The 115343-nt window shown below is 54.2% G+C and carries 110 protein-coding genes and 1 tRNA gene (2 of these 111 only partly in view); 71 read left to right on the top strand and 40 right to left on the bottom strand.

Annotation, left to right across the window (positions count from 1 at the left end):
- Both psmB (Pyrde_RS02285) and Pyrde_RS02280 read left to right on the top strand, forming a co-directional pair.
- Window positions 1-381 carry the 3' portion of an archaeal proteasome endopeptidase complex subunit beta gene (psmB, locus tag Pyrde_RS02285; RefSeq protein ID WP_055407849.1) on the top strand. It extends 237 nt beyond the left edge of the window, so only the last 381 of its 618 coding nucleotides appear in the window; the start codon falls outside the window, past its left edge; it ends in the stop codon at window positions 379-381.
- 140 nt (window positions 382-521) lie between these two features.
- A complete protein-coding gene (locus Pyrde_RS02280) occupies window positions 522-1283 on the top strand; it encodes an endonuclease V (protein ID WP_055407848.1) in 762 nt (253 codons plus the stop codon).
- Window positions 1284-1291: 8 nt separating this feature from the next.
- Here the strand turns inward: Pyrde_RS02280 and Pyrde_RS02275 are convergent, their stop codons facing one another.
- Entirely contained in the window at window positions 1292-2341 is a 1050-nt protein-coding gene (locus tag Pyrde_RS02275; RefSeq protein WP_055407846.1) for an NAD(P)-dependent glycerol-1-phosphate dehydrogenase, read from the bottom strand.
- A gap of 132 nt (window positions 2342-2473) precedes the next feature.
- Here Pyrde_RS02275 and psmB (Pyrde_RS02270) point away from each other — a divergent pair, with 132 nt between their 5' ends.
- Window positions 2474-3100: an archaeal proteasome endopeptidase complex subunit beta gene (psmB, locus tag Pyrde_RS02270; RefSeq protein ID WP_055410642.1), complete on the top strand. Its 627-nt coding sequence runs from the start codon at window positions 2474-2476 to the stop codon at window positions 3098-3100.
- A 560-nt stretch (window positions 3101-3660) separates the two neighbouring features.
- Window positions 3661-5607: a beta-CASP ribonuclease aCPSF1 gene (locus tag Pyrde_RS02265; RefSeq protein ID WP_257640418.1), complete on the top strand. Its 1947-nt coding sequence runs from the start codon at window positions 3661-3663 to the stop codon at window positions 5605-5607.
- On the opposite strand, the gene Pyrde_RS02260 is transcribed toward Pyrde_RS02265, so the two are convergent.
- A complete protein-coding gene (locus tag Pyrde_RS02260) occupies window positions 5604-6092 on the bottom strand; it encodes a DUF1947 domain-containing protein (RefSeq protein ID WP_055407842.1) in 489 nt (162 codons plus the stop codon). The genes Pyrde_RS02265 and Pyrde_RS02260 overlap by 4 nt on opposite strands.
- Window positions 6093-6182: 90 nt before the next feature.
- Between Pyrde_RS02260 and Pyrde_RS02255 the strand changes: the two genes are divergently transcribed.
- From Pyrde_RS02255 to Pyrde_RS02220, 9 genes are all read left to right on the top strand, one after another.
- Complete coding sequence (locus Pyrde_RS02255; RefSeq protein WP_055407840.1) at window positions 6183-6410, top strand: LSM domain-containing protein; 228 nt, start codon at window positions 6183-6185, stop codon at window positions 6408-6410.
- Between the two features lie 37 nt (window positions 6411-6447).
- Complete coding sequence (locus tag Pyrde_RS10350; protein WP_082419414.1) at window positions 6448-6636, top strand: 50S ribosomal protein L37e; 189 nt, start codon at window positions 6448-6450, stop codon at window positions 6634-6636.
- Window positions 6637-6739: 103 nt separating this feature from the next.
- Window positions 6740-6991 (top strand): DNA-directed RNA polymerase subunit H, encoded by a 252-nt coding sequence (locus tag Pyrde_RS02250; protein WP_197272716.1) that lies wholly within the window; start codon window positions 6740-6742, stop codon window positions 6989-6991.
- Between the two features lie 133 nt (window positions 6992-7124).
- Window positions 7125-10505, top strand: coding sequence for a DNA-directed RNA polymerase subunit B (locus tag Pyrde_RS02245; protein ID WP_055410638.1), 3381 nt, complete (start codon window positions 7125-7127; stop codon window positions 10503-10505).
- A gap of 2 nt (window positions 10506-10507) precedes the next feature.
- Window positions 10508-13153, top strand: a complete 2646-nt coding sequence (gene rpoA1 / locus Pyrde_RS02240) for a DNA-directed RNA polymerase subunit A' (protein ID WP_055407838.1) — start codon at window positions 10508-10510, stop codon at window positions 13151-13153.
- A gap of 3 nt (window positions 13154-13156) precedes the next feature.
- Window positions 13157-14425, top strand: coding sequence for a DNA-directed RNA polymerase subunit A'' (gene rpoA2, locus Pyrde_RS02235; RefSeq protein ID WP_055407836.1), 1269 nt, complete (start codon window positions 13157-13159; stop codon window positions 14423-14425).
- Complete coding sequence (locus tag Pyrde_RS02230; RefSeq protein WP_055407834.1) at window positions 14425-14757, top strand: 50S ribosomal protein L30e; 333 nt, start codon at window positions 14425-14427, stop codon at window positions 14755-14757. The genes rpoA2 and Pyrde_RS02230 overlap by 1 nt, the downstream gene beginning before the upstream one ends.
- A gap of 34 nt (window positions 14758-14791) precedes the next feature.
- Window positions 14792-15223, top strand: a complete 432-nt coding sequence (locus tag Pyrde_RS02225; protein WP_055407832.1) for a NusA-like transcription termination signal-binding factor — start codon at window positions 14792-14794, stop codon at window positions 15221-15223.
- 62 nt (window positions 15224-15285) lie between these two features.
- Entirely contained in the window at window positions 15286-15729 is a 444-nt protein-coding gene (locus tag Pyrde_RS02220) for a 30S ribosomal protein S12 (protein WP_055407830.1), read from the top strand.
- A gap of 85 nt (window positions 15730-15814) precedes the next feature.
- Here the strand turns inward: Pyrde_RS02220 and Pyrde_RS02215 are convergent, their stop codons facing one another.
- Complete coding sequence (locus tag Pyrde_RS02215) at window positions 15815-16312, bottom strand: bifunctional nuclease family protein (protein WP_055407828.1); 498 nt, start codon at window positions 16310-16312, stop codon at window positions 15815-15817.
- A 144-nt stretch (window positions 16313-16456) separates the two neighbouring features.
- Here Pyrde_RS02215 and Pyrde_RS02210 point away from each other — a divergent pair, with 144 nt between their 5' ends.
- The 4 genes from Pyrde_RS02210 to Pyrde_RS02195 all read left to right on the top strand — a co-directional run bounded on the left by Pyrde_RS02210 (window position 16457) and on the right by Pyrde_RS02195 (window position 19314).
- The gene (locus tag Pyrde_RS02210) at window positions 16457-17065 is read left to right on the top strand and encodes a 30S ribosomal protein S7 (RefSeq protein ID WP_082419413.1); all 609 of its coding nucleotides are present in this window, start codon (window positions 16457-16459) and stop codon (window positions 17063-17065) included.
- A 101-nt stretch (window positions 17066-17166) separates the two neighbouring features.
- Window positions 17167-18486 carry a translation elongation factor EF-1 subunit alpha gene (gene tuf / locus Pyrde_RS02205; protein WP_055407826.1) on the top strand — a complete coding sequence of 440 codons (1320 nt, stop codon included), beginning with the start codon at window positions 17167-17169 and terminating at the stop codon, window positions 18484-18486.
- Window positions 18487-18771: 285 nt separating this feature from the next.
- Window positions 18772-19080, top strand: a complete 309-nt coding sequence (gene rpsJ / locus Pyrde_RS02200) for a 30S ribosomal protein S10 (protein WP_055407823.1) — start codon at window positions 18772-18774, stop codon at window positions 19078-19080.
- Between the two features lie 146 nt (window positions 19081-19226).
- Window positions 19227-19314: transfer RNA gene (locus tag Pyrde_RS02195), tRNA-Ser, on the top strand.
- Window positions 19315-19452: 138 nt separating this feature from the next.
- On the opposite strand, the gene Pyrde_RS02190 is transcribed toward Pyrde_RS02195, so the two are convergent.
- On the bottom strand, window positions 19453-20064 hold the full coding sequence (locus Pyrde_RS02190) for a hypothetical protein (protein WP_143522216.1): 612 nt from the start codon (window positions 20062-20064) through the stop codon (window positions 19453-19455).
- Window positions 20065-20325: 261 nt separating this feature from the next.
- Between Pyrde_RS02190 and Pyrde_RS02185 the strand changes: the two genes are divergently transcribed.
- The 4 genes from Pyrde_RS02185 (at window position 20326) to Pyrde_RS02170 (ending at window position 25266) form a co-directional block, all read left to right on the top strand.
- The gene (locus Pyrde_RS02185; RefSeq protein WP_143522215.1) at window positions 20326-21180 is read left to right on the top strand and encodes a ferritin family protein; all 855 of its coding nucleotides are present in this window, start codon (window positions 20326-20328) and stop codon (window positions 21178-21180) included.
- 94 nt (window positions 21181-21274) lie between these two features.
- Window positions 21275-23398 (top strand): (Fe-S)-binding protein, encoded by a 2124-nt coding sequence (locus Pyrde_RS02180; RefSeq protein ID WP_156327981.1) that lies wholly within the window; start codon window positions 21275-21277, stop codon window positions 23396-23398.
- A 130-nt stretch (window positions 23399-23528) separates the two neighbouring features.
- The gene (locus tag Pyrde_RS02175) at window positions 23529-24329 is read left to right on the top strand and encodes an electron transfer flavoprotein subunit beta/FixA family protein (protein ID WP_055407815.1); all 801 of its coding nucleotides are present in this window, start codon (window positions 23529-23531) and stop codon (window positions 24327-24329) included.
- A 16-nt stretch (window positions 24330-24345) separates the two neighbouring features.
- Complete coding sequence (locus Pyrde_RS02170) at window positions 24346-25266, top strand: electron transfer flavoprotein subunit alpha/FixB family protein (RefSeq protein WP_055407813.1); 921 nt, start codon at window positions 24346-24348, stop codon at window positions 25264-25266.
- Window positions 25267-25542: 276 nt separating this feature from the next.
- Here Pyrde_RS02170 and Pyrde_RS02165 read toward each other — a convergent pair whose 3' ends face one another.
- Window positions 25543-27348 carry a long-chain-fatty-acid--CoA ligase gene (locus tag Pyrde_RS02165; RefSeq protein WP_055407811.1) on the bottom strand — a complete coding sequence of 602 codons (1806 nt, stop codon included), beginning with the start codon at window positions 27346-27348 and terminating at the stop codon, window positions 25543-25545.
- 377 nt (window positions 27349-27725) lie between these two features.
- A complete protein-coding gene (locus Pyrde_RS02160) occupies window positions 27726-28064 on the bottom strand; it encodes an SCP2 sterol-binding domain-containing protein (RefSeq protein WP_055407809.1) in 339 nt (112 codons plus the stop codon).
- A gap of 213 nt (window positions 28065-28277) precedes the next feature.
- On the opposite strand from Pyrde_RS02160, the gene Pyrde_RS02155 reads away from it, so the two are divergent.
- The 4 genes from Pyrde_RS02155 (at window position 28278) to Pyrde_RS02140 (ending at window position 33474) form a co-directional block, all read left to right on the top strand.
- Window positions 28278-29459: a thiolase domain-containing protein gene (locus Pyrde_RS02155; RefSeq protein ID WP_055407807.1), complete on the top strand. Its 1182-nt coding sequence runs from the start codon at window positions 28278-28280 to the stop codon at window positions 29457-29459.
- 25 nt (window positions 29460-29484) lie between these two features.
- Window positions 29485-30030 carry a Zn-ribbon domain-containing OB-fold protein gene (locus Pyrde_RS02150; RefSeq protein WP_055407805.1) on the top strand — a complete coding sequence of 182 codons (546 nt, stop codon included), beginning with the start codon at window positions 29485-29487 and terminating at the stop codon, window positions 30028-30030.
- A 74-nt stretch (window positions 30031-30104) separates the two neighbouring features.
- A complete protein-coding gene (locus Pyrde_RS02145) occupies window positions 30105-31313 on the top strand; it encodes an acyl-CoA dehydrogenase family protein (protein ID WP_055407803.1) in 1209 nt (402 codons plus the stop codon).
- Window positions 31314-31452: 139 nt separating this feature from the next.
- Complete coding sequence (locus Pyrde_RS02140; RefSeq protein WP_180385515.1) at window positions 31453-33474, top strand: 3-hydroxyacyl-CoA dehydrogenase/enoyl-CoA hydratase family protein; 2022 nt, start codon at window positions 31453-31455, stop codon at window positions 33472-33474.
- Window positions 33475-33541: 67 nt separating this feature from the next.
- On the opposite strand, the gene Pyrde_RS02135 is transcribed toward Pyrde_RS02140, so the two are convergent.
- Together Pyrde_RS02135 and Pyrde_RS02130 are read right to left on the bottom strand one after the other, a co-directional pair.
- Complete coding sequence (locus Pyrde_RS02135) at window positions 33542-34465, bottom strand: ArsA family ATPase (RefSeq protein ID WP_231656820.1); 924 nt, start codon at window positions 34463-34465, stop codon at window positions 33542-33544.
- A gap of 65 nt (window positions 34466-34530) precedes the next feature.
- A complete protein-coding gene (locus Pyrde_RS02130; protein WP_372435195.1) occupies window positions 34531-35421 on the bottom strand; it encodes a hypothetical protein in 891 nt (296 codons plus the stop codon).
- Window positions 35422-35890: 469 nt separating this feature from the next.
- Here Pyrde_RS02130 and Pyrde_RS10805 point away from each other — a divergent pair, with 469 nt between their 5' ends.
- The 5 genes from Pyrde_RS10805 (at window position 35891) to Pyrde_RS02105 (ending at window position 38761) form a co-directional block, all read left to right on the top strand.
- Complete coding sequence (locus Pyrde_RS10805; RefSeq protein WP_197272715.1) at window positions 35891-36199, top strand: DUF6036 family nucleotidyltransferase; 309 nt, start codon at window positions 35891-35893, stop codon at window positions 36197-36199.
- Window positions 36196-36609 carry a hypothetical protein gene (locus Pyrde_RS02120; RefSeq protein ID WP_055407798.1) on the top strand — a complete coding sequence of 138 codons (414 nt, stop codon included), beginning with the start codon at window positions 36196-36198 and terminating at the stop codon, window positions 36607-36609. Before Pyrde_RS10805 ends, Pyrde_RS02120 begins: the two co-directional genes overlap by 4 nt.
- 151 nt (window positions 36610-36760) lie before the next feature.
- On the top strand, window positions 36761-37297 hold the full coding sequence (locus Pyrde_RS02115) for an AAA family ATPase (RefSeq protein WP_055407796.1): 537 nt from the start codon (window positions 36761-36763) through the stop codon (window positions 37295-37297).
- 311 nt (window positions 37298-37608) lie between these two features.
- A complete protein-coding gene (locus tag Pyrde_RS02110; protein ID WP_055407794.1) occupies window positions 37609-38001 on the top strand; it encodes a DUF234 domain-containing protein in 393 nt (130 codons plus the stop codon).
- A gap of 577 nt (window positions 38002-38578) precedes the next feature.
- Window positions 38579-38761 (top strand): hypothetical protein, encoded by a 183-nt coding sequence (locus tag Pyrde_RS02105; RefSeq protein WP_055407792.1) that lies wholly within the window; start codon window positions 38579-38581, stop codon window positions 38759-38761.
- On the opposite strand, the gene Pyrde_RS02100 is transcribed toward Pyrde_RS02105, so the two are convergent.
- The 3 genes from Pyrde_RS02100 to Pyrde_RS02090 form a co-directional block, all read right to left on the bottom strand.
- Window positions 38758-39018, bottom strand: coding sequence for a hypothetical protein (locus Pyrde_RS02100; protein WP_055407790.1), 261 nt, complete (start codon window positions 39016-39018; stop codon window positions 38758-38760). The genes Pyrde_RS02105 and Pyrde_RS02100 overlap by 4 nt on opposite strands.
- Before the next feature lie 11 nt (window positions 39019-39029).
- Window positions 39030-39587: a hypothetical protein gene (locus Pyrde_RS02095; RefSeq protein WP_156327980.1), complete on the bottom strand. Its 558-nt coding sequence runs from the start codon at window positions 39585-39587 to the stop codon at window positions 39030-39032.
- A 105-nt stretch (window positions 39588-39692) separates the two neighbouring features.
- Window positions 39693-40895, bottom strand: coding sequence for an ATP-binding protein (locus Pyrde_RS02090; protein WP_055407786.1), 1203 nt, complete (start codon window positions 40893-40895; stop codon window positions 39693-39695).
- 142 nt (window positions 40896-41037) lie between these two features.
- On the opposite strand from Pyrde_RS02090, the gene Pyrde_RS02085 reads away from it, so the two are divergent.
- From Pyrde_RS02085 to Pyrde_RS02075, 3 genes are all read left to right on the top strand, one after another.
- Window positions 41038-42063, top strand: a complete 1026-nt coding sequence (locus Pyrde_RS02085) for a hypothetical protein (RefSeq protein ID WP_055407784.1) — start codon at window positions 41038-41040, stop codon at window positions 42061-42063.
- Window positions 42064-42167: 104 nt separating this feature from the next.
- Window positions 42168-42956, top strand: a complete 789-nt coding sequence (gene hepT, locus Pyrde_RS02080) for a type VII toxin-antitoxin system HepT family RNase toxin (protein ID WP_055407782.1) — start codon at window positions 42168-42170, stop codon at window positions 42954-42956.
- A 52-nt stretch (window positions 42957-43008) separates the two neighbouring features.
- Window positions 43009-43857: a M55 family metallopeptidase gene (locus Pyrde_RS02075; protein ID WP_055407780.1), complete on the top strand. Its 849-nt coding sequence runs from the start codon at window positions 43009-43011 to the stop codon at window positions 43855-43857.
- On the opposite strand, the gene Pyrde_RS02070 is transcribed toward Pyrde_RS02075, so the two are convergent.
- Both Pyrde_RS02070 and Pyrde_RS02065 read right to left on the bottom strand, forming a co-directional pair.
- Complete coding sequence (locus Pyrde_RS02070; RefSeq protein ID WP_055407779.1) at window positions 43854-44831, bottom strand: BadF/BadG/BcrA/BcrD ATPase family protein; 978 nt, start codon at window positions 44829-44831, stop codon at window positions 43854-43856. The genes Pyrde_RS02075 and Pyrde_RS02070 overlap by 4 nt on opposite strands.
- A 53-nt stretch (window positions 44832-44884) precedes the next feature.
- Window positions 44885-45229 carry a hypothetical protein gene (locus Pyrde_RS02065; RefSeq protein WP_055410633.1) on the bottom strand — a complete coding sequence of 115 codons (345 nt, stop codon included), beginning with the start codon at window positions 45227-45229 and terminating at the stop codon, window positions 44885-44887.
- Between the two features lie 144 nt (window positions 45230-45373).
- Here Pyrde_RS02065 and Pyrde_RS10345 point away from each other — a divergent pair, with 144 nt between their 5' ends.
- The 3 genes from Pyrde_RS10345 (at window position 45374) to pdxT (ending at window position 48249) form a co-directional block, all read left to right on the top strand.
- A complete protein-coding gene (locus Pyrde_RS10345) occupies window positions 45374-46420 on the top strand; it encodes a CBS domain-containing protein (RefSeq protein WP_082419408.1) in 1047 nt (348 codons plus the stop codon).
- 168 nt (window positions 46421-46588) lie between these two features.
- On the top strand, window positions 46589-47644 hold the full coding sequence (gene pdxS / locus Pyrde_RS02055) for a pyridoxal 5'-phosphate synthase lyase subunit PdxS (protein WP_372435192.1): 1056 nt from the start codon (window positions 46589-46591) through the stop codon (window positions 47642-47644).
- 2 nt (window positions 47645-47646) lie between these two features.
- A complete protein-coding gene (pdxT, locus tag Pyrde_RS02050) occupies window positions 47647-48249 on the top strand; it encodes a pyridoxal 5'-phosphate synthase glutaminase subunit PdxT (RefSeq protein WP_055407777.1) in 603 nt (200 codons plus the stop codon).
- On the opposite strand, the gene Pyrde_RS02045 is transcribed toward pdxT, so the two are convergent.
- From Pyrde_RS02045 to Pyrde_RS02035, 3 genes are all read right to left on the bottom strand, one after another.
- The gene (locus Pyrde_RS02045) at window positions 48239-48646 is read right to left on the bottom strand and encodes a hypothetical protein (RefSeq protein ID WP_055407775.1); all 408 of its coding nucleotides are present in this window, start codon (window positions 48644-48646) and stop codon (window positions 48239-48241) included. The two genes, pdxT and Pyrde_RS02045, sit on opposite strands and share 11 nt — an antisense overlap.
- Before the next feature lie 80 nt (window positions 48647-48726).
- Entirely contained in the window at window positions 48727-49395 is a 669-nt protein-coding gene (locus tag Pyrde_RS02040; protein WP_055407773.1) for a LysE family transporter, read from the bottom strand.
- 118 nt (window positions 49396-49513) lie between these two features.
- Entirely contained in the window at window positions 49514-50398 is an 885-nt protein-coding gene (locus Pyrde_RS02035) for an MBL fold metallo-hydrolase (RefSeq protein ID WP_055407771.1), read from the bottom strand.
- Window positions 50399-50637: 239 nt separating this feature from the next.
- Here Pyrde_RS02035 and hypD point away from each other — a divergent pair, with 239 nt between their 5' ends.
- From hypD to hypF, 4 genes are all read left to right on the top strand, one after another.
- Complete coding sequence (gene hypD, locus Pyrde_RS02030; RefSeq protein ID WP_055410627.1) at window positions 50638-51843, top strand: hydrogenase formation protein HypD; 1206 nt, start codon at window positions 50638-50640, stop codon at window positions 51841-51843.
- A gap of 54 nt (window positions 51844-51897) precedes the next feature.
- Window positions 51898-52170: a HypC/HybG/HupF family hydrogenase formation chaperone gene (locus Pyrde_RS02025; RefSeq protein ID WP_055407769.1), complete on the top strand. Its 273-nt coding sequence runs from the start codon at window positions 51898-51900 to the stop codon at window positions 52168-52170.
- A 33-nt stretch (window positions 52171-52203) separates the two neighbouring features.
- Window positions 52204-53265, top strand: a complete 1062-nt coding sequence (hypE, locus tag Pyrde_RS02020; RefSeq protein WP_055407767.1) for a hydrogenase expression/formation protein HypE — start codon at window positions 52204-52206, stop codon at window positions 53263-53265.
- Window positions 53266-53339: 74 nt separating this feature from the next.
- Window positions 53340-55664, top strand: a complete 2325-nt coding sequence (gene hypF, locus Pyrde_RS02015; RefSeq protein WP_055407765.1) for a carbamoyltransferase HypF — start codon at window positions 53340-53342, stop codon at window positions 55662-55664.
- 32 nt (window positions 55665-55696) lie between these two features.
- Here the strand turns inward: hypF and Pyrde_RS02010 are convergent, their stop codons facing one another.
- The 4 genes from Pyrde_RS02010 to Pyrde_RS01995 form a co-directional block, all read right to left on the bottom strand.
- Window positions 55697-56041, bottom strand: a complete 345-nt coding sequence (locus tag Pyrde_RS02010; RefSeq protein ID WP_231656772.1) for a hypothetical protein — start codon at window positions 56039-56041, stop codon at window positions 55697-55699.
- Between the two features lie 190 nt (window positions 56042-56231).
- Window positions 56232-56816, bottom strand: a complete 585-nt coding sequence (locus tag Pyrde_RS02005; protein WP_180385510.1) for a hydrogenase maturation protease — start codon at window positions 56814-56816, stop codon at window positions 56232-56234.
- Window positions 56779-57144, bottom strand: a complete 366-nt coding sequence (locus tag Pyrde_RS10585) for a hypothetical protein (RefSeq protein WP_055407759.1) — start codon at window positions 57142-57144, stop codon at window positions 56779-56781. Before Pyrde_RS10585 ends, Pyrde_RS02005 begins: the two co-directional genes overlap by 38 nt.
- Window positions 57137-57538 (bottom strand): hypothetical protein, encoded by a 402-nt coding sequence (locus tag Pyrde_RS01995; RefSeq protein ID WP_055407757.1) that lies wholly within the window; start codon window positions 57536-57538, stop codon window positions 57137-57139. Before Pyrde_RS01995 ends, Pyrde_RS10585 begins: the two co-directional genes overlap by 8 nt.
- A 468-nt stretch (window positions 57539-58006) precedes the next feature.
- Here Pyrde_RS01995 and Pyrde_RS01990 point away from each other — a divergent pair, with 468 nt between their 5' ends.
- From Pyrde_RS01990 to Pyrde_RS01980, 3 genes are all read left to right on the top strand, one after another.
- Complete coding sequence (locus tag Pyrde_RS01990) at window positions 58007-59437, top strand: NADH-quinone oxidoreductase subunit B family protein (protein WP_055407755.1); 1431 nt, start codon at window positions 58007-58009, stop codon at window positions 59435-59437.
- Between the two features lie 138 nt (window positions 59438-59575).
- On the top strand, window positions 59576-60388 hold the full coding sequence (locus Pyrde_RS01985) for a hypothetical protein (protein WP_055407753.1): 813 nt from the start codon (window positions 59576-59578) through the stop codon (window positions 60386-60388).
- A gap of 55 nt (window positions 60389-60443) precedes the next feature.
- On the top strand, window positions 60444-61862 hold the full coding sequence (locus Pyrde_RS01980; RefSeq protein ID WP_055410625.1) for a (Fe-S)-binding protein: 1419 nt from the start codon (window positions 60444-60446) through the stop codon (window positions 61860-61862).
- Between the two features lie 239 nt (window positions 61863-62101).
- Here the strand turns inward: Pyrde_RS01980 and Pyrde_RS01975 are convergent, their stop codons facing one another.
- On the bottom strand, window positions 62102-62575 hold the full coding sequence (locus Pyrde_RS01975; protein WP_156327979.1) for a metal-dependent hydrolase: 474 nt from the start codon (window positions 62573-62575) through the stop codon (window positions 62102-62104).
- 176 nt (window positions 62576-62751) lie between these two features.
- Between Pyrde_RS01975 and Pyrde_RS01970 the strand changes: the two genes are divergently transcribed.
- Window positions 62752-63573, top strand: a complete 822-nt coding sequence (locus tag Pyrde_RS01970) for an SDR family NAD(P)-dependent oxidoreductase (RefSeq protein ID WP_082419641.1) — start codon at window positions 62752-62754, stop codon at window positions 63571-63573.
- An 85-nt stretch (window positions 63574-63658) separates the two neighbouring features.
- Window positions 63659-63946 carry a DUF4258 domain-containing protein gene (locus tag Pyrde_RS01965; RefSeq protein ID WP_082419405.1) on the top strand — a complete coding sequence of 96 codons (288 nt, stop codon included), beginning with the start codon at window positions 63659-63661 and terminating at the stop codon, window positions 63944-63946.
- Window positions 63947-64004: 58 nt separating this feature from the next.
- Here Pyrde_RS01965 and Pyrde_RS01960 read toward each other — a convergent pair whose 3' ends face one another.
- The 5 genes from Pyrde_RS01960 to Pyrde_RS01940 form a co-directional block, all read right to left on the bottom strand.
- Window positions 64005-64667: a cytochrome c biogenesis protein CcdA gene (locus tag Pyrde_RS01960; protein WP_180385508.1), complete on the bottom strand. Its 663-nt coding sequence runs from the start codon at window positions 64665-64667 to the stop codon at window positions 64005-64007.
- Window positions 64668-64695: 28 nt separating this feature from the next.
- A complete protein-coding gene (locus Pyrde_RS01955) occupies window positions 64696-65307 on the bottom strand; it encodes a hypothetical protein (protein WP_055407745.1) in 612 nt (203 codons plus the stop codon).
- 7 nt (window positions 65308-65314) lie between these two features.
- Window positions 65315-65935, bottom strand: a complete 621-nt coding sequence (locus Pyrde_RS01950) for a hypothetical protein (RefSeq protein WP_143522210.1) — start codon at window positions 65933-65935, stop codon at window positions 65315-65317.
- 8 nt (window positions 65936-65943) lie between these two features.
- Window positions 65944-66189 carry a hypothetical protein gene (locus Pyrde_RS01945; protein ID WP_055407741.1) on the bottom strand — a complete coding sequence of 82 codons (246 nt, stop codon included), beginning with the start codon at window positions 66187-66189 and terminating at the stop codon, window positions 65944-65946.
- Window positions 66190-66323: 134 nt separating this feature from the next.
- A complete protein-coding gene (locus Pyrde_RS01940) occupies window positions 66324-66965 on the bottom strand; it encodes a hypothetical protein (protein ID WP_055407739.1) in 642 nt (213 codons plus the stop codon).
- Between the two features lie 119 nt (window positions 66966-67084).
- On the opposite strand from Pyrde_RS01940, the gene Pyrde_RS01935 reads away from it, so the two are divergent.
- The 3 genes from Pyrde_RS01935 (at window position 67085) to Pyrde_RS01925 (ending at window position 70129) form a co-directional block, all read left to right on the top strand.
- Complete coding sequence (locus Pyrde_RS01935) at window positions 67085-68293, top strand: (Fe-S)-binding protein (protein WP_082419403.1); 1209 nt, start codon at window positions 67085-67087, stop codon at window positions 68291-68293.
- 124 nt (window positions 68294-68417) lie between these two features.
- Window positions 68418-68708, top strand: a complete 291-nt coding sequence (locus Pyrde_RS01930) for a heavy metal-binding domain-containing protein (RefSeq protein WP_143522209.1) — start codon at window positions 68418-68420, stop codon at window positions 68706-68708.
- A gap of 248 nt (window positions 68709-68956) precedes the next feature.
- Window positions 68957-70129 (top strand): RNA ligase, encoded by a 1173-nt coding sequence (locus Pyrde_RS01925; RefSeq protein WP_055410621.1) that lies wholly within the window; start codon window positions 68957-68959, stop codon window positions 70127-70129.
- Between the two features lie 43 nt (window positions 70130-70172).
- On the opposite strand, the gene Pyrde_RS01920 is transcribed toward Pyrde_RS01925, so the two are convergent.
- Window positions 70173-70958: a bacteriohemerythrin gene (locus Pyrde_RS01920; protein ID WP_055407733.1), complete on the bottom strand. Its 786-nt coding sequence runs from the start codon at window positions 70956-70958 to the stop codon at window positions 70173-70175.
- An 87-nt stretch (window positions 70959-71045) separates the two neighbouring features.
- On the opposite strand from Pyrde_RS01920, the gene Pyrde_RS01915 reads away from it, so the two are divergent.
- Complete coding sequence (locus Pyrde_RS01915) at window positions 71046-71255, top strand: hypothetical protein (RefSeq protein WP_055407731.1); 210 nt, start codon at window positions 71046-71048, stop codon at window positions 71253-71255.
- A 25-nt stretch (window positions 71256-71280) separates the two neighbouring features.
- Here the strand turns inward: Pyrde_RS01915 and Pyrde_RS01910 are convergent, their stop codons facing one another.
- Complete coding sequence (locus tag Pyrde_RS01910) at window positions 71281-72033, bottom strand: hypothetical protein (protein ID WP_055407729.1); 753 nt, start codon at window positions 72031-72033, stop codon at window positions 71281-71283.
- Window positions 72034-72137: 104 nt separating this feature from the next.
- On the opposite strand from Pyrde_RS01910, the gene Pyrde_RS01905 reads away from it, so the two are divergent.
- From Pyrde_RS01905 to asd, 4 genes are all read left to right on the top strand, one after another.
- Complete coding sequence (locus tag Pyrde_RS01905; protein WP_143522208.1) at window positions 72138-72878, top strand: RNA ligase partner protein; 741 nt, start codon at window positions 72138-72140, stop codon at window positions 72876-72878.
- A 74-nt stretch (window positions 72879-72952) separates the two neighbouring features.
- The gene (locus Pyrde_RS01900; RefSeq protein WP_143522207.1) at window positions 72953-73984 is read left to right on the top strand and encodes a homoserine dehydrogenase; all 1032 of its coding nucleotides are present in this window, start codon (window positions 72953-72955) and stop codon (window positions 73982-73984) included.
- 1 nt (window position 73985) lies between these two features.
- On the top strand, window positions 73986-75365 hold the full coding sequence (locus Pyrde_RS01895) for an aspartate kinase (protein WP_055407723.1): 1380 nt from the start codon (window positions 73986-73988) through the stop codon (window positions 75363-75365).
- Window positions 75350-76420 carry an aspartate-semialdehyde dehydrogenase gene (asd, locus tag Pyrde_RS01890; RefSeq protein ID WP_055407721.1) on the top strand — a complete coding sequence of 357 codons (1071 nt, stop codon included), beginning with the start codon at window positions 75350-75352 and terminating at the stop codon, window positions 76418-76420. The genes Pyrde_RS01895 and asd overlap by 16 nt, the downstream gene beginning before the upstream one ends.
- A gap of 105 nt (window positions 76421-76525) precedes the next feature.
- On the opposite strand, the gene Pyrde_RS01885 is transcribed toward asd, so the two are convergent.
- Window positions 76526-77053: an ACT domain-containing protein gene (locus tag Pyrde_RS01885; protein WP_055407719.1), complete on the bottom strand. Its 528-nt coding sequence runs from the start codon at window positions 77051-77053 to the stop codon at window positions 76526-76528.
- Between the two features lie 311 nt (window positions 77054-77364).
- Here Pyrde_RS01885 and Pyrde_RS01880 point away from each other — a divergent pair, with 311 nt between their 5' ends.
- From Pyrde_RS01880 to Pyrde_RS01845, 8 genes are all read left to right on the top strand, one after another.
- Complete coding sequence (locus tag Pyrde_RS01880; RefSeq protein WP_055407717.1) at window positions 77365-78555, top strand: argininosuccinate synthase; 1191 nt, start codon at window positions 77365-77367, stop codon at window positions 78553-78555.
- A 77-nt stretch (window positions 78556-78632) separates the two neighbouring features.
- Window positions 78633-80030, top strand: a complete 1398-nt coding sequence (locus Pyrde_RS01875; protein WP_055407715.1) for a lyase family protein — start codon at window positions 78633-78635, stop codon at window positions 80028-80030.
- 20 nt (window positions 80031-80050) lie between these two features.
- Window positions 80051-81208, top strand: coding sequence for a glutamine-hydrolyzing carbamoyl-phosphate synthase small subunit (gene carA / locus Pyrde_RS01870; RefSeq protein WP_055410619.1), 1158 nt, complete (start codon window positions 80051-80053; stop codon window positions 81206-81208).
- Window positions 81209-81247: 39 nt separating this feature from the next.
- On the top strand, window positions 81248-84469 hold the full coding sequence (gene carB / locus Pyrde_RS01865; protein WP_055410617.1) for a carbamoyl-phosphate synthase (glutamine-hydrolyzing) large subunit: 3222 nt from the start codon (window positions 81248-81250) through the stop codon (window positions 84467-84469).
- Between the two features lie 4 nt (window positions 84470-84473).
- Window positions 84474-85316 carry a lysine biosynthesis protein LysX gene (gene lysX / locus Pyrde_RS01860; protein WP_055407714.1) on the top strand — a complete coding sequence of 281 codons (843 nt, stop codon included), beginning with the start codon at window positions 84474-84476 and terminating at the stop codon, window positions 85314-85316.
- 253 nt (window positions 85317-85569) lie between these two features.
- A complete protein-coding gene (gene mpgS / locus Pyrde_RS01855; protein ID WP_231656818.1) occupies window positions 85570-86733 on the top strand; it encodes a mannosyl-3-phosphoglycerate synthase in 1164 nt (387 codons plus the stop codon).
- A 28-nt stretch (window positions 86734-86761) separates the two neighbouring features.
- Window positions 86762-87613, top strand: a complete 852-nt coding sequence (locus Pyrde_RS01850) for an HAD-IIB family hydrolase (protein WP_055407710.1) — start codon at window positions 86762-86764, stop codon at window positions 87611-87613.
- A gap of 63 nt (window positions 87614-87676) precedes the next feature.
- Entirely contained in the window at window positions 87677-89920 is a 2244-nt protein-coding gene (locus Pyrde_RS01845) for an alpha-amylase family protein (RefSeq protein ID WP_055407708.1), read from the top strand.
- 374 nt (window positions 89921-90294) lie between these two features.
- Here the strand turns inward: Pyrde_RS01845 and acs are convergent, their stop codons facing one another.
- Entirely contained in the window at window positions 90295-92301 is a 2007-nt protein-coding gene (acs, locus tag Pyrde_RS01840; RefSeq protein WP_055407706.1) for an acetate--CoA ligase, read from the bottom strand.
- 969 nt (window positions 92302-93270) lie between these two features.
- Here acs and Pyrde_RS01830 point away from each other — a divergent pair.
- On the top strand, window positions 93271-94680 hold the full coding sequence (locus tag Pyrde_RS01830; RefSeq protein ID WP_082419640.1) for a tyrosine-type recombinase/integrase: 1410 nt from the start codon (window positions 93271-93273) through the stop codon (window positions 94678-94680).
- Between the two features lie 34 nt (window positions 94681-94714).
- Here Pyrde_RS01830 and Pyrde_RS01825 read toward each other — a convergent pair whose 3' ends face one another.
- Window positions 94715-95905, bottom strand: coding sequence for a TIR domain-containing protein (locus tag Pyrde_RS01825; protein WP_055407701.1), 1191 nt, complete (start codon window positions 95903-95905; stop codon window positions 94715-94717).
- Between the two features lie 100 nt (window positions 95906-96005).
- The gene (locus Pyrde_RS01820) at window positions 96006-97994 is read right to left on the bottom strand and encodes a GNAT family N-acetyltransferase (RefSeq protein WP_231656771.1); all 1989 of its coding nucleotides are present in this window, start codon (window positions 97992-97994) and stop codon (window positions 96006-96008) included.
- 164 nt (window positions 97995-98158) lie between these two features.
- On the opposite strand from Pyrde_RS01820, the gene Pyrde_RS01815 reads away from it, so the two are divergent.
- From Pyrde_RS01815 to Pyrde_RS01805, 3 genes are all read left to right on the top strand, one after another.
- Window positions 98159-99829, top strand: a complete 1671-nt coding sequence (locus Pyrde_RS01815; protein ID WP_055407699.1) for an ABC transporter substrate-binding protein — start codon at window positions 98159-98161, stop codon at window positions 99827-99829.
- A 166-nt stretch (window positions 99830-99995) separates the two neighbouring features.
- Entirely contained in the window at window positions 99996-101111 is a 1116-nt protein-coding gene (locus tag Pyrde_RS01810) for a signal peptidase I (protein WP_055407697.1), read from the top strand.
- Window positions 101112-101122: 11 nt separating this feature from the next.
- Entirely contained in the window at window positions 101123-101737 is a 615-nt protein-coding gene (locus Pyrde_RS01805) for a hypothetical protein (RefSeq protein WP_055407695.1), read from the top strand.
- Here the strand turns inward: Pyrde_RS01805 and Pyrde_RS01800 are convergent.
- The 3 genes from Pyrde_RS01800 to Pyrde_RS01790 all read right to left on the bottom strand — a co-directional run bounded on the left by Pyrde_RS01800 (window position 101678) and on the right by Pyrde_RS01790 (window position 104968).
- Window positions 101678-103021: a DNA double-strand break repair nuclease NurA gene (locus Pyrde_RS01800; RefSeq protein ID WP_055407693.1), complete on the bottom strand. Its 1344-nt coding sequence runs from the start codon at window positions 103019-103021 to the stop codon at window positions 101678-101680. The genes Pyrde_RS01805 and Pyrde_RS01800 overlap by 60 nt on opposite strands.
- A 180-nt stretch (window positions 103022-103201) precedes the next feature.
- Window positions 103202-103783 carry a hypothetical protein gene (locus Pyrde_RS01795; RefSeq protein WP_055407691.1) on the bottom strand — a complete coding sequence of 194 codons (582 nt, stop codon included), beginning with the start codon at window positions 103781-103783 and terminating at the stop codon, window positions 103202-103204.
- A 141-nt stretch (window positions 103784-103924) separates the two neighbouring features.
- On the bottom strand, window positions 103925-104968 hold the full coding sequence (locus Pyrde_RS01790) for an MFS transporter (RefSeq protein WP_055407689.1): 1044 nt from the start codon (window positions 104966-104968) through the stop codon (window positions 103925-103927).
- 174 nt (window positions 104969-105142) lie between these two features.
- On the opposite strand from Pyrde_RS01790, the gene Pyrde_RS01785 reads away from it, so the two are divergent.
- From Pyrde_RS01785 to Pyrde_RS01770, 4 genes are all read left to right on the top strand, one after another.
- Window positions 105143-106129: an ABC transporter ATP-binding protein gene (locus Pyrde_RS01785; protein WP_055407687.1), complete on the top strand. Its 987-nt coding sequence runs from the start codon at window positions 105143-105145 to the stop codon at window positions 106127-106129.
- Between the two features lie 193 nt (window positions 106130-106322).
- On the top strand, window positions 106323-107330 hold the full coding sequence (locus Pyrde_RS01780; protein WP_055407685.1) for an ABC transporter substrate-binding protein: 1008 nt from the start codon (window positions 106323-106325) through the stop codon (window positions 107328-107330).
- Window positions 107331-107344: 14 nt separating this feature from the next.
- A complete protein-coding gene (locus Pyrde_RS01775) occupies window positions 107345-108052 on the top strand; it encodes an ABC transporter permease (protein ID WP_055407683.1) in 708 nt (235 codons plus the stop codon).
- On the top strand, window positions 108031-108783 hold the full coding sequence (locus tag Pyrde_RS01770; protein ID WP_055407681.1) for an ABC transporter ATP-binding protein: 753 nt from the start codon (window positions 108031-108033) through the stop codon (window positions 108781-108783). The genes Pyrde_RS01775 and Pyrde_RS01770 overlap by 22 nt, the downstream gene beginning before the upstream one ends.
- Here the strand turns inward: Pyrde_RS01770 and Pyrde_RS01765 are convergent.
- Window positions 108758-109258 carry a PaREP1 family protein gene (locus Pyrde_RS01765; RefSeq protein WP_055407679.1) on the bottom strand — a complete coding sequence of 167 codons (501 nt, stop codon included), beginning with the start codon at window positions 109256-109258 and terminating at the stop codon, window positions 108758-108760. The genes Pyrde_RS01770 and Pyrde_RS01765 overlap by 26 nt on opposite strands.
- 173 nt (window positions 109259-109431) lie before the next feature.
- Window positions 109432-110235 (bottom strand): 4-phosphopantoate--beta-alanine ligase, encoded by an 804-nt coding sequence (locus Pyrde_RS01760; RefSeq protein ID WP_055407677.1) that lies wholly within the window; start codon window positions 110233-110235, stop codon window positions 109432-109434.
- A 261-nt stretch (window positions 110236-110496) separates the two neighbouring features.
- Here Pyrde_RS01760 and Pyrde_RS01755 point away from each other — a divergent pair, with 261 nt between their 5' ends.
- A complete protein-coding gene (locus Pyrde_RS01755) occupies window positions 110497-110964 on the top strand; it encodes an archaellin/type IV pilin N-terminal domain-containing protein (protein ID WP_055407676.1) in 468 nt (155 codons plus the stop codon).
- 191 nt (window positions 110965-111155) lie between these two features.
- On the opposite strand, the gene Pyrde_RS01750 is transcribed toward Pyrde_RS01755, so the two are convergent.
- From Pyrde_RS01750 to Pyrde_RS01740, 3 genes are all read right to left on the bottom strand, one after another.
- Complete coding sequence (locus tag Pyrde_RS01750; protein ID WP_055407674.1) at window positions 111156-112214, bottom strand: RNA methyltransferase; 1059 nt, start codon at window positions 112212-112214, stop codon at window positions 111156-111158.
- A gap of 237 nt (window positions 112215-112451) precedes the next feature.
- Window positions 112452-113813 carry a phosphomethylpyrimidine synthase ThiC gene (gene thiC / locus Pyrde_RS01745; protein ID WP_055410614.1) on the bottom strand — a complete coding sequence of 454 codons (1362 nt, stop codon included), beginning with the start codon at window positions 113811-113813 and terminating at the stop codon, window positions 112452-112454.
- A 7-nt stretch (window positions 113814-113820) separates the two neighbouring features.
- Window positions 113821-114675, bottom strand: a complete 855-nt coding sequence (locus tag Pyrde_RS01740) for a sulfide-dependent adenosine diphosphate thiazole synthase (protein WP_082419398.1) — start codon at window positions 114673-114675, stop codon at window positions 113821-113823.
- Window positions 114676-114950: 275 nt separating this feature from the next.
- Here Pyrde_RS01740 and Pyrde_RS01735 point away from each other — a divergent pair, with 275 nt between their 5' ends.
- Window positions 114951-115343 carry the 5' portion of a hypothetical protein gene (locus Pyrde_RS01735; RefSeq protein WP_055407672.1) on the top strand. Its footprint extends 90 nt past the window's final position, so only the first 393 of its 483 coding nucleotides appear in the window; its start codon is at window positions 114951-114953; its stop codon lies beyond the right edge, outside the window.

Raw genomic sequence — 115343 nt, 5'->3', positions numbered from 1 at the left:
GGCAGACGTATGAGCGTACGCGCGGCGGCAAGGCTGCTTGCAAGCATACTCTATGCTAATAAGTACTTCCCACTTCTATCAGAGACTCTTATAGGCGGTATAGAGCCGGATGGTACTGCAAGGCTCTACGTGATGGATCCGCTAGGTTCACTCATAGAGGATGATTTCGCAGCGATAGGGTCAGGCGCGCCTATAGCTATTGGTATACTTGAAAATGGGTACAAGAAGGACATAGATGTAGAAGCAGCGAAGAAGCTCGTAGTAACAGCGGTAAAGGCAGCTATAGAGCGTGACGCTATATCTGGTGACGGTATAGATCTCTTGGTAATTAGGAAGGTTGATGACAAGGTCGTAGCTGAGGAGGAGTCAATAAGAGTCTAATTCTTTCAGGAAGCGAGTTAAGATTCGGCAATAGATGTACAAGGAGATGTCTATAAGACATTAGCTTCAGCAATGTATATTTTAGCTAATATGGAGAATTTAGTAGTGCTAATAGGGAATGTTATGGGTTACAGATATCCATGAAGACACCCTACAGTAACATCCGGAAGCTAATAGAGATACAGAAGAATATATCTTACAAAGCTTTGGGCAGCCTTAGACCTCCGGGTTATGCACCCAGACTCGTAGTCGGGCTTGATGCTGCATATTCGCGAATCTATGGCGGTGTTGCAGTAGCAGTCATTATAGACTACGTGAGTGGGAGTCTACTTGACTATTCAGTGGCTATAGGTGAGCCTCGGCTAGAATATATACCTGGACTTCTGGCATTCCGTGAAGCACCACTCTTCTATACAGCGTTGCAGGGGCTTAGACACGAGTACGATTTACTAGTAATTGATGGACATGGAATATCGCATCCGAGAAAGGCTGGCATTGCAACTCATATTGGGCTTGCGTTAGGCAAACCAAGCATAGGTGTTGCCAAGAAGAAACTATACGGGAATGAAGTATATATAAAGAAGCTTGGCGAGTGTAATGTTCATCCTTGCACTATAGGTTACGTAGCTGACCCGGAAACTGGAGAAAAGCTAGCCTACATGGTGTTGCCGAACAAAAGATCCAGGGCGCCGATTTACATTAGCCCTGGTGCTAACATAGACTTAGAAACAGCTCTAAAAACAGTTACTAGTATGTTGAAAGGTACGCGTCTTCCATTACCTACATACCATGCTGATAAAATATCAAAACATATTGCTAGACTCCTGGATCGCGGTGTATTAAAACCAAACCAGTTAAAGGGAGGACTAGGTAGACTCGATCATTTTATGCCAAGAATATAGACTTAAGTTTAATCTATCACACCTGTTATTCTTGCAAGCCTTTCCGCGGCTTCCCATGTTAATCCCGACTCGCCGAGTATAGTGTAACGGTTGGGTCTAAGCCTATGAGCGATGGTTAGAGCTTTAATAACTAGCTCGTCTTCTATGCCAAGATCACGTGCCTTCACGGGAAGTCCCAGCCTTATTAGCGTCTTCCTAACACGCTTCCAGTTTCCTCCATGGAGGTACATCATCATTATAGTGCCAAGTGCTACTTGTTCGCCGTGTAATGCTCTACCCGGCGCGAGTACGTCAAGGGCGTGACTGAACAAGTGTTCAGAGCCACTAGCAGGTCTAGTAGAGCCTGCAATACACATGGCCACGCTACTACTTACGAGTCCTTCAACTAGAACCCGTATAGCCTCCTTAGCGCCACGTCCTATCTCTGCAGCATATTCTATAACATGTTTGGCCGAAAGTAATGCGAGTTTTGCAGCATACTCTCCGTAATATTCACCTTTGAGTCTATGGGCTAGCTTCCAGTCCCTTATTGCTGTCAGTTTTGCGACCAGGTCTCCGGCACCGGCTCTTATAAGACGTATAGGTGCAGAAGACATGATGTCTATGTCGGCAACTATAGCTACCGGGGTGACGGTACGAATAGAGAATGGCTTGTCAAACCCTTTAAGCGATGTGAAGGGTGAGGCTATACCATCGTGTGACGGGCTTGTAGGAATGCTAACCATTGGTAGTCGTAACTTGTATGCTACATACTTGGCCAAGTCTATAGACTTGCCTCCGCCGAAGCCTATCACGAGGCGTGGAGAATACTCTCTTACAGTCTCGCTAAGCTCCTCGGCATAGACAGTGCTGGCTTCCTTAGCGTCTAGCTTCTCGAACTCTACTACATCCTCTAGTACTGCTCTAAGTTGTTCTCCGAACTTCCTCCATACATTGGGCCCCGAAATTACTACCGTTTGCTTGCCTTTAACTCCTAGCTCGGTTAGTAGGTCTGGCAATGCGTTGAGTGCGTTATCGCCTATAACTATCTTGAGTGGTAGCTCTATGGGATGCAGCAAGGCTAGAGGTCCTCGCACGCCATTAGCAAGGCTGCCTCTCGTGGAATAATATTAAACTCCCGCCTCGTAGCGTAGGCGTAAGATGGTAGAGAAGTATTGATACACCGAGGACTGGCGAACCCGGAGGATAGAATGTTAGCTGCTTTACAGAAGAGCCTACACGGAACTACAACAGTAGGTATACGTGTTAAGGACTTTGTAGTGCTAGCGGCGGATAGGAGAGCAACAGCCGGATACTATATCGCTCATAAACGTACACGTAAGATAATAAAAGTGACAGATTATATGGCTATGACTACTGCAGGTCTAGTAGCAGATGCACAGGTACTAGCAGAATGGTTATCAAATCATGCGCATTACTACATGCTGATAAATAAGAAGAAACTAAGTGTACATGCAGCAGCTCAGTACCTCGCCACAATACTCCACTCATCAAGATTCTTCCCCTATATTGTCCAGCTACTGTTAGGAGGCTACGATACACGGCCACGTCTATACAATATAGACTGGTATGGAAGCGTAACCGAGGAGAAGTATGTAGCAACGGGATCCGGTTCACCTGTGGCTATAGGTGTTATAGAGGATGGATATGACGAGAATATGAGTCTAGAGCAAGCCGTAGAACTTGCACGTAGAGCAGTACTGTCAGCTACAAGAAGGGACGCCTTTAGCGGTAATGGTATTGACATAGTAGTTATAGGTAAGGACGTGTTCAAAGAATATCGTTATACTATAGGCGAGTCTATTAAGGAAGAATAGCGGCATAAACGTAAGATCCAGGCTGGACTTTCCGGCGTGGAAAAATAATTATACCTAGAGTACATGTAGGAAGTATCACGGCGCACAAGTCTCAGAGTTTACGCAGCCTTGACTGCTCGTCCCATGTATGTTGTTGTTTTGGATAACCGTTTTGTAATCAACTATGATCTGATGAAAGCCAGTATATGGTATAGAAACTAACTCAGAAATCCCAAGTTTGCTGGTTAGTATTGAACTAGACCAATTTACAAGTATTACTCAAAATGATAGTTGGCTACCAACCGATGATTAACTCTGGTTCCGAATGATTTGGTTAGAGATAGGTGATAGTGCAGGTTGATGTGTGCAAAGAGCATGACAACTGTAGCCGAAACGAAGGCTAGTCTAGGGTGATAATGTGGAAGATATGAATGCGACATGGCAAGGTTGTGGGGTGTTATCCAGACATGGAATGGAATACATGTTGGACTTATGTGTTCATGTCTAGTTGTGATGCGTGTAACAACAATCTTCCAGCAAATTAACAATCATAGGGTTATAGATATGAGGTGTTGTTTAGATTGTATAAGAGGAGTGAAGTAAAGAACATAGTACTCACAATAATGTCACAGCTTATGCCTAAGGAGGTACAAATATCTCGCATAGAGTTCGAGGGCCCCGAGATAGCGATATATATCAGGAATCCTAAGATACTTGCAGAGCATCCCGAGATAGCCAGAGATATAGCTAAGAAGCTTAAGAAGCGCATAGTGATTCGTACAGATCCCGCCATAAGGAAAAGCAAGAAGGAAACAGAGGAAATAATTAAACAACTTGTTCCACCAGAGGCGGGAATAAAGGAAATAAAGTTCGATGAAGTGTTAGGCGAAGTTATAGTAAAGGCACATAAGGTAGGCCTAGTCTACGGTAAAGGTCGTTCAATATACAACAAGATTTTAGCAGAGACAGGATGGAGACTTAATGTTGTTAGAGTACCGCCGGTAGACCCTCGTGACTTGGATACACTCAACAAGATAATAGACTATATGCTTTCACAGAGTAGCTACCGTCTGAGCTTTCTAAGGAGTAGTGGCGAACGCATACATCGCGGTGTAATATTCGAGAATCGTTATGTGCGGATAACTGGACTCGGAGGCTTCATGGAAGTAGGTCGTTCAGCTATACTAGTAGAGACTGGAGAGAGCCGCGTACTACTCGATGTAGGCATAAACCCTGGCGGTGATGGATTCAGCCTCTATCCACGCCTTGACATAGAGCAGCTAAAGCCGGAAGAACTAGACGCAGTAATAGTTACACATGCCCACCTCGACCACATGGGGCTTGTACCATATTTATTCAAATATGGTTATCGCGGACCGGTCTATGTGACTAAACCGACGCGAGATCTAATGGTGCTTCTCCAACTAGACCTCTTGGACATAATGCAGCGTGGAAACCAAAAACCGCCTTACACGCAGCTTGAAGTTAAGAAGATGATTCTCCACACAATACCGCTAGAATACGGTGAAGTAACCGACATAGCTCCAGACATAAAGCTAACATTCTACAATGCTGGACACATACTAGGCTCTGCCATGGCTCACCTACATATCGGCGAAGGCCTTCATAACATAGTCTATACAGGTGATTTCAAATTTGGTCGGACGAGACTACTAGACAAGGCGAATACAGTATTCCCACGGGTAGAAACATTGATAATGGAAAGCACCTATGGTGACAGAGATCAGCCTCGCAGAGACGTAGCAGAGCTAGAACTCATAAGCACGATTAGTAGAACTATATCACGTAAAGGCAAGATTCTCATACCCGTAATGGCTGTAGGACGTGCACAAGAGATACTCCTCGTGTTGGTTGATGCACTCAATAGGAAATTACTCCCGCAGGAGACAAAAGTATACATAGATGGTAGTATCAGGGAAGTAACGGCGATACACCTAACCTATCCGGAGCTTCTATCCACCCAAGTAAGATCACGAATACTTCGTGATGAAAACCCATTTGATCATGAAAATGTGATACGAGTTGAGGGTCGTCAAATGAGAGAAGATATTGCTAAATCTGATGAACCTGCAGTGATATTAGCTACCGCAGGTATGCTCAATGGTGGTCCATCGGTAGAGTATCTGCGTATGCTTGCGAGTGACCAGAGAAACACGCTAGTATTTGTAAGCTACCAAGCCAGGGGTACACTTGGTCGAAGAATACTAGATGGTGAACGCGAGATAACAATGGTAGGTGAAGATGGCAGACTTGAGGTAGTCAAGATAAATATGGAGGTAAAGTCCATCGATGGTTTCTCAGGACATTCTGATAGACGTCAGTTACTAGCATTCCTAGCCAATATAAAGCCAAAGCCGAAAAATATAATCCTAAATCACGGCGAACCACAAGCCATATATTCACTTGCAGAGACTATAAGGAAGAAAAGTAAGTATCTTGGTCTACCAGATGTGCGTATGTACACACCGTCGATCTTAGACTCCGTCCACGTAGCTGGCTATGCCTAGAGAATTTCTGAGAACTTCCAGAACCTATCGCCAAGGTTGTGCAGCTTCTTTGTAACCCTTCCTTTCTCCATGGTCTTTATTTCCGAGCTGTTATAGAGTGTATGATGTATTGCTAATGGAAGCCTTCTTGTAGGTTCTACTATGACTACGATTGATCCTTTATCGAAGTCGACTGGTATTTCTACTATGCCTGGCCTCATCAAGTCTGCTCCCCTTGATATGGGCTTAACAGCGCCTTTGTCTACTACTATGTATGGGAGCCATTCCTTGTAGCCATAACGTAGCAAGTACTTGAGATGTGGGACAAACAGTTCCTCTCCTAACTTTATGAATGCAGGTACTCCGTCGAAGATGTAGATCTCTATATCATCGTCCACGGTCACCTCTATGTGGTCTACATTAGACAAATTAAGTTTCGGATAGAGTTCGGATAATCTCCTGGAAAGTTTCTTTCTATCCTTCTTGGAGAGCATCCATCTCCGCACAGCCTGGTCACCGTTCGCGCTAGAAGCGGCTAGGAGAGAATTCCCTATAAAGCCCCCTGAGTGTGCCCCTGCCTGGGGTGCAGCAGCGGGATGGCCGAGACGACACACCGTGTCCTTGGTGACAGCATAGGTAGCATCGTCCTAGTGAAACTTAAGGGTGCGAATGAGGTCAGAGGAAAGCTAAAGAGTTATGATCAACACTTGAATCTGGTTCTAGAGGATGCCGAGGAGATTTATGAGGATGGACGTACAAGAAAGCTTGGAACTATTGTCATACGTGGCGACACTGTGTTACTCATATCACCGGCTCAGTTCTAATGTCAAATATGCAATAACTTAGCTGGAGGTGTAGAAAATGAGCAAGGGAACACCTTCGTTTGGTAAAATGAACAAGAACTATACACATATAAGATGCCCCCGTTGTGGAAGGCATTCCTACCACGCTGCTAAGGGATATTGTGCAGCATGCGGATATGGTAGAAGTAAGAGGCTCCGTCGCTACTCCTGGATGAATAAGAAGGTGAATAGAGTCCGTCTCCGCTAGACCTAAACGAGAGCCTACTAGGAACTAACTACCAATATAACCATATAACCAGGAGGAGTACTTTCGCCTCCTGTATGTTTCTACCTAATATGGGGTGACGATTATGGCGCGGCAGAAGAAGAAATTCAATATACTCGAGCACGAGCTTGTGCCTAGACACGAGGTTGTGCCTCCCCAAGAGGCTGCACGTATACTACGTGAGCTCGGTATACGGCCAGAACAGCTGCCTTGGTTACGTGTTACAGATCCCGTTGCCCGTGCTATAGGTGCTAAACCGGGCGACATAGTGAGAATTTATAGGAAGAGTCCTACCTCGGGTGAAGTAGTAGTCTATAGGTATGTCGTGGGATACTAGGCTATGTATAACACTTATCTCTTGATGTATCCTCCACATTAAGCCCAACTCGTGGCCCTAGACTTATAGTCTAGATGGGGTGGTTACACTGGCACAGAGGGCTTTCCCAACAGTAGAGGATAGATGGCTCGTAATGAAAGCATTCATCGACGAATATGGTCTAGTTAAGCAGCACATAGATTCGTATAACAGATTTGTAGAGAAAGAGCTGAAGGAGATAGTAAAAGAATTCGGAGTAATAGCGACGCCGAGACGCGAGTATGAGGTACGTATAGTAGACGTAGAACTAGGCGAACCAATGGTAATGGAGAGCGATGGAAGCGAACATCCAGTAACGCCTATGGAATGTCGCATTCGTGATCTAACTTACGCAGCGCCTATCAAGGCCAAGGTAATAATAGTAGAGAATGGTATAGAGCGTGAACCTGAAGATATAATTCTAGGCTTCCTCCCCGTAATGCTGCGATCAAAGGCGGATCCCCTTGCTAAGTGTTTCTACGAAGGTGGTCCCAGGGAGGATTGTGAACGTATACTCATTGAAGCAGGCGAGGATCCCCGCGATCCAGGCGGCTATTTCATAATTAACGGGTCTGAGCGTGTCGTTGTGATTCAGGAAGATCAGGCACTCAACCGGATACTAGTAGGCAAGGCTCGGGCTGGTACTGGTAGTGCGGTGTACACAGCTAAGGTCATTTCTTCCCACGCAGGTGTACGCTATCAGCTAATCCTAGACATGCATAAGGATGGTACACTTCATGTCTCTATGAGCAGAGCCCTGAGCAAGATACCGTTTATCATACTAATGCGTGCTCTAGGCCTAGAAAGTGATCGCGACATAGTCCTAGCCATAAGTCCTGACCCGCAGATACAGCAGATGCTCATTCCATCGCTCGAGCAAGCGCGCGCCATAAACACTGTTGAAGACGCACTAGACTTCATAGGCAGCAGATTCCGTGAAGGTATAGGTAAGCCTCGTGAACAGCGTATACGTGTAGCAGAGAGAGTTCTTGACTATATACTACTCCCTCACATAGGTACTCGTCCAGAAGCTCGTCTACGTAAAGCACTCTTCCTTGGCCAGATGGCTGCAAAGCTACTCGAGTACGTACTAGGCCGCCGTGGCGAGGATGACAAGGACCACTATGCTAACAAGCGTGTCCTACTAGCAGGCGACCTAATAGCAATGGTCTTCCGTATAGCTATGAGGGCTCTAGCGTATGATGTACGCCAGCAGCTTGAGAAGCTACGCGCCCGCGGCCGGCATATCAGCGTCCGTATGGTCATACGCTCCGACATCATAACTAACCGTCTACGTGAGGCACTTGCAACAGGTAACTGGCCTGGACAGCGTACAGGTGTAAGCCAGATATTGGATCGTACAAACTGGCTGTCGATGCTCAGTCACCTCCGTCGCGTAGTCTCGCAGCTAAGCCGTAGCCAGCCGCACTTCGAGGCGCGAGACGTGCATGGTACACAGTGGGGCAGAATATGCCCCTTCGAGACTCCTGAAGGCCCCAACTGTGGTCTCGTCAAGAACCTCGCGCTAATGGCCTACGTCTCTCCGGGCGTCAGCGAGGAAGAGGTAGAGAAGATACTGTACGACATGGGTGTACGTGACGCGGTAGAGGTGTTCAACGAAGTCCGGAAAGTTGGATACTATCCACCCGAGCTACAACAGTGGAGCAAGATATTCCTCAATGGCAGGCTCATAGGCTACCACCCCGATGGCGAGGCATTAGCCCAGGAACTGCGTCGTCTCCGCCGCAGTGGTAAGCTGCCGCCAGACGTGAACGTCTCGGTATACAAGACCGAGTACATCAACGAAGTATACATCAACACCGACCAGGGCAGAATACTGCGTCCGGTATTCGTGGTCGAGAAGGGCCGCCTCGTTTACAGCCCAGAACACGCTGAGAAGCTACGCCGAGGAGAGTGGAATTTCAGCGATCTCCTCCGCAATGGTATAGTAGAGATGCTAGACGCTGAAGAAGAGGAGAATACATACATAGCGCTCAACCCGGAAGACCTAACGCCAGAGCATACTCACATGGAAATATGGCCAGCGGCAATAATGGGTGTAACAGCGAGCACCATACCCTACGCCGAACATAACCAGTCGCCACGTAACACCTATCAAGCAGCTATGGCCAAGCAGGCTCTAGGTCTATACGCTGCCAACTACCAGATACGTGTAGACACACGTGCACATCTGCTACACTACCCTGAGAAGCCACTAGTCCAGACACGCACACTTGACGTCATCGGTTTCAACGAACGCCCTGCTGGTCAGAACATGGTAATAGCTGTAATGTCGTTCACTGGCTACAACATCGAGGACGCTATAATAATGAATAAGTCCTCAGTAGAACGTGGCCTAGCCCGTTCAACATTCTTCCGTCTCTATGCTACCGAGGAGCGCCGCTACGCTGGCGGTCTCAGCGACAGGATAGAGAAACCTGAGGCAAATATAGAGGGCTCTAAACCGCCAGAGATGTACCGTAAACTAGACGCAGACGGTATAATCAGCCCTGAAGTAGAAGTATCGGGTGGCGAGGTGCTGATAGGCAAGACAAGCCCGCCAAGATTCATGGAGGAATACCGCGAGTTCGGCACTGTCTCGGTAAGACGCCGCGATACTTCAGTAACAATGAGGCATGGCGAGAAAGGCTTCGTTGACACAGTTATACTTACAGAGAATATCGAAGGCTTCAAGCTCATCAAAGTCCGTGTACGTGATCAACGTATACCAGAGCTGGGTGACAAGTTTGCATCCCGCCACGGCCAGAAGGGCGTAATAGGTATGCTCATCCCGCAGTACGACATGCCATTCACCGAGGATGGTATAACGCCAGATCTCATCATAAACCCACACGCGTTCCCATCGCGAATGACCCTGGGCCAGCTCTTCGAAGCCATAGCAGGAAAATATGCGGCGATTTACGGCCGCTTCGTGGACGGTACGCCGTTCGCTAAGGAACCTATAGAGAACCTTAAGATAGAACTGTTAAAGGCTGGCTACGCTCCTGATGGCACAGAACTAATGTATGATGGCCGTACCGGCGAGCTACTCAGAAACCCCATACTAATTGGAATAGTCTATTACCAGAAGCTACACCACATGGTAGCAGATAAGATGCACGCCCGCGCTAGGGGCCCCGTACAGGTATTAACCAGGCAGCCTACCGAGGGTCGTGCCCGTGAAGGCGGTCTAAGATTCGGTGAGATGGAGCGGGACTGCCTCATTGGTCATGGAGCAGCAATGTTGCTGCGCGAGCGTATGCTGGAGAGCAGCGACCGCTACGTAATGTATGTCTGCGAGAAATGCGGTCACATGGCATGGTTTGACCGCAATAAGAGGAAGTATATATGCCCAATACATGGCGACAAGGGCAAGATCTCGGCGGTGACAGTGCCTTACGCCTTCAAGCTCCTCCTCCAAGAAATGATGAGTATGTGTGTAATGCCCAGACTCCGCCTTGCACCCAAGCATGAGTGGAGGCCTCAGGGTGAGTAACAATGGTGCTCGAGGAGAAGATAATCAAAGAGATAAAGTTTGGCATACTCTCTCCCGACGAGATACGGCGTATGTCGGTCACAGCTATAGTTACCAGTGAACTCTATGACGAGGACGGCCGTCCGATACAAGGCGGCCTCATGGATCCACGGTTAGGCGCTATAGCGCCAGGCCAAGTGTGTATCACATGTGGCAACGATGCCAAGCATTGTCCTGGGCACTTTGGCCATATAGAGCTAGCCCGTCCAGTTATACATGTTGGTTTTGCTAAGCACATACACGATGCACTAAGGGCAACTTGTAGACGTTGTGGCCGCATACTTCTACCCGAGAACGAAGTACAACGCTACATCCGTCTACTAGAGAGGCTAGAAAAGCGCTGGCCCCTGCTAGCCAAGCTACTTGTGACAGTAGTCAAGAAGAAAGCAGCAAAGGTCACCGAGTGTCCACACTGTGGCGAGCGCCAGTACAAGGTTATACTCGAAAAGCCATACAACTTCTTTGAGGAGCGTCCTGAAGGCCGTGTACAAATGAACCCTCTAGAGGTGAGGTCGCGACTAGAGAGGATAACTAACGATGACGCGAGACTCCTGGGCCTAGACCCGGAGGAGGCTAGGCCCGAGTGGATGGTTCTAACAGTACTGCCAGTACCACCAATACATGTACGTCCTTCGATAGTGCTTGAGACGGGTATAAGGGCTGAGGACGACCTAACTCACAAGCTGGCAGACATAGTCCGTACCAATGAGAGGCTTCGCGAGCTACTCGAGAGTGGCGCTCCTCAAGCGCTTATAGACGAGCACTGGCTACTCCTCCAGTATCACGTAGCTACCTACATAGACAATGAACTCCCGCGCATTCCTGTTGCAAGGCATCGTGGCGGCCGGCCTTTGAAGGGGCTAGCACAGAGGCTCAAGGGCAAGGAGGGCCGCTTCCGTGGTAACCTCAGCGGTAAGCGTGTAGACTACTCGGCGCGTACGGTCATATCACCGGACCCGAATATCAGTATAAACGAGGTGGGCGTGCCGATAGACATAGCAAAGACGCTCACAGTGAGAACTCCGGTAACCCCGTGGAACATCGAAGAGATGCGCCGATACGTTCTCAACGGTCCAGAGCGCTGGCCTGGTGCAAACTACGTCATAACCAAGGACGGGCGTAAGATAGACCTCCGTTACGCTGATCGCAAGCGTATAGCTGAGATGCTCGAGCCAGGCTGGTACGTCGAGAGGCACCTACGTGATGGCGACATAGTGCTGTTCAACCGGCAGCCAAGTCTCCACCGTATGTCCATAATGGCTCATATAGTCAAGGTGCTGCCGGGTAAGACGTTCCGCCTCAACCTACTCGTATGTCCACCATATAACGCTGACTTCGACGGCGACGAGATGAACCTCCATGTGCCGCGCACTGAGGAGGCGCAGGCGGAAGCACGCGAGCTAATGCTAGTACAGTACCATATACTTTCCCCGCGCTATGGTGGTCCAATAATAGGTGGTCTGCAAGACTACGTAAGCGGCGCTTATCTGCTCACAAGCAAGGCTACACTACTCACCCAGGAGGACGTAATAGACCTACTCTCCGCTGCTGGCTACCGTGGCAAGATACCAGAACCGGCTATACTCTCGCCTAAGAAGCGGTGGACCGGCAAACAGCTAGTAAGCCTCTTCCTCCCTAAGGAGTTCAACTTCCGTGGCAAGGCACGTGTAGCTGCTGGTATATTCCTCTGCGAGGACGAATGGTGCTGGAATGACTCGTTCATAACGATTAAGAAGGGCGAACTACTCACTGGTGTGTTTGACAAGAAGGCTATAGGTGCTGAGCAGCCTAGGAACATGATGCACTGGCTGATAAAAGAGTATGGCACCGACTATGCACGCTTTGTATACGACAACATGTTCAAGATGTTCATAAGATTCATCGAGAAGAGAGGCTTCACTATGACCGTTGACGACGTAGCACTGCCCAAGGAGGCCAAAGAGAAGATACGTGAAATCCTCAAAGAGGCTGAGAAGAAGGTGTATGAGCTAATAGAGATCTACAAGCAAGGCAAGCTGGAACCAGTACCAGGCCGCACCATGGAGGAGTCCCTAGAGCTTCGAATACTCGACGTACTCTCAGAGGCCCGTAAGAAGGTTGAAGACGTGGTAGTAAACTACCTTGACCCATTCAACAACGTATACATTATGGCCCGTACTGGTGCAAGGGGTAACGAGCTGAACATCACACAGATGGCAGCATTGCTGGGCCAGCAGTCGGTACGCGGCGAACGTATACACCGCGGTTACCGTGGACGCTTCCTACCACACTTCCGTCCCGGCGATCTCGGTGCAGCAGCACGTGGCTTCGTCTACTCGAGCTTCTATGACGGCCTAACGCCGCTAGAGGTGTTCTTCCACGCGGCAGGTGGCCGCGAGGGTCTGGTGGACACTGCTGTGCGCACATCACAGAGCGGTTACATGCAGAGAAGGCTGATAAACGCACTACAAGACCTGCGTGTCGAATACGACGGTACCGTGAGGACGCCACAAGGCGAGATACTACAGTTCGTATACGGCGAAGACGGCGTCGATCCAATGAAGAGCGCTCACGGCAAAGCCGTAGACATAGACCGCGAGATAGAACGCGTAATAGGTTGGAGGGTGTAAGCCATGACCCAGCTTATATTCTCGTGGGAGGAGCTTAAGCCGAAGATTGAGGAGCAGCTATTCCAAGCACGAGAGCGGCTACCCAAGCGTATATACGAAGAACTTGAGGAGAAACTGAAGAATACTGTCGAGAAACACGGACTAACAGTGGATGAGGCAACTAAGATCATCGAGTACGTGCTTAACGAGTATGAATATAGCATGGTTGAGCCTGGAGAGCCCGTAGGTACGGTAGCAGCACAGTCTATAGGCGAGCCAGGTACACAGATGACCCTGCGTACGTTCCACTATGCTGGTATCCGCGAGTTCAACGTAACACTAGGTCTGCCACGCTTTATAGAACTTGTAGATGCTAGGCGCGAACCATCAACGCCAATAATGTACATTTACCTAGATGAAGAGCATCGCTATGATGAGAACAAAGCTAAGGAAGTAGCGCGTAGAATCGAGTATACCCGTATAGTAAACGTAGCATCTGAGATAGATATCGACTTAATCAACCTACGAATAGTCCTACGCCTAGACCCAGTAATGCTCGAGGATAAGGGTGTCACAGTAGAGCAAGTGAAGAAAACACTAGAGAGGTTAAAGCTCGGTAAGGTTGAGGAGGACTCATCAAACCCGCTAGTGCTCTACGTACAGTTGGAGCCCTCGGAGAGCTTTAGCCTCATAGACCTCCAGAAGAAACGGGAAAAGGTTCTCAACGCCAAGATAAAGGGTATCAAGAAGATAAGGCGTGTAATAATCCAGTCAATGGTTAACGATGAGGGTAAGACCGAGTACTTCCTCGTAACAGAGGGTAGTAACCTGAAGGATGTCCTTGAGGTTCCTGGTGTAGATCCCCGCCGTGTCTATACGAACAACATCCACGAGATAGAGGAGATACTAGGCATTGAGGCAGCCCGTGCAATGCTAGTCAAGGAGATGAAAGATGTACTGGATGAACAAGGTCTCGATGTAGATATACGTCACATAGTGCTTGTCGCTGACGTTATGACTATGACTGGTCGCGTGAGGCAGATAGGCCGTCATGGTGTGAGCGGTGAGAAGCCCAGCCCACTAGCACGTGCAGCCTTCGAGATGACAACTCAGAACCTCTTCGCAGCGGCGGCGAAGGGTGAGGTAGACAAGCTGCTGGGTGTGACCGAGACTGTTATAGTGGGCGGTGTGGTACGGGTCGGCACTGGGATGGTAGAGGTACGGATGAACCCGTCCCTGGTAGCAAAAGCTATGGCCCAGACACCAGAAGCGGGGCAGCGGGGTGAGGCTTAGTGAGCGCGGTCCAGGTAACAGATATCGAAAAGGAACTAGTTAACGCGCTCAAGACAGGCAAGGTTATACTCGGCTCGAGGAAGACGCTACGCTATGTGAAAACAGGTAAGGCGAAGGCAGTAATCGTAGCAGCTAATGCTCCACCAGAGCTGCGTAGTGACATACTATACTATGCAGAACTTAGCGGCATTCCGGTATATGTCTATCCCGGTACGAGTGTAGAGCTGGGAGCCGTCTGCGGTAAACCCTTTACAGTAGCCAGCCTAGCTATTCTCGATCCGGGAAGCTCTCGCATCCTCGATCTAATAGAGGCTGCTAGGAGCAAAGCCTAGTAAGCAATGAATGATGGGGGTGTAGTGGAGGGCCTTGGTCAACATAAGGCTAACAGCTGAAGAGATGCGCTACATGGCTCTCCTCCAGGATCTTACAGGAGCTATAGCCCGTGACTGTATAGTAGACAGCGAGAACAACCGCGTGATATTCCTAGTACGCCCTGGTGACGCGGGCAAGGCGATAGGTAGGCGGGGCGCCAATATAAACAGGCTGCGCAGGCTACTAGGCAAGGAGATCGAGGTAGTAGAGTTTGCTGATGATCTCGAGAGCCTGGTAAAGAACCTCTTTGCCCCGGCAAGGATTCTCAGCGTCCGTGTCGCCCAGCGCAATGGCAGGAAAATACTCTACGTGACAGTAGACCCAAGCGACAAGGGTCGGGCTATCGGCAAGGGTGGACGCAAGGTATCAGTAGCCCGTATCGTCCTAAAGCGGTACTACGATATAGACGAGATAAAAATAAGATAACCCCCTCCAGTTTCATCGCCCCTAGTAGATGGGGAGCAGCTTAGAGGAGGGTGTATCGGGTCGTGACCGGCAAGAAGTCGCCTAACGGGCTGTTCGCGGCACGTAAGCTGCGCCGTAAGAGGCTCAAGTTCCGCTGGAGTGAGCGCGAGTTCAAGATACGCATGCTGGGCCTCAAGAAGAAGTACGATCCTCTAGAAGGAGCCCCTATGGCCCGTGGCATAGTGCTAGAGAAAGTTGGCGTAGAGGCTCGTCAGCCGAACTCTGCTGTACGTAAGTGTGTACGCGTTCAGCTAATCAAGAATGGCCGTGTAGTAACTGCATTCGTGCCTGGTGACGGTGGCCTCCTAGTAGTAGACGAGCACGATGAGGTACTCATAGAGGGTATAGGTGGTCCCCGCGGTCGCTCAATGGGTGACATTCCGGGCGTACGTTATCGTGTAGTAACAGTCAATGGTGTATCGCTGAAGGCTATACTAGAGGGCCGTAAGCAGAAGCCACAGCGCTAACCAACTCTTTATGAGTACAACGAGCCCGCCCCCTCGTAATCCTATTGTAATAATTATTACTTTGGCCTTTCTATCTGGTTCGGTCCTAAGGTTGTAGGTCTTCCTCTTCCTCCTCTTCGTGCGAACGCCTCTCATACTCCTCTTGTTCGTCTACAAGCCTCTTGGACACATATATTGGTTTCTTGAAGAGTCGTGCCAGAAATATCGCGTGGCTTGGCACCATTCTCCTTATCATGTATAATCCGTTAAGGTTGAAACTCACTTTTGCTGTGTAGAGGAACGTAGTGTAATCTATCTCGTCTATAACTACGTGTTCGAGGTGTTTGCCCAACTCCTCTATGAAGGAGTGAAGGTCTGCCAATACGTCGAAGAGCGTCTCGCGCTGCCCGAATGCTGATATTTCCTCGTTCTCTTCGAGCCTATTGAGGGCCTGGACTATCTCGAAGGGTACGTTGTAGAGCGTGAACTCCCGACCGTCCTCTAGCTCGAGAATTATGACTGGTATGTGGGGTGGACTGGGGGTTATCATGGCTGTTATGCTTCGTGCCTCAAGGAGTACGTCGCCGGAACGTGGAGGCGGCATAGTGTTTCAGACCCTCCCAGTAACGCTTTCCTCATTGAGCTTATCCTTGTCCCACTAAGGGCCTTACTCCTATTACAACTACGGAAACTGCAAGCCTAAATTTATCCGGGTAGCGGGTGCGCCTGTGTACCGGGGACACGGGGTATGGCTGCCGTAGAGCAGGAGACCCGCACAGTGGGCATGGATCCAGCTAACATCAAGCTGTTTGGTAAATGGAGCTTTGAGGGAGTAGAGATAAGGGACCCCGGACTCAAACGCTATATAAGCCTCAAGCCAGTTTGGCTGCCACACACTGGTGGTAGGCACGAGCACCGCCGCTTTGGTAAATCCGAGGTTCCGATAGTAGAGAGGCTGATAAACAAGCTAATGCGTCCCGGCCGCAACATGGGCAAGAAGCATCTCGCATATAACATAGTGAAGCAGGCCTTTGAGATAATACACCTACGGACAGGAGAGAACCCACTCCAGATACTTGTACGCGCTATAGAGAACTCGGCACCCCGTGAGGACGTAACGAGGATAATGTACGGTGGTATAACCTACTTCGTTGCTGTCGACGTAGCGCCGCAGCACCGTGTAGATGTAGCTTTGAAGCACTTAACGGAGGGTGCACGGATGTGTGCCTTCAACAATCCCAAGCCTATCGAAGAGTGTCTAGCAGATGAGCTAATCGCTGCTGCTGAGGGCGATCCGAAGAGCTTTGCCGTACGTAAGAAGGAGGAAATCGAGAGGATAGCGCTAAGCTCCAGGTAGCGTGTAATAATACTGTGTAAATACCATTCACTAAACCTTTATAAGACGCGTTTCCCAAAGCTGCCTCTCCGGCAAAGAGGAAAGGTACTGGGGGAAGACTCATGAGCCAGCAGAAGCCTCACATAAACCTAGTGGTAATTGGCCACGTAGACCACGGTAAGAGCACGCTAGTAGGCCACCTGCTATTCCGTCTAGGCTTCGTCGACGAGAAGACGCTAAGGACACTAGAGGAGGAGGCAAAGAAGAAGGGTAAGGAGTCGTTCAAGTTCGCCTGGCTAATGGACAGGCTAAAGGAGGAGCGCGAGCGCGGTGTAACGATTGACCTGAGCTTCGTAAAGTTCGAGACCAAGAAGTACTACTTCACCATCATCGACGCCCCCGGTCACAGAGACTTCATCAAGAACATGATTACTGGTGCTAGCCAGGCAGACGCAGCCATCCTAGTAGTATCTGCAAGGAAGGGTGAATTTGAGGCCGGTATGAGCGCTGAGGGTCAGACCCGTGAGCACCTCATCCTAGCAAAGACAATGGGTATCGACCAGCTCATAGTTGCTGTCAACAAGATGGACGCTCCTGACGTGAACTACAGCCAGCAGAGGTATGAGCAGATAGTAGCTATACTCAAGAAGTTCATGAAGGGTCTCGGCTACAAGGTTGATCAGATACCATTTATACCAGTATCCGCCTGGACTGGCGAGAACCTCATCGAGCGCAGCCCCAACATGCCTTGGTACAACGGCCCAACCCTAGTAGAGGCTCTAGACAACTACATACAGCCGCCTAAGAAGCCAGTAGACAAGCCGCTAAGGATACCCATACAGAACGTCTATACAATACCCGGTGTAGGTACAGTACCAGTAGGCCGTGTAGAGACCGGTGTACTCAAGGTAGGCGACAAGGTAGTCTTCATGCCTCCGGGCGTGGTCGGCGAGGTCCGTAGCATCGAGATGCACCACCAGCCGATACAGCAGGCAGAGCCTGGCGACAACATAGGCTTCAACGTCCGTGGCATCTCCAAGAGGGACATCAAGCGTGGTGATGTGGCAGGCCACCCAGACAACCCGCCAACAGTAGCTGAGGAGTTCACAGCAAGGATCTTCATCATATGGCATCCCAGCGCTGTCACCGTAGGTTACAGCCCAGTAATACACGCCCACACAGCTAGCGTAGCTGCTAGGATAACCGAGATACAGGCTAAGCTAGACCCGAGGACCGGCCAGGTAGTCGAGAAGAACCCACAGTTCCTAAAGATGGGCGACGCTGCCATAGTAAAGTTCAAGCCTATAAAGCCAATGGTCATTGAGAAGTACAGTGAGTTCCCACAGCTAGGCCGCTTCGCTATGAGAGACATGGGTAAGACTGTAGGCATTGGCGTAGTAATGGAGGTCAAGCCTGCCAAGGTAGAGATTAAGAAGAAGTAACGCCGCGCAACAGCGTCTCATTTTTAAGACCCACGGAGGAATCTCGCTCACTAACAGTCTTTTACTCTCTACCGCGGCGCTTCACGTTCTACATGTTTTGTCACATTACCCTATGCCCGACTTAGCCTTATACTGCACTCTGCACACTCACGATATAACCTTCTTAAAAGCTTGCTAAGAACAGCCAATAGATGCTTCTCTGGCATCTACTAGTCATTTGCAACCCAGAGAGATGTAAGCCTTTAAACCGGAGTAGCTACGCCCTAGCTCTAGGGGCACTAAGCTATGGTGCAGCGTGCAGAGATAAGGCTCTGGAGCACGAATGTCCAGAACCTAAACGCGGTAGTGGACCAGATACGCAAGATAGCTCAGAAGGCTGGCGTACGCATTCGCGGTCCGATACCACTACCAACTAAAAGGTTGATAGTGCCTACGCTAAAGCTTCCACACGGCGAGGGCTCCAAGAAGTGGGACAAGTGGGAACTACGTATCCACAAGCGCCTAGTTATACTCGATGCAGACGAGCGCGTCATGAGGCAGATAATGAGAGTCCGCGTGCCCGAGGATGTATACATCGAGATACGGCTACGCTAACCCTGGCAGACTAGTTCTATACTTCATATCTATAAACAGCTAGACTTTCTTTAAAACACTATGTACTCAATACGGCTATAAGCAATAATACCCTCTTACAAGATCCTAGGCAAGACTACCTGGGGCGAGGCTCCCTTCCACTGGGCGCCGGGGTGCCCGAGCGGTCTAAGGGGCCGGCCTTGAGAGCCGGTGCCCCGCGGGGGCGCGCGGGTTCAAATCCCGCCCCCGGCGCCACGACCCAGCAATTACGGTAACTCTCTTATGAATACAATTTATTACAATTTATAAAATATTCAAAACATTGTTATTAGGAAGAGTATGGAAATATAGAAGCTATGATAATAGAGCACTACGATTAGAAAGCCTTGAGAACTACTTGCCAGTAATGTGTGTTTTGACCTGTTCTACTATTATTTCCAGATCTTCCTCGCTATCTTGGGGTATGAGTGCATGCATGGTCAGTCTAGTGTCTGTGTTGCCCTTCTCTTGTAGATGCCTAAGTATAATAGCTGTTACAAGAAGACCTTCGGGACTTAAGGGGAATTCCCTGTAGCCATATGTTGCCAGTGTCTTATATACTGGTCTAAATATGCTGTCCTTTATCTTGATCTTGAACTTTCGTATAATCCTCTGAGAGCGCGTATCTGCTGGTAATTCATGTACGTAGACTTTCTTTGCAATACCTGTTTCGAGAAGACTCCTTTTTATTGCTTCTGCTAAATCATTTTTTATATAATCCGAGCCATTAACGTAACTATCTACTAGTTTTGAAAGTAAGCTTCCCACTTCACGTAAAAGCATTTGTGTCATTCCACTGAAATTTTTCCCGAATATTTTCCCTATAACCACTTGATAGCCTAATACTATTGTGTTCATTGTTGTAATTATGCGGTCTATTTGCCGCCAATTTGTATCAATTCTATTAACTTGTTTTATAACATTGTCTGTTATTTTACTCTTATTTATTGGATTACCGTGTGTCACAGTCTCAACCTCTGATGAGGCATGAAACTCAGAGTCTTTGTCTATTAAACTCTTTGTTAGCGATGGCAGTGTCTCATAAATCCCGCAACATTCGTTAAACATTCATATTTCTAATATATTTCGATTATTTAAATAGTATAAAGCTAATAGTTATTAAGATTGTTGGTTATTATATAAACTACTAGAAAGAGTTATGTATGACCATACGCCAGTGTATAATCTAGCGTCGTAAGTAGAGCGAGTAGCGGTGATGTGCTGACCTTGTATGAGAAAAAAGAAAGAAGCATTGAAGAATATTTTAGTAGTCGTGCACCAGGATTTCTGCTGGTACTTAACTCTGTTTCTCAGAGACTTTATGGAATCCCCTATAGCACTCTCCTGCTTCGCTCGCCATCGGCTGCTTACAAGGTGGTTCGTAAATTATATAATAGACAAATTGATATAGCTGCGAGGCTTCTGGTAGCTGTCCCGTTAGTTTATGCGAGCGGTGAGAATATTGCAGGTGATACAGTAAGCCGGGTACTTGAATTAATAAAAGAAGGTAATGATAAGGAAGCTCTTCATATAGTAGGCTTAAGTCCGCAGTCTGTTAAAGCTGCTGGCGATGTCGGTTTCGAAAAGAAAATGTTCAAGGAGATATTGTCATGTGCAATTGAGATAGAGAAGCTTGCAGCAGAGGTTTATGTTAAGCTTGCGGAGCACTTTGAAGAGCCTATTTCATCTGCTTTTCGCTACATATCAATTGAGAGTAGCGCACATGCACATATATATAAAAAAATTTATCAATTATTGTATGGTAATGGAGGTTCGTTTATCTGCAGCCGCTCCTCTTCAGTATTGTTCATAAACAGACTTAAAGAGATAATTAAGCTTCTATCGTCTAAGCAGGAAGCAAATAAGGGCATGCTCGTTGATAAGCTTAGACTTCTAGCATCTATGGAGAATGATATAGATGCCGAATATTTCATGGCGCTTGTCTCACCGTTGCTGTCTAGAGTTCTTCAGGAACCGCATAGGAGCATATATGAGCCGCTTCTCGAAGCAATAGCTAGAGACGAGGAAGACCATAAGCGTATCGTAAGCAATATAATTACCGTTCTAACAAAGGACGACTAATATATGACGGCTTGAGGGATCTCGCTATAGACTGAGATACCCTTTTAACACCTTAGTAGTAATCGCTCCGTTTGTCCAAATCGGTGTCTTGGCTGTGAGGCGGCTCCGGTGGCTATTCCTAGTAGCTGCTGTGATTGCTGTGTTTCAGCCAGTAGAAGCGGCCGCTACTACTATTGGGGAGCTACGTGGAAACTGTATGGCGTGCCACGTTACTCCGGGCGGTCCGTTCCGTTACCCCGTCATAAGTGGCGCTGAGCTTGATCTTCTCCGCGTGCTCCTCATAGTTCCAGGCTCCCTGCTCTTCTTGTATGGATTGAACCGGTATATTGCTAGATGGACTCGTGGTGGGCAGCAGCTACCCCTAAACAACATTGCAACAAGGCTATGGAATTTCATAAGAGTGGGCTTGCTTCAGACCCGTGTTCTTCGCGAGAGACGTGGAGGCACAATACACTTGTTGATATATCTAGGTGCTGTGCTCCTTGCAGTAGCTGGGATAATCTATGTCATAGATGCTCCCGCCACAAGATATCCAGGCGGCATAGTATTCACAATATTCCGTATGCTTGTGAACTTTGGCGGCCTACTACTACTAGTCGGTACCGTGGCGGCCGGTATTCGGCGCGCATTAGGACTCACGCCAGGGCTCCCCAACAGCTTGGAGGACAGTCTAGTACTACTATGGCTGGCGATAATAGTGATTACCGGCATGGTCTTGGACGCTATGACTGCTACTGCCCACCTATCTGTTACAGGGATACCCTGGTGGGACTTCTCTGGTAAACTCTTGTCACAAGTATTAGAGGGTCTAACGCCAGCCAGGTTCCTCGCACTATACCGTGTAACACAGGTTGTACATCTAGCGGTTAGTGTGCTGTTACTGGCCACTATACCGGGCACAAAGCTAGCCCACATACTTGTCAGTGGATTCTTCAACACGTTCTATGCGAGGCTAGAGCATCCTGCATCATTCAAACCAATACCTGATGTAGAGAAGCTTGTCGAGGAAGGCAAGACCTTCGGAGTAGTAACGCTAGCCGATACAACATGGAAGCAAAGAATGGACTACGACGCTTGTACCCGGTGTGCACGCTGTCACAACGCGTGCCCCGCAGTAGCTACCGGTAAGCCACTCTCCCCGATGAACCTCGTGCTGAAGCTTCGGGAGGCTATGAGGCAGGAGGAATGGAATGAGGAACTAGTACCAGCGCACGTAGAACCGGATGTTCTGTGGAGCTGTGCTACCTGTGGCGCGTGTGTATACAACTGCCCAGTACTGATACACCATGTCGAGACAGTTCTAGACCTACGCCGTGGTCTGGTATCGCGCGGCGAACATGTGCCCGACGAGCTGCTACAGGTAAGCTACAACCTAATGCGCGCTGGTAACCCATACGGGGCTAACCCGGTCGAGAAAGAGGAATGGCTAAACAGCCTCATAGAGAGAGGTCTAGTCGAAGAGGCAAAAGAGAACGAGGAGTACGACTACCTCCTCTGGGTCGGCTGCGCGGCAGCCTACGACCCAAGGCTGCGTGACACCATCGAGGCCCTCCTCAAGGTACTAAAACACGCGGGAGTAAAGGTCGCCGTATCGTTAGAACAGCAGTGCTGTGGCGAGCCAGCACGCCGTATCGGCGACGAACTAATGTTTGTTGAGCTAGTGAAGCAGAATGCTGAACTGCTATCCCGCTTCCGGTTCAAGCAGCTGCTAGTAACATGCCCTCATGGCTTCAACGTGTTCCGCCACGAATACCCGAGGTACGGCGTAAGAGTTGAGGTCGTGCATCACTCAATGCTGCTAGCACGCCTATTACAGGAAGGCGAGGTGAAGCCTAGAACCAGGCTGCATGTGAAGGCTACCTACCACGACCCGTGCTACCTTGGCCGCTGGAATGGCGTCTACGAGGAGCCTAGAAGAGTACTGTCAGACACGGTGGAGAAGGTCGTAGAGATGCCGAGGAGCCGGTGGAGGAGCTTCTGCTGTGGCGGCGGTGGCGGCGGCGTGTTCTATGACATCAAGATAGGTAAGCGTATGAGCCGGGTCCGTGTCGAGGAGGCAGCGTCTACTAAGGCTCAGGTACTGGCAGTAGCGTGCCCATTCTGTAACACGATGCTCGCAGCGGAAGCGCCGGACTACGGGATGGAAGTGAAGGATATAGCCGAGTTGCTTGCTGAGAGCCTAAGCGAGGAAAATTCTAGCCCTTCGGGTGGGACATAAGCCCTTTTACTCTCTAGGTCCTCGGGGCTCTCTGTTCACGGAAACCCTGCAATAACGAACGTCATCCACCCATACATGGGGTCAGATGCCGTTTCAAAACATTGAGAGGATATGGAGGTCGGACCGCCCCTTGCCCCTCAATATAGCTGTCCTTGTCAAAGCCTCTCTCGACCCTAACATGCTGCGGTCTAAGACTAGTGGAGAGGTAGACGTAGACAATATACCCCTAGCTGTAAGCGAATACGACAAGAACGCCGTGGAGGCCGCCATACAGCTCCGCGACAAGTATGGTGGAAAGATCGTTGTCGTCTCAGCCCTAACATGGGGACCCTTAGCGAAGAGGAGCCGTGAAATCGAACAAGCCATACGCGAGACGCTTGCAATGGGTGCCGACGAGGCGCATGTGGTCGTGGATGAGGCGCTAATACCTGGTGACCCGAACACCACAGCTGCTGTGCTCGCATCGCTGCTTACGAAGCTTGGAGACTTCGACCTATACATAACTGGTGAAGCATCGATGGATATGATATCGTCACAAGTAGGTGCTCGGGTAGCAACCCTACTAGGAATACCGTTCCTTAGCTACGCTAGAAGTATAGAGTATGTTGACGGTGTTATCCGGGTAAAGCGGGACCTAGAGGATAGGCTAGAAACAGTAGAATCGCCTACACCTGCTGTGGTGAGCGTTACGGGCGAGATAAATAAGCCACGTATACCAACGCTCATACAGATACGCCGTGCCTTCCGCAAGCCTATCAAGAAGTATAGCCTCGCCGACCTCGGTGTAGGGCTGCCAGCTAAGCCAAGCCTAGAAGAACTACGCGTTGTGACGGTTCAGCGCAAGAACGTTATAATCGAGGGCGAGAGTCTAGAAGAGATAGCCGAGAAGCTCATAGACGCCCTCATAAAAGAGGGTGTTATAAAAGCTTAAGGATTGGTGACTTATAATGGTGCGTGCACTCCTCTATGCGGAGAAACCTAGTCAGCTATCTGAGCTAGCAGGGTTCGCTGAGAAGCATGGCCTTGAAGCCTATGCCCTAGTCTTCGGGAATGTCGAGGATGTAAAGAAACATAGCTTCAAGGTATTCAAGCGTGTCTACCTTGCTGGCGTAGAGCAACCTAGCCCCGATCAGATAACAGAGGTGCTAGCAAAGCTCTATGACGAGCTACAGCCCAGCATAGTCGCTGCAATAGCTGCTAAAAACAATACTGATGTCGGTGCAAGACTAGCAGCTCAGAAGAAGATACCTATGTTCACCGAAGCAACCTTAGTAGAACTCACAGAGGATAAGATAACGGTAAAACGCCAGGTATTGGGTGGCCGTGCTATAGCAAAAATCTCCTCACAACTACCAGTTGTCGTCACTATCCCGGTTGGTGTGTACAGCTATACAGGTGAGACTGGTGCTGAGATTGTCGAGGTGAAGGCCCCGGAGCCCAAGGTGAAGGTAACAGCTGTAGAGCCGAAGAAACGTGAAGCCGTAAACATAGAGACGGCAGAAGTAGTAGTTGGTGTCGGCCGCGGCTTCCGCAAGAAAGAAGACCTAGCCATGGCAGAGGAGCTAGCCCAGCTGCTCGGTGGTGTAGTAGGAGGCTCTAGGCCTATAGCGGCAGACTATGGCTGGCTCACGGAGGACCGGTGGATAGGCATATCGGGTAAGAAGATAAGACCTAAGCTCTACATAGCGATAGGCATATCTGGCGCGCCGCAACATATGGCTGCGACGCTAGATAGCAAGATAATAGTCGCTATCAACAAGGACAAGAACGCCCCAATATTCCAGTACGCCGACTACGGTGTAGTTGCAGACCTCTACAAGTTCCTACCAGTAATGATAAAGAAGCTGCGCGAAAAGCTAGGCAGTTGATACCCTCGTCCTCCCGCTTTTGGCCCAATACCACTGTCCCAAGTCACTAGTTCAGCTCTCGTCCTCGGCTATTTACCAGGGTGGCTTGCTTCTAGTGCTACTAGGATTAGATAGTTTAAATCTAGCCATAAAGTTATAGAGGTATGTCAGGGAGAAGTGAATATTGATCTCTGTGATTGCTGGGACGCCGGGAAATAAGGGCGTATCCAGGGACTAGTACTGGGCAAGTATTGAGACATGTAGTAGAGCGAAGAAAGGTAGCGTGTAGACGTGGGGCTACTGGCTGGTTCCAGTACGGCGTGGTTCACTAGACTGTAGCTTCTTTAGCTCCTCTTCGCGTAGTATGCGGCGGAGTATCTTGCCGACAGCACTCTTAGGCAGTTCGTCACGTATCTCTACCTCTTTGGGCACCTTGTATGGTGCTAGATGCTTACGGGCGAACTCTATGATGTCCTCTGGTTTTATCCTGCCTTTGCACTCGGGCTTTAATGTGACGAACGCTTTGATCCTCTCGCCGACGTGTGGATGAGGTACACCTATTACGGCTGCATCGGTGACACAGTCGTGCATGTATAGTACCTCTTCTATTTCTCTCGGGTACACGCTATAGCCCTTGTACTTTATCACGTCTTTTTTCCTGTCGACTATGAAGAAGAAGCCTTCCTCGTCCATGTAACCAATGTCGCCTGTGCGTAGCCAGCGGCGGCCACAACACTCGAAGAACACCTTCTTGTTCTCCTCGTCCATGTCTAGGTAGCCTTTCATCACTTGAGGGCCACTGATCACTATCTCGCCTATCTGGCCTGGTGGGAGGAGAACCGGCTTCTCCGGGTCAGCTACAGCTGCTAGAGTATTGGGTACAGGTATGCCTATGCTACCTATCTTGTATTTTCCGTAGATTGGGTTTATGTGTGTCACTGGGCTGGTCTCTGTTAATCCATAGCCCTCGCGAATCTTGGCGCCGGTAAGCTTCTCAAACTTCTCGGCAACAGCTTTTGGTAAAGCACCAGCACCGCTTATACAAACCTCTATACTCCGTAGATTATACTTCGTGATGTCTGGGCGACTCACTATCTTAGAGTATATCGTGGGAACACCATGGAATATGTTTGGCTTATACTTCTCTATGTCTCTTAGTATCCTATCTAGATCAAACCGTGGATAGACAAGGATAGTTGCTGCACGGAATATACCAGTATGAAGTACTGCTGTCTGGCCATAAATGTGGAACCAGGGGAGCACACCAACCATTATGTCCTCTCCTTTGGCGCCGGGCTTCCACCACGCATCTATCTGGTGTACATTAGCTACAATGTTGTAGTGTGTTAGCATAGTTCCCTTAGGGACACCGGTAGTACCGCCGGTAAACATTAGGGCTGCTAAGTCCTCTTTCGGGTCTATTTTGACGCTCGGTGGGTTTGGTTCGTAGCTTTTGACGAGCTCTTTGAATTTCACCGTTTTCTTACCGTCATAACGTATCTTCGGTTTCCTCTCTTTGAGCCGGTAGAGTATCGCTAGAATACCTGGCAGATAGTCGTCTATCCCAGTATAGATAACTGCATCCAGCTTTGCCCCGTGCTCGCTTATGGCCTCCTCTACCTTGTCCTTGAACATATCGAGTGCTACGAGGATCCTAGCATTACTCTTTCGTATCTGCCGTGCTAGCTCGAAGCCGGTGTATAGCGGGTTAACGGGAGTAACCGTAGCTCCAGCTTTTAGAGCACCGTAGAAAGCTATGGCAAACTGAGGAGAATTCGGAAGGAAGAGGGCGATTCTATCGCCTCGGTCTATCCCCCAGTTTTCGCGTAGGGCTCGTGCAAAACTATTGGCTGAACGTAGAAACTCTTCGTATGATACACGTCGGCCGAAGAAGATGAATGCAGACCGTTTGGGGAATCTCGTAGCTGAATCGTCGAGGAGCTTGAAGAGCGGTACTTCTGGGATCTTTATCTCGCGAGGCACAAACTCGTCGTAGAAGCGTGTCCATATCCGTGGCTCTATAAACGTCCTAAAGACTTCCTCGCTCGAGGGGAGTTGACGAGTGAGCTCTCTCGGCCCCGGTTCACGGGCTGAAGCGGCCATTGCAAACACCCATTTCTGATATACAAAGCTTGGATATTCATCGTGATGACGTTAGAATCATATAAAACTATATCAAAAAGACTTGCGGGATATTTTGAGTACCCCGGTAGTGGGAACAAGCCAACAAAATATTTAATTTTGCCCACATAAGATAATATTAAACGCGGTTTTCGTGATAATAATGCTGATTAATATCCAAAAATATTATGTGGAAGAACTATACTAGCATGTAGAACTTAACATGCTAGACTTATGGAATCGCAATACTAGGTCTAAATATATGAATCTAGATTAGATAGTGTAAATAAATCGTAGTTTGAGTTGATTTGTGTAGGTGGCTTGATTCAGAATATATTATAGCTGTGGTATCTGTGTATCTAGTCTTTTGCTGCTTCTAGTATTTTACGGAGTTTAATTGTCTCGAGGACGTTGCCAGTGATCTTCATTTTGCCCCGTATGAATGCTGCCATTGCGTCGAGTTCTCCCTGAAGGATTTTCTCCAGTGTATTAGAGTCTGTTGAGAGCGTAGCTACGGGGGAAGGATGACGACCTTGTTGTACTGTAACCTCTCCATTCTTGATCTCCACGTAGAACTCAGTGCCATCGTCTAGTATGAATTGGAACGCACGATTCCATGTCTTCATCTCGTCTCCTATCTTTGCTTTTGCTTTCTCAACTACCTCCAGGAATGTTTTGCGTAGAAGTTCAAAGTCCATGTTCTCTAGCCTCCGTGAATGGTTCATATGTGTGTTGAAGTAAATAAAGAGTTAGGATTGTTGATTGAAGCTTTCGTCACGATCGATTCCGTTGATCAAGGGGCTAGGCTTAATACGGTGTGGAATAGGTGTGGTGCCCGGCTAAGCCTTTGACATGTCTGCTCTGACGTATCATGTATTGGCCCCATAAGTGGAGTCGGGTGTGGATTCCTCTTGGGCCGTCGAGTAGCTATAGTTGGTGTGGGGCACTCTAAGTATGGGTACCGCAATGATGTAAGCCTTGCAGAACTAGCATGGGAGAGCATCAAACAAGCATTGAATGACGCTGGTATAGGCCAGGAGGATATAGATTATGTAGTCTATGGGAATGTGGGTGTTTGGAGTAGCGAACCGCTTCCCGCAGTTGTCATCAACGAATATGCAGGTCTTACACCCCGTGGCACGGTCAGAGTAGAGGCAGCGTGTGCTACTGGGAGTGCAGCAATAAAGCTTGGCCATGATATAGTGGCCAGTGGTGAAGCTGACATAGTCCTTGTAGTTGGCGTTGAGAAGATGAACGAGTCTCCTACGCCCACCGTAGTCGAACTGATAGGTCGTGCAGGCAACTACTTCTGGGAGTTCGAGAATTTCGGGCTAACCTTCCCCGGCTACTATGCACTCTATGCTACAGCCTACATGGCCCGCTATGGCGCCACTGAGGAGGATCTCTGCAAGGTTGCGGTCAAGAACCACTACTACGCCAGCATGAACCCCAAGGCGCACTTCCCTCGCCAGATAACGCTTGAACAGTGTATGCAGTCACGCTACATAGCCTGGCCTCTCAAGCTCTTCGACTGTAGCCCCATAACAGACGGATCAGCTGCGGTCATACTTGCTAGCGAGGAGATAGCCCGTAAGCTCACCGATACTCCCGTCTGGATAAAAGCGATAGGCACCGCCTCCGACACTTCCAATATCAGTAGGAGGCCGGACTTCCTCCTACGCCGTGGCGTAATGGAGGCAGCCAGGATGGCCTACAAGAAAGCGGGCATTGACCCAGAGAACCCGGCACGTTACCTCGACGCCGCGGAGGTACATGACGCGTTCACTATAGCTGAGATACTGACATACGAGGAACTAGGCTTTGCCAAGCCTGGCGAGGGCTACAAGCTGATACGCGAGGGCCAGACATACATTGGTGGCCTCATACCGGTAAACGTGAGCGGCGGCCTCAAGGCTAAGGGTCACCCGCTAGGCGCCACGGGCGTAGGCATGGCGGTTGAGCTGACCAAGCAGCTGCGCGGCGAGGCTGACAAGGGCCGCCAAGTACCAGTAAAGAACGGCATGGCTGTAGCCAATAACGTAGGTGGCACGGGGCACTATGCTTACGTGATGATCTACTCTCTACAGCCCTAGCTCTGTGTCGTGAGGTGAGCCCGGGATGAGTCAGAAGAAGCAGATGGAGGAGTACATGAAGCAGGTAGAAGCGTTCGTAGAGGAGGTGAAGAAGAGCACCGGACTCCCGATAGTACCCGACCAGCGTACTGGCGCAGCTCTCTGGTTCGACCAGAGAGAGCTATCAATACGCTACACGATAAGCGTTGAGCGGATACGTAAGTTCTTTGAGGGCCTCGCTGAAGGCAAGGTATATGCTACCAAGTGTAAGCATTGTGGAGCCACATACTTCCCACCACAAGCTGACTGCCCCAAGTGCCGCCGGGGAGACATGGAGTGGATAGAGATAACAGGTGAGGGCGAACTACTAACCTACACCATCATCTACACTAAACCTGCGAGCTTTGCTCACTACCCAGACTATACGGTGGGTATAGCCCGGTTCCCTCAGGGAGTTAACGTACTGGCATGGGTGCGCGAGACAGACCCGAAGAAGCTTCGTGTAGGCATGAAAGTCAGACTAGAAGTGGTGCGGAGGCAACCGGAGAACTATCTAACTTACGAGCTAGTGCCGGTAGATGAACAAGGCTAACACCGCCTCCAATCCCGTTTTATTCCCTCTCTAGGCAAATCCTAGGGCATGAACGGTAGGCGAGGGGCTGGGCGATGGTTCTTCCCTTCCAGAGCCTAGAGGACTTTCGTGTCGAACTTACAGAAGAACACGAACTATTCCGTAAGGCTGTAAGGAGTTTCGTTGAGGAGCATCTCGAGCCAAGAGCTATGGAGATCGAGAAGACGGACAGGATACCAGACGAACTCTTCGAGGAAGCCCGGAAGCTCGGCCTCTTCGGCGTCGGTATACCCGAAGAGTACGGTGGCCAGGGTGGCGGTCACCTAATGGAAGCTATCTTGATGGAGGAGCTTTCCCGAGTAAGCCCCGCCTTTGGCACAGCTGTAGCTGTACGCGCCCTGTTCACGACGCCAATCCTCCTCTTCGGTACTGAGGAGCAGAAGAAACAATATGTGACTCCTGTGGCGCGTGGCGAAAAGTTTGCAGCTCATGCTAATACCGAGCCCTGCTGCGGCAGCGACGTGGCTGGAATGCAGACCCGTGCCAAGAAAGTTAATGGTCATTACGTGATAACTGGTAGGAAGATATTCATAACGGGCGCTGACAAGGCGGACTACTTCGTGGTATCTGCGAGGACAAGCCCACCTAAGGAGGACAAGCGTTGGTGGGGCATAACGGTCTTCATAGTGGAGCGTGACACCCCGGGCCTCAAAGTAGGCCAGCGCTTCAACGTAACCGGCCTACGTGGCGAAAGGCCCCACGAAGTCATCCTCGACGAAGTGAAGGTCCCTGAGGAGAACGTAGTAGGTCCGGTAGACCAGGGCTTCAAAGTAATAGTTTCGACTTATGACCATACCCGTGTCGGTATAGCTGCACAGGCCGTAGGCATAGCTCAGGGTGCGTTCGAGAAGGCACTAAACTACGCGCTCCAGCGCCAGGCCTTCGGCCGTCCAATAATCAGCTTCGAGGGTATAGCGTTCAAGCTCGCTGACATGCTGATGCAGCTAGAGGCGGCTAGGCTGCTAGCCTACTGGGCTGCTACGCTAGCCGACAAGGGCGACAAGAAATTCGTGATAGCGGCAAGCATCGCTAAGACCTTCGCCACAGAGGTGGCCGAGAGAGTAGCAAACATGGCGATAAAGATCCACGGTGGCGTGGGCGTTGACATAGAGACTGGCGTAGAGAGGTACCTAAGAGACGCGCTAATAACAACCATATATGAGGGCGCCAACGATATACAGAGGCTCACGATAATAAGGCAGATGCTAAAGGACCTCTTCGGCATAAAGCTCGTACTCACATAAGCAGGCCTGCGTATATACCCGGGTGTTTTACCCGCCTATACCCAGGTCTCCACGGGCTCTTCTCCTCTTTTAACCCAGCTGAACACTAAATATTCTCCAACGGGCAGCCGTAGCGAGAAAGGTAAGAGGTGTAACAGCCATGGCGTCGGTCGATAGAATACGTAAGATAACAGTGGTTGGCGCTGGCACAATGGGCCACGGTATAGCAGAAGTAGCAGCCATTGCTGGCTACGAGGTATGGTTGGCCGACATATCTGAGGACATACTCCGTAATGCGCTAAAGCGTATACGGTGGAGCCTTGACAAGCTATACGAGAAAGGCCAGCTACGTGAACACCCAGACAAGATAATGGAGAGAATAAAGACGGTAGTGAGTATCGATAAGAATGGAAACTATACCGAGGACTTCGCCAGGGTGCTGTCGGAGACAAACTTCATGATAGAGGCTATACCCGAGAAGCTCGAGCTCAAGCAACAGCTCTTCCGTTTCGCCGACGAGAAGGCCCCGGATCACGCTATCCTAGCCACCAACACTAGCAGCCTACCGATAACAGAAATAGCAGCAGCCACAAAGAGGCCCGAACGCGTCGTAGGGATGCACTTCTTCAACCCACCGCCTCTCATGCCGTTAGTCGAGGTGATAAAGGGCGAGAAGACTAGCGACGAGACAGTACGCGTCACCGTGGAGCTAGCCAAGCGGTTCGGCAAACAGCCGGTAGTAGTCAACAAGGATGTGCCAGGCTTTATAGTCAACCGCATACTAGCCCGTGTGCTGAACGAGGCCTGCCACATGGTAGCCCGTGGCGAGGCAAGCGTAGTCGAGGTGGACTCAGCGCTCAAGTACAAGCTAGGCCTGCCAATGGGCGCCTTCGAGCTAGCCGACTACAGCGGCATAGACGTGTTCTACTACGTGTTCCAGGCAATGGCGCAGCGCGGCTTCAGGGCGCACCCATGCCCGCTGTTCAAGGAGAAGTTCGAGAAAGGCGAGCTAGGCGTCAAGACTGGTAAGGGCTTCTACGAGTATCCGGTGCCCGGTAAGTACCAGAGGCCGAACATACCCAAGGAGGCTGGCGAGAAGGTAGACCCGCTACTAATCCTAGCGCCCGGCATAAACGAGGCGGCCTACCTGCTTCGCGAGGGCATAGCGACCCGCGACGATATAGACAAGGCGGTCAAGCTGGGCCTCGGCTACCCTAAGGGTATACTCGAGTACGCCGACGAGTTCGGTATAGACAAGGTGGTAGAGGCGCTGGAAAAGCTCAAGCAGAAGACCGGCTGGGAGGAGTATGAGCCGGACCCACTGCTAAAGCAGATGGTACAAGACGGCCGCTTGGGCGTCAAGACTGGTAAGGGCTTCTACGAGTATGGTGCTGTAGAGCAGCGACAGAAGAAGACTCTGCTAATCCGTATAGAGCCGCCGATAGCCTGGATAGTGCTCAACCGGCCTAGCAAGCTCAACGCGATAAGCCCCGAGATGCTCCGCGAACTCGGCGAGACCCTCGACGAGCTAGAGGAGGACGAGAGGATAAGAGTAGTCGTGCTCACTGGTAGTGGCCGTGCTTTCAGCGCTGGCGCAGACGTGACAGCATTCATGGGGATATCGCCGGTAAAAGCGATGATGTACTCTAGGAGGTTCCAGGAGATACTCTTCAAGCTAGAATACTACACAAAGCCCGTGATAGCGGCGCTCAACGGCTATACTCTCGGCGGAGGCCTAGAGCTGGCAATGGCGGCAGACTTTAGGATAGCTAGTGAGACAGCGATGCTAGGCCAGCCAGAGATCAACCTGGGCTTCATACCGGGCGCTGGCGGTACGCAGAGGCTCCCCAGGCTCATAGGCAGGAGCCGTGCCAAGGAGCTTATATACACTGGTGACATGATACCGGCCAACGAGGCCGCTAAGCTAGGCCTAGTAGACAGGGTAGTGCCGCCAGAGAGGCTCGAGCAAGAGGTCCGTCAGCTAGCGCTGAAGCTAGCTGAAAAGCCGCCACTAGCAGTAATGGCGGCCAAGTACGCAATACAGATAGGAATGGAGACAAACATATGGACCGGCATGGCGCTGGAGAGTAGCCTCTTCGGCCTACTGTTCAGCACCGACGACGTCGTCGAGGGCGTGACAGCGTTCCTAGAGAAGAGGAAGCCCAAGTTCAAGGGCCGCTAGCAGAGGCCCCGCACGCCCTATTTTGTATAGACGCGCCTCGCCTCCGCGTCTGCCCCTGCTTCTCGCCCTATACGCCCACGTCTAGGCAGTCCTGCTCCTCCAACAGCTCTGCGAGTCTCGCGAGCTGCCCTACGCTCCGAGGCTCCTCCCCGAGCAGCGGCACCGTGCAGGTCCTGACCCTCAGCTCCTGGAGCACACGTAGCGCCTCCCTCTGGCTCTGCGCCCAGCTCTCCAGGAGCCGGCAGCCCGGGCACATCCCGGGGTCGAGCAGCTGGTTGACTATCAGCCTCCGCGCCTCTATACCGTGTAGCCAGAACTCCCGGAGCAGGGTCTTCGTAACGTGTACGCCTAGCTGGTCCGGGGTAGCCACCAGGTGTAGCCGGTGCAGCGGCGATGCCAGGAAATCCAGAATGCCCTTCGCAAGCTCCCTCCACTCCTCCACAAGCTCTAGCGGCGTCTTGCCCTCGTCGCGGCGCCGCAGCCTCTCGAGAACCCCCTTCACCCGCAGGTAGAGCCGTGCAGCCTCCCCCATGTGGCTGTACAGCTCGTACTCTATCCGGAGCATCCTGAGACTCCCACCAGCAGCCGGAGTATCCCAGACAACCACGTCGTAGCCGCCTTCCCGGGCAAGCGTGTAGACATAGTACATCATGAACTGGTCAGCGATACCCGGAGCACCAGCCACATAGTCTATTATCTCCCTGCCCACCGGGAGCAGCGAAGACACGACCAGGTAGACCTCGTCGCCGAAGCGCTTCTTCCAGAGCTCCTTCACATCCTCCTCCGAAGCCTCTACCACATCCACCCCAGCGCAGCGCACCGGCATGCCAGGAGCAGCAGAGCCGCCGGGGCAGAGGAGCCTAGAGAGCCCCGGGGTAGGGTCCGTAGAGACCAAGGCTACGCGGAGCCCGCGGTCCCGGAGTGCAAGCCCAGCAGCAGCGGCGAGCGTAGTCTTACCCACGCCGCCCTTACCCCAGAAGCTGGCCAGCACAGCGCCCAACAGCAGACCCCAGAGGGCGTCAGCCGGCGCTCTTCCCTTGAAGAGTGTGTAGCCCCTCACCCACAGGCAGGGTCTTGCAGTAGCTCGAGCATCCTAGCGTGCAGCCCCGCGGCTAGAGGATAGGCCGAGTAGAGCGCGAGCACCGTGATACTCGTAGTCTCCACGTTAGCATCACCCACGGGCACGACGGCCCCGTTGTCGTCCACCCTGTAATGCGTGGCTATGCTACCATCACCCCTCTGGAGCAGCTTGAGGAGCCTACAACACTCCTCCACCACGCCCCAGTACTCCCCCACCACCGGCGAGCCCGCGGCGGCGAGGGCCCGGTGGAGGTACACGGCGAGAGCCAGCTTGTAAGACTCGTACGCGCCGCTGAAAGCAGCGTCGCGGAACCCACGGCCATCCCACATGCTCATGAGTAGCCTGTAGAGCCTCTCAGCCCCCGCGATGTCCCCAGCCAGCAGCTGGTCCAGGGCACGATACACCACGAGGTCCGCGTACTGGCTCCAGTCCTCCATAACCCTGCAGCAGTGCAGCTCCCGCTTCACCACGAGAACAGCCCCGAGGCTGTGCGAGTACACCTCGCCGAGAACAACCTCCCCGGCCTCGTAGAACACGCCAGGTATACGGTACCCGATAAGCACCTCATGGACCCCGTCAAACCCGCCGCCATACCTCTCCAGCGCCTCCAGGACCCGGCCAGCGAGAGGAGACCCGAGCACCAACAGCGCCCTAGCAGCCAGCAAGTTGTCACTAGCAACCCAGATGGTAGCGTTATCGGGATAGGCAGCCACAGCTGCCCGCAGCAGGCCAGCCTCCGGCACGTACTGCGCCTCCAGGAAGCCACGCAGCCCATCAACACGGGGCCCATAGCACGCCAGAACCCCGGAACTCGCCTGCAGCAGCGAAGCCACCAAGACAGCCACGAGCAGCAATAACTGGCCCACACCCAATCCCTAGACACCTCTCTAGTACACGACTCCCGGCTATACAGCTATGGCGAACGTAAGGAGATGTAGATGCACCAGCTATGACTAGGCCAAGCTTCCGGCGTCTAAACGTCTAAGAGCTACATTGTAGAGCCGAGTGTAATCAAGCCATAATCTACTACTACGGGTTTTTGTCGTCTCGGGTGGGCGGTGCTAGATGGCTGAGGTCCACGACCAGCAGTATGGCGGCTCAAGCGAGTACACAACCGTTGAGAGGATTTCTAGACTAGAACAGTGCCTCAGATAGCTGAACTGCTGAAAATCTTGGGCTCCGTGTATACATAATTGGTGCGCGTGCCTTAATGCTTCATGGTGTCGGGTTACAGAGGGAGACAAGAGACTGGGATGTTACAATAACAGCGTCATTCACTAAGGAGCTACGAGACTGTATTACCGGGATGCTCCGTAGCAAGGGGTTTAAGGTGCAGTGGAAAAATGGGGGCTCCTAGTCGAGGACGATATCCACGTCGATATAAACTACGCACCACTCATACTCGACGAAGAATGGGAGGCCAGAGCACTACACATTACAGGAAACGTCTACCTGCCGAGCATAGAGGACCTGGTGATCCTTAAGCTGATGTCGGGGGAGAGAAAAGACATTAGCAACGTCAAGAAGGCAGTCACACAGAAGATAGAAGAACTCGACCTAGCCTATATGCTCAGACGTGCGAGAGAAGCAGGCATAGAGAAGGAACTCGCTAGGCTGCTCCGGAGGATCGGGGTGAAGATTTGAGGAAACCCAGGCCGCTAGGGGCACGAGTAATACAGCTTGTACCGGGGCTAGTACTCCCCGAATACATGGGCTTCATAATAGAGCGCTGCAGGCCCACCGGCTATACAAAGAAGGCGATCGACGCTGGTGACGCACTCCTAGTGGACTACTTGCCGGGCTACCTCGAGTTTGTATGCAGCGATGTCGAGAAGCTCGCTGAGGAGGCTAAGAGAAGGGGGCTAAGAGTCTACAGGGGGCAGAAGCCATCTAACGATAACAAATGGCGTCTACCCAGTACGCATATACCCGGCACACAGCAAGGACACCGCCAACCCCAAGGCCCAGTAGCCGGAGAGCCCGACTCCCTAGCCCGATGCCCAGGGATCGACGATCCCTCCGTACCCCGAGCCGTTGATCCACACCCATCCTAACTCCCTGCTCGCAGGGCTCCAACACAGTCTAGCCGAGGACGGGGCTGGACGATACTAGCGCTGTGGGGATAGCCACTTACCTAGCTTGCCTACGGGATACGTACTATGGAGTACGGGGCTCTAGGGTCCGGGTATCCTGGGTACGCGTTTCGTGGACCGTGAGAGGGAGCTAGCAGTCCTGGAAGAAGTATATGCCTCCGGCCGGCCAGAGCTGGTGGTAGTCTATGGGCAGAGGAGGCTGGGGACATTCCTCGTACGGCGCTTCCTTCGCGGCCGCCGCGGCCTATGCCTTGTAGTCAACTACGCCGAGCGGGAGCTAGCGCTGCGCGACCTCTCCCGCCAGCTCTCCGTGGCAACGGGGTTCGAGGCCTCCTTCCAGTGGCTGCGCGATCTCCTACGCTTCGCGGCCCGGCTCCTCGGCGAGAGGCCGGTAATAGTGATCGACGAGTTCCAGCGCCTAGCAGGCACGGGGCTGCTCAGCGAGCTACAGAGCTTCTGGGACACCGAGGCGCACGAGTACAACCCCATGGTGGTCCTCGTCGGGAGCGGCGTAGGCGTCGTAGAGAAGCTAGCACTCAGCTACAACTCCCCCATACACGGGCGCGTAACCCGCGTACTCCGCATAACAGGGTTCAGGTACCGAGAAGCACGAGTCTTCATGGAGGGTGGAGCCCCGAAGACCGGGTAAGAGGCTACAGCGTCTTCGGAGGCACACCCTACTACCTCTCCCTGCTAGACCCCTCACGCAGCCTCCAAGAAAACATAGCAAAGCTAGTACTAGAGCCGGGCGCACCCCTCCACGAGGAGCCCCTATCCATACTGTACGCAGAGACCCGCGAGCCAGACAAGTACATAGCAGTACTAGAGGCGATAGCCAGAGGCAACACCCGGCCAACCGAGATAGCCAACTACGTCGGCGTACCACGCGACTCCATAGGCAAGTACCTGAGAGTACTCGAGGAGGCCCTAGGCATAGTAGAGCGCGTCTATCCCCTCGGGATGGAGGGACGGCCACGCTACGCCAGGTACACCATAGCCGACAGCTTCTTCGCCTGGTGGTTCTCAGAGGTCTACCCCCCGCGCCATCTACTAGAGCTAGACCCCGAGGAGACAGCCAAGAGGATCAACCAGAGGCTAGACATACACGCCTCCAGAGCCTGGGAGCAGATAGCCCTAGAGCACATGCTACTACTCCGCAGAAAGGGCAGACTAAGCTTCACAAAGATAGGGAAATTGTGGTGGCACGGCACAGAGATAGACATCGTGGCAATAGACGGGGAAAACAACACAGCCGTATTCGCCGAGTGCAAGTGGGGTAGAGCAGACAGACGAACACTCCGCCAGCTAGTAGCAAAAGCCGAGCAGTTCCCCTGGCGGAGAGGAGAACGCTGAGAAACATACATCATATACGCGAGGAGCACAGAAGGCCTACCAGAGGACGAAAACATACAAGTATACACCCTCGACAGCGTCGAGAAAGACTTCGCAGCAAACCTGCCGAGGATAGAAGAAGCCTAGCAACCGAGCGCAAGCAGAGCTAGAGACACTACTGGTTTCGACAATCCTACCTACGTGCTAATGGGCTACCGGGCCATGTTCTAGTGGATGAGGGGCTGGGGCTTTATAACGATGCACGGTGAGGAGAGACCCCCATGCTCTGTGTACAGCAGCCATGCTGCCACGTATTATGATCCTGAGGGTGTTGCTGAGTCTTTTTTACGAGAACATTGTGAAGCCGGGTTGCTGCCGAAGATAAAGGAGGCCAGGGAGTTCTATCGCCGTATCCACGGCCTAGATATCTTTAGAGGAAGTCCCCCTGGCTAACAAGTGGGTAGCTTATATAATTATGTGGTTAATGAGGTTTCATGTCTCCGGCTCCATGGGTTCTTTAGGGTGATGCTTCTCTAGGGGAAATTGTGGTTGTGAAGACTACGTGTCCCCTAAAGATGACTTGTAGACGAGCCAAAGTGTGAGCCAAAGCATCGTCAAGGTCTTGGATAGGTACGTGGAGAAAGTAGACTACCCTATGCTTGCCTCTGGAGAGCTAACGGCAACACATTACGACGACCCAGAGGGCTACCAGAGGGCCGTCGGGGCTTGTACCGTTCCTCCGGGAGAGGCTAGAGAGGGCCAAGAAGATGTATTAGGCTAGACTAGCCTCCCTAGCTCCCTATTGAGCAGCTCCATAAGCCTCTCATACTCTCTTTCCAAGTTCTCTGCATAGGCTATGTGTCTTAGCCCTTCTATGGCTGTGTTGAAGCGTTGATGGAGCCGTTCTACGAGGCTCCGGAGAGTCATTGGCTCCCTGGCAATGTCTAGTGCCAGCCGGACCCCTGTGACCACATTGTTCCTTCGGTCCTCTTCGAGGTCCACTAGGTGGTCTAGTACGAGCCACAGTGCGCGGTACACTAGCCCGGCCTCTACGAGTTGTCCGGCCTCTCTTTGTGGGAGCCTACGGTGGGCGGGATAGGCGAAGAAGTACCAGGCGTCATGCGCGTCGTTAAGGTACAGCTCTTCGAGCCACTCCAGAAGCTCTTGTGTGTGTGTGGAAGCGAACTCTTGGACAGCATTAGCTTAATTTGGTACTCGGAGTCAAAGACACGGCGTCCTATATGCTCTGCCATGTACGTATAGGCTTCTCTACTTTTCAGTATGCCGAAGGCTGCTATTGCTGTACGGATGTAGATGGCTTTCGCCTCTTTGCCCCGAGTTGATGTCACGTCCTCTAGGTCGAGGAGATCGTCGAGGAGGTTAACTAGCGCGTCTACCACGGTTATTTCCTCTAATTCTTCGTTCGCCAGATCTGGGTAGACTCGTAGTGCTAAGGAGGCTCTGGAGGCCTTGGCTCCGGTGCTCCATAGTCTCGTGAACAGTTCTACTATGGCTTTGGCTAGCTCTGGTACGGTGACGCTCTTCTCTACTGCTCTGTGGAATGCTTCTCCGACGCGGGGCTCCCAGTACCAGAGACCCCTGCCCACGCTGTACACCACGGTAGGGGCTGGCTCTGGTTTTCGGGGACAGAATCGCTGTGTAGGAATTTAGGCTTATTGATTGTGGCTGGCCTGGTATAGCTTATGGACCCGTCATGTGTTGGTTTGCTGTCTCGCCTTGGCTGCTAGGTCCTTGGTGTCCCATACTTCTAGCCATGTCTCGGGGACTATGGTCTTGTCTGGTACTATGAGTAGCGCCTGGGCGTCGGGGAACCGGGCTAGCTTCTCCTCGATGTGTCTTAGCTCTCTTCTTGTCAGCTTTTCTACCCATTTGACTTCAGCGACGAGTCTTATCCGCTGGAACTCGGCGAGCGCGATGTCTATCTCGGGTTCTAGTATCTTTACGGGCTTGTAGCCGAATAGCCCGGCTAGTAGCCGCTCCATGAAGCGCTCGACGAGGAGCGGTATACGGGTCTTGACGGCCTTCTCTATGTAGCTCCATGGGAGGGGTAGGTCGTAGAAGCCGTATCTGGCGTCGAGGTAGTATACTAGCTCGGTCAGCGGCGAGACGTGGCGGTAGAGGCTTCTCCTCCGTTTCCCCCATACCTCTATCCTCTCTAGTAGCCCGGTCCTCAGCATCACGTCAATGTACTTTGTTATGTGTGATGTTGAGGGCTTCTCTAGCAGCCCGCGTGCGTGCAGGTACGCTGCTATCTCTGTGAGCTTGTTCCTGCCGGCAGCTATGGCTTCGAGTATTGCGTCGAACCGTCGGGTGTAGGTGTAGTCCTCCTCGTCGAGGACCTCCCCTACGAGTGATTTCGCGAATTCTCTGCCGGAGAGGACTATGTCCTTGATGCTTCGGCCTATGAGTACTGGTTCCTGGTAGAAGACGAGGTGCTCGACGAGAATCTTTCCTTCGAGGCTCCAGTCTGTGGCGAGGAGTTCTACCGGCGATATGAGGCCTACCTGTCGTATCGAGAAGAGCCCCTTGAGGGGTGCTTCGGGGCCCTCGGTGAACCTCCGGTGGTAGTGCATTGTCGATGTTATGAGCACCATGTTCTCTTGGCATACTCCTGCCTGTAGGGCGTCGAAGAGTCTTGGGTCGGCGCGGTGGAACTCGTCGAGGACGATATTGTCCTCGGACCTGCAGAGCCTGAGGAAGACCCTGGTGTCTATCTCCTGGTCTTCTAGCGGGTCGTATATGGTGCCGCCTTTCCTCACTATGAAGTACTGGTAGTCAGGGAGTACTAGCCGTGTGTAGAAGGTTTTGCCGGTCTTTCTCCTCCCGTAGAGGAGCCTCCTACCGCCTTGCTTTAGGAACTCTTCTAGCCACGGCCTCTTGATAATGATACCCACAGTATGATACCACCAGTATGATACTGTGAGTAGCGCTACTTATAGGCTCAGTGCAGCCCTAGGCGCTCTAGCGTAGCCCAGTCGGGACGGGGCTAGATGGTTTTAGCATCCCTGGGGCCTGCTGCCTGCCCTGGTGCGGTGTATGGCTGGCCGTGGGCTAGCACTCTACCTTGCGCTCGGCGTTGTCGGCCTCATTGTAGGACTCTACGGAGCCCATGGAGGCTCTGTCGTGCTGGCTGTTGTTGGCGGGCTACTGGGTATCCTCGGGTTCGGCGAGGTCACTGTGCACGGGCTTGAGGAAGCCGCGCACGCCTATGGGCTTCGTCGCTACGCGGCGAGTGTCCTGGTGAATAGTCTTGCTGTTGCTCCGGAGCTGCTCCTGGCCTATAGTATCGGCTCGAGGGGGGTGGCGGAGGGCAACCCGGAGCTAGTCGAGCTAGCAGTGCTGTCTGTGATGGTGAGTGCTGGGTTCAACTTGGCTGTGCTTGGCATCGTGGTGCTCATGGGCCGTGGCGGGCTAAGGACGCCCCCGGAGGCCTCGGCTATAGAGCTGCCTTTGCTCCGTGCGGTGGTAGCCGCTGTCTCGGTTATCGTGCTCTACGCGTTGGTGGAGGCTGCCTACCTCGGAGTGGTGCCTAGGGACCCCTTGGAGGCGTCTCTGACGCTCCTCGTGTTCTTCCTCGTCTACATACTCTGGGTCGTGAGGGCCGGCCGCGAGCCCGGCGCGGGAGCTGGCGGGCTCGGGTGGGCCCCATGGCTGCTCGGTGGCCTGGGCGGCCTCGTGGCGGCGGCTGAGGCTATGAGCGCTGGGGTCGAGGGCATGGTTCACGGCATGGGTCTTGGCGCAGCGGGGCTCCTCATAGGCCTGGTGGGCGTGGCGCCGGAGGCTGTGCTGAACCTCCTAGCAGCGGCGCGGGGGCGGCGCGAGGAGGCAGGCTTCGGGCTAATAGCCGCTACTAGCGCTACGCTACTCCTAGTATACGCTGTCCTGGCTATACTGCTCCCCCTGCCCCTGGACCGCTACATCGTCTACACGCTCGGCGTGCTCGCGGCAGGTCTATGGCTGGTGCAGCACAGTATAGCGAGCGGCGGCGAGCTGGACAAGAACGAGGCTGTGCTGATAATCCTGCTCAGCGTGAGCAGCCTGTTACTCTTGGCTAGAGTATAGCCCGGCGCCGCGCAGCGGGGTGGCCCCTCCCCCGCTATCCGTGGTGCGTGCCGTGGCGGTGTTATTACCTGGCGTGGTGGACGCGTAGAGCATAGGGGCGCGGTGTGTCGAGGCTCCAGGAGCTTCTCAGCATGATTAGGGGCTACTACGAGGAGTTCGTAGACGCGCTAAGGGAGTATGAGCGCGGCGAGGAGAGGGTATACGCGGTAGAGAGGCTAGCCCAGCTCATAGCGCAGTGCATCCTCGACTTCGCTGCAGTGCTCGCCTCTAGGGAGAGAGGGGTGAAGCCGGGTAGCTACCGCGAGCTGGCGAGGTGGCTAGCCAGACGCGCTGGGCTCGGCAGCGACCTGGCGGAGTTCCTTGAAGGGCTCGCGGGGTTCCGTAATATACTCGTCCACATGTACGCCGAGATAGACAGGGAGCTCGAGATGGAGGCGTTCAGGGAGATAGCCGAGAAGACGCCCCATGTGGTCGCGCGGCTCGCGGAGCTAGCCCGGGACGACCCCTGTATCGGCGAGGTGAAGCAGCGGATACGCAGGGCAGCGGAGCGCCTCGGACTACGCTTGGTCCTCCTGTTCGGCTCGCTAGCGCGCAGCGGCTGCGGCAGGGACGTGGATCTGGCGGTTAGGCTTGGGCGTAGGCCACGGAGCATGCTCGAGGTGGGCAGGCTCCAAGCTGTGCTCGAGGACGAGCTAGGCGTGCCCGTAGACCTCGTGGTACTGGACCTGGGGGTTAGCCCGGCGCTCGCGAAAACCCTGGTAGACGAGGCGGTGCTCGTCTACGGGGACCCCGGGGAGGCGGAGGAGGAGCTACTCCGCCTCTACAAGCTATACCTAGACCACGTAGAGGCCTCGAAAGCGAAAGCGGCGGCCGCCGGCCCGCAGCGGCAGTAACGGCCCCAGCATTATTACCTTCAGCGGCGCTAGCCCACAGGGTGCCGGCACAGTGGCTGGAAAAGTGTTTGTCTCTGTCGACGCGGAGGGCCTGCCCTACATAGTCTCGCCGCTCCAGCTCATGCCGGGGCGTAGCCTCTTCAGCGAGCTCCGCTCGGTCGCCACTAGGCTTACGCGCCTAGCAGCGGCGCTGCTGGTCGAGCAGGGCTACAGCGTGGTGGTAGCTGATAGCCACGGGCTCATGGTCAACATCGAGCCGCAGCAGATGCCGCGCGGCGTGGAGGTGGTGCGAGGGTTCCTGCGCAGCCTATCCATGGTGGCTGGCGCCCGTGGCTCGAGCTACGCGGTGTTCCTCGGCTACCATGCCCGGGCTGGCGTGGACTCTGTGCCCGCCCATAGCTTCTCGAGTAGAGTGGTGTACAGGCTCACGGTCAACGGGCTAGAGGCGTCCGAGTACCTGTTCAACGCCCTGCTGCTAGGAGAATGGGGTATACCGGTAGGCCTCGTCGCGGGGAGCGGCGAGCTGGGCAAGGAGGTAGAGCAGTACACCCCCTGGGCGGTGTGGCTCCCCCTGTCGAGGAGCACTGGCTACCTATCGTCCGTGTCGCCCTCCATCGAGGAGGTTGAGGAAGACCTGCGGGAAGCCGTTAAGGAGTCCATCCGGAGGAGCCGCGCCGGCGAGCTGAAGCCGCTCCGGATGGCCTGGGACGCGGTAGAGGTATGCATAGAGTTCATGAGCCCAGCCTACGCGGAGACTGCGGCCCTCATGCCGGGCACAGCGCGGGACACGGGGCGCCGGGTATGCTACCGGGCGGCGAGCGTGGAGGAGGCCTACCGGGCGATGGAGGCCATGGTGTACCTCGGCGGCTTCACAGCCCTGCTGACCCAGCAGATGCGCTAGCCCCCCTCCTCGTAGAGGCCCTGCGCGGCCTCCAGGACCACGGGGTTCTCAGCCACGGCTTCTGCCTCCTCTCTCAGCCCTGCCTTCTCCAGGGCTAGCATCAACGCGCCCAGAGCAGGGTAGACCTCCCTACTGCTCATCCTCAGCCCGTGCTCCTCCAGCCCCGCTCTGAACCTGTCCCGGAAGACCCGGCTCCGGAACATGGAGCCCGTCACGTAGACGGTGTCTAGGCCGGCCCTCCGGGCAGCCACGACGGCGGCCCAGGCTAGCTCCTCGGCGCCCTGCTCTAGCAGCTCGCGGGCCTCCCCGCAGCCCTCCTCGGCGGCGCGGGCAACGTGGAGGGCGAGGGCGGCGATGCGGTCTACGCGGCCTCGCGTAAGGTAGAACCAGTACGCCAGCTCATCGCCGCTAGTAACGCCCAGGGCGCGGGCCACTGCGTCTGTTAGGCAGCCACGCTGCTCACGGCCGTCGAGCACGCGGAGCAGCCTGCGTAGAGCGGCCCGGGAGACCCAGAAGCCGCTCCCCTCGTCCCCCAGGAGCCAGCCATGGTCCCCAACGATTATCCTCTCGCCGCTCGGCGATAGTGCGTAGGCTATGCTCCCTGTCCCAGCTATAACCAGGACGCCGGGTGCGCCGCCAGTAGCGTGCACTAGGGCTATGTACGCGTCGTGCTCGACTACTAGCCTATCCCCGTAGCCGCTAGCCGAGGCTATAAGGCCGGCTAGCTGCCTGGCGAGAATCCTACTGTCAAGCCCCGCGAACCCAGCCACTACCACGGACACGCGCCTGGCCCTATGCCCGGTGCCCCGCAGCGCATCCTCGATGGCTTCGCGTACAGCAGCCCCGGCGGCAGCCGCGCCGACGTTAACCGGGTTACCCGGCCCAGCAGCGCCCGCCCATACGCCGCCGCTACCAGTATCGTAGACCAGGGCCCGCGTGTGCGAGGCCCCTGCATCCACCCCTGCTACGAGCACGGCAGGGACACCGTGAGTGGTGCTTCCCCGGGAGCCGGCGCGGAGCGCGCCCGCTACCCCTGCTCCATGGCGCGGAGGGTTTCGCGTAGCGCTAGCAGCGCCACTAGCAGGATGAGGGCCAGCAGCGGCACGTGCTCGGCTGCCAGTCTGCCTAGCTCGCCGGTCGGCGAGACTATGCTGCGGGAGACTCTGCCCGCGTTGAAGCCCGCGAGGAGAACGAGGTAGGCACTAGTCTTCCTCATCCCCTTCAGTAGCCCTATTAGCGCGGCGGTGTAGGCTGTTGCTAGTACAAGGTTCTCCGCTACGAGGAACCTGGACAGCGGCGCTGCTAGGTTGATCCCGAGGTAGGATAGGGCCAGCAGGGCTACGAGGGCTCTAAGCAGCTTATCAGTAACCATTTCGGCTCCCACCTCGCGTAGCCCCATCGCCGGGCTTAAATAAGGGTTGGCGGAGCGCCGCCGCCCATAGAAACGTTTTTATAGAAGCGGTAGCCCGATTCTACATTATAAATCTCCCTACCTGGGCGCCCCGGGTGAGGAAACATGACGGGGCAGATACTCCCCCTCGTCAAGGATGTCATGGAGGCTAAGAGGCTCTCCATAGCCGCCGCGGACCTAACGCTAAGAAAAGCAGCCGAGGTCATGCTAGCCAACCGCGCAACAGCAACGGTGACGCTAGACGCGGAGAAGAGGCCAAGCCTCGTCCTCAGCTTACGCCGTCTAGTCAAGGCGGTAGCCGAGGGCACCGACCTCGACAAGGCGCGTGTAGCCGAATACGCTGTCACAGACCCGGTAGTAGTCAGGCTAGACGATCCGATCGACGAGGCGCTAAGGATAATGAAGAAGGAGATGGTGCGCTTCCTGCCAGTAGTAGACCACCGCAACAGGATACGCGGCCACGTGGAGCCACGCCACATAGCCTTCCACCTATGGAGGCTCATACCCTACGGCACGGCTACCGTGGAGGCAAAGTCCAGAAACATGGTGGTGATTGACCCTGATGCGAGCCTCCAGGCCGCGGCCAAGGCCATGGACAGTAACGGCGTGACAGAGGTATTCGTGCGCAGCGGAGACGAGCTCAAAATACTCCGCGAATGGGACTTCCTAGCCGCGCTCGTGGAGGGCGTAAACCCGGCCGAGGCTAGGGTCGGCGACTACGCCCGTGGAGAAGCGATAAGGGTGCCAGCGGACTTCGATGCACGCGCTGCAGTAGAGCTGATGGAGGAGAACGATGTACTACGGCTGGTAGTCCACGATAAGGAGGCAAACGCAGACAGGGTTGTGACGGCGACGGACCTAGCCTTCGCGGCGCTAAGCCATATAGAGAAGGTAGGCCTCAGGACGGTGGCGCTAATACTGATAAACGTTGAGCCTGGCCGCGAGCAGGACGTAGCAGCCAAGCTTGCCGAGATAGACGAGGTCAAAGAGGTGCTCAGTGTACCGGGCATATACGACCTAGTAGCCAGGGTAGAGGCGAGCGACGTAGACACGGTGGCGGAGATAGTGACGCGGAGGATACGCGGCATGAGAGAGATACGTGACACTCTAACACTGGTAGCGATACCATACTTCCGGAAAGCCAGAGCCTAGGCAGCCAGGCGCTAGGGCGCACAGCGCTTTTCTCCAGTGACGCGGGCCGAGCCGGCTTGCTTCAGCCGCGCTAGACATAACCCGGTTATTGATCTGTCTATCCCTGGGGATACAGGTTTATCACTCCCCCGGGTACACAGCACACCCACCATCTCGGTGCACCAGGCTGTGACACTACCCCCCTACCACGTAGGCGTGGAGAGAGCCCGCCTATACGAAGTCGGGTTTGACCGTATAGTGGACTTCTTCTACCGCCTAGCCGAGGCTGCTGATAGGCTCCGCGAGGACGGCTGGTTCCAGTACGGCCCAGAGAAGCTCCCAGAGTACATCGAGATACCCGCCCGCGGCACCCTCCGCGTCAAGTACGGGTTCCCCGTGTTCCAGAAAGGCGGTGTCTGCATGGATGTGACAAACACCGAGCAGGCCGGGATAGCGGAGGAGGCCGGCGCAGCCTCGGTAATGGTTCTCGATAAGTTGCCCTACGATGTTCGTCGCCAGGGCGGAGTAGCCCGCATGGCTGACGTGAAGGTGATACAGCAGGTCATGGATACTGTCACTATACCAGTTATGGCTAAGGTGCGTATAGGCCACTACTATGAGGCAGCCATCCTCGAGAGCATAGGTGTGGATATGATAGACGAGAGTGAGGTACTCACCCCTGTAGACGAGAAACACCACATCAACAAGTGGCTATTCAAAGTACCATTCGTAAACGGTGCCAGGAACCTCGGCGAAGCTCTCCGCCGCATAACAGAGGGCGCAGCAATGATCCGTACAAAAGGCGAGGCGGGTACAGGAAACGTCGCCGAGGCGGTTCGCCATATGAAGATAATCGTGAAGGAAATATGGAGCCTACGCGGCATGACACCGGAGGAGAGGATGCGGATAGCCCGCGAGTACGGCGTACCACACCAGCTAGTAGAGCTCACAGCACGGCTAGGCCGCCTACCCGTAGTAAACTTCGCTGCCGGCGGCATAGCCACGCCTGCGGACGCGGCGCTAATGATGTGGCTCGGTGCTGACGGCGTGTTCGTCGGCTCCGGTATATTCAAGAGTAGCGATCCCAGGGAGCGAGCGGCAGCAATAGTCCTTGCCACGAGTATGTGGGACGATCCGGAGACCGTAGCAGAGGCACAAGCGATGATAAGCGAGCAGAAAAGCATGATGGGTATCGACATACGCAAACTCAAGCCCGAGGAGCTGCTACAGGTGAGAGGCGACTAACCGTGAAGGTAGGTATCGTAGCTCTCCAGGGAGGCTTCTGCGAGCACGTCTACATGCTCCGCAAGCTAGCTGAGGAGACCGGCTGGAGCATAGAACCCGTGCTGGTGAAGAAACCCAGCAACCTCCGCGGTCTAGACGCGGTAATAATCCCTGGCGGCGAGAGCACAACCATAGGTGTAGTTGCCCGTCGCATAGGCCTTCTCGACGAACTACGCGATCTACTCGAGTCCGGGCTCCCAGCTATGGGCACATGCGCGGGTGCTACACTGTTGGCGAAGAGCGTCCGGGACCGCGTCGTGGGCGAGACTCGGCAGCCGCTACTAGCAGTAATGAACATCGAGGTGGTGAGGAACTATTATGGTAGGCAGAGGGAGAGCTTCGAGGTAGACCTAAAGATACCAGTGTTGGGTGAGAAACCCTTCCGTGGAGTCTTCATCCGCGCTCCCGCGATAACCAGGCTATGGGGCCGCGCCAAGGGCATAGCAGAACTGGATGGCGTCACGGTTGCAGCCGAGGAGGACGGTAAGCTAGCGCTAGCTTTCCATCCCGAATTGACAGGAGACACGAGGATACATCGCTACTTCATAGAAAACATTAAGCGCTAATTTTTCTCTGTGAGTTAAGCCCGCTTTTTAGTTCCGATAAGGCTTTCTCTAGGTCTTCCAGGCACGAGTCCTCGGCTAATACTTCCGCGAATTTCTTGACAGCAGTAAACAGATCTACTTTCTGAAGCTCAGCGAGCGCCTCCAGGGTGCTCACAGCTCTCCCGACCTCGGTGAAAACTCGGCTACATCGCATTATGGTGTTGTAAAGGTGTTCGCTACCGAGTCCTTCCTGTTGCGAAAATACAGCCAAATGGCTCAGATCCTTGAGAAAGTCTGCTATGACTCCACGTAGCAGTTTTGAATCTAAACGGGGTAGCTTGGGAAGCCTCCTTACCACTCGGATGCTACGCTCGAGCTGCAATATTATGCCTTGTAATGTGTAGAGCTGTGATGCCATGGCAGCTCTAGCCCCAGAAAAGATCCTGGATTTATCCCAGAGGGAATAGAGTCTTGGGACAGGCGTTAAATAGAGAAGGCCTAGAAGGGGAGAATACGTTTTCCTACAAAACTCCGCGCTAGTATATCTGCAGCGAAAAGCAGCAATATTACTCCCAGCCCTGCGAGTAATGCTGCATACAATCCTGCAATTCTAGAGAGTCCGGCTCCAGCAGCAGCTAATAATACCAACCATGCATAGTCCATCCATACGTGGCTAACGTACATGGTTGTGAAGCCTTGTGTTCCGCGTTCGGCGGCGTCGCGTACTAGGGGAAGGCCAACGGTTATCCACCAAGCTAGAAAGTAGGGATTGAATCCTGTGAGAACTATGCCAGTAAGGAGAGCCCCTAGAGCACCTCCACCGATGGTAAATGCGGAATTTGATTGTATTACACCAGAGGCTGCTGCAGTAGCGTCGCGAAATAGCCCATAGGCGAAGAACACTATGAAACCAGCTACTAGGATGTTTAGTGGCTTCTCGATCCTAGCTAGTGCTCGATTGAACCTTTCAGCCCATTTGACGAGAAGAGCTACATATGGCAGCTCAAATAGCATATGTCCTAATGCTACCAAGAAGCCTCCAAGAGGGCCAAGGAAGGCACCGACGGCTACTGCGCTAGCTGAAAGGGGCCCAGGACTAAGTGCACCGCTGGGAGTTATTGCTAGGGTTTTTGCTACTAGACTCTTGAGTTCCTGTCTACTCCCCAAGTGTGTACACCCCGAATTGTGTGATTATGACAGATCTCGTTGTGGTATGTATCGTGTCTTGATGCAGATAGGATGCAAGGGGCTAGGCTATGGAGACTCTACTAACTAGTAGATATTTCTAACGGTGGACAGCTATGCTTTTCGCCCACTTAGGAACACCGTTTACAACTTCTCTCTGGGCTCTGCCGAGCGATGTGAGAGCGTTAAGGAGAGCCCTTACGCTGGGCATATATATCGAATACGCTCTCCTGCTTCTTGCCAAACCTGTAGCGACCAAAAGTAACTCTATGACTTCGTCTGCAGAGAGTGGTTCTTCCTGAAGAACGGATTCCACAAGTGAGAGCATCTCGTGGATCTTCTCTCTATTGCGTCTTATGACGCGGCGAGCTTCTTTAGCTTCAACCGGAAAGCCGTGTCCCGGTACCAAGACGTCGTAATCAAATTTTTCCAACCTGTTCAACGTCTCGAGCCATGAAATCGTATCGGTGTGATATAATATAGGATTTCCTTCAAGATACTCTTCACCGTAAATGGCGTCACCGGCTACGAGGAATATAGTGCCACTAGCCTCAACGAGGTATACTGTATGACCAGGTGTATGTCCAGGAGCAGCTATGGCTTTTACTAGCGTACCACCAACCTCTATGTTGCCTGGCTCTACTAGCACATCTACTCTAACACCATTTCCAACAAAGTAGGGTGTTATGTATCGTTCATCGAACCCGGCAGTCCAGCCCATAGTAGCCATGTAGTTTATCTTAGGTTCCTCTACTAGCGGAACGCAGTAACGTGGGGCATAGATAGTTGCGCCTTTCTCCCGTAGAGGACCAGCATAGCGAAAATGGTCAACATGGCCATGAGTAAGTAGTACAGTATTGACTCGGTCAAGTACACGAGAGGGATCAACGACTAGCTTGTCGCTGTAGATTAACGTGTTTACTGCAAAGTCTCCTCTGCAAATTCTCACAGCACCACTATAGCTTATGCAGTCCCAGCTCCCCATTGGTGACAACCTCGCGGAGCACACAACTAACATTGGAGAAAGGTTTTTAATCTATATTGGAGCGCGTCGATGTTAAGTCCACGCCTCCTGCCGAGAGAGATAAAAACCACCGCTATTGACATCCTTGAGACAGTAATGCTTTCTATAGAGACTAACTACAACTTTTGGCTCAGCCGGGCGAACATAAATTAAGCCCTTGTAGTTGGATACTGTCCAACGGTGTTTCATGAGCCTTGGCGGTGGAGCGGCAATCAGCAAGGTCACACCTCCTTAAGGCGCTTGAAGAGAGGCTTCGAAATCAGAAGCTTGCTCGCAGAATTGTAGAAAAGATTCATAAACTGGCACCAGTAGCCGTTCAGCGTATAGGCCAGACACCTATAAAGATAATGGATTTCTGTGGTACTCACGAGTATACAGTTACACATTATGGTATACGTAGTCTCATGCCGCCAGAGGTTGAGATCGTAGCTGGCCCTGGATGTCCTGTTTGTATAACGCCAGCCTACTACATAGACATTGCTATAAAGCTAAGCATGGAAGGTATCCGTGTTTACACTTATGGTGATGCATACCGTTTACCTGGCTCGGGCAAACGCGGTCGAGACATTAGAAGCCTAGAGGAGGCTAGGGCTGCAGGCGGTGACGTCATCGTAGTATACAGCATTCTCGATGCCATCCGGATGGCGCGCCGCGACAAGAAGCCCAGCTTATTCCTTGCAGTAGGCTTTGAGACTACTGTTCCGGCGACAGCGAGCCCCGTAGTAGCCGGGCTAGTACCCAATAACCTCAAGATAATGAATATCCATCGTCTAACACCGCCTATAATGAGGTTCGCTTTTGAGACTCATAAGGACAATCCGATAAGGGGTGTAATCGCGCCAGGGCACGTATCGACAGTAATAGGTGTTAAGTCGTGGAAGTTCGTTGTAGACGAGTACGGGATACCGACAGTAGTAGCAGGCTTTGAACCCATTGATGTGCTCTTAGCAATACTCGAAATACTGCGCCAGCATATAGAGGGCAGACCTAGGATAGTGAACGAGTATAAACGCGTAGCGACATGGGAGGGTAATATACGTGCGCAGAGGATAATGTCAGAATGCTGCGAAGAAATTGATGCAGCATGGCGTGGTATAGGCTTTGTTCCTCGCAGTGGCCTAGCGTTCCGCGATAAGTACAGTCATGTGGATGCGTTTAAACAGTACGGCATAAAGGAGCTTACACCTGATGAGTGGAAGTATGACCTTCCGCCGGGCTGTCGTTGCGCTGAGGTAACGCTTGGTATAGTTAAGCCTACTGACTGTCCCCATTTCATGAAAACATGTACACCTGGTACACCCTATGGGCCATGTATGGTAAGCAGTGAAGGAGCATGCGCTGTCTGGGCTCGGTTCGGTGGTGGCGGCCTAGCCGAAGAGATAGCTCGTAGCCTTAACATAATTTGAGATCGTACCGTTTTTCTAAATCCCACGCATGTGTCTTCGCGAGGTGTATAAATTATGTGTCTGGGCATACCAGCTGAAGTAAAAGATGTAAAGGGTAATATAGCTGTAGTAGATTTTGGAGACGGCGTTCTGCGGGAGGTAGATGCCGGTGCAATAGAGGATTTGAAGCCTGGTGACTTGGTCATAGTGCATGCCGGCGTGATAATAGAAAAGATTAACGAAGAACGTGCCAAAGAGATGATACAGGTGTTTGACGAACTCATATCTGAGCTTGAGAAAAGAGCTGAAGAAATCGAGAAACTCCTAGGGATAGAGAAGCTCCTCTAATAAATCCGGAGTGCATCTTAGAGGTGTACACTGATGACATGGTATGTTCGTCTTTGGAAGTTCATAACTCTGGCTCACGGCTCCGGAGGCAAGGAGACCGAGGAGCTAGTAAAGAACCTAATAGTTCAGAGCGTGCCTCCGGAGCTTTGGAGGGTTGAGGGAGGTACAGGGCTAGATATTCTAGACGATGCAGCGCTTATACCTGCTGGCGAAAACCGCTACATAGCGGTAACAGTTGACACCTACACGGTAAAGCCAATATTCTTCCCGGGTGGCGATCTCGGCAAACTAGCCGCCTCCGGTACTATAAACGACCTCTTGATGGTGGGTGCCAAGCCTCTGGCAGTGCTTGACGGGGTCGTTGTAGAGGAGGGTTTCCCGATAGAGGACTTCAAAAAGATAATGGGGAGCTTCATACGTACATTGGCCGAGGAGAAGGTAGCTCTAGTAGGTGGCGACTTCAAGGTCATGCCTAAGGGCCAACTGGACGGCATAGTAATAGCATCGATGGGCATAGGTATAGTCGAGGGTAAGCCCATAGTGGACACAGAGATACGGCCCGGCGACAAGATAATAGTCTCCGGCTACTTAGGCGATCACGGTGCAGCCATACTAGCCGCGCAGCAGTCTCTCGGTGTAGACCTCGGAGTAGAAAGCGACGTCAAGCCGCTCACAAGGCTGATGCTCCCGCTTCTAGAGAAGTATCGGGACAGCATACACGGGGCGGGCGACCCAACCCGCGGCGGCCTCGCAATGTTGCTCAATAACTGGGCTGAGAAGACTAAGACCGTTATAGTGATAGATGAGGTAAAGACGCCAGTCCGGCCCCAGGTACGCGAGTACGCCGAGATGCTAGGCGTAGACCCCTTCAGCCTAGCGAGCGAGGGCGCAGCAGTACTAGCTGTGGAGCCATCCAGGGCCGAGGAGATAATTGAGTACATGCATAGCCTAGGCTTCAAAGAGGCAACGATAATAGGCGAAGTCTACGAGCCCAAGGACCCCAGGCATGCCGGTAGAGTACTCCTCAAGAGTGTGGCTGGCGGAGTCCGCATACTAGAGCCTCCCAGCGGCGAAATAGTCCCACGTATATGCTAGCATCACCATATCTAAGGAGTTGTTCTATTTCCGCGTTTTCTACCATCCTTTCCGCCTCTAGGGTGTAGTTCGCGTTGGCAACAGCTAGGAGGGCTCTGCGGCTCCGCGTAACCGGCATAGTGCAGGGAGTGGGCTTCCGCCCATTCATATACCGGCTTGCTGTCTCCCGCGGCCTCGCAGGCTACGTCCTGAACCTTGGTGGTAGCGAGGTAGAGATCTACGTCGAAGGTCCACCTGACCAGCTCGCGAGCTTCATCAAGGGCCTCTACCGGGAGAGGCCGCCGCCAGCCCGCATAGAGGAGCTAGAGATAGAGGAGGCTGAGCCCCAGGGGCTGGGCAGCTTCACTATAAGGAAGAGCGAGCGGCGGAAAAGCAAGCGCAGCATGATACCCCCCGACTTCGGTATATGCAGTGATTGCCTCCACGAGATACACGACCCCTCTACCAGGTTCTACCGGTACTACTGGAATAGCTGCGCCTGGTGCGGTCCGAGGTTCTCTATGATGTACACGGTACCCTACGACCGCGAGAACACAGCCATGAAGAAGTATCCTCTCTGCACGGAGTGTCGCCGCGACTACGAGGATCCCGCGAACCTCCGCCGGTTCCACGCCCAGGGGATAAGTTGCCCCAAGTGTGGTCCAAGGACGTACGTCTACACGATGGACGGCAAACGGCTCGACGTGCCGGACCCCGTGGAGTGGGCGGCCGAGAAGATTGAGGAGGGCTACATACTGGCGATAAAGGGTGTCGGGGGCTTCCACCTAGCAGCCCTCGCCACCCGTGACGACGTGGTCGAGGAACTGAGGCGCCGCAAACGCCGCCCCTCGAAACCATTCGCCCTAATGGCCCGGGACTGCAGCGTAGTCGAGATGATCGCTGAGCCGCCGCCCGGCGCCTGCGAGGTACTACAGTCGGCAGAAAGGCCGATACTCCTCCTCCCCAAGCGCCCTGGCTCACCTGTCTCTGAGCTCGTAGCCCCCGGCCTAGACACCATAGGGGTGATGCTGCCCTACACGGGGTTCCAGGCGCTCCTCCTCGAGCAGGTCCGCGATGGCTTCCTCATCATGACGAGTGGGAACGAGACAGGCTACCCCATGTGCACCACCCTGAAGTGCGTCTTCACCCACCTATGCGGCATAGCAGACTATGTGGTGGCCCATGACCGGGAGATAGTACACCGCGTCGATGATAGCGTGTTACGCTACACCGATGGGGAGCTGGTCTTCCTTCGCCGCGCCCGCGGCTATGCCCCCATGTGGCTATACGCTCCCGCGGAGCTGCCCGAGATGGTTGCGGTAGGCGCAGAGCTTCAAACGGCAGGTGCAGTAGCCTTCGAGGACAAAGTAGTGCCCACCCAGTACATAGGCGACATGGATGAACCGGGCCAAGTGGAAGAGCTGGAACGCGAGTTACGCTGGTTTGTAGAAGTCTACTCCCTAAAACCCAGAATAGTAGCCATGGACATGCATCCAGGGTACCATAACCGCGGTCTAGCAGCGAGGCTAGCAGAAGAATATGGCGCCGAGTTGGTGGAGGTGCAGCACCATCACGCCCACGCAGCAGCAGCTATGCTCGAGGACCGCGTACCTCCCGGCGAGGAGAAGGTGGCGATAACAATCGACGGTACAGGGTACGGTGTAGACTCCACGATCTGGGGAGGCGAGGTACTCGTAGCAAGCTACAGCAGCTTCACCCGCGTGGCCAGTCTCTACCCCTTCAGACTCCCCGGTGGTGACGCTGCAGCAAAGTGGCCGGTCCGGGCCCTCATAGGTCTCATGCAGGCTTCCGGTCTCGACGAGGAGGAGGCGCTGGATGTGCTGCGGCGCTACGGCCTATTATCGAGAGACAAGCTACCCCACGGCGAGACCGAGGCCCGGGTAAGCTACCGGCTAGCAGCTTTCGGGAAGGCACCCCTAACCACAAGTATGGGCCGTACACTTGACGCGTTAGCAGCGCTCCTAAGAATAGCTTGGCGCCGTGATTACGAGGGCGAGCCAGCGATGAAGCTAGAAGCTGCGGCGCGGGGAGGCCGTGACCACGGCTACACCCCAGGGTTGCTCAGTCTAGATGGTCGTCTTGTAGTGGATACTCCCGGGCTGCTACGATGGGTGCTCGAGAATATTGACAGACTCCCTGCTAGGGATATCGCTGTCACGATTCAGCGTGGCCTAGGCAGGGCTCTAGGAGAAGCGGCAGCTAGAGCAGCCCGGGGACTAGACGGTCCTGTCTACATCTCTGGTGGAGCGGCGGTAAACACATTCATAGTCCAGGGGGCTAGGCAGGTGTTAAGTGACTATGGGCTAGAGGTTCGTATACCGCGACGCCTCCCGCCTGGGGATGGCGGGGTGGCAGTAGGCCAGCTCCTAGTGGCGGCAGCGAAGCTTGGAGAAATATGAGAGATAACAACACTCAAGACGATAGATGGAAGCTAGCTCTCTCCTCCCTCTTTTATGGAGTCTATGCCTTCACTCTGAACTGCATCCTCGGCCTCCTTCATTGACTCTTCTATTATCTCCATTATTTTGCCTTGCTGAAATGCTCGGTCAAGTAACTCGAGACTAGCCATGTAAACAGCACATAACTCCTCCTTGGCTTTTTTAATTGCCTCCTCTGGACTAGCACCCTCTATCACATAGGTAGCGGTGAGGCCAACGCCTAGATGAGCGAGTGCCAACGATGCAAAGGGTAGAAGCGAACGCTGATTGTTGGCTTCGTTAAGCATAGCACCCCAGGCGCGGAGCATAGACATGACCCAATCTTTATAGTCGGGCATATTGTCCATACGCCATGTTACGAAATTTATTATTTCTTCAGACTTTTTCGTACAATTGTTACTTGACATATATGGCTCCCCGTTGCTGAATCATCTCTCCAACTTCTAAATCTTGTGCATTAGTGACACTATTATGCTTAACATGATGTATGTGGTATCTGGTGCGTCAATTTAAGACAAATGCCTTAAGCTAATCTAGAAGCGGTTTATCGCAGTTCCTATCAACCCAGTTTATAACACAGTTTATGTCAGCCTTCATGTTTGCACCAAGCTTAGCCAGTATGCGGCGTAATTCTTCCAGTGCTTGTGGAAGTGCCTTTTTGATATCTTTGCTAAGTCCTCCAGAAAACTCTATACGGTAGGGCTTTATACCGATCAGATAAGCTCGTCCCTTAAACAATTGTGCAGCGTAGGACAGTATCATTAGCCGGATAGGGTTAAGACTATGTGGATCCATTTCCTGCACTAGGGCCACGACCTCGTCCTCGCGGAGCCGTGATGGATCCAGTTCAAGGACGGCTATTCGTGCTGATTCGGGCATATCATCGGATATGTATGCGTCTATGAATACTACTGTTTCATATCCATCTAGCATAGTTATGTGACCTGGGTTTAGCTCTTGAATAGTAGCTATGTCTGCACCTTCTATACCGCCACAATATTTGATCCCATACGCTAGACAATAACCAACACCATCATCTCCATGGAGTGTATTACCTATACCTAGTAGGAGTATCCTATGTTTCACATTCTTGCTGGATCCACTCTCTTGCAAGTTTCTTGCACGCCCCCTCTGGATCATCCGTATCTCCGGGCTCACATTCAGCCAGGATAAAGGCTCGGTTCCAGAGCAGGCTCAATGCTGCTGCATAGTCGTCTAACCCAAGGCTACCTGTTAGATTCATCCATAATTCCCTGGTGAGCTGTAATGGATTCATTTTCCTAGCGTCACGTGGTTCGATTATGCGCATATATATGCCGGGGGCGCGGCCTTCGGTATGAACGGCACCTAGAATTATTACTAGATCTACGTTGCGACTAGTCGCTTCATCGATGAGCGACAATGCATCCATTGACCCGTCGATAATTAAGCATTTACCCATCCTGGCTTCCGGATTCTTCCCTATGAGTTCTAGGCTTAGTTCTAGGATGCCGCTGCCGCCTTTCACCAGGGGATTCGGGACTAATGCTACTAGTTTTTCCGGTCTTGCCGAGGCTACGGAGGTACTCTTCGAGTTGTACTCCATTACTCAGCCCCATGCTTCGTGCTATGAGTTCACGTAACTCCTCCAAACTGGGCTGTGCTGGTGGGTTAAAGCTGTAGAGGCTTCGGAGCATCCGTTTTTCTGGAGTTAAGTCAATACCTAGAGCTTCTTCAAGAGTTTCGAGGAACTCACGACGTATATTGTCTACTGCTTCTGCCACTTGATTACTAGCCCGAAGGAAGCTCCTTAGCCCCTCTACTAATGCGCGTCTCCTTTCCTTGGGGCTTGACAAGGGAATCGTTCCTCCCTGTCTATGCTCGTCTATCATATACATTAACTACTTGTCGCGAGTAGAGTAAGGAACGCTACGCAGTCCTGCCCCGGATAAGTCGTAAAAAGAATGGCTAAAGTAGTAAATAGGTAGGAGGTGTTGGAGTGTAAATCTGTGTCTGGATGTGGAGTGTTACGCGCCTACGGGGTCCGAGCCCTCCAGCTATAAGGGCCGTGAGGTAAGGCGGGGTTTACCGAATGCAAACGTAGATTAATTACGTGGTTGGTATACATCAAGCTATTGCCAAGTAGATTAATGTTGCTTTTTGATACTTGTTCGGATAAGCTACTTTATACGACTCCACGACAAGTATTAAGTTAGCATTTCTGGGTGTTAAAGATTCCCTGGTTTCCCGCCTTCGAATATATTTATTAACATTTATCCTTGGAGAGTTTCAGTGTCGGGAAAAATAAGTAGGGGGATACATTCATGGTCCAGCTCTCCCGTAGAGACTTCCTAAAGCTCACAGGAACGGCAGCATTCTTTGCCAGCCTCAACTGGGACGAGCTGATAAAGAAAGCAATAGCTGAGGTTAAGTCGGGTGGTATAAACATTGTATGGTTTGAGGCACAAGATTGTGCTGGCAATACTACGGCATTAATCCAGGCTACTAAGCCTGACCTAGTTGAGGTACTTGGTGGTTATAGCCATATAGCTGGTCCTGGTACAGTTAAGCTCCTATTCCACGAGACTGTGATGCTTAGCTGGGGCGAAGAGACACCCGAGTACGTCAAGAAGCTCGTCGAAATGAGCCCGGAGGAGCTGGCCGCTCTCGTAGAGAAACTCCCTGATGACGATCCACTCAAGAAGACATTGAAAGCATTCCTAGACCTAGGTTATAACCCAGGTCTCCTCCTCACAAGCCCAATTGATATACTAAAGCTCGCCGAACAGGGTAAACTCGACCCATTCGTGCTTGTACTTGAAGGTAGTTTCCCCATAGATGAAAAGGCGGGTGGACCGCCGCATAGCGACTACTTCTGTTATATAGGCGAGGAGAACGGCAAACCAATAACATGTACAGAGTGGATGCGCCGCCTCCTACCACGAGCCGTAGCAGTAATATCTGTTGGTAACTGTGCATGCTATGGCGGTATACCGGCAAACAAGGTTGTAGAAGTAGATTTCATGAAGAAACTAGGATACGACCTATTCCAGACTTGGACTGGTAAGGGCTGGAGTGCTAGCCCTACCGGCGCAGTTGGCTTCTTCCCTGATCCCGTTAGGGGCTTCAAAGGCCTAGTAGACCTTCTCGAAGAAGCAGAACCATTCCGTAACTTCGTCTACGGTCGTTGCTCCTTAAAGCCTGGCGAAATTAGGCCCGATTGTCGTCCTGCGGTATCCGTGCCAGGATGCCCTGCCAACGGTAATGGTCAGCTTCGCGTCATAGCAAATCTCATACTATGGGCCAAGGGTCTACTACCATTGCCTGAACTAGACCAGTATTGGAGGCCAAAGTACATCTTTGGTCCAACGGTACATGAACAATGCCCCAGGGCGGGAAGCTACGCTGCTGGCGACTTTAGGAAGGAGCCTGGCGATCCGGACTATAAGTGTCTGTTCGCTGTAGGTTGTAAGGGTCCAATCAGCAACTGTCCATGGAACAAGGTTGGATGGGTCGAGGGTGTGGGTGGCCCGACAAGAGCGGGTGGCGTGTGTATAGGCTGTACGATGCCCGGCTTCAGCGACAGCTTTGAAGGCTTCTATAAGCCTCTACAAGCTCCAACGACGCCTAGCACAGCATCTACTGCAGCCAGTGCTGCTGTCGCTGCCGTTGCTGGCGCAGCTGTAGCTTACGGAGTATCCAAGATGGTTGAGAAAAAGGCTGAAAAGGCTAAGGAGGAGCAGACACGCGCCTAACCACGATTAATTACGTATTAAGAACACTTAATTTTTGTAACTAAATATGGGATAGTAAGGGTCTGATACACTAAGGGTATACGATCATTGTAGTCTGTTAGCCGGAAACGTAAAAGTAGAAGGTGAGGTGACGAATTAATGGGATATTTAGGCGGTAGTGTCACGGATGTCTACAGCTTTGCAGTATACTACTTCTTCTGGGTAGCAATAGCTGTATTTGCATTCGGCGCAGTCTACAGGATAGCTAAGATGGTGCTCTTCTGGCGCCGTGTGGTAAAGGCCGAGCCGCGTAACCGTGGCGTAGGAGCATGGATTATAGGGTTGATAAGGACATTTGTAGACCCGATAATATTCAGCATTAAGACGAAGCCCCACGACTTCCTAGCGGGTATGGTGGCACTGCACCTTGTAGGCGTGATACCGCTAATATTCCTGCTAGCCCACCACGTGGCGTTCTTCGCTTACTGGTTCAGCCCATACAAGATAATAGCTGAAACTGGGCTATGGATACCGTTAAGTGTTACAACATCAACACTCACGATAACATCACCAATAGAGGTAAAGTTTGTCGACAGTATCTGGGGGCCGCTAACAGTAGTACTGAATGGTGATGTACTAGCTATACTAGCAATACTCGGTACAGCGTTTAAGATAGGTACTAAGGTAATGGAGCAAATACATGGCCTGCGCCATGTGAGATGGAGTGATTACTTCTCTCTAGGCTTGCTACTATTCATACTGCTGACCGGCTACATGGCTGCTCGCCACTCTACTGGTACTGTAACAATGGATGTTGGCACCTATAGAACAGTACTAGGTTTACACATACTCGGCGCCGAGGTACTACTAATGCTGCTACCATTCAGCAAGTATTGGCACATAGTCTTTGGCTACTGGTACGGCAAGCTCCACGAATGGTACGATCTACGTGTACAGAAAGGTCTTGTCTAACCCCCGAGTTTCACAAGGTACTTCCCGTCACGCTTGACTAGGGGTGGTGGATGAGATGGAACAGATGGCTCCAAGTCCCGCAGTAAAGCAGCTACTTGAAGAGGTCAAACGTAACATATCATGGGAAGGGTTCCCGGCAGACAAACTCGAAAAGGCTCTTGCCGAGGCACTATCAGCACTAGACTCCGTGAAGTTACACTTCCTTGAGAACTGTGTAGGCTGTGCAGCATGTGCACCCGCCTGCCCCTACTACTACGTCTCCGAGAAGTATGGGCCTGTAGAGAAGGCTGAGCTGGCACGCTACATGTATAGAAAGGAGGGCACTATACTCGGTAAGCTACTAGGCCCACTGCTCAACGCCAAGAAGCCTCAAAGCGAGAAGGACCTCGACGAGATTGTCGAAGCAGTCTATCGCTGTACAAACTGTGGCGCCTGCTATGTATCCTGCCCCTTCGGCATAGACAGCGGCCTCATAATAAAAGGCATACTAGGCAGTATTGCCACCAAGACTGGTCGTGCGCCTACACTAATAGCTGTCTTCGATGTAATTGAGCGCAAGAAGCTCTTCCTAGAGATACCAAGCTTCATGTACATCTGGAACGAGGTAATGAAGAAGGCAGAACAGGCGCTAGGTAAACCGCTGCCTTTCGACAAGAAGGGCGCCGAGTACTTCCTACTAGTAAACATGGCGGATGCAATGTTCTATCCAGACGCGGTAATAGGTGCTATGAGGGCGCTAGACCGGGCTGGGCTGGACTGGACACTGCCAAGCAAGCCACTAGCTTTCCGTCCGCCAATAGCAGCGGTAATAGGTCTCCAAAAGCAAGCCAAGGAGATGATAAAGATACTCGACGAGGACATATCCAAGTACGAACCTAAGAATGTGGTACTCCTTGATGGTGGCTTCGTCTACCCCTGGCTACGGTTCCAGATGCCCAAGGCGCTAGGCCGCCGGCCCAGCTACCGGGTGCTACACATAGTAGAGCTGTTTGAGAAGCTAATCAAAGAGGGCAAGCTAAAGCTGCGCCAGACCGACGATAAGGTCACCTGGCACGACCCATGCCAGCTAGCACGCCGTGGTGGTGTAACCGAGGAGCCAAACTTCGTGCTGAGCGCGGCGAGCAAGGGCTTCCGCAAACTACCACACCACGGTGCTGAGAGCTACTGTTGTGGCGGCGGAGGCGGTATAGGCTGTATGAACATGGAGATGCTAGAGCAGATGGGTAAGCTGCTAGGTGTCTCGAGCAAGGACCTAGTAGCAAGCGACAAGGAGCTTGAGTTCATAAAGAAGACTGCAGAGCACTGGTCGATAGCAGTAAAGAGGAAGATAGACGACGTCAAGAAGAGCGGAGCGGAAATCGTAGTAACGGCGTGTCCGGTGTGTATGCACTCCATCGCTGGAGGCTCGCAGCTATACGGCCTCAAGATACAGGTAAGGCATATCGCCGCCTACATTGGCGAACACATAGAGTAGCCAGTCCTTTAGGCGTTTTTAGAGCACCTCCTTGTGTCCAAAATGTGGCCCTAGTTCTGCTCCTCGGCTCCTACTTCTCATATACTCATCTCATATCCCTACATGGCTCCGTTAGAACCTTCAGGTCTCTCCACGCCCTATAGCTCTGGGCGCCCCGATGTTTGGAGCACCGTGTCTGCTGGCAACCTAGGGCTAATGAAAGGTTGAAGTAAGGATAAAGGCGCCATACTTGCGTCCCTTTAGGGCAGAGAACCGACTCGTATTATGCCGCTCATCGCTGCTACACTGTATGCTGTTAGGAGCGCTGATGCCATCTTGAGAACTGTGTTGGCTCTGGGATCGTTGCTCCGTAGCCTTGCTAGCCTGTAGAAACGGCGGCTTAGAGGATAGAGTAATGCAACGCCGCGTATAGTGAACATGTCCAGCAGTAGATGGCTGACATAGCCTAGCAAGAAGCCTAGGGCTGCTAGCTCGGCTAGCCAGTTGGGAAGGTTTTTGGAAGCTGCCAGGTAGACTAGGATAGTGAACATTGCGGCAGCGGATATATTGTGGAGGAGCAACCTATGCGCTTTACGGAGATCCATGTCCGGTATAAGTGTGGCAGCGACAGCTATCGGAACTACTACTAAGAGTGAACTAACGTTGGCCCTGAGGCCCCAGAGCATAGCAGTAGTGAAGCCAATCGTGAACGCTACATGGGTAGACCGGTTCAATGCTCCTAATCCCCGCAGCTGCGGGCTGGGGCCTGGCTAGCGGTAAAGAAGCACCAACGCTTTGTGGAGATGGATAGTCCCTTATCTATCTCTACCTTCACGCCCAGTAGTCCCGGGAGGAATCTCCTACAGTCATCATGGAGCCAGCTGTAGAGACGAAGGGCTGGTGGAAGGGTATGGCTGTCCAGACACCGATACTAAATCATGCTAGACTCGCAGCTGGTGTAGAAGCTGAACGCGAGGGGAAGCCGGCAGGCTACGTGCTCGTCACTGGGGCAAGCCGCGGCATAGGCAGGGCGATAGTGCTCCGCTTCGCTGCTGAAGGCTACGCGGTGGCAATCACCTACCATAGTAAACGTGACCAGGCCCTCGAGGTTGCGGAAAGGGCTCGCCGTCTAGGCGCCCCAGAGACTATCGTGCTCCAGCTAGACGTGTCTAGCCCGGATAGCGTGGAAAAAGCCTACCACCGCCTTGAGGCAGAGTGGCCCTACCTCAATGTACTAGTCAATAACGCTGGCGTATTCCACGTGGGAGGTATCGAGGAGACAACCCTTGAGGACTGGGAACACGTGATACGGGTCAATCTTACCGGAGTCTTCCTGGTCACAAAGACATTTCTCCCGATGCTTAAGAGGGCGCCCTGGGCCAGCATAGTAAACCTTGCCAGCATAGCGGGGCAAACAGGAAATGTAGCGGCCTCAGCTGTCTATGCGGCCTCAAAGGCTGGCGTAATAGGACTCACCCGTCGCCTCGCAGTAGAGCTAGCTAAGTACGGGATACGTGTCAACGCAGTAGCGCCTAGCTTCGTTGAGACTGATATGGTACAAATGTTCCTGGATACTCCTGAGAAAAGAAAGAAGATAGAAGAGCTACACCCTCTCCGCATGATAATACAGCCTGAGGATGTTGCAGAGGCGGTCTACTTCCTGGCAACTCCCGCCTCCCGTGCTATAACTGGCCACGTACTCAGCATAAACGCCGGCCGCTTTGCAGCATAATTGCAAGCGTACTGTTCTCTATGGACTCCCTCTTACCATCAATAACTGCTACTACGGTTATATTAGGTCTAGTAGAGGGGTAACAATGGTGGTGCTATCGCCGCTTTACAGTCTACATGTATCGAAACATGCACGGGAAAGAATGGAAGAGAGAAGGGTCAGCCTAGATGAAGTTATAGAGGCTCTAGAGGACCCTGTGCAGATAGTCTATGACGAGGAGAATGATGTCTATCTTGCCCTCGGTTCGAATGAAATAGCTGTAGTGTATGCTGCACGCGGCAGAGTTGTAGAGATAGTGACCGTACTGCGTCGGCAGGAGTATGAAGCGCTTGTAGGGCGGCTACAAGGCCGCCGCTATAAGGTCGTATACTAGTTGTCCCATTTTACCCTAATCACAAAAGCCGCATCTTCTATTTGTATACATTGATGTATTAGTAAGCGATGTATATGTATACTGCTACTGCTATGAGCGCTAGTCCAGCTGCTATGGAGGCGTATGGTGCGGCGCGAGCTATGGCTTGCTGTACTCTTTCGACACGGTAGGCCGCAGCTGCTGCTAGTCCTATTGCTATAAGTGGGGCCACGAAGACTAGATTGTAGAGTAGCAACAAGGGGAGTACTAGAAGGCCACTATAGCCCTCGGCACTCGCTAGTGCTATGAATGCTACGAGAGGGCCGCCGCTGCATGGCAATAGTGTAAATGAGAGCAACAAGCCTAACCCGAACGCGCCTACCCGGCTAGCTGTGCGCAGAGCCCTCGGCGCGAGTCTCCCACCAGGCCTCTGGGGGCCGGGACGCCTCCTGCCCCGTAACTCGTAGAGCCCAGCCACTATGATGTAGACGCCGTAGACTGCGGCTGCTAGTGCGAGAAGCCATGTGGGGAGCACTGCTACAGCGCTTGCTATGCCGAGGCCCAGCGCCAAGTAGCCAAGGTAGACGCCCGCTATGAATGCTAGACCCGTGGCTAGTACCGCCCGGCTACTCTTCTCCCGTATTGAGACTGAGAGAAGCAGGACTGTGTAGATGTAGAACGTACAAGGGTTTATACTATCCAATGCAGCTAGTCCAAAAAGCTTGGCCAAAATCCCCGTCAAGATCTTTCACCATTCTAAGAGTCTATGTCTATTGGCTTCCTAACTTTTGGGCGTCGGCTAGTGTGGCACTGCAGAGTAAGTCGTAAAGATTAGTCATGTTGCCTTGTGTTATCTTAACAGTGCCTATAGGTTTCTCGCCTGCATATACAGGTATGACTGTTTCGTTACTGCCAGAGACGCCGTTCTCGAAGACCTTTTGCCACCAGGTAACGTTCTTTAGCTCGCCGATGATTATCCCTTCAACAATGCTCCTACTCTTATCGCAGACAACCATAGTTGGCACGCCCATAGTTACTCCGCCACGCACTAGGAAGCTGAAGGCAGCTCTGCAGGTGGAGTTAGTGTTAGCTATCTCGCAGAAGAATGCTCGGCCCGGGAAATTCTCCTTGAAGAAGCTTATCATGGCGCGGCAATGTGGGCAACTTTCTGTGCCTAGTATCATAACGATTCGGTCTCCGGGGCCATTCCCGCTACTAGTCATAGTGGACGCCTCTACGGGCTTACCTTTCTCGACACTTATAGATACTGGCGCCTCTACACTGCTGCCGCCGATGTACTCGTGCTCTAGCAGTAGAGCTGAGGTAGCCAGAGCTACGGCAATAAGACCTATCGCTGCGATAGTTAATGTCTTGGGTTTCAATGGGGCTTTACACCTCTAGTATACGCTTCTCGGCGAGGACCCGGGAGTAAAGCCGATGTTCGGTGAAGAACGCTATCAGGAAATACGCTATAGCAACATACCCAAGGATTACGTGTGCTATCACGTAGTTAATGCCAGCCTTTATGAGGAGACCGGAAGCAGCGAGTGCTATTAGAAGCAAGTCTCCAGCGAGGAGGCATGCGTGCTTCCAGCTGAATAGACCGAAGCGTACGCCAGTGTAGAGCCTGGTAGCAGCTAATATGGACGCCGAAGAGACTATCATGATGGCTGCAGTCTTCTTCGCGTAGAGTACAGTCTGCACTATAGAGGGTGTTAGCTGGTAGAGGCCTCCATTCCATTGTGCAGCGAAGAGGACTAGATGAGCGATGACTGCTAGTATGACGCCCGTGTGAAGTATAGCAGCAGCTAGCCCTACTAGGGGCGAAGGGTGATCAAGCATTGATGCTTGTGGTATCACCTTTAGAAGCCGGGCAATGGTGCTGTAGACAAACCGGTAGCCAGCTGAGCCATAGATACCGACATATACTAAGGGTGCTAGAGCAGCAATCAGAAGTACAATGAATCCATAATTAGTTGTGAAAGAAAGTAAACTGGTGTTAGAAATCATTGAGACTGTCACCTCTGCTTCTCTAGTATCACGTAGAATATCTCTCCTTCCTCGCCTTCTCCTACAGGCTTAGCGATACCTGCATCCCTAACAGCCGAGACCGCAGCTTCTAGTAGGTCTTTGTCGTCTTTCCTAACCTTTACCACGAGTCTCTCGCCCGACTTAAGACCCTCAAGCTTGCTGAGTACATGGACACTAAAGTCGCCACAGAGAGCAGTCAGCTTTGTAAGGTCTAACTCTTCTACACGTGCCATTAACTGTTCACCTCCAGTAGGGCCGTACTTTCGGGGTCCCCGTGAGTTTATGTTACGGGTGTTTACTTCTACCTATAACTGTTTATTGCAAGCAATTCGAAATAAGACATTTAAAAGAGATAATCTACGTAGGCTTAGCTGTGCCACCACTTGAGCACCTCAAACTCGCTTCTAGGTGTCGAGGAATGCTTCTTGCCGCTTGGTGATACAAAGGTGGGGACTTGCTTTACTGGTAGCGGTTTATTGAGTGTATAGAATGCCTCTACGTTTACTATTTCCAGCTCGGCCTCATTACTGCAGTACACGATGGGCAGAGAGTTGTATATCGCGCGTGCACAGGGTAGACCCGGTACAACGTAAAGTCTTGCTCGGCCTCTTGCTTCACTAATATCCTTGCAGGTCTTAGGCTTCCATGCTCCGCATGACGCTGCGACAGCAAGCATGAACATAGGTGAAAGTATATCGACCGGTGCCCCGTAGAATAGTAGCCTACCTTCAAGCTTGCCGCCAATAACTATGAGTGGTGGAGGTAAATCCTCTGGCCAACTAGACTTTTCGAGCACCTTAATTTCCACAAAGTCATAATCTGTTAGGAGATTCCTAACTACATCGACTCCGTGCTTCCCGTACTTAGAATCGTCGGTAACAATAGTTACTGTGGTTTTTGATTCCGCTTCCGAGAGCATCTTCTTCACATCGGCTAGAGTTGGAAGGCCGGCAGAGCGTAGCAGCGCGTCGGTTATAGCGGCGCGTAATGCGGCCTCATCGATTACCATCCTTATTTAATCCCTCCCGAGAGGCCGTGATAGTTAACGGCTTTATAGGTGTTATTTTGAAAATTTGCGATATACACTCTATAGATTAGTTTTAGGCTGCAACCTCCAGGGTTATTAGCATGGCGTTAAAGATGCCCGGGGTTAGGCAAAGCGGCCTACAAGCAATGCTCTCTGAGGCAGAGGAGATTGCACGAGAAGCACTGGCAACTTGTAGTCGGTGCCTAGTATGTCTAGCAGGATGCACATCATATCGAGCCACTAGGGACCCTCGTTTATCGCCGCCTCGACGCCTACAAGTAGCAGCCCGCATTCTCCTAGGTGATAAACCATCTGAGGAAGACCTCTACACCCTCTATACTTGCAGCATGTGCGGCGCATGTACAGCTCTGTGTCCATACGGCATAGAGATCTGGAGGCTAGTACATGCAGCAAAGATGAGGCTGAGTCTTGAAGGCAAAGCATTGAAGAGTATAGAGCAGGTAGCGGTCAACGGGAGCCGGTCTGGCCACAGCTTCACCGTAGACCCTAGTGAGCCTCGCCGCGTCCTTGAGGAGGCTGCTCGTAAGGCTGGCGTCGAGCCGGGCGGCCCTGGAGAAGCCCTATACGTGCCCTCACCATTCGAGACCACGCTCTACCCTGACAGGCTTACTGAGACGCTCAAGTTACTACGGGGCATAGGTGTAGAGGTGACGGTTTCTCCTAGTGCCCTCGACCTAGGCGGCAATGTAGCGGTTGACGCCGCGAGACCGGACATAGGTGCAGAAATGCTCGAGAAAGTTATCGAGGAGGCCAAGAGGCTAGGTGCAAAGACTGTTATAATGTCGGCTTGTGGTGCCGACATAAAACTTGTACACATAGCTGAGAAGTATGGACTTACAAGACTAGGAGGGATAGAATTCGTAGACGTATTCACACTAGTCTATAAACGTGCCCCCAGCAGTGTACTCAAGCCTGACGAGGAGGATAAGAATGCTGTACTCTTCACGAGCTGTGGCTTCTGCCGCTTCGGCTACAGCTATGCATGCCCCATAGTGACGAAGCTATCTGGTGCTAGACGGATGAAGGATAAACCGCCGTACACATTCTGCTGCGGCGGCGGGGGCGGCGTCAACTATGTCCGCGAGAAGCCATTCGTCGAGACACGTAACAAGGTGTACCGCTGGAGAGCAAACAGAGTAATGAGTCACAACGTACGCGAAGTCGTTACGCCATGCATTAAGTGCTATACCGTGCTCCAGCATGGCCTCCTCCTAGCCCGGGGCCTAGGCAAGGTAAGAGTCACTATGCTGACGACAGCTCTTCTAAGGAGACTGGAGAAGAGAGCCTAGAGGGCTGCTAGCACTGCAACTAAGCCAACGATCATACGCCTATGTAACCATTATCTCTACTCGTTAACTATGAGGATTTAGCCCACCTATCGCCTATTATTAACCAGTAGGGGTGAGCCCAGCTATGTCAGAGGATGTACTACTACTTAGTATCGAGCAGCCAGTAGGCTACCAGGTTAAGGAGCTAAAGGGACTCATCTACGCATCAAGGCCGATAAGCCTTACAGTAGCAGGACTAGAGGCCGAGCTGGACGTTATCCTCGAGAAACTAAGACATGATGCCAAGAAGATGGGTGCCAACGCGGTGCTAGGGCTCAGAATAGAGACACGCCGCGTAGTAGGTGTAGGTGGCGAGTGGGTATTGTTGCTAGCATATGGCACAGCAGCTGTTATAGAGAAGGAAAAGCAAGCATAAATGCTGCTCCAGAGAAGCTGCATTGTTTTTACACCACCTCAGAGGACTGCCTCTAAGATAATAATTTCTCAGAAGGTGTATAGACTATAACCGTAGAGAAGGATCAAGCTATTCATCGTATAGTCGTATAGTAGGTGTTGTTATGTATAATGGTATATAATCCTCTGAATACAGATAGGACGTTAGATTATACTCATTGTTGTAGTCATGGAATCATGGTGTTGTGTAAAGTCGATGAGGTGAGTGCATTGACTTGGATACATAGCCCGGAGTCCTGGATGCTTGATGTTGTTGCAGAAGCACTCGGCATCGACAGAGAGCGTGTAGAGCATCTGGCCCGGCACAGGACGATAAGATACCGGGTGTTCCGTGGCATCCTCTACGCGTCCCTACGCCGCGAGGTTGCAGGGCACCCTGAAGGCACTGTCATAGTGTTTGGGAGGGGATGGTGGAGGCTAATCCCCGGCTACCCTTCGATACAGCGTATGGTTCTTCCTAGCGTAGCTCTTCCACGTCACTTCGTAGACAAAATAGTGGTTGAGGAGAAGCTGAACGGCTACAACGTGAGGGTGGCCCTCATAGACGACCGGATAATAGCGGTGACGCGGGGCGGTTTCATCTGTCCCTACACCACCTCTCGGCTAGAGCGTATAATGGGCAACCAGCTGAAGGATATGCTCCGCGAGCTCGGCCCTGAGGAGCACGTGGCAGCGGGGGAGGTCATAGGGCTGGAGAACCCCTATACGAGGTACTTCTACCCCGAAGCTCCACGCTTCGGCTACTTTGTATTCGATGTATTCCGTGAAGGCAAGCCGCTCCCCCCAGGCTGGCGTGACGAAGTGACGGAGAAACACGGAGTCCCCCATGTCCCTGTGCTAGGGGTGCTAGACAAGAACGATATCGAGGGGTTCAAGAAGATAGTAGAGAGGCTGAACCAGGAGGGCCGCGAAGGAGTAATAGTCAAGGATCCCGAGTACCGGGTACCCCCGCTCAAGTACACAACACCAGCCACGAACATAGGCGATATAAGATACGGTATGAGGTTCTTCATGGAGGAGGGGCGTGGCTTCCTATTCTCTAGGCTGCTCCGCGAGATATTCCGGGTTTACGAGGAGGGGCTTACTGGGCCGAGACTCGATGCGCTCGCCCTAGAGCTGGGCCGGGCAGCGTTACAGCCGGCGATAGAGACCGTGAAGAAGGTCGCAGCCGGGGACATGGTTTACGAGGAGTTTGAGCTAGAGTTCGCCAGCCGCAGCGAACTAGAGGAGTTCATGGACTATATGCAGGGGCTCGGGGTGGACTTGGTCCTCGTCGAGATACGGGAGGAAAATGGCCTGCTGAAAACACGTATAAGAAAGATGAAAGAGACTTGGCTACAAGTGCGCAAGATGCTCGAGACCGGCTTAACACCAATCGACTAAGCTCCTAGAGGATTTCTTCCGCCTCTAACCCGGATATCTTCGCCTAGACGGTTTTGACTACTCCCTGGCGCTTCAGCCACTCACCATAGTCTTTATCGCTCTTCATTATATGGCCCCGTATCCAGTCAGCGAGGAACATCAACATGTCTATGTTGAGTCTCGCTTCACCCGTCCGGTATTTCATCCGGAAGTCCTCTATCCTCTCTACGAATTTTCGGTGCTCTAACCGGTGCTGTTCGGCCCGTGGATAGCCGTGCTTCTCGAAGAATCTCTCCTCACTCCTAAAGTGGAATACCGTGTACTCGGCTAGGAAGTCTAGAATGCCTTGTAGCACGCTACGAGGTTTACCCGAGAGCAAGGAGAGGTAGAGGTTGTTGACAGCCCGTACGAGCTGCCGGTGCTGTAGATCTATGCCCTTGACGTAGACGGTCATCTTAGGGCTCCACTGATAGAGGTATGGACGGAGCCTAGCTATGGCTATTACAGCCTCGTCTGAGGCCTCGTCGTCAAGGAGTTTTACGGCATTGGGCCCTGAGAGTCTTTGTCCTTCGACTGCTGCCTCGGCGGCGGTTATAATGCCGTTATGTACTAGTATCCTTGCAGATATGTTGCCGAGTTCTACTAGCACGAGGTAGAAACCAGTTTCGAGTCCGAGGCTACGTATGAGATCTCGTAGTTGTCCATGGGTTCCAGATAGCCTTGTCTCGAGTCGCCTGACATTCTCAGTAGCACTCATGAGTTGGTTTAGAAAAGCATCGTCTGCGAGTATCTGTGAATTCTGGGCTATGTTGGCTGTAACATATGGTCTCTCAGCTACTGGGGCTGTCATCCTTCCTGTCCCCCATATTCTCGTCTATGCTTCGAGATAGAAACCGTTACGGGTATAAATTTAGTCCTAGAGAGATGTCGTGCAGTAGTGATAGACTCCAGCAAGGCTTCATACTTAGCCTATAGGCGTCTCTGTCAGCGAGGAAGAGTCACCACGGGGCCTCGAACAGGAAGCGTGGATATAGACTGCAATCATGTAGACAAGGGCGCCAAAGAGCAGTGCAAGGGAAGCTTTGACCACGTACTCGTCAAGCCCTGGAATGGAGAGGAGAACCAGATAGAGAATGTAGCTGACTAGAAGTAGTGTTAACTTAAGCCTACACTCAATGTGTTTTATGAACTGTCTCATCGCCGACGGCCTCCTCACTACGGGGTTCTCCTGCATGCTCTGAGGCTGCGGGGCCTCTAAGTTGCTCCTCAAGAGCCTCTCCCGCATTCTTTATACAGTTCATGAGCCTACCGTAGCTGGGGGCTACAAAGAGCATAGTCAATCCTAGGCCGGCTAAGCCGAGAGCTGAGGTGGCGGCTACGCTGAGGCCAGGCAGGCTCTTGCACGGCGGCTCTACTCCGAGCTGCTCCGCGAGCTGGATGAGGGCTTGGCAGCCCCTCCTCGCCATGTAGTAGGAGAGTATTGTTGTGACGAGTCCGGTTACTCCAAGTCCTGCAGCCGCTAAGGGCCAGAGGCTGGCGATCTGCTCTAGCCCTGCAATGCTCTGGGCGACAGTCTCCGCCTCAGTGGCACCACGAGGGCCGAGACGCTTTACTGACAAGTTGGAGACAGTTGAAAGTGTCTGGGAAAGGGCGGCAGCGTAGTGACGTGCTAGCAGCCATGTAGAGATGGCTGAGAGCACCGAGGCGGCGATCCAGAATTCTACAGCACGTGTTAAGAGTATACTCGTGGGTGCAGTAGCTACAGCGAGTATCGAAATGAGTGCGAGGAATGTGAGAGCCCCCTGTAGAGCGGCTAATCTCGAGACGAGCAAGGGCTCCTCCTCCAGCCCAGGGGCCAGGGCCTCGGCGGCTATAACACCGGCGCCCCGCCAGCTAGCCCCGGGACAAATGTTATCGGGCTTCAAAGCTTAGCTATCACATAGAGTCGAGCAGAGCAGTGGTTGTACAAGGAATAGGGACACCAGCAATTCGGCTCAGCTGTGTAGAGAGGCAACTATGGGTGACCAGAATGGCTGAGAAGAGGCTACAGCGACCGCTAAGGATCTACGTGCTCGATACCAGTGCTGTTACTGATCCAAGGCTGCGAAATGTGCTGGGAGCTGGTAGCCTAGACGAGGCTATACGTGTCTTGGCAGACCTCTTGGCCAGGGCTAGACTCCATTATGGCCTCGAGATATACATGCCGCCGAGCGTCTACGAGGAGGCGCGGCGCTTCCTGCTAGCCAATGGTGTCACGCTACAAGGCTTTGAGATGCTAGCCACATGGATAACAATAAAGCCGCCGGCGCGGCACGAGATAAGCATTCCGGCCTCCATTATGAGGGAGTACGTCGAGGAGATGCGCAATAGGCTGATGAGGGGACTACGAGTAGCAGAGGAGCACGTTCGCCGTGCCTTCGAGGCTGGCGGCATGTATCCTAGCGAGGTATCGGACCGTGGTGCTCGTCGCGAGAAGCTAGGCGCCCTGATAAGGGGTCTACGGGAGCGGTACCGTGAGGCTACCCGCCATGGTGTACTAGACAGTGTGGAGGATCTTGATGCAGTACTGTTAGCGCTTGAGACACAAGGCGTGTTGGTGACTAACGATGAAGGTGTGAGGAAGTTTGCTGAAACCCTGGGCATAGTCTCGATAGACCCTATGAGGTTTATTGGCCTCCTAAAGGGCCTCCTTCGCCACGTCGACAGGGACGCGGAGGATGTTGGAGAGGCAGAGCGTGTAGCCGCTGAGGCTGAAGCTCAGCTAGAGTAAGCTCTCGGCACGGAGCCGGGCGATTCTTAACCCTGGAGAGCCGTTTCTCCAAGCCCACCTTGGTGGGTCTGGCAGTGACGCGTGTACTCCGCATCGGGCTAGCAGGGTTCGGTAACGTTGGCAGGACGTTTGTCAAGATGCTCATGGAGCGGCGCTCACGGCTCCAGAAGCTCTACGGCTTCGAGCCAACATTTGTCTTCATAGCTGATAGTAGGGGCGTTCTTGGCTCCAGCGAAGGCTTGAACTGGGGTCTGGTAGAGAAGGCTCTAGCAGCGCCACGTGGTGGTATCTCGGGGCTAGAGGGTGGCGAGCCGGGCCTAGGTGTGGCCGAAGCACTTGAGAAGTATAGCGTGGACGTCCTCGTTGATGTTACACCTAGCCGATACGACTCGCCAGGCGAAGCCCTCTCCTGGTACGAGCGCGTCCTGGGCTCCGGCGGTGCCGTGGTAGCGGCTGACAAGGCTCCTCTGGCTACGAACTGTCAGAAGCTCCTTTGGGGCTCGTGGGGTAAACGCATCTTCTACAAGGCCACAGTAATGGCTGGCACACCGTTGATAGACGTGCTGCGCTGGGGGCTTGCAGGTCGCGTAGTTGCCCGGGTACAGGGGATACTAAACGGCACGACTAACTACGTCCTCGGCCTAGTAGAGCGGGGCATGAGCTTCGAGGAGGCTGTCCGTGACGCGCAGAGCCGGGGTTACGCTGAGCCCGATCCGAGCGCCGACCTCGAGGGCTTCGACATAGCGGCTAAGGCTGCTATAATCTCGTGCACCCTAGGCGTACCGAAGACGGTGTTCGAGGTCGAGCGGCTCGACCGAGTGGATGAGGATGCCGCTCGCCGGGCTGCTGAGGCTGCCTCTCGGGGAAGGAGACTCAAGTATGTAGCGCTGGTCGAGCCTGAGGCGGGGAGAGCTGTGGTTCGGCTGGTCGAGGCTACGCCGGATAACCCGCTCTATAGGGTCGAGGGTATAAACAACGCTGCGCTTATAGAAACCGTGGAGGCCGAGCCCATAACCATCGTGGGCCCTGGAGCCGGGCTCTCGGCAACAGCGTCTGCCCTGCTCAGCGATCTAGTCGCAGCGGCATACTCGCTAGGGGTGGTATAGTATGACTGCTCATGGGGTGGTAGTGGCGAAGTTTGGCGGATCTCTGCTACGTGACGCGTCAGGATACATAACGGCGGCGCAGGAAGTCGCGGGGCTTCAGCAGAAGGGCCGCCGAGTAGTAGTCGTAGTATCGGCTATGAAGGGTGTGACAGACGAACTGATAGACATCGTTGAGAGGCCCAGTGGCTGGGAGCCCCGGCTCCGGAGGATAATGGAGCGGTACTACTCAGCGGCCCGCGGCGCGGTGGAGAGCGAGAGAGAGCTGACAAACGTACTTGGTGAGCTGAGTAGGCTCTTCGACGAGCTGTTCAAGCTAGTCTGGGCGGTCAAGGTAATAGGCGAAGCGACGCCTAACGCGCGGGCAGCAATAGTATCTTTTGGCGAGAGGCTCTCAGCAGCACTGATGGCGGCAGTACTCCGGAGCAATGGGATAGAGTCCGTGTGGCTAGGAGGCCGCGAGGCGGGCATTATAGCTGAGGGTGACCCCTGGGAGGCCACGGTAGACTACTCGTCCTCCGAGGAGATGGTCCGTGAGAAGCTAAACCCCCTCATAGAGCGTAACGTGGTCCCCGTGGTCACAGGCTTTGTAGCCGGGACCCGTGAGGGCCGCACAGTGCTTCTCGGCCGGGGCGGTAGCGACTACACGGCCACACTACTGGGCCGCTTCCTACAGGCGGACGAGGTTGTTCTCTACACCGACGTGCCAGGCGTGATGACAGCTGACCCACGGAAAATAAGGACAGCCAAGGTGATAGAGAGGCTCAGCTTTGCCGAGGCGATGGAGCTAGCCCTCCTCGGAGCTAAGAGGATGCACCCCAAGACATTCGAGCCAGTAATGGACACGGATACCCGTATAAAGATAACAATGCCTGGCGCGAACCAAGCCACAATAGTAGACAATCGTGGCGGTCCACCACCGCTTAAGGCCGTGGTCGTGAGCGACGACATATCCCTGGTGACAGTCACTGGCGGTGGCCTAGTCGGTAGGATAGGCACTGCAGCAAAAGTCACCGGTGTGGCGGCTAAGCTAGGCATAAACATCCTGGCCATAATGCAGCCTATCACAGAGACAAGGATAAGCCTAGTAGTCCGCCGCCGCTACGCCGAGAAGCTGGCAACAGCCCTCTCCGAGGAGCTAGGGTACATAGTCTCCCGGGTCGAGGTCGAGGAAGCCTCAGCTGTAAGCGTGGTCGGCGACGGCCTCCGCGAGCCCCGTATATCCAGCAAGCTAGTTGAACGCGCTGCCGGGCTCGGGGGCGTAAAGAGCATACTATGGGCCCCCGGGAGCCCGATACTCGTAACATTTGTTGAGCCCGAGGAGGCCTGGGCTATAGCTGAGCAGCTCCACGAGGAGGTGGTCTCACAGTGGCAGACCGGTTAAAGGCTGCAGTCCTCGGGGCTACAGGGCTCGTGGGCCAACGGTTCGTCTACCTTCTCTCCAGGCACCCATGGTTCCAGCTATACGCTGTCACGGCTAGCGAGAGGCGTGTCGGCAAACGTTACGGCGAGACAGTGGAGTGGTATATAGACGAGCCCTTCCCCGAGGAGGCTGCAGAGCTCGAGATAAGGCCCACCCGGGCCGACGCGCTCCGCGACGTAGACCTAGTCTTCGTGGCGTTGCCCAAGGAGGTCGCTGGCGAGATAGAACTAGAGCTAGCCAGGATGGGCAAGATAGTCGTGTCTAACGCTAACGTGTTCCGCATGGAGCCAGACGTGCCGCTGCTCAACCCTGAGGCTAACTGGGAGCACATACGGCTCGTAGAGGAGCAGCGCCGCCGTCGAGGCTGGAGCGGCGCCATAATGAAGGTGCCTAACTGTACAACAGCAGTGCTAACACTGAGCCTCAAGCCGCTCCTGGACCGCTACGGGTTAAAGGAGGTCTATATGACTAGTATGCAGGCGATAAGCGGCGCCGGGTTCAGCGGTGTGCCGGGCTACGCAATCACGGACAACATACTGCCATTCATAAAGGGTGAGGAGGAGAAGGTAGTACGCGAGAGCCGCAAAATACTCGGCAAGCTCGAGGGCAGCGAGGTGAAGCACGCAGACTTCCGCGTAGTAGCGACCACGACCCGAGTACCCGTGCTAGACGGCCACCTAGAGAGTGTCGTAGCCAAGCTCTCCAAGACACCCGGGAGCCTAGAGGAGGTACTAGAGACTTGGGACACGTGGAAGAGTATGCCCCAGGAGCTACGCCTCCCAACAGCCCCCGAGAAGCCAGTAGTAGTACGCCGGGAGCCTAACCGGCCGCAGCCGAGGCTCGACCGCAAGACTGGCCGCGGCATGAGCGTAGTCGTAGGCAGAGCAACGCTGCCCTTTGAGGGCGAGCCGCTACTGAGGTACATGGTGCTGGGTCACAACACGCTACGAGGCGCAGCTGGAACCGGTGTACTGATAGCAGAACTCTACTACAGGCTTATAGAGCAAGTATTTTGACAAGGTAGTCTTATCGAGCCTAAGCTCTTACTCAACTTCCTAGAAGCGTAAATCTTCTCGGGGCCTCTGGGTCTAGGATTTTGGCCCTAGCCATTACTGCCATGTTTATGTCTCCTTCTTCTGTGCCTCTTCTAGGCTCCTCTTAGCGACCTCTATCGCCTCGCGTAGCAGCTGAAAGGCTTTTAGGGCGTCGTCTAGGCTGAGCACGAGTATGGTGTCAGTGTACACCGATTCTATCTGGTTTATGTTGATGCCGTTCCTGGCGAGTATGCTGGTTATATGTGCTACAAAACCGTTGGTCTCTACCACAGCTGGAGGGCTGACTATCACTAGCACAGCTTGATCAGGATATATCTCTATGAAGTTTTCGCGACCCACACGCCGCTCTATGTAGTCGAAGTACTCGCTGCTAACAGTTATGGTTACGCTTGAGATGCTTTGCATGAGGAATAGTAGCCGTGTCCGCCCAGCCAGCTCTGCAGCGGCCTCAGCCAGCTGGGGTAACGCGTGGAGCTTGACTGTGGCCACCGTGACGCCGGTTCGTAGCTCGAGAGCGCTCTTCGCTAGTACTTCTAGCAGTTTTCTCTGGGGTGTCTGTGTGCCGCGCTCCCGTAGCCGGGACGCATAGCGCACTAGGGCGGCTTTGATAGCTTCGAGGCTGGCGCTCCGCCCGGCCTCCTTTTCGGCTACTGGCTTTATCCGGCGGGCTAGCTCGGAGTAGTTGGCTATACCACGAGCTAGACACTCTTGTACACAGGGGTCTGCGTCTACTAGTCTGCGTACTATCTCTGAGAAGCTCTGGGCTGCCAGGGCCTAGACCCCTCCCCCTGTAACATCTGGTACCGAGTGGAACAGGTACAAGAGAAATATATCCTTATGTGCAATAGATGGTGCATGTGTTTTAACACCTGGTACCGGTGCCCCACTCGCGTGGGGCAGCCGAATTGAAGGTCGTGCTTGCTTACTCGGGAGGTCTTGACACGTCGGCTATACTCGCGCTTCTCCGTGAGCAGGGCCATGAGGTAATCACAGTAACTGTCTCGGTTGGTCAAGAGGAGGAACTCGAGGGTGTCGAGGAGAAGGCCTACAAGCTAGGCGCCTCGAAGCACTACACGATAAACGCTGTAGAGGAGTTCGCTGAGAAATACATATCAATGGCTATTAAGGCTAACGGGCTCTACGAAGACAAGTATCCTCTCGGTACAGCCCTTGCCCGCCCCCTCATAGCTGAGAAGATTGCAGAGGTAGCCAAGAAGGAGGGCGCGGACGCTGTAGCCCACGGTTGTACCTCTAAGGGCAACGACCAGGTAAGGTTCGACACAGTCCTCAAGTACTATCTTGGCGATGACATCAAGATTATCGCGCCGGTCCGCGAGCTCGGGCTCACTCGTGCCCAGGCGGCCGAGATACTGAGGAGGAACGGGTTCCAGCCCCCAGGGCTCCACAAGACCTACAGCATCGACGAGAACTTGTGGAGCCGGAGTATTGAGGGAGGCCCCCTAGACGATCCCCTCGCAGAGCCTCCGGAGGATGCGTTCGCCTGGACGGTGGCGCCAGAGAAGGCCCCCGATCAGCCGCTCTACCTTGAGATAGGCTTCGAGAAGGGCGTACCAGTATCCGTCAACGGAGAGAGGATGAACCTAGTCAAGATAGTATCGCTACTCAACAAGCTAGTTGGCGCACATGGCTACGGCAGGATAGATCACATTGAGAACCGTGTCGTAGGGCTCAAGAGCAGGGAAGTATACGAGGCGCCTGCGGCGCTTACGCTCATAGAAGCCCACAAGGACCTCGAGAAGACAGTCTACACGCCCAGGGAGCTGAGGTTCAAGCGGATCCTAGACCAGGAGTGGAGCGACCTAGTTTACCAGGGCCTCTGGATAGAACCTCTACGGGCCACGATAGAGAAGGCTATCGACGAGCTAAACCGCTGGGTAACGGGAGTAGTCAAGGTCAAGGTGTACAAGGGCAGCCTCCGAGTGGTAGGCCGCTGGAGCCCCTACAGCAGCTACAGCCGCGAAACGATAGACTACAATCACGGCTGGTACCCGAGCGATGAGGAGGCCCGCGGATTCATAACGATATGGAGCCTTCACAGCCTCGCAGCGGCCAAGGCCCGCGGCCTCCGAGGCTAGACGGGAAACCGGCTCCTAGCCGCTCCAGGCCAGCGGGATTGATAAGGGGGTACTAGTCGCCGGAGGATGGTGGGTTATTGCCGAGGTACCGGGAGGCTGTCGGCCTCAGCGGAGACGCGGCACTCGTCTACGAGTACACCTCTAGCCTAAGCCACGACGACGAGATTTACCCCTACGTGGTGCGTATCCTCCTGGCACATACACTTCACCTTGCCCGTCGAGGCATTATTCCACGTGAAGCTGCGTGCTCTACACTACGCGCCCTCCTAGAGGCTCTCGGCAAGGAGCCCAGCGAGATAATGAAGCCGGGATACGAGGATGTATTCGAGGCGCTCGAGGACTGGCTAGCCTCCAGGACCGGAGGAGCCTCGGCCTACATATGGGTGGGTAGGAGCCGTAACGACCACGTCTCGGCTGCCCTCCGCCTATATGCGATAGACCGGATAACGGAGACACTAGCTTGGCTCCTCCGTGCCCGTCTACGCTTAATTGAGCTAGCAGAGAAGTACCACGGCGTTCCTATCCTCTTTCACACTCACCAGCAGCCGAGCCAACTGGCATCGCTCGATTGCCTTCTCCTAGCCTGGGAGGAGGCTCTTGCATCTGCATACAAACTGCTCTACAACACCTTAGAGTTCGTCAACCGGAGCCCACTCGGGGCAAGCGCGGGAGCTGGCACACTAGCCCCAATAGACCCGGAGGAGCTCGCCCAGCTAGCCGGGTTTAGCGGTGTCCTCGGGAGCAGCCTCTACGCTGCGGGTAGCAGGCTAGACGTTACAGCGGCAGCCCTGGCTGCAGCAGCACTACTAACCGAGGCCTCACGTATAGCAGGAGACCTGATAATGCTCTCGAGCCCCTATGTAGCGGCTGCCCGCATCCCCGACAGCCACGTGGCGACCAGTAGTATTATGCCGCATAAGAGGAACCCAGTCACCCTAGAGGTGCTCCGTGCTCGAGCTGCTCGTGCAGCCGGCCTCGCAGCAGGGCTTCTGGCGATCCAGAAGGGGCTCCCCTACGGCTATAACCTAGACCTACAGGAGGCTAACCCACTTCTCTACACACTCCTACGCGACGCGGTGGAGTCTAGCCGCATCCTCGTGGATCTCTTCTCCGGCCTAGAGTTCGACGTGGAGAAGCTCCGTGAGCTAGCGGAGAGCTACACTGCGTGGGGCGCCGAGCTTGCGGAGCTACTCGCGCTACGCAGTGGTAGACCTCTCCGCGAGACTTACCGTGAGGCTGCCTCGGCGCTCCGAGCCGGGGAGGCGGAGAAGCTGCTCCAGGGGCTCGGCGTGGCTAGCCCCCTTGAGCTGGCCTCGATGAGGCGTACCGGTTGCCATGCGGGGCTAGCCGTGGACGAAGCGCGGGAGAGGCTAGCCCGCGACCAGGGGCTCCTCGACGCGATTAGGGAACACCTTGAGGGGGCTCGGGAGAGCCTCGTAAAAGCAGCCGAGGAGGTGGCAGAGGAGTGCAAGTAAGCGAGATAAAGGTCTATCGGATGCCCCTGCTGAGGTGCCGGACAGGGCTACGTGCCAGGCTACTACTAGCCGATGGCATCGCAGTTGAGGGTTGTGGCTTCGGCGCTACAACGACCCGTGTCGGCGAAGTGGTATTCACGACGGCCATGACTGGATACCCTGAGAGTCTTACTGACCCGAGCTACCGTGGCCAGATACTCGTGGAGACTCACCCCATGATGGGCAACTACGGTGTCCCCAGGAAGAGCAGACTGTACCATGGAATCCTTCTCGACTACGAGTCTGACCATATACAAGTAGAAGGATTCGTAGTAGCAGAGCTACCCAAGCCGAATCATTACGCCTCCGCTATGAGTCTCCACGAGTGGCTACGGAGTGAAGGTGTGCCGGGAATATACCGTGTAGATACGAGGTTCCTCGTGAAGAGGATACGCGAACACGGTGTTGTAATGGGCATAATATCGGTCTATAACGAAGACGAGGAGCCACCGAGCTGGGACGAGCTGGCCCGTAAGCTAGTCTCCTCAAAGACTTACGACGAGAGGGTGTTCGCGCTAGAGGTCAGCCCCCGGGAGCCAATAACGCACAAGCCCGAGGGACGGGTCAGGGCGCGCGTAGCGATGCTAGACTGTGGGGTGAAGTATGGCATTCTACGCCGCCTCCTCGAACGTGGTATCGAGGTGACCCGCTACCCGTGCACGACCCCTGCCTGGCAGCTCCTAGAGGGCTACGATGCTGTAGTACTGAGTAATGGGCCTGGGAATCCTGCTCTCCTACGCGACCAGGCTCGTGTAGCAGCAGAAGTCGCGACATCAGGGAAGCCTGTCCTAGCTATATGTCTTGGTATGCAGCTCCTAGCCCTGGGCCTCGGTGCACGCGCCTACAAGCTTCCCTACGGTCACCGCGGAGTTAACAAGCCAGTCGTCGAGCTGGACACGGGTCGCTGTATGGTCTCGACACACAACCACGGGTACGCTATTGACTGGGATAGCCTAGACGATGCAGGGCTCGTGCCTTGGTTCCGCCAGCCCGATGACGGTACGCTCGAAGGAGTGCGTACACGTGACGGGCTGGTGATAGCTACACAATTCCACCCAGAGGCCGGGCCGGGTCCCTGGGACTCCACGTGGGTGTTTGACCTCTTTCTCAGGCTGATCGAGAAGACTAGGACGAGGTAAGAACCAGGACAATAGGGCATGGGAGGAGGTGGCTGTGAGATGCCGAAGAGGATAGATGTAAGGAAGGTGCTAGTACTAGGCAGCGGCGCGATAAAGATTGCAGAGGCGGCAGAGTTCGACTACAGTGGTAGCCAGGCCCTGAAAGCGCTACGGGAGGAAGGTATTGAGACTGTCCTGGTCAATCCGAACGTTGCCACCATACAGACGAGCTACAAGCTAGCAGACCATGTGTACCTAGGCCCCCTTCAGTCGTGGTTCATAGAGAAGGTTATTGAGCGTGAGCGGCCGGACGCTATACTACTAGGCTTTGGCGGTCAGACAGCACTAAGCCTAGGCGTCGAGCTGTACCACCGCGGCGTACTAGCAAAGTATGGTGTCCGCGTCCTAGGCACCCCTGTCGAGGGCATCGAAAGGGCGCTTTCGCGCGGCAAATTCCGTGAGACGATGATAAAGGCTGGCCTCCCGATCCCGCCCAGTTTCCCCGCGACTAGCGTCGAGGAGGCGCTCAAGGCGGCTGACGAGATTGGATACCCCGTTATAGTCCGTGTCAGCTTCAACCTTGGCGGCGGCGGGAGCCTAGTAGCGTGGAGCCGCGACGAGCTAGAACGCTGGTTAGTCCGTGCCTTCGCACTCTCTGGCTCCGGCGAAGTACTAGTGGAGAAGTATCTCCACCACTGGAAGGAGATAGAGTACGAAGTCGTACGCGACCAGTACGGCAACATGGTAGCCGTGGCCTGCCTCGAGAACGCCGACCCCATGGGCGTCCACACTGGAGAGTCTGTGGTCATAGCTCCATGTCAGACTCTCACCGACCAAGAGTACCAGCTTCTCCGCGAAGCAAGCCTACGTGTGGCCGAGGCCATAAGCCTAGTAGGGGAGGGCAACGTACAGCTAGCACTCAACCCCCGCGACAGCTGGGAATACTACGTGATAGAGACTAACCCGCGTATGAGCCGTAGCAGTGCCCTAGCTAGCAAGGCAACGGGCTACCCTCTAGCCTACATTGCTGCTAAGCTTGCGCTCGGCTACCGGCTGGACGAGCTACTAAACCGCGTCACTGGGAGGACTTGTGCTTGCTTCGAGCCCAGCCTCGACTACGTGGTAGTCAAGGTGCCGCGCTGGGACCTAGAGAAGTTCGAGGGCGTTGAGAAGAGCATAAGCAGCGAAATGAAGAGCATAGGAGAGGTAATGGCTATAGGCAGGAACTTCGCTGAGGCCCTCCAGAAGGCAATAAGGATGCTCGACATAGGCGAGCCAGGCGTAGTAGCTGGGCCACGGTACGAGGAGCCCGAGAGCCTAGAGAAGGTCATGGAGAAGCTGCGCCGCCGCGAACCCTACTGGCCCATATGGGCTGCTAAGGCGTTCAAGCTAGGCGCCACTGTCAAGCATGTATACGAGGTGACGGGTGTAGACCCCTACTTCCTCAACCAGATATACGAGATAGTAGAGCTGGCTGAGAAGCTGCGCTACACACGGCCTGGAAGCCTAGAGTTCCTCGACCTACTCGCCGAGGCTAAGCGGCTAGGCTTCAGTGACGAACAGATAGCACTACTCTCTGGTATCACCGTCGAGGAAGTCGAGAGGGCACGTCGCAGTATAGGCCTAGATAGACCCTATGTGAGGCAGATAGACACCCTAGCCGCAGAGTGGCCGGCAGCAACAAACTACCTCTACATGAGCTATAACGCCTATGAGGACGATAAACCTATAACCAGTGGACGTCCACGTCTCATGGTGCTAGGCGCCGGCGTATTCAGGATTGGCGTGTCTGTCGAGTTCGACTGGGGGGTGGTGAGCTTCGCCGAAGAGGCACGTAATCTCGGCTACGAGGTAGCAGTCGTAAACTACAACCCCGAGACAGTGTCCACAGATTGGGATGTGAATGACAAGCTCTACTTCGAGGAGTTAACCCTCGAGCGTGTCCTCGACATATACCGGTTCGAGAAACCGGTCGGCGTAGTAGCCTTCCTCGGCGGCCAGATAGCGAACAACCTTGCTAAGCCTCTCGAGGAGCGTGGTGTAAAGCTCCTAGGCACACCCGGTAGGAGCGTGGACCGCGCCGAGAACCGTGCCTGGTTCTCCCAGCTCCTAGAGGAGCTTGGCATAAAGCAGCCGAGCTGGACAGCCGCGACCAGTATCAAGGAGGCACTACGCTTTGCCGAGGATGTGGGTTACCCAGTCCTTGTACGACCCAGCTACGTGCTAAGTGGCTCTGCGATGAAGATTGCGTGGAGCCCAGAGGAGCTAAAGAGCTACATAGAGCAGGCTGCTAAGGTGTCGCCACGCTACCCGGTGGTCGTCTCCAAGTTCCTCGAGGACGCTGTGGAAGCAGAGATAGACGCTGTAGGTGACAGTCGTCGTGCGGTAGGCGCGGTAATCGAGCACATAGAGCCGGGTGGTGTTCACAGCGGCGACTCCACCATGGTTCTCCCCTGGTTCAGCCTACCCGAGAACGCTGTACGCGAAATGACACGAGTAGCAGAGATGCTCAACGAGGCCCTGGAGATACAGGGACCTTTCAACATACAGTTCCTCGTGAAGAACGGTAGCGTCTATGTGGTAGAGCTAAACCTCCGTGCTAGCCGCTCCATGCCCTTCACGAGTAAGGTTACAGGCTACAACCTCATGCGCGCCGCTGCTGAGGCGGCGCTGCAGGGCAGGATAAGCTACGGCTTCAACGGCTACGAGGGCTTCAAGCTGCTAAAGCCCCAGGGCTGGTGGGGCGTCAAGAGCCCACAACCGAGCTGGCAGAGGCTCAAGGGCGCCTACCCAGGCCTAGGCCCGGAGATGAGAAGCACGGGCGAGGTAGCAGCGTTAGGCCGCACACTACACGAGGCACTGCTCAAGAGCTGGCTAGGCGTCCAGGGCAACAAGTTGCCTCCAGCTGGTAGCAGTGTACTCGTGTACACGCCTACCGGGAGGGGCCGGAGCGACCTCGCCGCCGCGGCTAGGTTCATGAGAGAGAAGGGCTACACGGTATACACTGTAGAGGGTATGGAGGTTGAAGGGGCTGAACCGCTTCCGGTCGAGCAGGCTCTACGCCTCATAAGGATGAATGGTGTAGGCCTACTAATGACGACCGGTTATGCGCCGGAGCGTGACTACAAGATACGCCGCCTAGCAGTAGACCTAGGCGTACCCGTAGTGCTCGACGCCAGGCTAGCCAGGATGCTCGCCGAAGCCATCAGCCGGGTCGGCCTCGGGGGGCTCGAAGCTCTCGAGCTCCGTGACTATTGGGGCCCAGGAGTGGAGGTGTTCTAGAACAGTGCCCACTGCAGCGATCGTCGTCGACGTTGTGCGCCTTGAGGAGCAGATGCTGCTAAAGGCGCTAGGAGAGTACATGAACGTTAACATGGTCAATGTGCGCTCGAGAGCATTGGAGATAGGAATCGATGGCTTCGATGCCGCTGTTATAAGGCCTATAAGCATGTACCGCGCTGCCTATACTGCGGCTAGCTTTGAGGCAGCAGGAGTATTCACGGTAAACAGTTCACAGACGATAATGACTGCTGGCGATAAACTGTTAGCCTATACTCAGCTTGCAGCAGCAAGGATACCCATACCCAGGAGCTTCTACGCAGCCGACGTTGATGCTGCTCTAGAAGCTGCCAGCAGGCTCGGCTACCCTGTTGTCGTCAAGGCGCCCGTGGGAAGTTGGGGCCGCCTAGTATCCCGCGCTGATACGCCGGAGGAGCTAGAACAACTAGCCCGTATGAGGCAAGAGCTCCCATGTAGTCAGACCCGCTCAATGATAATACAAGAGTACCTAGACTCGGGTAGCAGCGACATACGCTGCATAGTAGTAGCAGGAACACTCCTAGGATGCATAAAGAGAGTAGCCCAGAACGGCGAATGGAGAAGCAACGTAGCCCTAGGGGCCCGGACCGAGGTCTACAAGCCAGACCCTGTCCTCGAAGACATAACTGTCAGAGCTGCTGCTGCAGTGAAGGGCTTCTTCGTATCAATAGACGTGTTTGAAGACGATGAAAGGGGCTACCTGGTAAACGAAGTGAACGGCGTACCAGAGTTCAAGGGGTTCTACCGGGCTACGGGAATTAATCCTGCAAGGAGGCTAGCTGAAGCCATCCTAGAGGAGCTAAAACACTGAAGAACTACCCCTTCGTAGTTGAATATTTCTAACCTCATCTTATTTATCCATGCTTAGTACCCGTGTATGGAGAGAGGAACTAATATAATTTAGGATTGAGAAGAATAATGGGCGGGCAGCCTCTGGGGCCCCTTCCTCCGGTCTAGAACCCTAACATGTGTGCTGGCTATGGTCTGTTTCAATGATCTGCAATGCCTAGACAGGATACTCTCTAGCCTCTGATAGCTATAAGGGGGGTGTCTGTGGAACCTTGATGATAAGCCTGCCTACACGGTTCGAGGCTTACGGTGCTGTAAAGATATTTGAGTTAGCTCGCGTTCTCGAGCTAGACTCGCTTGGCGTGACGACGAAGCTCTCGGGAACATATACTGTGAGCTACGAGGTTCTCGAGGAGTATGCAGCTTCTACAGCTATAGTTGTGCCAGTGAAGGACGAGGATATCATAGCCCTGGAAGGTGTACTTCGTGCGATACCACATGCATCTCCAATAATTCTTGTATCAGCCTCGCGATCCTCTCCTGTAGATGTCTATAGCCGCGAAGTGGAGCTTGCCCGGACAATACATAGTGTCACGGGCCGTGAGATACTCGTGATACATCAACGCGATCCGGCGTGGGCCGAGGTGTTAGCTGGTACACCTTTGGAGGCTATGCTTGAGGATGGCATGGTACGGCGTGGAAAAGGCGAGGGAATGGTTCTTGGCGTAATTGCGGCGGCGGGCATAGGCGCCCGTTATGTGGGGTTCATCGATAGCGACAATTATGTGCCGGGCGCGGCTAACGAGTATAGCAAGATATACTACCTAGGGTTTTCACTATCCGAGTCACCTTATACAATGGTCAGAATAGTCTGGCACTATAAGGGCAAGTTAGCATCCTCAGATATGTACCTCCGTAAACGCGGTAGAGTATCAATGCACACGAACAACGTTCTCAACTATGCACTCTCGAGACTACGCAAGGTAGAGACGGATATAATCAGAACTGCCAATAGTGGCGAGCACGCAATGAGCATAGAACTGGCGCTTCGCCTACGCTGGGCTGGTGGCTTTGCAGTAGAGCCCTACGAGTTGGTTCAACTCCTGGAAGATTGCTTTCTGGGTGTCGATGAGGGTCGCTGCAGCTTCCTACCTGATGGCGTCAATATATTCCAGATAGAGGCTCGTAACCCTCACATACACGCTGAGCGGGGCGACGAGCACATAGCAGGAATGCTGGCTGAGAGCCTCGGTACGGTATACCACTCCCGGCTCGGGGCAGACGAGACAGTAAAGGAGCGGATACACAGTCTGCTACGCGATTACAAGTATGAGGGTGAGCCGCCCAGGCCTAGAGTGTATAGCCTCGAGGGTGTAGACCCTAGCAAGCTATTCTCAGCACTATTAGCTGAGAGTACTATGACGCATTACTTCAAGTAAGGCCGGGAGGTAGCTGCTCCTTGTAGGCTTGGTGCTGGTTAATAAAGCCCCTATAGGGTGGCGCAGGCTGCGGCCCAGGCGGCTGGTATTCACCGATATAGATGGGAGCATGGTAAGCTACGATGGTAGAGTAGGGGGCAGTGCTTACTATGCGCGACTGCTTAGGCTACTAGGCTTCCTCGTAATACCAGTGACTGCAAAGACGGTAGAGGAGGTAGTAGCGCTGAGGAACAGGCTAGGCCTAGACGGAGACCCCTTCATAGCTGTTGTCGAGGCGGGTGGTGCGGTCTACGCTTCACCGGGCTTCCTCACACGGCCCACAAGCTATGATCATGCTCTAGGTCTGGACTATATCGAGGTCGGGGAGCCGCTTGAGAGGCTTGAGCCTCTTCTAGAGGAGATAGCGTCTACACCCTGTAGTGAGCCGCTCTACCGGCTTACAAAGGCTCCGCCAAGGATAGCTGAGAGGATGACCGGGCTCGAGGGCTTCCAGGCCGAACTGGCGAGAAGACGCCGCTTTATCGAGGTCTACTGGAGCCCTAGCAGGAGTTGCATGGAACGGGCCGCTCAGCGGGCCGAGGAGCTGGGGCTGACTGTACGCTATGGCCGTCTGCTCCACGTCGGCAAGGGCTACGGGAAGGCCCGGGCAGTAGAACTGCTCCTCGAGGAGCCGCTACTCCACGGAACCCCCACTGTAGGTGTAGGCGATACGCAGCTCGACGAGGATCTTCTCGAGTCTGTAGACACTGCTGTAATAATACCACAGACTGACGGTAGGCTACTTGCCCGGCCCCGGCGGACTGACTACTACGTGGCACCAGAGCCAGCACCGGAGGGCTGGGTACATGTGGCGCGCTTGCTAGCCCTAGGCAGTCTCTAGTAGCTGTGCGGGCTAGGAGTCATATATTCAGTCAAGTCTCACCTATCATATGGTTGTTGTGTCGTGGGTCCATCCCCTAACAGACAGTGGTGGGAAAAGCCTGTACGTGTCCTCCAGTTCAATATTGAGGACCGTTACGGTGTCTACGTACCCCGTATCCACGGCCGAGACCTTGTTAGGCTTGCTGAGCGGCTTCACGCAAACGTCCTAGTAATATTCGCCCGGGATGCCTGGGGCAGAATATTCTACCGTGGCGGCACTGTAGGCCCAGTACACGCTAAGATGAAAGGCGACATAGTACGCGAGGCACTAGAGGAGGCCCGGCGCCGCGGTATACACGTAATCCTCATGGTGGGTCATACAGCTAACAAGTACCTATACAAGCTCCATGGTGACTGGGCACAGATAAACCGCCATGGCGAGGTGATAATGCTAGAACATGTTCCCACCTCAGAGCAAGGATATGAGCCTGAATGGCCCATACTCTGTCTCAACTCCCCCTTCATAGAGCACGTTAAGAGGGAGGTAATCGAGGCGCTAGGCCTAGGCGCTTCGGGTATACTGCTTGACAGCTTCCGCTACCAGCCAGACCCCGACAAGAGCTGTTACTGCCGCTGGTGCCAGGACCGGTTCCGCCGTGAGCACGGCTACGAGATGCCTCGAGACCCGAATTGGAGCGACAGCAGGTGGCGGACGCTCTGGGAGTGGCGCTACAAGGTAGTAACTGAGAAACTCCGAGAGATAAAGAGAGTGATACAAGAGACTGCACCAGGTACCCCGCTCCTCTACAATAGCCATCCTGGTGGCTGGGGCGGGCGCAATAATCGTGTTGTAGAGGAGGCTCGCGACGCGATAGACATAGTAATGGTGGAGACGAGTGAAGCAGACCGCGAACCACCCGGCTTTATAGCGGAGATGAGTAAGCTAAGCCGTGCAGTTAGCGGTGGAAAACCAGTTTGGACTACTAGGAACTACTTCCACATGTACCGGACAACAGTAGCCACGTCCCCGCTCGCCATTAGGCAGGGTTTACGCGAAGCCATAGCGGGCGGCGCCTCACCGTGGCTCCTCATATTCTCTTCAGCCTACATCCAGGACCCCAGCGCCCTAGATGCAGCAGAGCAGGTGTTCAGAGAGCATGAAGTCCTCGAAGAATACCTCGACGGCGCCGAACCGATACGCTATGCTGCAGTAGTCTACTCTACAAAGACGCTAGACCACTACGGACGCAGTGAACCACAACACTATCTAGACGAGGTCCGTGGGTTCTACTACGCGCTCCAGCACAGCCACGTGCCGGTAGAGTACCTCTCAGCCCGCGACATAGAGCTGAAGACGCTCCAACGGTACCGGGTAATAGTGCTCGCCAACACAGTCTGCCTACCAGACTTCGCGGCCAGCGAGATAGCAGAGTACGTGAAGAAAGGTGGGGGCCTCGTAGCAACATACCTCGCAGGCAGCTGGGACGGCGACTGCATAGAACGCTACGAGTTCGCAACAGCAGAGACGCTGGGCGCCAACCTCCGCGGCCTCCTACGGCTAGACTGGAGCTACCTAGTAGTAGATCAACTAAACCACCCCGTAACCCGGGGGCTGCAGCGTCGCCTTATACCCTGGGGAGACATGGATTACAGCTTCCGCCAGAGCCGTACAAGCCCCGAGCTAGGCTGGCACACGATAGTAGACCCGGCCGAGGGCGCCGAGACCCCCGCTAGAATAGGACTCACAGAGTACCCCTGGGGCGACGAATACACCCTCGGCAGGTCCCCACCACCACTCGGGGCAGAGACCAAGGCACCAGCCATAGTGGTCAACAGACACGGAGCCGGGAGAAGCGTCTACTTTACGGGGCAGCTAGGCCGCCACTACTGGAGGCTAGGCCTCACCGACTACATGAGACTCGTATACAACGCTGTAACCCACGCCGGTGGCCCTCTCCCCTTAGAGGTAGACGCTCCCTCCACAGTCCAGGCAGAGCCTTGGAGACAGGGCGACCGGGTCATACTACACCTCATCAACCACACCTACAACCAGAGGATAATGAGCCGCGGACTAGGCGACGCCCGCCAGCCAGTAGCCTCCTTCGGCACCCACGAAGCAGTACACCCTGCCACGACAGTAGTATCTGTACACAACGTGAAGCTCCGGCTACACCCAGAGCAGCTAGGCCTCCAAGCCAGCAGCTACATAGTCTACCTGCCGCTACGAGACAAGCAGCTCCAAGCAGAGACGAAAAACGGAGCACTAGAGACCACGCTACCGAGGCTAGACGAGTACGAGGTCATAGTAATAGAGCCCAGGGCCTAACACCTCTAGCAAACCGCGTCACGGTTAGGAGTGTGCGATGATAAATCTCGCTTGCGAGTTCTAGGCCAATACAGATGTAGCGGTATACAGTAACAGCTTACCATAGTTGGTGTGCTCTAAGTATACTATAAGGTTTCTCTAAACATAGTGGCGTCTGAGTAGAGGGCAAGTGAAAAGGGCATACTGAGGTTGGTACCCATACCCTTCTCCATTCTAGGAGCTATATGTCCTGTTATCACCACTTCATGATACATGTTGTACTAACATCACTAAGGAATGCGTGAGAATGGAGGTGAGGTCCAAAGTGATAAAAGTGATAAAGCTGTCGTGATCGGGGTGAAATCGACTAAAAAGCCTAGGGGTTAGGGGCCGGGTTAGCTGCTTTCGCGGAGGAGGCGTTCGCCTTCCTCGATTGCCTTCTTGAACTCCTCCCAGGCCCTCTTTATCTCCTCGACGCTGGCCTCGTCCTCTAGGGTGCTGACGTCGCCTAGTGGGGCGCCGGTGGCTACGGCCTTTATCAGCCTCCTCATTATCTTGCCGCTTCTTGTCTTTGGCAGCTTGTTGACGAAGAGTACGCGCTTCGGTACGGCGATGGGGCTTAGTATCTTGCGGACTGTCTGCTTGATCTCCTCTTCTAGCTCCTTGCTGGGCTTGTAGCCCTCGCGTAGCACTACTACTGCTAGTGGTACCTCGCCCTTGATTGGGTCGGGTATGCCTACTACGGCGGCCTCGGCTACGGCTGGGTGGGCGAGTATGGCGTCCTCTATCTCGGTGGTGCCGAGCCTGTGACCGGCTACGTTGAGCACCTCGTCGGCGCGGCCTAGCATCCAGATGTAGCCGTCCTCGTCCTTCACGGCGTAGTCGGCTGGGTAGTAGATCCAGACTCCTTCATCGGGCTTGCTGAAGCGCTGCCAGTAGGTCCTTATGTAGCGCTGTGGGTCGCCCCAGAGGCCTATCAACATGCCGGGCCACGGCCGCTTTATCACTAGGTAGCCCTTCTCGCCGGGCTTTGTTGGCTCGCCCTTGTCGTTGACTACGTCGGCGTCTACGCCGGGGAGTGGGAAGGTAGCGCTGCCGGGCTTGAGCGGCACTAGTGCTATGCCGGGCACTGGGGCTATCATGGCGGCGCCGGTCTCGGTCTGCCACCATGTATCGACTATCGGGGTCTTGCCTCCGCCTACTACTTCGTAGTACCACTTCCAGACGTCGGGGTTTATCGGCTCGCCTACGCTGCCGAGTAGCCTTAGGCTGCTGAGGTCGTGCTTCTTGACCCACTCGTCGCCGTACTTGCGGAATAGCCTTATCGCAGTTGGGCTGGTGTAGAGTATTGTGACACGGTACTTCTCAACTATCTCCCAGACGCGGTCGGGCTGCGGGTAGTCTGGCGCGCCCTCATACATAACGTTGGTCATGCCGTGCATTAGCGGGGCGTATACTATGTAGGTGTGGCCGGTGATCCAGCCTATGTCAGCGGCGGTCCACATTACGTCGTCGGGCCTGGGGTCCCAGGTCCACTTGAAGCTCCAGTAGGTCCAGACCATGTAGCCGCCTACGCTGTGCATTATGCCCTTAGGCTTGCCAGTTGTACCGCTGCTATAGAGTATGAAGAGTACGTCGTCGCTCTTCCTGGGCTCCGGGGGTACGTAGGTGTTATAGGGTACATTCTTTACTAGCTCGTCGTACCAGTAGTCGCGGCCCTCGACCATGTTCACGTCTAGGTCTAGGCCGCCTCTCTTCACCACGAGAACCTTCTCTACCTTGACGCCCTGCTCCTCGGCTAGCCTGACACCCTCGTCAGCGTTCTTCTTGAGGTTTATCACCTTGCCGCGGCGGTAGTAGCCATCGGCAGTTATCAGGAGCTTAGCCTTAGCGTCGACTATACGGTCGGCGAGCGCCTTGGGGCTGAAACCGCTGAAGACTACGCTGTGTATAGCGCCTATACGTGCAGCAGCTAGCATGGCTATTGGGAGCTCGGGTATCATGGGCATGTATATTACTACGCGGTCGTCCGGCTTTATACCGAGGTCCTTGAGGACCTTGGCGAATCTGTTAACTTCGCGCCACAGCTCGAAGTAGCTGAGGACGCGGGTGTCCCCGGGCTCGCCTTCCCAGTAGTAAGCAACCTTGTTCTTGACCGGTGTCTCGATCCACCGGTCGAGAGCGTTAACAGTTATGTTAGTGACGCCTCCCACGAACCAACGGAAGAACGGCGGGTTCGAGTCGTCGAGGACTTTGTCCCAGTACTTGAACCAGATGAGTGCACGGGCCCTCTTATCCCAGAACTCTTCAATGTTCTCTAGACTCTCTCGCCGAAGCTCCATCAGCTTCTTGATAGCAGGATGATACTTCTCGCCAAAGGGGAGGCCCTGCTCGGTAGCCATGGCTCTTCGCCACCTGCCGAGAGAACCGCTCGCCTAATGTCTATCAACCCTCTTCGTTAAAAGAATAACGCCATATTTAACATCTTAGAATATACAGTATACCATTGTTGACACAGCCTAAGAGATGAGGAGAGATATCTAGGAGTATTACTGGTGGAACACCAGGTCCACAATCATCACTATACTTCGATATCATGGATATCTCCTAAGCTCTTCATCTTGAGGTTTATAGCATACCTTGTGTCCCACATTGTCGCTAGAGACTTCTAGTAAGATCATAATAGTTATTGAGGCATATCTTTTGCATTTATGCTCAACATAGTATTGATGATCCGAGAGTTTGAAGATTCTCATCAATGAAAGCCGGCTGGAGACTGTGGGCTCCGCGGGCTACTACACTTGGTGAGGGCCTCCATCTGATAACGCCAAGTCACATTAGTGACAGCCTCGTAGGCCCTAGAGGCGCTGGCATAGCTTCTAGGTAGGCCTCTTGAGTGTACACGCTACGGGATTTACTATGGCACGTATGGTCAATAGTAACTATAATAATACCGTACTATTATAGCAGTATGGGGTCTCTCTTGCAGTTCCAGGTAGCCCTATTGGGGCTTGTTCTAGGCGCTGTTATAGGAGCCTGGCTTGTCGCTAACGGCAAGCAAAGGCTTCTTGTATGCATTTTTGATGTGTTGTTTACTCTCCTGGGTGTCCAATGGCTCTACCTGTTTCTATCCGGGGAAGGCTCCTGGATCAAATTTGTAGTCTCCGTTCTGCTCCTATACTACTCTCTACCTCGTACCGCCATGATTGTGGGAGGCAGGTGTCCTGCCAAAGACGTGACCATAGAGGAGTAATAGGTTGTAGTAAACTCATCTTTCATGACTCTGAATAGCGGAGTGTTACCAGGGTATTTATTGGGGCGAGGCCTCGGCCCCCTTCATGACTGTATAATTGTTCTCTAAGGGTTCTGTAGTGACGCGGTTTGACCTGCCGCCGCCACCACCAGGAATACTAGAGCGGAGCAACCTGGAGGCGATGGAGGCGTTCCTTGCCGCGCTAGCAGCAGCTGGTGCTAGTCCTAAGACTGTAAAGGCTTACCGGGCAGCTATCAGTGACTTTCTCTCGTTTATAGGCGATAAGCGGCTCCGCGAAGTAACCAGCAGCGACGTCTCCGCGTGGATCTATGACCGTCTTACCCGTGGACTCCAGAGGCCCCGAAGCCGTGACAGCGATCCAGCAGAGGAGAGGAGGGAACGGCAGACAACGATGCACTATTACACGTTGTTCCTCCGCGGATTCCTAGAGTGGCTCGGCCTGAACGTCAAGGTGCCGGTTGTGCGTAAGCCCAGGAGCCCACGAGTCGAGGCGCTGCGGCCTGAGGAAGTCGAGCGCCTGGTATCAGCTGCCCGCGACCCCCTAGACTTGCTGATAGTAGCGCTACTGTTCGAGACAGGGCTCCGCGCCCAGGAGGCAGTGGGGCTACGGCTACGCGACATAGACACTGGGCGGCGCGAGATACGCGTGAGGAACGCCAAGTACGGCGAGGAGCGGGTAGTACTCTATGGCCCGTTGACCGAGCAAGCGCTAGCAATATGGCTAGCTCTTAACCCGAAGCTCGGCCCCGACGACCCCTTGCTTGGGATAAGCTACAGCGGGCTCTACAAGAGGCTCAAGACGCTAGCCCGCCGCGCTGGCCTCGACCCACGCCGTGTCCGGCCCCACGTGCTGCGCCACACCTTCGCCACCGAGGCGCTCCGCCGTGGCGTCCCACTCCCAGTAGTCCAGAGGCTCCTCGGCCACCACGACATCAAGGTGACCCAGATCTACCTCCACTTACTAGACGAGGACATACGCGCCGCCTACCAGCGCGCCTTCGCAACACAGCCAGCTGCACAGACGCCCCAGGGACAAGCGCCAGCGCCAGTCTACGCCCCGCCCCGGCCACTAGCACAGCAACCGCCGATGCCAGTCCAGCCGCCCGGGCAGCAGCCCCAGAGCCCATGGCCCGGCTACCAGGCCTGGCCACAGCAGGCCCTAGGACAACCACACGCAGCAAACATCCAGCAAGCTACCCAGCCGCTGGCCTACCAGGCAAACTCGCAGCCACTACACCTGCAGCCCCCTGCCCAGCCGCCGGCTCCGCAGCAGTACCAGGTCCACTACTACGCGGCGGCCCCTGTGCAACAGCCGCAACAGTGGCAGCCTGCTCCATACCCCTACGCAGCGGTTCAGCCGCCTTATCAGGGCCAGCCTCTGGCTCCTGCCCGGCCGCCAGCCCCTGCGGCTCCAGCTGCGGGTCTTGCTCAAGCTCAACCGCCAGCTCCTATGCAGCAGCCCGGCCCCGGTGGGGCACAGCAGCGGAGCGATAGACGCCGAGAATGAGGCATGGGAGTTCTGGGATCTAGAAAATGGCTCCTCACCGGCGGCTGCAACGGAGCACATTGAGTAGCTCATCTATGCTGCGGAGGGGGTACTCGAACCTGAAGAGCCGGTAGGCTATGCTCCTCTCGTCCGGCGGGATCACGCTGTAGACGGGCTTAGCCATGGCTACGGCGGTCTTTATCTCCGTCTCGACGCCCATGTGCGTCTCACCGTACATTGTCGGCCTATACGCTATTATCATGTCTGCCTGGGCTACGTAGCTCAAGTCGCGTCTCTCTATACTCGCCTCGATCTGGGTCTGCAGGTAGCTCATGTAGCCCTGGTTCCCGGTAGTGTCGTCGACAGGATAGAGGTGGAGATCGAACAGCCGGTCCCGGAGATCCACAGGATAGGGATACTCGTGGAGACCATTCTCTCCGTGGGGCCAGCGGTCTTCCCGTTTTATCCGTGTCTTCAGCCTCCCCGTGCCAGGGTCTGTTATCAGCTCGTCCACCGTGGTGGGTGAGAATACTACGAGGTTGGGGCAGCTATCCTCGAGAGTCCTCTTGAACTCCTCTATCTCCAGGGCGTCCGGGTACCGGTCTAGCGGCTTGCCCTCCCGTATTGCCCGGGCTCTCACCCTGGTTATGGGGTGGGAGACGTAGACTGTGTGGAAGCTGCCACCCTCTTCAGGCTCCTGGCCGAGGAGCATAGCGAGGAGTCGGCGGTGCCCCTCACGACTATGCTTGGAGGCGTAGACGTAGAACTCGGCCCCGTGTATCGCGGCGAGCTGGGCTATACTGTGGTGTGTGCTCCTCCAGTATAGGAGGCCAGCCGGGTCTAGAACCTGGAACCCGGCCACTTCTGGCGTCTCGCCCCGGGCTACCCGGTCGGCGAGCCGGTATAGTATGTGGTAATAGTCGTCAACGTAGTCCACTATGGCTACTGAGGCCTCGCCCCTGGCTGCTAGCCGGTGTATGAACCCTGCGAGTGGGCTAGCCACGATGTTGCTGCGCCGGTAGTAGGCAGCATGCGCTGCTACCACGGCGGCCTTGCTGTCGGAGAGACTGTCTAGCATCTTCTTGAAGGCCTTCTCGAACCGTTCGCTAGTGCGCCTATAGTAAACCAATAGTAGCTCTGCTACGTGGTAGATGGGTGCCTTGAACTCCTCCTCTACGAACTCCTCGTACTTCGCAGTAGCAGCTCCAAGCTCCTCTGCCAGCTTTAACAGCGGGGCTAGCTCCACCCCGGAGACGCCGGTTACTACTATGAGCCTCTCCGGGCTATGCTTCTCCGCCAGGACAAGCCCCCAGGACAGACGCGATAAGGTGGAGGGGGTGAAGGCTCTACCGGGCCCCAGTCCTCTCTTCCGCTACTACTGCCGTGCCGTAGCCGACGAGCACCACCTTGTCCGGTGCTAGCGCCTGGAGCACTTCTGGCCGGTTAGTGGAGACCACCAGGGTTATGCCTACGCGACGTGCTAGGCTGCTCAGCTTACGGGCAACCCTCTGCGCTGTCAGACGATCCAGGTGGGCAGTAAACTCGTCTATGACCAGTAGGTTGGGCCTCTCTGCGAGGAGGCTTGCTAGCCGGGCCCGCTCTTTCTGGCCAGTGGAGAGCTCGTCGAACCGGGCGCGGTAGAATATTGCATCGCTCAGCCCGACGGCGTTGAGTATCTCTACAGCCGCGGCTGGGTCTCCTATCTTACGGGCTACGTGTTCTAGCAGAGTCTCGCTGCCGAACACCGGTTCCATCTCCCCGGGCAGTAACGCGGCGAGCTTAACGTTGTTCGGCACCTCTACCCTGCCCTGGCTCGGCTGGTAGTTCTCGTCCCTGGCGCCCAGCGCAGCGCCTATAATCATGCGTAACAGGGTGGTCTTTCCTGCGCCGCTAGCGCCTACCACTGCGACTACCTCGCCTGGCTTTATCTCGAAGCTCGTGTTGCGCAGCACGTAGCGTTCTACTCGCCTCCTCTCGGCGCCAAAGGCGCGCAATACGTCTTGTAGTTCGGGTGGGAGTCTGGAGACGTCTAGCTCGCTACGGTAGATCTTGGTGAGGTTGACTAGCTTTATCGGCCCTGAAAGAGGCTCAACACCGCCATAGCGTGGACGGAAAAGTTTGCCACCGTGGCGGCGGGCATAGGGGTCCTTCTCAAGGAACTCCTCTATCCTCTTCCGAGCTTCCTCGGTGAGCGGGTACATTAGCACAGGGCGGCCGCTAGCCGTGTCCCACATGTAGCGGAACCCGGCCCTCTCGAAGAACGGGTTGAACCGCGCCATCTGGGCTATGGTCTCGACTACATGTTTCCTCCTCTTCATCTCTGGGATGCGGCGCTCCCGTATCCATTCAAGCGCCATCTTCACTGCTAGGACGCCGAGCCCGTCGCCACGGTAGTCGGGGTGGACCACAACACGTGCTATACGCGCGGCAGCGGTGTTTGCGCGGCGGAGAGCCTCCTCAGCTATCTCCTCGCCCACGACGGCACGAGCGATGCGGCGGGAGCCATAGAGCTCGGCTAGCTCCTGGAACCGTTTCCGCAGCTCAGCCCGTCGCGTGTAGGCAAGGGGCCAGAATGTGGGGTGGAACCAGTCCTTCGGGAACACCCGCTCCCTTATCATCCGTTCTATCTCTACACCTCCATCCTCCTTGACTATGCGGCGGTGCATCAACGGTATAGGTGTGTCAACCCGGACATAGGCCACTATCCTTGGCTCGTAGGGCTCCCTGGAGGCCAGCTCGAGGACCATGAACCTGCTCGAAGGGAGGCTTCCACGTATCTCCTGGAGCTTCATCGGCACACCGCAACGGGGGCAGGTGGGCTGCACGTTAGCCTCAGCGTAGTTGCCGCAGACAGGGCATCTCCATATCGCTACGACCTCCTCCCTGCTAGCATAATGATATTGCTCGAGACCTACTATCTCTCGAAAATCATCCTCCGTGACGGCCTCGCGGGCTACAACGCGGTACTCGTAGACCCTCTCCCCGAGGAAACTCTCCCGCTCTAGCCGAGCTTCGCGCCTCCACGGAGGCCAGACTTTGACCCGCTCCTCTCTCTGCTCGCTACCCCAGATCCTCCACAGCTCATAGGAATCCCTCGGCGCGACATAGACTCCATTGACACGTTCGGGCTCCTCGAGGAACCTTACCTCTACCCTCTCCCCTCTATGCAGCCACCGGGCAATAGCGCCAGGCATGAGAAGATGTACTTGTACCCCGGTTTCAAGCTCCACCAGGAGACCGCCGAGCCAGCGGGAGGCGACACGCGGCACACGGGCAACAACAACACGGCCACGGAGCACAACCATGACCGGTATGGGTTTTTGCTGCTCAAACACCAGGCCTGGCACCCCCGGGACATGATCGTGAGGGCGCAGCACTATATCCTCGTAGCCTTGAAGCTGGCCCGTCCGGCCAGTTGAGGATAAGGCTTTCATATCCCCGAGTGTAACCATATACCCGCGTGAAGAAATTTTAGAATAGGGAATATGGTGGGCAGATTATGCAGAAGACAACGCTCATAATAGCTGGTCTAGTCCTACTCCTCATCGTTGTAGGCGCAGCCTTAGTCCTGCGCGGTGGACAACCTGCGCCCACAGAAGCCCCGGAGACGACTGTAGCAGAGACTACAGCGCCCGCGGAGACCGGACCGGCAGCGACGGAGACAACTACACAGGCTGCAGAGACTACAGCACCTACCGCGCAACTAGCCGAGAGGATAGTCATAGGCACAACGGACAAGGTTACAGACCTAGACCCCGCTAACGCCTACGACTTCTTCACATGGGAGGTTCTCAACAACATAATGGAGGGTCTAGTAAAGTATGAGCCTGGCACCGACAAGATAGTACCAGCCCTAGCCGAGAGCTGGGAAGTCAAGGAGAACGGCAAAGTATGGATATTTCACCTACGCAAGGATGCAAAGTTCTGTGACGGCACCCCAGTGAAGGCCCAGGACGTGGTCCGCAGCATAGAAAGGGTGATGAAGCTACAAGGTGACCCCTCCTGGCTAGTAACAGAGTTCGTTGAGAAGGTCGAGGCCCTTGACGACTACACAGTCAAGTTCACGCTCAAGAAGCCTGTCGGCTTCTTCCTAGCAGTCGTAGCCACGCCGCCATACTTCCCAGTATCACCCGAGTACCCCGTAGACCAGATAGTGAGCGACGCCACCTGGGGCGGCGCCGGGCCATACTGCATCAAGGAATTTAAGCGCGACGAGTACATAATCCTTGAGGCCAATCCCTACTACTACGGCGAGAAGCCAAAGACACCCACAGTGATAATACGCTTCTACAAGGATGCCACAACCCTCCGCCTAGCCCTCGAGAACGGCGAAATAGACATAGCGTGGAGGACGCTACGGCCCAACGACTACCGCGAGCTAGAGGCAGACAACAGGTTCAAGGTAATAGAGGTCCCTGGTAGCTTCATACGCTACATAGTAGTCAACACAAAGATGGAGCCTACCAGCGAGAAGCTAGTACGTCAGGCTATAGCGGCAGCCATCGATCGCACTGAGCTAGCAGATGTAGTATTCATGGGGACCATGGAGCCTCTCTACAGCATGGTGCCTAAGGGGCTCTGGAGCCACATAGACGTCTTCAAGGAGAAGTACGGTGACGGCAACATAGAGCTCGCTAAGCAATTACTCAAGCAGGCTGGATACGACGAAAACAATAAGCTCAAGGTAGAGCTTTGGTACACTCCAACACACTATGGCGACACCGAGGCAGACCTAGCACAGCTCATCAAGGAGCAGCTAGAACGCACCGGCGTAATAGAGGTAGAGCTGAAGAGCAGCGAGTGGGCGACCTACGTCAAGCAGCTACGCAGTGGCCAGATGATGCTCTCTCTACTAGGCTGGTACCCAGACTACGTAGACCCCGACAACTTCCTGACACCATTCCTCCACAGCGGCGCCAACAAGTGGACCGGCACGGGCTATACCAACCCCGAGGTAGACAAGCTCCTAGACGAGGCTGCTGTACTCACTGACCAGCAGGAGCGCGCCAAACTCTACGAGAAGGTCCAGCAGATATTAGCCGAAGACGTACCCTTCATACCGCTATTGCAGGGCAAGCTCTACGTGGTTACACAGAAGAACATCGAAGGCGTAAAAGTTGGTCCGTCGATGCTGCTACAGTACTACATAATCTACAAGACCACAGGCTAGCAAAAGCGAGCTAAGTTGGACACAAAAGATTATCTCATATTGTTTTTTTGATTTTCAGAATCTTTCCATGATTCGGCTTGGGAGACTGACCTCCTATAACCCTCAGCAGTTGGGGCTGACACTACGGGTATAGCCAGGTCATAACGACTATGGGGCTCGACGTTCCTTGGAGAGCAGATTCAGAGACATCATGAATTTGATAACAGTTTCTATAATACTCGTATTCGTAGCTCTATCCTTTGCTAGACTTCTGGATGCACCCCTAGCTCTGGCGGTCGTTGCCGGCCGCTCCATGGAACCTAACTATATGCTTGGCGATCTAGTCATCCTCGCGAAGAAACAGCCCCGTATAGGAGACGTTGTTCTATGGTGTACGGGGTATACACACTGTGTTATGCATCGTTTAGTAGACATCCAGGATGGTATGGCGGTGACCAAAGGTGATGCTAACCCTGTACCTGACCAACCTGTACCGCTCTCGGCGGTGAAGTACGTGGTGGTAGCTCGTATTCCGCGCATTGCTGTAGCCGCCATCATAGCTCCGCTCGCTGTATACTGGCTTACAAACATAGCACGTGCCGCTGTTACAGGAATTGAAGCTGTGGAGGCTGCCTCAGTGTTTGCTGTAACACTCTATATAGTGTTCACTTTGGGTGCACCAATATTAGCACCTATACCGCCCCAGTCGTCCTCCATAGAGTCGATGATGCCCATGATAACGCTTAAACATATAGCTCTCGAGAGAGGTTCCGTCCTAATTAAATACAATGTTGAAAACACGGTGCTGATGGATATACAAAACTGCACAGTAGCTGGAGACGGTATAACGAGTCATTGCTCACCCTACCTTTTGCCCGGGGATACAGTCTATGTCCACGTACCACAGCTGTTCTATCAAGAATTATTCATGACAGGTATAATAGAATACAAATTATCATTCACGGCTACGCTGTCGTATGGATTCCTTTTAGCGGATTATACAATAAGAGTGCCCTGGAAGAAGCCTATACTTAAACTCAACTGTACAACCATTGTCGTGAAGAACATGAATCCGGTACCCCTGGATGTGAACACGACAATATACTACTTGGATGTCATCCCAGGCCCGGGTACAAGATACGAGGAGAGTAATTTACAGAGCACACCACTTAAAGTCGATCCATGGTCTATAGTAACTATCCCGCTAGAACGAGGTCACGATCGCGTCTATGTGGTGGCTCGCTACCAGTGGCTCGGTGGCGACATCGTTGAGACTAGACTAGCAGCCACATGTAGGAGGTGAGTTACTAAGTCATGAGGCTTCACTTACAGCCACGACTACTAGCAGCAGTTTTAGCATTCATATTCTGGCTCTATGGTGTCGTCATGGTGCTATATCTTATTGAGCCGCTGTACAGTCTTCGGGGCCCCGTAGAGGCAAGGATAGCGCTACTCTGGTACCATGTTTGGTTCCTAGGTAACCCTGTTCAGGTACAGGTTTTCGAGGCAGCGAGAGTATACAGCGTTCCAGTACTAGCAGCCGCTTTATTAGCATTGGAGACTGGCCTTGCACAAGCTTATATCGTGCTAAGAAATGCACGGCCGGGGACAGCATCTATAGCGGCGTTTACGGCTTCGCTCATAGCGCTAGTTGCTGCTGGAGTACTCCGGGCCCTACTTAGACTCCTCGAAAGAGGTGTGGATATGCTAACAGGAAGTTACCAGCTTAGAACGAGTGCAGGGCTCATAGTCCTCGGTAGAGAAGTTGTAGAGACCTCGCGGTTCATGGAGTTGGGTGCCTGGCTAGCCTTAGTGCTTGCCGGGGTCCTAGTAGTGTTATCATTACTCTATATACTGGCTACAGGTGTGCTAGAGGAGTCGTCGACGTCTGCGGGGAAGATTGCGGCCAATGAGGCTGCGGCGGGCTAGTCTTAGCTGGAGCCCTCGGGCTGCGGCAAGTTGTTCGAGAAGCCTCATGTAGCTAGTTAACTGACTCGAGGAAAGAGTAGCGTTCATGTGTGCAGCTATTAGGGGTATGTTGTAGTATTCTGGGCCCGCGTACCCGCGCCGCAGGGTGGCAACAACCTCTTCTATGATGCTGCCCGGTTCTTCGAGGACACGGCCCGGGGAATAGTAGCAGCCAGGTTCTCCTGGCAGCTCTACCAACAAGGGGTGATCGCTACTATTGAGCCTCACGTAAAGCATCCGGCTACCGGGTAGCTCGTCGAGTAGCCGAGGAAGCCTCTCTGCTAGGGAGCGGAACTCTTCGGCCTCCGGCTCCTCTGCCAGCAGCGCCTCAGCCTTAGCGGCAGCCCTCTCTACTAGTCCCTTCAATCCTCCGCGGGAGATTACTTGGCTTAGCCTCTGGGGTAGAGGTAGGCGGAGGAGCCAGCTATACCCAGGTCCAGGGCCAGTTGTATCCTGTATGAACCCTGTGTCGCGGTAGCTCATGTCGAGCGCGGCGTCGAATATGCCGCGGAGCTCGCTTGGCACTAGTCTCCGGGCTTCAAGGAGTTGCTCACGGAGTGCGAGCGGATAGTAGTCTAGCGCACGGGAGACGAGAGGCTGGAGCGCACGGACCCTCTCAGCGACAGCTTCTAGGAGCACCTTCTCCTTTAGGGCGCGGAGCCCATGGTCCTTCGACACATAGGCTATGGTTATGCCCCGCTCCCTAGCAGACCGTACTAGCTCAGAGACCTCGGCGAGCATATAGCTGCTGAGTAGCGCGGCATAGACCCAGCCAAGGCTCTGTACACCCCGCGAAGCCAGCTTAGCAACAGCAGTAAGTCCAGCAGTAACCGTGGCCCACAGACTCCCATCCATCAATAGTACGCTACCCGGCGGTAGCCGGTAAACGAGCCTCACAGCCACCCGGTGCTCAAGCCAACTCCGCAGTGCATCCAGGACCCGTAGCTCCCGGACGGGATAGAAGCGTAGCTCAAGCCCCCGTTCCGGCTCCCCGCCCTCCACGTAGCCATAAGCACGTGCAATGTACACAGCTCCAAAACCGCCCAGCGGCTCTAACCCGCCACCACCGTCAACAGCAGCAACTACGCCACTACTATGTGGCTCTGGAAGCCCAGGAATCCACCAGTAGGCGGGAGGGGCTCCGAGCCCTTGTCTAGCAGTAGTCCTGCCCCGTAGTGACTCTATGAGCTTCTCAGCTTCACCCGTAAACAAGTCTATGAACCAGTCGCCAGCAAGCCTCGGCACAGCCTGTAACCCTAGCTCGGATAGAAGAACGGTAATACCTTATCCATGCAAAGCCTAAGAACAATAGAATAAATAATCTATCCAGTTCAACAGAAACCGATGAATTCTATAAAGTGATTATTGGTTTCGGGAAGAAAATTTTCCCTACGGGAGGTTAGAGCTCCTATTTCCTTGTCTCTTTTACTGTGGTGCTGGTGGTTGCTCGTTTACAGTACCTATGATGATCTCGAAACCAGCTGTTATGACGCCTGCTGGTAAAGCTTCTCCCTCAGGATAGTAGCTCTGTACGTCGATAGTGAGGTTAGCGCCGGCATTGAGGGTTATGGGGCCGACTATGTCGCCACTATTGGTAAGGTCTAGGACATAGATATCGCCGGTACTGGTGTCGTTTATTATGAGCTTCAGATAAGCGTTGGTTACGGTGAAGTTCGTAGGCTGGCTAGTCTTAAACCATACGTAATAACTGTTGGTTGTGTCAAGGTTCTTGACGAAAGTTATGTTCTTGTAGTACGTTATCTGGTATGTCGGATGCAGCGCTAACGATACACTTGTCTGGTTTGCTCCTATCGCGACATTGATCCTAGCACCATTAAGGTCGCGTTGCCCGGCATTGCTGCCCGGAAATACCTTTACTGGAGGCTCGGTGTACTGGGCTGTTACATCGCCAGGGTAGAACACGAAGACACTAGCTGAGACGCCAGCAGCAGCTACTGCTACTATTGCGAGGCTCGCTAGTAGGAGAAGCCTACGTTTGCTTACCATGGCTCATCGTACCTCCATGCTGCGTAGGGTATAATAGTGGTCATGTACCCGGCTTACGGCTTCCGTCTTTTTCTGGGATTTATATCCTTACCGCCGATGTAACACTTCTTGATAAGCACATTGTGCTATGATGGTGTAGTACTACGCGAGCATAGACGCTGCGACACTGTATAGTGCTATAGAGCCTGCTGCAGCTACGCCACGCGCCAGACCATAGAATCCGTAACCCGTGGCGCCCCCACGTACCATTGCGCGGGCTACGGTTTCAAACCCCGCTTCTGCTATGCCGCTCAGCAGGGCGGCTACAAGTGCTCCAGCTAGAGTATCACCCAGCAATACAGCTACTATGCCAGCAGTAGCTCCCATCACTACTGGTATAGATGTGGCAGTCTTTGGTTGCCTGTCGTAGAGCATGCCGAGGGGTACTGCTGCAAAGGCGTCAGATAGCATTGCAGCGGCATATAGTAGTGGAGCAGAGCTAGCAGTTACGCCGCCTAGAGTCCTTGCAACATGCTCTACGGCGAGCGGGCTAGCTACTAGCGTTCCCGCTATAACTACGTATAAGACTGCTCCTTTGCTCCAATGTAGGGCCTCCCGTATTCCTACCTTCTTTGGCCGAGGCCGGGCACCCCTCGGGTAAAGGCTTCGGGCAAACAGTAGCACGAATACTGTTAGAAGACCTGGTATAGATAAGAGCCAGAGGCCCATACCCCGGCTGAGCGTAATATAGGCTATCAATGGTCCTACTATGGCGCCTACCTGGTCCATTGTCTCGTGGATTCCGAAGACTAGACCACGGCGTTTGCCGGCGACTCCAGCTAGGAGCGCGTCGCGGCTAGGGCTTCGGAGCGCTTTACCGAGTCTCTCTATGCTGTAGCCTAGTACCAGCATAGGGCCGCCAAGCGAGGCAACGAGTATCCCAAGGGGTATCATGGAATATCCTAGGATTGTGAAACCCCAGTAGGCTCCGAGCCGGTCGGCTACAAGACCAGTGACCGGGCGGAGACTCCATGCTATTACTTCTCCTAGTCCTGCTACACTACTAAGCTCTAGTCCACCAGGTATGAAGACTGGTAGAACGCTTCTGAAACCTTCGTAACTCATATCGCCTAGTAGACTCACAACGCCGAAAAGCAGTACAATGGTAAGGCTCCCGGCTGCTATAGCCTCCTTGTTGGCCTTCAATGCTTTGACGCCTCCATGGCACAGTAGCACGGCTGTAGACGTATCTATTATAGAGCTATCTGTGTCTCTGGTGTTCTGAGCCGCGGAGTACGGGGAGGATTCAATATCTACTGTATCGCGAGGTTAAGGCCCGGGAGGCTCCAGCAGTCTGTGACCGGAGTGGGGTAGAGGACTGTGCCGCCTATACTCGAGGTACGCGATCTTCATGTACACTATTACACGCTCCGTGGCGTCGTCCGTGCTGTTGACGGCGTCAGCTTTACGCTCGAACCTGGCGAGGTTCTCGGTGTAGCTGGCGAGAGTGGTTGTGGCAAGTCGACGCTTGCCTGGGCGCTTCTACGACTAGTCCCGCCACCGGGTAGAATAGCTAAAGGCGAGATAATTATAGATGGAGAAGATATTGTGGGTATGAGTGAAGACGAAGTAAGGTCTAGGATACGCTGGCAGAAGATAAGCATGATATTCCAAGGTGCCATGAACGCGTTGAACCCCGTCTACAGGGTCTGGGAGCAGATAGCCGAGCCACTTATAGTGCATCGCGGCATGACCAAGGAGCAAGCCTACAACAGGGTAATAGAAGTACTAGAGATGGTTGGGCTCGGCGAGGATGTAGCACAACGTTACCCACACGAGCTTAGCGGTGGCCAGAAGCAGAGAGTAGTAATAGCCATGGCGCTAGCCCTCGACCCACCAATACTTATAGCAGACGAGCCCACTACAGCACTTGACACAATAATACAAGCCCAGATACTAAACCTGCTAAAAGACCTAAAACACAAGTTGGGCATGAGCATCATATTCATAAGCCACGATCTCAGCGTCATCGCGGAGCTAGCAGACAAGATAGCGGTAATGTATGCCGGCAAGATAGTAGAGTATGGGCCCAGCGAGCAGATTTACAACAACCCTCAGCACCCCTACACCCGTGCACTCCTACGCGCCATCCCAAGGCTCCACGGCCCCAAGGAGAAGCTAGCCTACATACCCGGCCAGCCGCCAGATCTCCGCCGCCCACCGCCTGGCTGCCGCTTCGCCCCAAGGTGCCCACAAGCAATGCCTGTCTGCCATGAACATGAGCCGCCATACTTCGAAGTAGGAGACAATCACTATGCCATGTGCTGGCTACACCGTGGCAAGAGCGAACGCAGGACTCTAGCCTAGCAGGGTCGGCCCCCGTCTTCCCGCCCATCCCCCGCCCTTCGGCTGGCGGGGTGGGCTAAGGCCAATCCTCCTCACTCCCTAGTGTTTTGTTCCGAATCATTCTAGTAATTGTGTCATTTGTTACAAATGTGCTTAAAGTCTGTAGGTGACGGCATAGTATCCTGAAGCAGGGCCATCCCTGGGTGATTGATGTATGGCTCTTGGTGGTTCTAGAATTGAGCGTAGTACCGCTATAGCAGCTGCTGTAGTAGCTATAGCGTTCATAGTAGCTGCTTTGATGTACTCCGACTGGGGTAAAGATACTACCAATATGGTGAGGATAGGTACTCTACGTGGCGGCGTTTCGACACTGGACGTTATAACTAGGCTCGGACTCGATCAAAAATACAGACTAGATGTACGGGTAGAGTATTTCACTAAGACACTTGATCTAGCTAATGCGCTTGCCCGTGGCGATATAGACGTAGCAGTTATTCCAGCAGAATTTGTCGCAAAGCTCCGCGAACACGGAGATGATGTGGTAATTATAGCTGTTGACTTTTACCAGAACCAGGCAATAGTAGCGAAGCCGGAGACGGGGATAAACCGTATAGAAGACCTTGTGGGGCGTCGTGTTGGCGTGTTCAAACCTACGGGCACATATGCAATGTTCAAAGCCTATATGAAGGCAGGCTTCGGTATCGACGTTGAGAAGAGCCTACAGCTTGTAGACTCACCGCCACCTCAACTGGTTCAAGCCTTTGCCCGTGGTGATGTGGATGCCGTAGTATTATGGGAGCCCTTTGTCTCCAAGCTCGTGGTAGATGAGGGTGGCGAGATACTCGCGACTTACGATGAACTTTGGGATATGTGGAGTGGACATGTAGGCGAAAAGGGTGTAATGATAGTCTATGCTGCACGGGGCTCCTGGGCTAGGGATAATCCCGGGATAGTTGAAGCACTACAGAAGATACGGGCTGAGGCAGCACAGCAGTGGAACCGGGATAAAGCCCTGGCAGTACAGATACTCATGGAGGAGTATGGATTAAGCGAGGGCGCAGCCGAGCTTTGTTGGCAGCGGGTGAAAATGGAGGAGTCAGTAACACTCACAGAAGCGATAGTGGAGAACATCCTAGCAGTGTGGGAGCTAGCACGCGAAGGCGGCTATATAAGCTCCGAGCCAGCAGCTCTGGCAAGAGGAGCGTTCTGGCAGGCTGGCTGACAGCGGCAACGCTCTTGACGGTTTTCTGGCAGCTCGTCCACATCCTCTATCCTGGCCAAGTTCCAGGGGTACTTGGTACACTTGCCTTCCTAGCGCAGGAGGGCGCTTTAACCATAGCTGAGAATACCGTTCTTACGCTCGCCCGTACAGCGGCTGGATTCCTGATAGGTGCCACCACGGCTTTAGCCCTAGGGCTCCTCTACACCCTAGGTCCCCTAGCTAAAGAGACTGTTAGAGCGTTAAACACTGTGCTTCAGAGCGTCTCGGTCCTCGTCTGGTCGCTGGTTCTAGTCATGTTGTTCGGCGTGCTAAGTCCCATACCCCCAGTTCTCGTGGCAGCACTCGTAGCTCTCCCGATAATGCTCTCAGCTCTATTATCTGGCCTAGAGTCGGCCAACCCTCGTTTAATCGAGCTAGCAATACTCCTCGGGGCGGACAGGAAGAAGCTCTACAAGGACTTCCTGCTCCCTAGCCTCCTCCCAGCACTAGCCGGGGCGGGTAGGGCGGCGCTCGGCGCGGCGCTCCGGATCAGCGTAGTAGCCGAGGCCTTCGGGAGCAGTGGGGGCATAGGCTACATGATAGCTACCTACTATAGCCTTGCCGAGCCTCGTGGCGTCTTTGCGTGGGGGTTAGTGCTAGTAACACTGATGATTGTTCTCGACAAGTTGGTGTTGGAGCACTTGGAGGAGAGGATACGGCGATGGGCAGCGCTGCCGAGGTGAAGCTAGAGGCGAGGAATGTCTGGAAGAGTTACGGGGACCGAGTAGTACTAGCCGGAGTTACCGTCGTAGCGCATCAAGCCGAGGTAGTAGGGATAGTAGGGCCTAACGGCTGCGGCAAGACAACACTGCTACGCATCATAGCTGGGCTCGAGGAGCCCGACCGCGGTACAGTAGTGCTGAGAGGCCGTGCTCTGCTAGTCTTCCAGGAGAACCTCCTCCTCCCCTGGAAACGGCTCCGCGACAACATAGCCCTTGGACTCCGCTACCGCGGCGCACACCGGGAGCTAATCGAGGAGCGGGTAGCCTGGGCGGCAGAGCTGCTAGGGATAACGGAGCATCTCGACAAGTACCCAGGCGAGGTGAGCGGCGGCACAGCGAGAAAGGCCGCAATAGCCCGGATGCTCGTCCTCGACCCAGACATACTCCTCCTAGACGAGCCCCTAGCCGGCCTAGACGTCGCCTCGCGCCGCAGCCTCCTAGAAGCAGTAGAGGCTATCGCGCACCGCCATGGCAAGACAGTAGTGATAGTGGATCACAACCTAGACGAGGTAGCAGAGTACGCCGACCGAGTCTACGTGCTCACACACCCACCGACACGCGTCGAGGTAGAGATAGAGCTAAGCCAGCTAGAGCGGGAGGAGAAGCCAGCACTAGTATACGAGGCGCTCAGCAAGATATACCGGAGAGACAGGGGCAAGTACACTGCTAGGACAGAGACGCACGAGCGATGAGCCTCTTAACACCGCTCACGAGCTTTCTAACACGTTCCAGCGCTTTCTCTACATCTTCTCGGCTACACCATCCCTCGTAGAAGCATACATGCATACTAGTAGCAGCTGTCCAAGCATCGTAGACCCAGTCTCCCAGCTCCCGGTTCAACCTACGCGCATATTCCCATAATTCTCCATGACTCCTAAGCCTCTTCCCATACCGGTACTCTGCGTATGCTTTCACAGATAGAGCGGCGGCCCCCCACGTCTTCTCCGCAGCCTGCCGGACATCGCCTTTAGCTAGCTCCTCCCGGGCCTGCTCCAACAGCTCCCCTGCAGCAACAACATATTCGTGAGCCCTCTCCTCCGGGTCAATACCCTCCATTAGCAGCTCTATGATGTACTCCTCCAGCCCTAGCCCGAGCTTCTCTGCCTCCCTCCGGGCCCGCTCAGCTAGCGAACGGGGGAGCGTGACAGTAACATGAGCAGAAGCCAAAGCCAGATAACCCGGAACCCTAAGGAAGTCATGCTAGGAGTTATATTCTTTGTAAACCACGGTGTCTCACTACAACCTAGGGAGTAACACTGGCAGCCTCAATAATGATAGAGACACCAAGGATCGACTCCATGATTAAACAGTGATTTCGCAAAACCGTACAACTCCTCGGCTCAGCTAGGCCCATTAGCCGCCAAGGGATCCATAGCTACTCCTTCACGCGCCAGTCTTTCAAGCCTCTCGGAGATGAAGCGCAGCGCACCAGCGAGCACCCTGTCGTTGTCGTAGTTCCTCAGTATCTCCTCTAGCTCCCCGCGCGGCCGGGTCTTCAGCTCTCGCACGGTTTCCACGAGGAGCGGCACGGCACGGACAATGTTGTCAACTATCGTTATGCTAGCCATGCGGGCGGTACGGCTAAGCGGGTTAAGATCAATAGCGATCACTGTCTTCCCCATACGGCGGAGCGCCTCGGTCCGGTCGCCATCCTCCAGCGCCACGAGCACAACGTCTGCCCGGAGGATCCCTTCCGGGCTCACTTTACCCCGTGGATGCGGTAGCCCCGGTATACGCGCGGTAGCATCCTCTACACCCAGCACGCGGCGTGCACCAAGGCTCCGTAGGAGCTTCTCGATGCGCCTCGCCCTCTCCTCGGTACGGTAGAACAAGTTGACCTCAAGAGGTGCATCGAGAAGCTCTGCCAGCCTCACGAGCCCCTCAGCAGCTAAGGCAGCAGCGTTGCCATTAACAGAGACCACCGGGTGCTGTGCTAGCAACAATGCAGCAGCAGCGGCGCGGACTGCCTCCCGGGCAAACCACTGAGTCTCCTCGCCGATCAAATAGTCGAAGCACTCTCCACGGCCATGCGCGATAAGCCCCTCCGGTACCACGATCCCGTGTCGCCAAGCCTCAACCAGCTGCTCCCTGAGAACTAGGCTCCAGTAGCGGGGATGACTACGCGGGATACCTTTGCTGGTCATAATAAAGGTCCCGAGTATTGGGCTAGCCGTGTGGGCAGACTTTGAACTTGCCTCTAGCGGAAAAGGATAGTCCGGGAAGAGCCAAGTAGAAAGCTAAGCGCTGCAATCATGAAGGTAAGTGTGCTGATATCTGCGCGAATAGCCGAGGTCATGCTAAAAATTCGGTGTAGCCAGAACACCACGACCTAACCTACAAAAACCCTTGGAAGAATGCTACATACCGGTCTGGCTGGAAAGACGCATGGGGCCGGGTGTACCGTGATGCGTGGTATAAGCCCTGTCATAGCTACAGTCATAATCCTGGCAGTGACAGTCGCTATAGCAGTGGCAGTAATAGGCTGGATAACGGGCTTGTGGGGCAGTCTGACAGGAGGTACAGAGCAGTTACAAATTTATCCAGACAGCTATATAAATGCAACAGGAAACTTTGCTATAATCCATGTACGCAATACTGGTAGCGCTGATGCGACAATAACAAAGATTGAAATTGAGGGGATAGGCAGTTTCGGGAGCGGTGACTTTGATGTATATACTAGCGAGGCTACAGCTGTAACTGAGGCGATAGCTGGTACACTAACAGCCGACAATGATGTGGTCAAGGCAGGTGAGGAAGCGTGGATAGCTATAGTTAATGTAAATGGTGCTACAGCGGGTAGCAGCTATAATGTCAAGATATACACTGCGAACGGTAACGTATTCCCGGCAATAGTAAAGGCTGTACAAAGGTAAGACTTAATAGAGTTCAGGAAACTCGTATCCTAGGTTACCGTTTTTACCTCGATGCTAGATAGGTTATTGGCGCTTGTCTTTGCTTCTACAGTGACTTATTAGGTTCTTGTTTATCTATAGACAACTGTTAATTGTCTTGTAAGATTGTTTGTCCTTCGGGGTTGTGGCGTTAACTACCTCTCTGCCCCGCTTTACTTCCTGGCTAGTATTATTACCCGTGTGAGGCTTCCATGTACTCGCATGTAGTGTTTTTCTAGGGGTTGTAGTCCTGCTTGTTCGGTGTATTCTATTGCCTTGTCTTCTGCCCAGTGTGGTGTAGCGTATGCTAGGTAGGCTCCTGGCTGGAGTACTCGGGCTGCTTCTTGGAGGAAGTTTTGGAGGAGTGTTTGGAGGGGTTTGCCTCTTAGCGAGATGCTTCTGCCGTAGGGTGGGTCTGTGCCTATGCTCTGTACTGTCTCGTCGCGTAGAGGGAGCTTGGTGGCGTCCCACTGAAGGGTCTCTGTGAGTGCTTCGCCCGGGTAGGCTCTGAGGTTCCGGTGTGCTCCCTCGGCTAGCCGGGTTGCTAGCTCGCCGCATATCGTTGGTATGCCTAGGGTCTGGGCTTCTAGGGCGAAGCCGCCGGTGCCGCAGAAGGGGTCTAGGTAGGGGCCGGGCGGGGCGGCGCGGGAGAGGTTTACGAAGAGCCGGGCGAGCCGGGGGTCTAGGCTGCCGGGGTGGAAGAAGGGGCGGCGCTGGGGCCGGTGCTCTTCGAGCAGCTTCTTGGGCTGCACGCCCTCCCGGAGCCCCAGGACGGCGGCGCCCTCCGTGACTATTATCCGGAGTGTCTTCGTCGGCTCTCTGGCAGCTGCTACTGCGCCGCAGGGGCGGAGGAGCGCCTCAAGCCGCTGGGCCGCCCGCCTTGCTGTATCGTCGGGGAGCGTACTGCGGGCGTAGCCGCGGACTCGGTGCAGCTCTACCCGTACCCGATCATCCTGCCCGACTATGTTGCACCAGTCGACGTATTCTAGCGCTTCTAGGACGTCGCCTAGCCGGGCCTCCGTGGCTGCTAGCACTCTGCCGGTCTCGTGCACTAGTCCGGCCCTCCACGCTACGGCTTTGCTTTCCTCGCAGCTGCACTTGAATACGGCGAGCTGGTCGAGCACCTCTACTACTTGGTACCGGTGGCCCAGGGCCTCCAGTATACCCCGGAGCTCCGCCAGGGGCAGCGAGGCGTGGAGCCCGCTAAGCAGTGCATAGTAGAGCCTGGTCACAATGCTCCACCGCTCCCAGGACGGCGTTCCTCCACAGAGGGACGCTCTGCTATCTAGGCTATTAAGGACTGGAGGATGGGCACAAGTCCCCGGGAACTCGTGAACATACCTAAGCCTCTACGACACCGAGGGGATGAGCGCCTCCAGGGTCTGTAGCCATAGTATATGAGTAAAACCCGCTGTAGCCCCCTTGGGCTGCTATTCATGGCTGGGCGGGCTAGTTGGTGCATCCGGTGCCTAGGGTGCTGTGAGCTGTTCTAGTAGCTGTGCTGCGTCGCCTCCGTCTCCTAGCCTTTCTAGTAGCTGTTGTAGCGTCGGCTTTGGCCTGCTCTGGCTGAGCCGGTCTATTATCATGCAGGCGCAGTACTGGCCGCACATATTGCAGGCCTTGGTGGCTGCCGGGAACTGGTGGTATATCCTCTTGGCGTGCTCTGGGTCGGGCGCGTAGCTCCACATACGCTCCCAGTCTAGCTTTGCCCGGAGGAGGCTTAGCTCTGCGTCCCGGCGGGCTGCCCTGGCACCATACTTGGCTATGTCGGCTGCATGGGCTGCTATCCGCGCCGCTATGAGGCCCTCCTTGACCTGCTCAGGTGTCGGCAGGCTTAGGTGCTCGGCGGGCGTCACATAGCATAGGAAGTCGGCGCCACTTGCAGCCGCCACGGCGCCGCCTATCGCTAGGGCTATGTGGTCGTAGCCCATCGCGGTGTCGGTCGGCAGGGGGCCTAGCACGTAGTATGGGGCGCCCCTGGTCAGCGTCTTCATTAGCTTGACGTTGGCGGGTATCTGGTCGAGTGTCATGTGGCCGGGGCCCTCAACTATAACCTGCACCCCGGCCCTACGAGCGCTCTCCACGAGCCGCGCGGCCTCTATCAGCTCCGCGATCTGTAGCTCATCGTGTTGGTCCGCCAGGGCGCCGGGCCGGAGGCTATCGCCCACGCTTATCACGGCGTCGTACTCGGCGAAGAGCTCTAGGAGGTAGCTCCAGTGCCTGCGGTAGGGGTTCTCCTCCCTGTTCTCGAGCATCCAGGCTGCGAGGAGGGCGCCGCCGCGACTGTTTATCGGTATAACCCTGCTGCTCTTCAGCGCCTTCTCGGCGAGCTCCCGGGATAGCGCGGCATGTATAGTCATGTAGTCTACGCCGTCCCGGAGCTGCCTCTCCACAACCTCTATGAACCAGTCGCTGGGCATTGTGAGGCCTCCGTAGCGTCGGAGGCCCTCGACCCAGGCCTGGTAAGTCGGCACTGTGCCTAGTGGGAGGGGCTCAGCCTCCTTCATGAGGCGACGCCGTATCTCGTCCAGGGGCCCGCCCATGCTGAGATCCATAACCGTGTCGCTGCCGTAGCGCACTGCTATCCGGGCCTTCTCAGCCTCCATATCGACGTCGACCACAGTGCCACTAGTCCCAATGTTCACGTTGACTTTGGTGAAGAGCCCCTCCCCGACGCCGACGATCCTCACTCTGCCGAGCCGGCGGACGTTGCGGAGAACTGCTATCCTGCCCTGGGCCAGCCGGGCTCGCAGCTTCTCGACGGGCACACCCTCAAGCTTGGATAGAGTCTCAAGCTCCTCTGGCGTCCCGCCGCCCCGAGCAACCTGCATAATCGTCTTAGCCACTCCTAGCCACCCCCGTTGCCAGGCCCATTCTCTTGCCTGCGAGCCTCTCGGCAAGCATCTCGGCGAGCCGCGCTGCAGAGGCTATCATACCGCCGAACACGGGCCCCATGCGGCGCAGGTTGTAGACCTCAGCCACGGACATGCCGGCCGCGTATAGCCCCGGGAATATCTCGCCCGTGTGCTCCACGACCTGGCGTTCACCGGTCCACACGTCTAGACTCGACATGCCGGGGACCTTCAGACTACCGGGGAGCCTCCTCTCAAGCAGCCTGGCTAGCTGCGCGTCATGGCCGGTAGCGTCTACCACGGCGCGGGCCTCGATGTACAGCGGGTCTACATGCCAGCCAGCCTCGACAACGGGGGCCCAGTTCACCACGATACCAGCGACGCGTACATTACTCCCACTGCCGCGGACTATGAGGTCCTCTACGTGGAGCCCGGGGAGTATCACGGCTCCAGCATCTACTGCGCGGGCAGTGAGCTTGGCCACGGCCTCCACTGGGTCCATGGCGTATAGGCCTTCCCCTACACGGTGTAGCCTCACTCCAGCTTTCTCGAGGATGACCGCGGCGAGGCCCTCCTCGACTAGTGCTACTGGGAATAGCATTGAGCCGCCCTTCATCCCTCCACCTGTGCTCAGTCTATGCTCGACCAGGGTTACGCGTAGCCCCTGCTCTGCTAGGAGCCAGGCAAGCGTGAGCCCAGCCGGCCCAGCGCCCGCGATCGCTACATCCGCCTCGACCGCGTAGCTGAGCTTCTCCAACGCCACCTTGAGGGCTATCCTGGCGAGCTTTGCTTCGCTATACTGCTTCTCAAGCTCACCAGGGTAGAAGCTAGCTATGCCCAAGGAGAAGGCACCGGAAAAGCACCACTGAGAACAGCGTTATAAGTATTTAGATAACCTAGTTATAATCGAGGTGTGTAGTAGGACGAAACCAATCCTAGCCGTCATGGAGTAGAATCCCGATGCCAGGCACTCCGCTATACCCGCCAGAGGGTAACATAGAAATAACACCAAGGAGATAATACATGCCCCAGCAAGGCACTTCCGAGACACAACGGTGGTACTGTTGAACAGGAGCACTAAACAATACGGGGCAGCATTAATCCTCCTAACTCATCATGGTAGGGTTTGCAACTATCCTAGTCAAGCCAGCTCTAGCCAATGGCGACGAAGTGGGAGAATACTGGGAGGAGTACGGAGAGTACGACGAGTACGAAAATGAGTACGCAGAAGCAATGGGCGAAATCGCATTCTATCTAGGCCTACTATTGAACCTAGGTTTTGTCGCTGTACGCTGGGCCCGCTTCGTGGTAAACACGCCGCCGGGGCTCCAGAGGCTTGCCCTCGAGCTACACATGGATGGCAACATCGTGCTAACAATACCGGCCCTCTGGCACGCATACACTTTCATCGATAAGGCTGGACCGGTGGAGTATGCAGCTGTAACGCTCATACTGGTGTTAACGCTCAGCGGTATAGTGATGAGGTATTACAGGAACCGTAGAGCTCGA

This window comes from Pyrodictium delaneyi (genome assembly GCF_001412615.1).
In the GTDB taxonomy this organism is placed as follows: domain Archaea; phylum Thermoproteota; class Thermoprotei_A; order Sulfolobales; family Pyrodictiaceae; genus Pyrodictium; species Pyrodictium delaneyi.
The sequence above is the reverse complement of the archived record's forward strand: the minus strand, read 5'-3'. Positions and strand labels throughout refer to the sequence as shown.

Excerpts from the sequence above, each read along its gene's own strand:
- Pyrde_RS01965 (WP_082419405.1), top strand. The coding sequence starts at position 63,659 with ATGGTGGTGCTATCGCCGCTTTACAGTCTACATGTATCGAAACATGCA.
- Pyrde_RS02250 (WP_197272716.1), top strand. The coding sequence starts at position 6,740 with ATGGCGCGGCAGAAGAAGAAATTCAATATACTCGAGCACGAGCTTGTG.
- Pyrde_RS02110 (WP_055407794.1), top strand. The coding sequence starts at position 37,609 with ATGGAGGGACGGCCACGCTACGCCAGGTACACCATAGCCGACAGCTTC.
- Pyrde_RS01985 (WP_055407753.1), top strand. The coding sequence starts at position 59,576 with ATGGGATATTTAGGCGGTAGTGTCACGGATGTCTACAGCTTTGCAGTA.
- Pyrde_RS02280 (WP_055407848.1), top strand. The coding sequence starts at position 522 with ATGAAGACACCCTACAGTAACATCCGGAAGCTAATAGAGATACAGAAG.
- Pyrde_RS02010 (WP_231656772.1), bottom strand. The coding sequence starts at position 56,041 with ATGCCCGACTATAAAGATTGGGTCATGTCTATGCTCCGCGCCTGGGGT.
- Pyrde_RS01895 (WP_055407723.1), top strand. The coding sequence starts at position 73,986 with ATGACTGCTCATGGGGTGGTAGTGGCGAAGTTTGGCGGATCTCTGCTA.
- Pyrde_RS02165 (WP_055407811.1), bottom strand. The coding sequence starts at position 27,348 with ATGGCCGCTTCAGCCCGTGAACCGGGGCCGAGAGAGCTCACTCGTCAA.
- Pyrde_RS02170 (WP_055407813.1), top strand. The coding sequence starts at position 24,346 with ATGGTGCGTGCACTCCTCTATGCGGAGAAACCTAGTCAGCTATCTGAG.
- Pyrde_RS01805 (WP_055407695.1), top strand. The coding sequence starts at position 101,123 with ATGAGGCTTCACTTACAGCCACGACTACTAGCAGCAGTTTTAGCATTC.
- psmB (WP_055410642.1), top strand. The coding sequence starts at position 2,474 with ATGTTAGCTGCTTTACAGAAGAGCCTACACGGAACTACAACAGTAGGT.
- Pyrde_RS01945 (WP_055407741.1), bottom strand. The coding sequence starts at position 66,189 with ATGGCACGTGTAGAAGAGTTAGACCTTACAAAGCTGACTGCTCTCTGT.
- Pyrde_RS01950 (WP_143522210.1), bottom strand. The coding sequence starts at position 65,935 with ATGATTTCTAACACCAGTTTACTTTCTTTCACAACTAATTATGGATTC.
- Pyrde_RS10345 (WP_082419408.1), top strand. The coding sequence starts at position 45,374 with ATGACGGGGCAGATACTCCCCCTCGTCAAGGATGTCATGGAGGCTAAG.
- Pyrde_RS01930 (WP_143522209.1), top strand. The coding sequence starts at position 68,418 with ATGTCAGAGGATGTACTACTACTTAGTATCGAGCAGCCAGTAGGCTAC.
- rpoA2 (WP_055407836.1), top strand. The coding sequence starts at position 13,157 with ATGACCCAGCTTATATTCTCGTGGGAGGAGCTTAAGCCGAAGATTGAG.
- thiC (WP_055410614.1), bottom strand. The coding sequence starts at position 113,813 with ATGCAGGTTGCTCGGGGCGGCGGGACGCCAGAGGAGCTTGAGACTCTA.
- Pyrde_RS01990 (WP_055407755.1), top strand. The coding sequence starts at position 58,007 with ATGGTCCAGCTCTCCCGTAGAGACTTCCTAAAGCTCACAGGAACGGCA.
- Pyrde_RS01780 (WP_055407685.1), top strand. The coding sequence starts at position 106,323 with ATGGCTCTTGGTGGTTCTAGAATTGAGCGTAGTACCGCTATAGCAGCT.
- Pyrde_RS02035 (WP_055407771.1), bottom strand. The coding sequence starts at position 50,398 with ATGGGGAGCTGGGACTGCATAAGCTATAGTGGTGCTGTGAGAATTTGC.
- Pyrde_RS02145 (WP_055407803.1), top strand. The coding sequence starts at position 30,105 with ATGGTTCTTCCCTTCCAGAGCCTAGAGGACTTTCGTGTCGAACTTACA.
- Pyrde_RS02255 (WP_055407840.1), top strand. The coding sequence starts at position 6,183 with ATGGCCGAGACGACACACCGTGTCCTTGGTGACAGCATAGGTAGCATC.
- Pyrde_RS02025 (WP_055407769.1), top strand. The coding sequence starts at position 51,898 with ATGTGTCTGGGCATACCAGCTGAAGTAAAAGATGTAAAGGGTAATATA.
- Pyrde_RS02150 (WP_055407805.1), top strand. The coding sequence starts at position 29,485 with ATGAGTCAGAAGAAGCAGATGGAGGAGTACATGAAGCAGGTAGAAGCG.
- Pyrde_RS01795 (WP_055407691.1), bottom strand. The coding sequence starts at position 103,783 with ATGGTAAGCAAACGTAGGCTTCTCCTACTAGCGAGCCTCGCAATAGTA.
- Pyrde_RS01760 (WP_055407677.1), bottom strand. The coding sequence starts at position 110,235 with ATGACCAGCAAAGGTATCCCGCGTAGTCATCCCCGCTACTGGAGCCTA.
- rpsJ (WP_055407823.1), top strand. The coding sequence starts at position 18,772 with ATGGTGCAGCGTGCAGAGATAAGGCTCTGGAGCACGAATGTCCAGAAC.
- acs (WP_055407706.1), bottom strand. The coding sequence starts at position 92,301 with ATGGCTACCGAGCAGGGCCTCCCCTTTGGCGAGAAGTATCATCCTGCT.
- Pyrde_RS02085 (WP_055407784.1), top strand. The coding sequence starts at position 41,038 with ATGGCTGGCCGTGGGCTAGCACTCTACCTTGCGCTCGGCGTTGTCGGC.
- Pyrde_RS01770 (WP_055407681.1), top strand. The coding sequence starts at position 108,031 with ATGGGCAGCGCTGCCGAGGTGAAGCTAGAGGCGAGGAATGTCTGGAAG.
- Pyrde_RS02045 (WP_055407775.1), bottom strand. The coding sequence starts at position 48,646 with ATGGCATCACAGCTCTACACATTACAAGGCATAATATTGCAGCTCGAG.
- Pyrde_RS02215 (WP_055407828.1), bottom strand. The coding sequence starts at position 16,312 with ATGCCGCCTCCACGTTCCGGCGACGTACTCCTTGAGGCACGAAGCATA.
- Pyrde_RS10585 (WP_055407759.1), bottom strand. The coding sequence starts at position 57,144 with ATGGGTAAATGCTTAATTATCGACGGGTCAATGGATGCATTGTCGCTC.
- carB (WP_055410617.1), top strand. The coding sequence starts at position 81,248 with ATGCCGAAGAGGATAGATGTAAGGAAGGTGCTAGTACTAGGCAGCGGC.
- Pyrde_RS01905 (WP_143522208.1), top strand. The coding sequence starts at position 72,138 with ATGGCTGAGAAGAGGCTACAGCGACCGCTAAGGATCTACGTGCTCGAT.
- Pyrde_RS01935 (WP_082419403.1), top strand. The coding sequence starts at position 67,085 with ATGGCGTTAAAGATGCCCGGGGTTAGGCAAAGCGGCCTACAAGCAATG.
- Pyrde_RS01815 (WP_055407699.1), top strand. The coding sequence starts at position 98,159 with ATGCAGAAGACAACGCTCATAATAGCTGGTCTAGTCCTACTCCTCATC.
- tuf (WP_055407826.1), top strand. The coding sequence starts at position 17,167 with ATGAGCCAGCAGAAGCCTCACATAAACCTAGTGGTAATTGGCCACGTA.
- carA (WP_055410619.1), top strand. The coding sequence starts at position 80,051 with ATGCCCCTGCTGAGGTGCCGGACAGGGCTACGTGCCAGGCTACTACTA.
- Pyrde_RS02065 (WP_055410633.1), bottom strand. The coding sequence starts at position 45,229 with ATGGTTACTGATAAGCTGCTTAGAGCCCTCGTAGCCCTGCTGGCCCTA.
- rpoA1 (WP_055407838.1), top strand. The coding sequence starts at position 10,508 with ATGGTGCTCGAGGAGAAGATAATCAAAGAGATAAAGTTTGGCATACTC.
- Pyrde_RS01755 (WP_055407676.1), top strand. The coding sequence starts at position 110,497 with ATGCGTGGTATAAGCCCTGTCATAGCTACAGTCATAATCCTGGCAGTG.
- Pyrde_RS02210 (WP_082419413.1), top strand. The coding sequence starts at position 16,457 with ATGGCTGCCGTAGAGCAGGAGACCCGCACAGTGGGCATGGATCCAGCT.
- Pyrde_RS02245 (WP_055410638.1), top strand. The coding sequence starts at position 7,125 with ATGAAAGCATTCATCGACGAATATGGTCTAGTTAAGCAGCACATAGAT.
- Pyrde_RS01970 (WP_082419641.1), top strand. The coding sequence starts at position 62,752 with ATGGCTGTCCAGACACCGATACTAAATCATGCTAGACTCGCAGCTGGT.
- Pyrde_RS01980 (WP_055410625.1), top strand. The coding sequence starts at position 60,444 with ATGGAACAGATGGCTCCAAGTCCCGCAGTAAAGCAGCTACTTGAAGAG.
- Pyrde_RS01940 (WP_055407739.1), bottom strand. The coding sequence starts at position 66,965 with ATGGTAATCGATGAGGCCGCATTACGCGCCGCTATAACCGACGCGCTG.
- Pyrde_RS01920 (WP_055407733.1), bottom strand. The coding sequence starts at position 70,958 with ATGACAGCCCCAGTAGCTGAGAGACCATATGTTACAGCCAACATAGCC.
- mpgS (WP_231656818.1), top strand. The coding sequence starts at position 85,570 with ATGATAAGCCTGCCTACACGGTTCGAGGCTTACGGTGCTGTAAAGATA.
- Pyrde_RS02140 (WP_180385515.1), top strand. The coding sequence starts at position 31,453 with ATGGCGTCGGTCGATAGAATACGTAAGATAACAGTGGTTGGCGCTGGC.
- Pyrde_RS10350 (WP_082419414.1), top strand. The coding sequence starts at position 6,448 with ATGAGCAAGGGAACACCTTCGTTTGGTAAAATGAACAAGAACTATACA.
- Pyrde_RS02160 (WP_055407809.1), bottom strand. The coding sequence starts at position 28,064 with ATGGACTTTGAACTTCTACGCAAAACATTCCTGGAGGTAGTTGAGAAA.
- hypE (WP_055407767.1), top strand. The coding sequence starts at position 52,204 with ATGACATGGTATGTTCGTCTTTGGAAGTTCATAACTCTGGCTCACGGC.